Here is a 115,343-nt window from a genome sequence, read left to right on the forward strand (position 1 = left end):
AAAAAAACACCCAAGAGGGTGTTAAATTTAATAGCTATTTATAGATATCTTAGAAAATATAGCTTGCACCAATACCTGGTCCAGTTACTTCCATATCATAAATAAAACCATTGTCTTGATAATCAATATTCATTACACGATAAAAGTATTTAAGTGACCATTTATCATTAAGTTTATGATCAAGAGTTACGTTAACTAAAGTGTTTTCACTTGGTTGATCGTCAAAACCGCCTACTTCAACACGCCCTTGTAACGTGAAAGTATCGTTAATACGCCATTTACCATGTAAGCCTACTAATGGATCAATAAATTCATCACCTGTTGTGCCACTTGCATTTAATATAACTGAGTCACCTGAGTCTAAATCTAACGTAACTTCTAAATTAAAGTATCGAGCTCCAACATAACCATAAAGATCAAAATTATCACGAGCCATTAATTGATAACCAACGGCTAAATCTACAATCTCACCGCCAATTTCTATATTTATATCAGTATTAATATCACCAAACCTAGTTGGAGTTGTTGCGCTCGCAATCTTAGTTTCAGGAACATTTAATACGGTAATTTCAGAATACGCCAACCATTTGCCTTTAGTCGCTGAAAAATTAAACATGGTACCAAAATCTAATTTTTCCGCTAAATCACCAAAGCTAATATCAACCGGAGCATCTAAAGGTACCTCTGTACCATCAGCTAGTGTAAGAATAGGACCCGAGCTACCTTCATTCGCAGCAGCCCAAATATAAGGGGTAAATTCAAATTGCCATTCCTCGGCTTGTACGGTACCTTGCACCATGGCACATGAAACTAATGCGATTAAACTTTTTGATAATGTTCTCATACAACACTGTCCTTTTATGAGTATTACTTTTGATGAGTTAGCGTAAGTTAAGTATCTGTAACGATATTGTTTTTTATTTAAATAAGTATTAATCAATATTAGCTTTTTTCAAGAAATTAAAGCCAATAAATATTAACATTATATTAACCACGCAGGTTACTGATAATAAATTAGTTAGTCAATAAGGCATATAGTTTGTTTAGTTATTTAAAGTTACTTTTTAAGCGCACACAAAAAAGTCCAATCGCGTGTTTCGAGCAATACAACCATGCTATTGTTATTTCCCCAAAGAAGGTAAAGGCTTTTCGGCAATTATTTGCTCTTAACAAGTCGCAAAAGTTACCTCCTAGTTATGCTTTTATTGCTGCTTTCCCTTATCTTATAAAAATGTTTGCTGATAAACGCTTTGCATACTCCCCTTTAGGTTTAATTCATTTAAGCAGTGAATTTATTGAGCATCAAGCAATCAACTATTCGGCTCCAATTTCAATAAAAATTGAACTTAAACAAAATATAAATGATCAACGTGGCAAGCTAATTCATATCGAAACCAGTATTTATCAAAATGAAATTTTGTCGTTAATTAACAACAATATAATGCTGAAAAAAATAAAAACAAAAGCAGCAACAAGAAGTGTAAAGTCACAGCAGAAATATAATTTTACCGGCGAGTTATTAGAAGTAATCAAGCAAGCTAAAATAATTAACTACTGTAAGGCTTCTGGTGATTTTAATCCTATCCACATAAATACTTTCATGGCCAAGCTGTTTGGCTTCCCTAAGCCCATCGCTCATGGCATGTATTTACTCAATGCAGCTATAGCTAAAACCAATATAGAACCCTCTTATGTTAAAGCGCAATTTAAAAAGCCCTGCTTTATCAACACTACTGCTGAAATAAATATAAATAGAGGAAAAATTAATGTCTTTTCAGAGCGAGATAAGTTGCATCTAGATATAGCGTTTAGAGATTAATGAGCTATATATTTAACTAGAGTAAATAAACAGAGGCTTTTATGAAAACAATAAAACATATCCTTTTAGTGCTTACAATTACAGTTACAGCAAACGCTTGTACAAGTACCAGTGTTACTGTCGATTACGATCCCGAAACTAATTTTAAGCAATTATCGTCTTATCAAATGGTAGCGACTAAAGAAAAAAATGCAGAAGTTGATCAACTTACTGCAGATAGGATCGTTGCTGCAATAGAAGCTGAGTTAGATAAAAAGGCTATTAATAAAGCCAGCAGTGATGCAGCTATGCAAATAAGTTATTACACAGTATTAGAACAACGAGAAAAGAAATCGTCTTTTAGTATTGGCATAGGTGGAAGTAATCGAAGTGGTAGCTCTTCAACAGGTGTTGGTTTAGGGACAACAATACCACTGGATAGTAATTTTAATGTTTACACACAAATTACCATAGATATTTACCAACAAGATAAATTAATATGGCGCGGTTATGATGGTTTTGAAGCAGAGCAAACTATTAGTCCGCAGGAAAAAACACAAAAAATTAATGAGCTAGTTGCCAGTATCCTTAGCCAATTTCCACCAGCCAAAAAATAATAATAAAAACGGGGGCAATATAGCCCCCGTCATCTAATATCAAATCATCAATCGGTAAAGTAATAGCAAGTTAATTGACTAACTTGCTATTAAATGTTCTTAATATCGATAGAGTTTTCTTTTAATGCTGCTTTACGCTCACGCTCTTTGCGCTTTTCACAAGGGTTATCGCAGTTACATGCCTTTTCAATACCTATGCTACCTAAACCGCCACAGCTGCCTGCTAATGTTTTTTGCTGGATAATATAACCTACTCCCATCGCGATAAACATAACGATGAAAAAACCAAAGGTTAAAATAAAAATATTCATAACTTACTCTTTAAAAAGACTATTTAGCAATCAATTGCTTGAATTGGTCTGTACTACGTTCAATAAATCCATTCTCGGATTTACTAATTAAATAAACGGCGAAGTTATTTGCTTTAGCAAACTCAAAGCCTTTGTTTGGTCCCATAACTTCAATCGCAGTGGCTAAACCATCGGCAATCATTGAAGACGGGTGCACTACAGTTACTGAAACAAGCTTATGACTAATAGGCCAACCGGTCTCAGGATCTATAGTATGAGAATAACGAACGCCATTCTCTTCAAAATAATTTCGATAATCACCCGATGTGGCAACGGCGTTATCTCCTGGTATTATAACCTTTTGCACAGCTCTTTCGCCAGCAATAGGTTTTTCAACAGCAATACGCCATTGCTGGCCATTTGTTTTTTTACCTTTAAGACGCATTTCACCACCAATATCAACAAGATAGTCATGGTAACCATTATTTTCTAATAGCTCTGCGACTTTATCGACAGCGAAGCCTTTCGCAATAGCAGATAAATCAACATAAACTTTGGCATCAGACTTTGACAACATGCCATCGGCTAGCGCTATTTTATTGATGCCAATATGCTGCTTAGTTTGAGTAATCAATTCAGTACTAGGAACTTGCTCGGCACGATTTTCTGGGCCAAAACTCCATAAATTAACTAGCGGCCCTACAGTAACATCTAATGCCCCATTGGTAAGTTTAGCTAACCTTATGGACTCATTAAGTACTTGCGCTAGTTCCACAGATGTTTTGCGTGGTTCACTGCCTGTGTATTGATTAAATAGAGATAGCTCTGACTGTTTATCATAAGTCGACATTTGCGCATTAATTTTAATTAATAAATCATCAACTTGTTTAGCTAATTTTTGTTGTTCAACTGTACTTTCACTGGCAACTAATTTTACCGTGTAAACAATCGGCCCCATAGTATAACCAGTAAGTTGCAGTTCTTTTAGCTCATTAACGCTTGCTTGTTCAGCCTCGGAACAGGAAAAGGTTAATGTTAACGCACAAAGAATAACAATACTTTTAAAAAGCTTAGCAATCATAAATACACACCTGTTGAAAAATCACGCGCATTATAAACTAAAGTATTCAAGGTGTCAGAGATCTTGAAATAATTTATTGGTAATTATTGGATCCCCGCCTTCGCGGGGACGACGAATAGAGGTTTTCATCAAAGGATTATATAAATATTCCAAAAACAAAAAAGACGACCTAAGTCGTCTTTTGTTTTATATGCATATAATAGCTATATACATAAATTTGAATGATTAACGCTGAGTATCGTCTCTATTTCAAGGCGGTAGCACGGAGCTTACTATTGTAAGTGAGTACTACCAACGCCGAAATGGTGGCGATAATCAAGTTAAGCGTCAAATTTTAGCCACCGAAGTCATCTAGTAAGATGTTTTCATCTTCTACACCTAGGTCTTTCAGCATACCAATAACAGCAGCGTTCATCATAGGTGGACCACACATGTAGTATTCACAATCTTCTGGTGCTTCATGATCTTTCAGGTAGTTTTCATACAATACGTTATGAATGAAACCAGTCATACCTTCCCAGTTATCTTCTGGTTGTGGATCTGAAAGTGCTACATGCCACTCGAAGTTGTCGTTATCAGCCGCTAAGCCGTTGTAATCATCTTCGTAGAACATTTCACGTTTAGAACGTGCACCGTACCAGAAGCTCATCTTACGCTTAGATTTAAGACGCTTAAGTTGGTCGAAAATGTGAGAACGCATTGGCGCCATACCAGCACCACCACCGATGAATACCATTTCATTATCAGTTTCTTTAGCGAAGAACTCACCAAATGGACCAGAAATCGTAACTTTATCACCTGGCTTAAGGCTAAAGATGAATGAAGACATTTTACCAGCTGGTAAGTGTAAACGTCCTGGAGGCGGCGTAGCAATACGCACGTTAAGCATGATAATGCCTTCTTCTTCAGGGTAGTTTGCCATTGAGTAAGCACGTAATGTGTCTTCTTCAACTTTAGACTCTACATCGAAGAAACCAAAATGGTTCCAGTCGCCACGGTACTGCTCGTCAATATCGAAATCTTTGTATTTAACGTGATGCGCAGGCGCTTCAATTTGAATGTAACCACCAGCACGGAAAGGTACAGATTCGCCATTTGGTATTTTAAGCTTAAGCTCTTTAATGAAGGTTGCTTTGTTATCGTTAGAGATAACTTCACATTCCCATTGTTGAACACCGAAGATTTCATCTTCTACTTCAATTTCCATGTCTTGCTTAACAGCAACTTGACATGCTAAACGACAACCTTCTTTCGCTTCACGCTTAGTGATGTGACCTTCTTCTGTAGGAAGAATGTCGCCGCCACCTGAGTGAACTTCAACACGACATTGGCCACAAGTACCACCGCCACCACAGGCAGATGGAATGAAAATACCTTGGTCAGCTAATGCACCAAGTAATTTACCGCCAGCGGCAGTAGTAACGGCTTTCTCTGGATCGCCGTTAATTGAAATTGTCACGTCACCATCGGCTACTAATTTAGATTTAGCGAATAAAATCACTAATACTAAAGCAACAACGATTGCGGTGAACATGCCTACGCCTAGAATAATCTCTTGCATAGTATTTTCCTTTATACTTCTGCACTAAGGGCTAAACCCTTAGTGCACATTAACTTTATAACGAGATACCACCGAAAGAAAGAAAGCCAAATGCCATCAATCCTGCAGTAATAAACGTAATACCTAAACCTTTCAAGCCTTCTGGTACGTCAGAATACTTCATTTTCTCACGGATACCCGCAAGTAAAACAATTGCTAACGCCCAACCAATACCTGAACCGATACCGTAAACTACTGACTCACCAAGAGTTAAGTTTTTAGCTACCATGAAAGATACCGCACCAAAGATTGCACAGTTAACTGTGATCAATGGTAAGAAGATACCTAAAGCTTGGTATAAAGCTGGGAAGAACTTATCAAGAACCATTTCTAGTATTTGTACTAATGCGGCAATAACACCGATAAAAGTAATAAAAGAAAGGAAACTTAAATCGATTGATTGTGCAGGGTCTGTAATGCCCATAACACTATCAAGTGCACCTGGCGCTAATACCAATTGATAAATCACTTGGTTAGCCGGTACTGCAATACCTAATACAACAACTACTGCAACACCAAGGCCGATAGCTGTATCTACTTTTTTAGATACCGCTAAGAATGTACACATACCTAAGAAGAAGCTTAGTGCGATATTCTCAATGAAAATCGTTTTTACGAATAAACTAATATAATGTTCCATGACTTCCTAATCCTTCTCTACTTGTTCTGGTTTCCACTGGCGAATAGCCCAGATAACTAAACCAATAATAAAGAATGAACTGAACGGTAATACTAGAAGACCATTCGCTTGGTACCAACCATCGTTTTGGATAAGAGGTAGTATTTCGATACCAAATAATGTACCAAAACCGAATAGCTCACGGAAAAATGCAACAACAATTAAGATTGCGCCGTAACCTAAACCATTACCAATACCATCCATAAAACTAACTACAGGCTTTTCTTTCATTGCAAATGCTTCAGCACGGCCCATAACAATACAGTTAGTAATGATTAGGCCAACGAATACAGAAAGCTCTTTTGATAACTGGTAAGAGAAAGCTTTTAACACTTGGTCTACCACGATAACTAAAGATGCAATGATTGCCATTTGTACGATAATACGAACACTAGATGGAATGTGATTACGAATAATCGAAATAAATAAGTTCGAAAACGCTGTAACTAATACAACCGCTATCGTCATTACTAAAGCATTTGCCATTGAACTAGTAACCGCTAGTGCAGAACAAATACCAAGTACTTGTAATGCAATCGGGTTATTATCAACGATAGGTTGCGTTAATACCTTTTTAGCTGAATTATCACTCATTAGTTAAGCTCCTTTGCGCGAGTAGCTTTGATGAACGGGCCGTAACCTTCGTCACCTAACCAAAAATGAATCGTGCGCTCAACACCATTACTGGTTAATGTAGCACCAGATAATGCGTCAACACCGTGAACATCACCTGCTTTAGCGCCGCCTTTAACGATTGCAATAGCGATATCACCTTGCTCGTTAAACATTTTCTTACCTGGCCATAAAGCTTTCCACTTAGGGTTAAGTACTTCAGCACCTAGTCCAGGAGTTTCCTTATGATCAGAGTAAACAACACTTTTAACTGTATTCAAATCAGCTTCTAAACCGATGAAACCATACATTAAGTCCCATAAACCAGAACCAACGATAGGTAAGATAACAGTATCAACTTCACCTGCACCGTTACGTACAAAGTACACAACAGCAGTTTTAGCTTGACGGTTAATACCAGCAATATCATTTTCTGGTTTAACTGATTTAGCAGGGTCACGAGCATCGCGACGCTCATCAAACATATCAGGGTTACCGTCAATGTACTGACCCGTTGCTAAGTCGATCATTTTAGCTTCTACAAACTTATTGTAAGTAGGAACGATACCGTCTTTAGCGCCAATTTCTAATAAACCAGCAGCTTCTAAGATTTTAGTTTGCTTATCGAGTAACTTGTTTGCTGTTTGTAGTGGCTTTAATTGTACTGCTGAAACAGATACAAGTGCAGCACAGACTAAACATACAACAACAACGAACCCAAGCGTTTTGCCAAATGTTTCTTTATTACTAGACATTACGAGCAAGCCTCCGTTTGATGTTTGACTTAACTACGAAATAATCAAATAGTGGAGCAAACAGGTTGGCAAATAAAATTGCTAACATCATACCTTCAGGGAAAGCAGGGTTAACAACACGAACAAGAACTACCATAAGGCCGATTAATGCGCCGAAGAAGTACTTACCAGTATTCGTAAATGATGCAGACACAGGGTCAGTCGCCATAAAGATCATACCGAATGCAAAGCCACCAACAACTAAGTGCCAGTACCAAGGCATAGCAAACATCATATTTGTGTCGCTGCCAATTGCATTGAATAAGAAAGATGTTGCAACCATACCACCAAACACACCTAACACGATGCGCCATGATGCAATGCCTTTATAAAGGATATAAGCACCACCTAACAAGATAGCAAAAGTTGAAACTTCACCAACAGAACCAGGAACAAAGCCCCAGAAAGCATCCCACCATGCAGCGTTCATTGCGTAATCAACGTTACCAGCAAGTGCAGCACTCAAAGCAGTAGCACCAGAGAAACCATCAACAGCAACCCATACTGCATCACCTGAGATTTCTGCAGGGTATGCGAAGAATAAGAATGCACGACCAGCTAATGCCGGGTTTAAGAAGTTCTTACCTGTACCACCAAAAATTTCTTTTGCAATTACGATACCGAAAGTAATACCTAAGGCTGCTTGCCATAAAGGAATAGTAGCAGGCAAGATAAGAGCAAAAAGAATCGATGATACGAAGAAACCTTCGTTCACTTCATGCTTACGTACAGCAGCGAATAGCACTTCCCAGAAACCACCAACAATAAATACTGTTGCGTAGATAGGTAGGAAGAAGAATGCACCGTAGAGCATCATGCTAAACCAACCAGAATCAGTAGTTAATTCGCCACCAACCATATGGAATAAACCAACCTGCCAAGAATCAGCTAACGCGTAGCCTGCTGATAATGCATCAACGGCTTGGTAACCAATGTTGTACATACCAAAGAACATAGCTGGGAATACAGCTAACCAAACAGTGATCATAATACGTTTAAGATCAATACTGTCACGGATGTGAGTTTTACCCTTAGTTACGTAACCAGGAGTAAATAAGCCCGTAGCAATGGCTTCGTATAATGCGAACCATTTCTCGTGCTTGCCGCCTTTCTCAAAATGCGGCTCGATATCTTCAATAAACTTTTTCAAGCCCATGTCTAACCTTCCTTCTCAATAGTCGTTAGGCAATCACGAAGGAGAACGCCGTAATCATATTTACCTGGACATACGAAAGTACAAAGTGCTAAATCTTCTTCGTCTAGCTCTAATGCACCTAATAATTGTGCGCCGTCTGTATCGCCAGCACATAAGTCACGTAATAATAAGGTAGGTAATATATCTAAAGGCATAACGCGCTCGTAGTTACCAATTGGTACCATTGCACGTGAACTACCATTAGTTGTAGTGGTCATGTTAAATACTTTGTTACGGAAAAAGTGCGATAAGTAAGCACGAGTAACAGAGAATTTGTTTGCACCTGGCATCATGTAACCAATAAATTCTTTCTCACGACCTTCAAGTAACGCTGTTACTTGAGTATGGAAACGACCTAAGTAGGCATGAACCATTTTCGCAGTAGAACCTAATAAAGGTGAACCAGAAATAACACGAACTTCACCGTCAGTTAATTCATTAGCAACTAACTCATCAGTGCTTGCACCTAAGATAGTACGAACTAAACGCGGGTTATTTACAGCAGGACCGGCAACAGAAACAACTCGAGTTGTATCTAGCTTACCAGTAGTAAATAAAGTACCTACAGCAATAACGTCTTGGTAACCGATGTGCCATACAATGTTAGTTAGCGATACTGGCGCTAAGAAATGAATGTGAGTACCAACAAGACCCGCAGGGTGCTTACCAGCAAATTCATTTACTTGTACGTTATCAGCAACAGGGATATTAGCTCCTGGTGCTTTTGACACAAATACGTTACCAGTAGTAAGTTTAGCAAGAACAGCTAGGCCGTTTTTAAATGCTTCACTTTGTTCACCAATAATAACTTCAGGGTTCGCTGATAATGGATTAGTATCCATAGCGCTTACAAAAATGTGAGCGGCTTCGCTACCTAATTCAGGTGACTTACTGTATGGGCGAGTTCTTAGAGCAGTCCATAAACCTGAGTTAACAAGGTTAGACTCAACATCATCACGAGATAATGATGCTAATTGCTCAGCTGAATAAGCGTTGAATGTTTCTTCTTCCGTGCCATCGATTTCGATAACTACAGATTGTAAAACACGCTTTTCACCACGGTTAATTTCTTTAACAATACCGGCTGCAGAGGCTGTGAATTTAACGCCAGGATTCTTTTTGTCTTCAAAAAGTGCCTGACCTTTTTTAACGCGATCACCTGCTTTTACAAACATGGTAGGACGCATTCCCACAAACTCTTCACCTAGCGTTGCTACGGTTTTGATGGTCGAACCATCATGGATTACTTGCTGGGGAGCACCTTTAACAGGAACATCCAGACCTTTTTTTATTGTAATCATACACACTTGCGCTACTTTGATGGGAGTATTACAAACCAAAAACTTCAATTGAGCGGTTAATGATCCAGTGTTTACCTAAGATTTATAAATACGCAAAACACACATATTTATACCTAGGATTTAAGGTTGAATAATTTTCTGGCGCGAATTTTAACATAATACCCTTACCAATTTCTACGTTATGAGTAACATTTAATAACAATTCTGATAAAAATATCTGTTTGCATCAATCACCGTAAATAAAAGGCAATAAAAACAAGGAGTAAAGAAGGCTTAAAAGTGTAACAACTTTGTAAGATGGGGAGAGAAATTTAGTCTAAAGCCTATAGAAACATAAGCTTTAGACTAATGTATTAGATAAAGCTTAGTTTTATGTAACTAAGTTGTTAATAGTCGCTAGAGGGCTAACTTCGGCATCATAATCGACACCATCAACGCTAAAACCAAACAAGCGTAAAAACTCGTTATGGTAACCAACATAATCGGTTAACTCATCAATGGTTTCAGTAGTAACTTTTTCCCATAAATCAGTAACACGGTCTTGTACAGAATCATCTAATTCTTTTAAGTTTTGCATGATACGATTATGCTCATCTAAAGAACGTTCAGTAGAGTATAAGTTGTCGCGGAATAAGCCTTGGATCTGTTGGATTGGCCCTTCATAAGTACCATCGCCTTTCATCACTTTAAACATACTTGAGATATATAAAGGCATAATTGGAATAGCAGAACTTGCTTGCGTAACAACAGCATTTAATGAAGTAACAAAGGCTTCACCATTTAAATCACTCGTTACTTTACGAATTTCTGTTGCGGCGCGATCTAAGTCTTCTTTAGCACGGCCGATTGTCGCTTTACCGTATAATGGCCAAGTTAACTTTTTACCGATATAAGTATAGGCAACTGTTTTACAACCTTGAGCAAGAACACCAGCTTCAGCTAAAGCATTCATCCATAATTCCCAATCTTCGCCGCCCATAACTTTGATGGTGCCAGCGATTTCTTCTTCAGTAGCGGCTTCAACAGCAACTTCTTCAATTTCACGCTTAGAAGTGTTTAAACTCTTAGTTGAGAAACCGTTACCAATTGGTTTAAGCGCAGATGCGTAAACTTCACCAGTATTTGGATCAGTTCGACGTGGAGATGCTAAAGAGTAAACAACTAAATCAATTTGACCAAGATCTGCTTTGATGGTTTCAATCGCTTTGGCTTTGATTTCATTTGAGAAAGCATCACCATTGATGTTTTTCGAATAAATACCCGCTTCATCTGCAGCTTTTTGAAATGCCGCTGTGTTATACCAACCTGCAGAGCCAGTACGTTTTTCTGAAGGTTCTTTTTCAAAAAACACACCAAGAGTTTGTGCACCGCTGCCAAAAGTAGCAGTGATACGTGAAGCTAAACCGTAACCAGTTGAAGCACCAATAACTAAAACATTTTTTGGTTTAGCATCGGCTTGTGGTTGTGATTTAACATAAGCAATTTGCTCGTTTACATGAGCTTCACAGCCTGTTGGGTGTGCATTAGTACAAATAAAACCACGGATCTTTGGTTTGATAACCATATTAAAACCTTACTTTTTTGTTAATTAAGCCACTAAATTATCGACAACTTAGCGGTATTCTATCTTTTAATGGCGCTATTCTAACCTCTATTGCTTACCAATGAGGTCAGAGCAGCTAGTTTTTGTTTATCTAGTTAGTAATTTATCGATTTTCCATATAAGCGTTTTCGGTAATTTGATGATAGGCGCGTACATCATCATAGAATGCTTTGTATGATGCCCAAACTTTTGCTGAAGTAGGGTCATTTTCAGCCATAGAGTTAATAACCTTAACACTTTCAGCTTTTAACGCTTGCATCACTGGCTCAGGGAAAGTGCGAACTTGTACGCCATGTTCTTCCACTAAGGTATTAAGCGCTGAACTATTACGAGCAGTATATTCACTTAACATATCGTCATTAACAGCACGGGCGGCAACAAGAACGATTTGCTGCAAATCTTCCGGCAGAGCATTAAACGCTTTTTCATTAATCAAAAACTCTAAAGTAGCTGTTGGCTCTTGCCATGCTGAAGAATAATAATACTTACTGGTTTTATAAAAACCAAAAGCTAAATCATTGTATGGACCAACCCACTCAGATGCATCAATAAGGCCACCTTGTAGCGCTGAAAAAATCTCTCCACCTGGTATTTGTAATGCCATACCGCCAACGCGATTAAACACATCACCGCCAATACCACCAATGCGCATGCGAAGTCCTTTAAGATCTTCTAGGCTATTGATTTCTTTGTTAAACCAACCTGCAAACTGTACACCTGAGTTACCACCAGCTACGGGGATAATACCAAATGGTTTATAAAGCTCCTGCCAAAGCTCTAGACCTCCGCCATAGTGTAACCATGCATTAGTTTCTTGAGCATTCATACCAAAAGGTACTGCGGTAAAGAAAGGAGCTGCAGGCATCTTACCTTGCCAGTAGTATGCGCCACTGTGCCCCATTTCAACAGCCCCAGACGATACGCTGTCAAACACTTCAAAGCCAGGAACTAGCTCGCCAGCACCGTAAACTTTTATCGTTAAGCGGCCACCACTCATTGCTTCAACTTGAGTAGCAAATTTTTCCGGTGCAGCGCCTAAGCCAGGAAAATTTTTCGGCCATGAAGTAACCATTTTCCAAAAAAAGTTCTGTTTAAACTGCGCACTTTCATCAATAGTTTTTTCTGGAGCCTCTTTACAAGCGCTAAGAAAAAACGGTATTGAAATAGATAAAATCAGTATTTTTATTATTTTATTCATCGATTTAAGCCATTGTTAAGTAAATATATTATTTTTATTAGGTAGTTATTTAACCATAAATTTTATCAGGTAGCCATGTTACCAGCTCAGGCCAAATAGATAAAACCACCATTAATAGTAATTGTAATGCGATAAATGGCATAACACCCTTATAAATCTCACTAGTTTTAATAATTTTATCGGCCACACCACGCAAGTAAAATAGGGCAAAACCAAATGGTGGGGTTAAGAAAGATGTTTGTAAATTAATCGCTATCATAATACCAAGCCATAGTGGGTCAACGCCCATAATAAATAATATAGGAGCTACAATAGGCACCACAACAAAGGTAATTTCAATAAAATCTAAAATAAAGCCAAGTAAGAATATTACCAACATAACTATAAGCGTTGCCGTAATTACCCCACCTGGTAATTCAATAAAGAAATGCTTAATTAATTCTTCACCGCCAAGCCCTCTAAATACCAAAGAGAATATGCTTGCACCAATGAGTATAAGAAAAACCATTGAGGTCACTTTAGTAGTGCTGGTCATAACCGCACGTAAATTGTCTAAGTTCAATTGACCATTTAATTTAGCAAGAACTAAAGCGCCAAAGGCCCCTACTCCAGCAGCTTCGGTTGGTGTAGCAAAGCCAAGTAATATAGAACCAAGTACTAAACTGACTAAAATAACCGGTGGTAATAAGGCCTGAATAAATACCGATAATTGAAAGCTAGTTTCTACTTCGTCTTTATTGGCTACTTTTTCTGGTTTAATAAAGGTAATAACAATGCAATAGATAATGTAGAAAGCAACTAACATTAAGCCAGGGATCACCGCGCCAGCAAATAGGTCTCCAACGCTAATGGTTTCTGGGCTGAAGTTACCCATATCAAGCTGTGCACGTTGATATGAATTTGAAAGAACATCACCTAAAAGTACTAAGGCGATCGAAGGTGGAATAATTTGCCCAAGCGTACCAGTTGCACAAATAAGGCCTGACGAAAATGCTCTATCGTATCCGTTTTTTAACATTGTCGGTAAAGACAATAAGCCCATAGTAACAACTGTTGCGCCAACAATACCGGTACTTGCGGCTAACAACATACCAACGATAGTCACTGAAATAGCTAAGCCACCTCGAAACTGACCAAATAACTGTGCCATCGACACAAGTAAGTTCTCAGCTATTTTAGCTTTCTCAAGAACATTGCCCATAAACACAAATAATGGCACCGCAAGTAAGGTTTGATTATTCACAATGCCATATATTCGACTCGGCAGCGTACTCATAAATGTTGGTTCAAAAGCGCCAAAAAAAGTTGCTATGCCTGCAAAAAGTAATGACGTTCCTGCTAATGTTAAAGCAACCGGATAACCGAACAATAACACCACGCAAATACAAATAAACATCAATAAAGAAAGGTATTCCATTAGTTAACTCCTTTCTTAGCCGGCAAACATACCAGCAAATTTCGAGCTATTTCGGCAATGCCTTGTAAAACTAAAGTCCCCACTAAGGCAAGCACTAATGATTTGTTGATGAATACTAAAGGAAGTCCTCCTGGCTCTTGAGATTTTTCTAGAATTTGCCAAGACAATAAAACGTAATCGATGCTTACATAAAAAATAAAGATACAAACTGGTAATAGTAGCAAGACTGCACCTATAAGATTAACTAGTGCTTTGCTTTTATCTGAAAAGTTTTGATAGAAGATATCAACACGCACATGGTCGTCATGTTTAAGAGTATAGCCAGCGCCAAGTAAAATAACCGCAGCATGAAAATATAGAACAGACTCTTGCAGGGCAACGGAGCCTATTTCAAACCCATAACGAAGTAACACTACTGCAAAAGTAAGGCAAACCAATACTAAGGTAAACCATGAAATTATTTTACCTAAATATTCAGTAAGTGTATCAATAATAGCAACGACTCGTGCTAACGTTTGGTTGAGCATTGTTCCCTCTTAGTTTTATTATTATTTTTGTTAGTTAACTTATAGCAATTTGTAGACTATTTACCTCCACCCATACAATTAGGTGATTGTGGTACTTGTTGCTCAGTCATTGTCTGCCACTGCTCTGGCGTATACGTGTGCATTGCTAGCGCGTGGATATGGTGTTCTAATTCTTCAGCTAAAACCGCATTAACTTGACGATGACGACCAATTAAACGTTGGCCTGTAAACTTTTCACTTACTATGGTTACCTTAAAGTGTGATTCACTGCCTTCTGGGACATTATGCTTATAACTTTCATTAATTACTTCAAGATGTAAAGGAGTAAATTCATCGGTTAATTTTTGGGTGATCACTGCGGCTATGGTCATGGGGAAATTCCTGTAATGGTTCGAAACGTTAAGTTAATTCGCTTGTCTATTATTTTTTTAGTCTTAGGGATACTGTGTTGCCAATCCTGTTGCAAATTGCCATGCATAATAAGCAAACTACCTGATTGTAAAATTAAATCTATTTTTTCACCACTGCTTTTATGCTTTATTGAGAATTTCCGCTCTTGGCCTAATGACACCGATGCTATGATTGGTTGTTCACCTAACTGTTTTTCATTATCACTGTGCCAGCCCATAGAATCTTGGCCATTTCTATATAGATTAGCTAAAACTGAGTTAAACGTCGTTGATATTTGCTGTTCTACATCAGTTTTAATTTGCATTAAGGTGGCAGTCCAAGGTAGCGGCGTCAAAGATAAGCCAGAGTATTGATAATGCGCATCTTTATCACCATACCAAGCTTGTACTCTAGGTATTAATACCGACTTACCAAATAAGCGGATTGTTTCCTGACGCCAAACTAACTCAACCTCTAATGCTTGGCATAACTGCTCAGACTGAGCAGCTTGATAAAAGTTAGCAATATAAATTAAGTCACCCGAGCAAAAATACTCCGCGCTTAGTTTTTGAGATAATTTCATAAATGTAAAAATCGTTTTAGCAATGGTAAAAACAGTCCATTTTTGCGACAATGTCGCGCATACATACTCTCTTTTTTGATATTTTATATTCTATGCAAAGTCCATTTATTCACAATGAACGTCCTATTGAACTCGATAGATTTCCTTTTGCCCAAGTAAATCGCAGTCTACAGGCTTGGGATGCAAGTGACGAATACATTATTAACTACATCAATGAACATGAGCTGTTAAAAACAGACCCTAGCATAGCGGTATTTAATGACAGTTTTGGCGCGATTGCAGTTAACCTGTATGAATATAATGTGCAACTCATCAGCGATTCTTATATTTCAGAGCAAGGAATTAAAGAAAATTTTCAAAATAACTTTATTCCACAAGAAAATCTAACCTACCTTGATAGTGTTAGTGAGATCAATGGGGCCGTGGATTTAATTATTTTAAAACTACCTAAAAGTAATGCCTACCTTGAGTATCAATTACAACAAATACAAAAGATCGCTCACAAAGATAGTGTCGTTATTGCTGCAGCTAGAGCAAAGGATATTCATACCTCAACCTTAAAGCTTTTTGAAAAGCATTTAGGTGAAACGAAAACATCTTTAGCGGTAAAAAAAGCACGCCTAATTTTTGCAAATGTTGATGCGCAGAAAAAGCGCGATCTATCAATGGAGAAAGTGTGGCAACTCGACGGTAAAAAATATGGCATTGCTGATCTAACTATTGCTAATAAAGCCAATGTATTCTCTAGAGATAGTTTAGATATAGGTGGTCGATATTTATTAGAGCAATTACCTGATGTAGCTAAAAATAGACGTGTTGCAGATTTAGGCTGTGGTAATGGCGTTATAGGCCTAACCATGTTGGCAAAAAATCCAAGCCTAGAAATTCATTTCTATGATGAATCTTATATGGCTATCGCATCAACTAAACAGAACGTAGAAACGAACCTACCCGAGCAGCTACAACAATGCCATTTTCATGTAAATGACTGTCTAACTGACGTTGCCGAAAACAGTTTAGATCTAATCCTATGTAATCCTCCATTTCACCAACAACAAGCTGTCACTGACCATATTGCTTGGCAAATGTTTAAACAAAGTTATAAAACTTTGAAAACTGGTGGTGAATTAAGGATAATAGGTAATCAGCAACTTGCTTATCATATCAAGTTGCAACGTTTATTTGGCAACTGTAAAACTATTGCCAGTAACAAAAAATTTGTCGTTCTCTCAGCTAAGAAGTAACCATGCTATATAAAATGTTTAATAAAGTTTTTTTCATTTGCTCAATTTTTCTAATCACGGCCTGTGCCAATGAGCCAACAGCAATCAAATTACAGCCGCAAGTTGTAAATAATCAAAGTAAAGTATATCAAAGTCAGGCTGCGACTATTGCCGTAGCAGACAAACGAAATAGTGTTCATTTAGTTGAAGTCTTAACAAATAATGAAGAGTCAAAACTAATCAAGAGTACAGCTCCTTTAAAAAGCGTGTTAAATACTCAGTTTAGAAAAGAGTTAGCCTCGCAAGGGCTACAATTTAAAAAAGATGCACCTGTTGCCTTACAATTTAATGTCGAGCGCGCGCGAACATATATTAATCAAGACGTTTTTGATTATCGCGCTAATACCATCATAAAATTAAAAGTGAATGTGGAAAATCCAAAACAGACGCTATCAAAAACATTCACCTTACGTGCAACTAGCCGTGGCCCACTAACTGCTGATATTGAAGAGATCCAGCAAGACTTTAACACCCAACTTGCCAAAATAATTGTGCAAGTTTTAGAAGACGAACAGTTGCAGAATTTTATTAAAGGCTGAAAATGAAAGCGATAAATGCATTATTCTTAACTCTGCTTTTGCTCAGCGCCAATGCTTTTGCAAAGCAGAAGATTATTGACCCCAACAATCTCTACCCACAAGTAAAGATGGAAACCTCGATGGGCGTAATAATCGTTGAGCTTGATCGAGTAAAGGCTCCTATCGCCGTGAATAATTTTTTACACTATGTGATCTCAGCTGAATATAACAATACAGTTTTTCATCGTGTAATTGCTGATTTTATTGTGCAAGGCGGCGGCTATGATGCTGACTATATACCGCGGAAAGTTGGTGAGCCGATTTTCAATGAATCGGGTAATGGTTTGAAAAATGAATTTGCCACCATAGCCATGGCAAGAGAGCGAGACCCGCACAGTTCTACTCGTCAATTTTATTTCAATGCAGGTGACAATACCAATTTAGATCCAGGCAGAGACTGGGGTTATACCGTATTTGGCAGTATAACTTTTGGTGAAGATGTACTTGAGAAAATGTCTGCAGTTGAAACCGATTTCAATGAAGAAGTAAGCTGGCCAGACGTTCCTGTTGAGCCAATCATTTTAATTAAGGCAACCTTAATGCCTGACGATTATGTTCATCCCATTCCAGTAGAAGATTAATCTAGCCACTCTTACATGATAAAATTAAGCGAATTTATTTCGCTTTTTTTACATTGCTCATCTAACCTTTGTAATGAATATCAAACAAAATGATAGTTAAACTCTAGTGAGGATGATTTGCATATCGAAAATTTTATCAATGATAAAATTTCACAGTTGATGTACATATTAACGGCTCTCATGAAAAAGTCAGTGCATCCAACAGAAGTGGATATATTTATTTGGGACTGCTTCGAGGAGTGGGCCCAATTAAATGTAACTGATGAAATGCCAAGTAGCGCTCAAGAGCGGGTTTTCTGGCATTTAATTCATGAATTAAAATTAGGCTCTTTAGCAAATTTAGACAGTGACGTATCGTTAATTAGTGAGATTGAGGTTTGCTTAGACTTTCTTAAAGGTACAGGTAATTACCCAATCCATTGCGTCGGTTGGAGACCTGTAGCTTAATTAATGCAATTTTCACTTCGAATAAAAATTATTTAATAAACCTCCTTAACCATCCTGAAATATCTTCTTTTATACCCATTTTATTTATTATGTGTTCTACTTTTTAATGTGGAAAAAGGGATAAATACACAGGTTATACGTTCCAAACATAACCTAAGTACCTACTTCCATGTAGGCAAGGCATAAAATTTAATAAGTAGTTATTCTACTTATAAATTTTTATAACGCGGTAGTTATTCATTTTAACCATTAAAAATGAGCAGATAATTAATGAACTTGGTATTACTACCTTTATTTTGATAGCCTAGCCATAATATAATTGTTACTACTTAAGTTTATCCTCAATGTCATCCATTTCTCTTTGAGTCCTGATGCAATTAACTTTAAAGGTTAGAATCGCTGCCTAATTTAATTTAGCCAGCCTATTTAAGAGAGCCCATGTTAAATAAAATAGATACTCAACATAGTTGGAAAGAAAGCCTCAACGCATTAATGAAAAAAGATGTCTTGTATATGCTGCTATTAGGTTTTTCAGCAGGCCTGCCTTTATTATTAATATTTTCATCATTATCTCTATGGCTAGGTGAAGCAGGAATTGAAAAGTCTGCGGTTACTTACTTTAGTTGGGCTGCACTAGGATATTCATTTAAATTTGTATGGGCTCCGCTCGTCGACTGTTTACCTATTCCTATACTCACGCGATTATTAGGCTTACGTCGCTCTTGGTTATTGGTGTCACAACTTTCGATTGTATTGGCTATAACTATAATGGCCATGACAAACCCCGCGATAGAAAGCCAATTAGTTTATATGGCGCTAGGGGCTGTTTTATTAGGATTTAGCTCGGCAACACAAGATATATCTATTGACGCCTACCGAATAGAATCTATAACCGCTGATATGCAGGCAATTGCTAGCTCTAGTTATATTGCTGGTTATCGCATAGGGATGATTGCATCAGGGGCAGGCGCATTATACTTAGCGAGTTATTTCGGCACTACAACTGAAAATTACCAATACTTAGCTTGGAAAAACACTTACCACTTGATGTCACTTTTTATGTTAGTTGGCATCATTGGGACACTGTTAATTACCGAGCCTATCCAGCGTAAAAAAGAGTTTTCATATCATCCTAAAGAGTACATGGGGTTATTGTTGACGTTTACTATTTCCGTATGTGTATTCGTTTCTTGGTTTGTATTAACATCAGATATCAGTAGCTTAGCTAAAAATAATTTTACCGAAATACTGCACAGTAAAAATTTATCTGGCTTTTTAATCGAGTCTCTCAGGCTTATTATAGCAATCGTGCTCGCAGTGATTACAGCTAAGTTCATCATTAAAAGTAGATTAGTCAGCAATGAACTAATCACCCACAGCTATGTTTCTCCGGTAAAACAATTTTTTGATGATTATGGCAAATCCACTGCTTTACTATTGCTAGCTTTAATTGGCTTATACCGAATTAGTGACATCGTATTAGGTGTTATATCTAATGTTTTTTATCAAGATATGGGCTTTAGTAAAACGGAAATAGCCGATGCGGTTAAGTTATTTGGTTTACTGATGACACTTTTCGGTGGCTTTGTTGGTGGTGTACTAGCCATGCGCTTAGGTGTTATGCGTGTTTTATTTTTAGGTGCTTTACTCGTTGTACTCACCAACTTATTGTTTATTACCTTAGTATATTCTGGCCATAGCTTACCGGTTTTATATTCAGTTGTTGCCATGGATAACTTAGTTGCAGGAATATCTAGTGCTGCATTTGTCGCATTTCTATCAAGCCTAATTAACGTTCAATTTACGGCGATGCAGTATGCAATATTTTCATCCTTAATGACTTTAATACCTAAAGCACTTGCGGGGTATTCAGGGAGCATAGTTGATAGTTTGGGATACGTACCATTTTTTATAATTGCTTCATCTATTGGTATACCAATACTAGGATTAGTTTATCTAGCAAATAAAAAACTTAAATTGCGCTCTTTATAAATTGATTATAAGCAAGCTAAGCTTTTATACCTAACAAGTAGAGGATAAAATATTTTCGAAGCTAGTTATGTTATTACTATTTAAAGTGGCTCTTTGGATTGAAAAATAACCCGAGAAAATATCAATAACATCAGCTAGAATAATTAAATATGTTATTAAATAAAAATAAATAAAAAGAAAGGCTTATTAAATGTTACTGCGATTGTTTTTCATTGTACCAATCATTATGTGTTTGATTTGGACTTGGTATTTAAAAAAACACAATTACACAGCAAAACAAGGCTTAAAAGGTTTTGCTTATATTTTTGCTTTTAACGGTATCATCATTGGATTCTTTAGTTTAATGATTTATATCACTAGTGAGTAAGGCCTCAAAGCTGATCTCCCCCTAATAAATAAGCAAGCACAGCACTTTTCTCTGTGGTGTAGAGTTGAAAATTTAATCAATGATTTGTATGTAAAGCTACTATACTGTACTATGCGCCGCCGGCACCTTTGCCCTGAAATACCAATTTGATTACTTAACTTGGTATAAGCACACCCATTTGATTAATGAGACTTTTCTATGAGCTTTGACTCCCTAGGTTTATCCACTAAAATTTTATCTGCTGTTGCAGAGCAAGGTTACGACACACCATCTCCAATTCAAGCACAAGCAATCCCAGCTGTACTTGCAGGTAAAGATGTTATGGCCGCAGCTCAAACAGGTACAGGAAAAACCGCTGGTTTTACCCTACCTATTTTAGAAAAGCTTAGCAAAGGTGAACGAGTACGCTCTAACAGTATTCGCGCTTTAGTATTAACGCCTACTCGCGAGCTTGCCGCCCAAGTAGGTGAAAACGTAGCTGCATACGGTAAGAACTTAGATCTAAGCTCATATATTGTTTATGGCGGCGTCAAAATAAACCCACAGATGCAACAGCTACGCCGTGGGGTAGATATTCTAGTTGCAACACCGGGTCGCTTATTAGATTTATTTAACCAAAATGCCGTTAAATTTAACCAAGTTGAAATATTGGTATTAGATGAAGCCGATAGAATGCTTGATATGGGTTTTATCCGTGACATAAAAAAAATCTTGGCGTTACTACCAAAAAAACGTCAAAACTTATTATTTTCGGCAACTTTCTCAGACGACATTCGCGCACTTGCTAAAGGTTTAGTTAATGATCCCGTTGAGATCTCAGTAACCCCACGCAATGCAACAGCACCTACAGTTGAGCAAGTCGTTTACACAACAGATAAAAACAAAAAACCACGACTACTTTCTTATTTAATTGGCCACAATAATTGGCAACAAGTTTTAGTATTTTGTAAAACTAAGCATGGCGCAAACCGCTTAACCAAGCATTTAGAAGCCGATGGCATTAAAGCTATGGCGATTCATGGTAATAAAAGTCAAGGTGCTCGAACTAAAGCATTAGCTGAATTTAAAGCCGGCTCAATAAGAGCTTTAGTGGCAACAGATATTGCCGCTCGTGGTATTGATATAGACCAACTACCACAAGTAGTTAACTTTGAGTTACCACATGTAGCAGAAGATTATGTGCATCGTATTGGCCGTACCGGCCGTGCAGGCGCCACAGGCCATGCAATATCATTAGTTTGTGCAGATGAATTTAAACTCTTGGTTGCTATTGAACGCCTAACGCAAAAGCTGATTGAGCGTAAACAAGAAGAGGGTTTCGAAGCGGCTAACCCAGTACCTGTTTCTAAAGACGTGCGCCCTTTTAAAGCCAGTAAACCGAAAAAGCCAAAGATTGAACACAAAGATGGGCAACGTAGCGGTGAAAATGCTTCTGGCCATAAACCAGCAAGTAAAAGAAGGCGTCCTAGTAATACTAACCCTTACGCTAAAAATACTAGTGGTAAACCTTCAGGTAACAGGCGACCAGCTAGAGGGCCTAAGCCAGCTGGCAGTGGTGGCAACAAACCATCAGGTAATAGACGTCCTCGCTAAGCACCTATAAAAGTAAAAACGCTCATCATGAGCGTTTTTTTATGACCACAATAAATTGTTTTATTTATCCGACCAGACAGCTAGCTCGTTACCGCTTGGGTCGGTAAAATGAAAACGACGTCCACCAGGAAATTCAAATATAGGCTTTACTATTTTGCCTTGGTTATTCAGCACTTTTGCCGCTGTTTCTTCTAAATGATTAGAGTAAAAAACTATCAGTATACTGCCCTGCTCATAGCTACTATTTACATCTGCTTTATAAAACCCGCCATTAATAGTGCCATCGCTAAAAGAACAATAATCAGGTCCATAGTCAACTAACTGCCAAGCAAATACTTTACTGTAAAACGTTTTCGCAGCTTGCATATCTTTAGCAGGAAATTCTAAGTAGTTTATTTTTTCATGTTGTGACATTTTCATTCCCTAAGAGTACCTATGCTTATTACCTTACCCTTATTTTAGTTATAAAAAAACCAGAGCAAGCTCTGGTTTTTAAAATTAGTTTAGCTTAAATGATTATTAACCAACAAGTGCAAGCAAAACACCTGCAGCAACAGCTGAACCAAGTACACCAGCAACGTTAGGGCCCATTGCATGCATTAGTAAGAAGTTATGTGGGTTAGACTCTAATCCAACTTTATTTACTACACGTGCAGCCATAGGTACGGCAGAAACACCTGCTGCGCCAACTAACGGGTTAATAGGGTCTTTAGAGAACTTACCTAATAATTTAGCCATTAATACACCCGCACCAGTACCAATTGAGAATGCCACAGCACCTAAACCTAAAATACCTAATGTTTCAACATTCAAGAATGCTTCAGAGCTTAACTTTGAGCCAACACCTAGGCCTAAGAAAATGGTCACAATATTAATCAGTTCATTTTGCGCAGTATTACTTAAACGGTCAACTACACCACACTCACGCATTAAGTTACCTAAACAGAACATGCCTACAAGAGGAGAAGCCGCAGGTAAGAAGAAAATAGCCATTAATAAAACAGCAAGAGGGAAAACCATCTTTTCTATCTTAGTTACGTGGCGTAATTGCTTCATTTCAATTTTACGCTCAGCCTCGTTAGTTAACGCTTTCATAATTGGCGGTTGAATAATCGGTACCAATGCCATGTATGAATATGCTGCGACTGCAATCGCACCTAATAAATCTGGTGCTAATTTAGAAGCTAAGAAAATAGCAGTAGGACCATCAGCACCACCGATAATGGCAATGGCAGATGCATCTTGTAAGCTAAAATCAAAACCTGGAATAGCATTTAAGGCAATAGCGCCAAATAATGTGGCAAATATACCAAACTGAGCAGCCGCGCCTAATAACAACATTCTAGGATTTGCTATTAGTGCACCGAAGTCGGTCATCGCACCTACACCCATAAATATTAATAATGGAAAAATACCAGTATCGATACCCGCATAATAAATATAATGTAAGAGGCCACCCACTTCTGAAAAACCAGCTACTGGGATATTCGTTAAGATTGCACCAAAACCTATAGGTAATAAAAGCAATGGTTCAAAACCACGAGCGATGGCTAGGTATAATAAACCTAAGCCAACAAGCATCATTACAATCTGCCCTACTTCAAAATTTGCGAGGCCAGTTGATGCCCAAAGGATCTCTAATGATTCCATTTACTTATCCTTTTAAAGAGTTAGTAACACATCGCCAACTGCGACTGCATCACCTTCTTTAACTAATATTGAGCTGACAGAGCCTGACTCAGTAGCACGGATTTCGGTTTCCATTTTCATCGCTTCCATGATGATCACAACATCACCAGCTGCAACAGTATCACCTTCATGAACAAGGACTTTGAATATATTACCGGCTAATGGAGCATTTAATGGCGCACCACCACTTGCAGCAGGAGCTGCTGGAGCTGACGCTGCAGGGCCTTTATTACTAGCAACAGCTATATTTTCAATTTTTCCACCTTGAGCAACTACAACATCATAGACCTTACCATCAACGCTTACAGAGTAACTCTCTGGAGCATCTGCCGCTTGTTCAGCTTTAGGTGCAGCAGGCGCTACATCATCTTTACTTGGCATAGGTTCAAATGCATCTGGGTTATTACGATTCTCTAAGAATTTTAAACCGATTTGCGGGAACAACGCATAAGTTAATACATCATCAATCACTTCATCAGCAAGAGTGATGTTTTTCTCTGCAGCTAGTTCACCTAATTCTTTAGTTAATTTCTCAACTTCTGGCTCAAGTAAATCAGCGGGGCGACAAGTGATAGCTTCGGAGCCAGCAAGTACTTTAGCTTGTAAGTCTGCATCAACATCAGCAGGAGTAACACCGTATTCACCTTTAAGTACACCAGCCGTCTCTTTAGTAATAGACTTATAGCGTTCGCCAGTTAGTACGTTAAGTACCGATTGCGTGCCTACAATTTGCGATGTTGGCGTTACTAAAGGAATATAACCTAATTCTTTACGAACACGAGGGATCTCTTTAAGTACTTCATCAAACTTATCTGCAGCACCTTGCTCTTTTAATTGGCCTTCCATATTGGTTAGCATGCCACCAGGAACTTGCGCTAATAAAATACGAGAATCTACGCCTTTTAAGCTGCCTTCAAATTTGGCATATTTTTCACGAACACCTCTAAAGTAAGCTGCTACTTCGGCAAGTTTGACTAAATCTAAACCAGAGTCACGTTCTTGGCCTTCAACAATAGAAACAATAGATTCTGTTGGTGAGTGACCGTATGTCATACTCATTGACGAAATAGAAGTATCAATAACATCAACACCGGCATCAATTGCTTTCATGTGAGTTGCCATACTTAAACCTGTTGTAGCATGACAGTGAAGAGCTATTGGTAAATCAACGGTTTGTTTAAGTTGAGCAATTAACTCTTGTGCATCGTATGGTTTAAGTAAACCAGACATGTCTTTAATACATAAAGAGTGTGCCCCCATATCCTCTAATTTCTTAGCCATGGTCAACCATGTCTCTAAGGTATGAACTGGGCTTTCTGTGTATGAAAGAGTACCTTGTGCATGCGCTCCTACTTTAACTGCTGCTTTAATAGCAGTTTCAAGATTGCGAGTATCATTCATTGCATCAAAGATTCTAAATACATCTACGCCATTTACATGCGCACGCTCAACAAACTTTTCAACAAGATCATCGGCATAATGACGGTAACCTAAAATATTTTGGCCGCGAAACAGCATTTGCTGTTTAGTGTTTGGCATTGCTTTCTTAAGGGCGCGAATACGCTCCCATGGATCTTCACCTAAGTAGCGGATACAAGAGTCGAATGTAGCTCCTCCCCAAGACTCTATTGACCAATAGCCTATTTCATCTAATGTCTTGGCAATAGGTAGCATATCTTCTAAACGCAAACGAGTTGCTAATAGTGATTGGTGACCATCTCTTAATACGACTTCAGTAATTCCTAGTGGGCTTGTCATATTCAACTCCTAATTTTTTATTTTGTTTTTACGGTACTGCGCGACAGCAGTACTGATTGCGGCTACAACACTTGGCGACACAGCGCCAGAGTCAACATTGGCAACCGTCTTAGGTCGTCTTACTTGCGGAACAGGGTCCGGGAATTTAATCGAAAGTTTCGCAAGTATATTAATTGCTACAATTAAAATACTCAAAAAGGCAAAAACGAACCCCATACCAACAATCATTAAGATCCCCGCTTCAGCGAAGACCGAGCTTAAATTTTCCATAGCCTAACTCTTTAAGTTAAAAGAAATAGAATAATCACTCGAATTTATTTAATCAACAAAATTTGACATAATTTATGTAAATAAATTATGTCAATAGAGAAAACAGACTTATTTGATGTTATTTAGAATAAATATTCACTAAAAGTGACAAAATGCAGGATTAGTCGTGACAACTATGCATTTTTATGATTTTAGTTAGTTAACTACCATCTCCGAATAGAGATTTTAAGCTATTTGCAAAGCCGATTAATTTTTCTTTTGTTGTACGCTTAACTTCAATATTCATCGCCCCCATAATCACTTTACCTCGAATAGTGATTGTTGGTGCCTGTCTATTAGCAAGAGAGGGTGACTTGTTTTCAACAGAACTCATCACACTATACATTTTAGTGACAACATTCACGTTTTCAGGGACAAAAATATCTTCTGATCCCATAACACACATAACATTTACCACGACATTTTGATGCTGAAATATTGCGTCGGTAAAATCTAGTGTTGTTGAACCCATAACATCTAAAACATTAATTTCTTTTGGCACCAGCCATTGACCACTGCGTTCATTGCTACCAAGAATGCTTCTTAGCTTAACGTCATCATCGCTAACATTATGGCTATAGTTAGGTGTAAATTTTGATTCTTTTTCGCTCTGATAATGTTTATCTGTATTTAAGGGTAAGTCTGCAACTAAGGCAACGATTTCATGAGGGTTATCACTTTGCATCGCTTGATCGAGCCTATGCTCAAAAGCCTCTGCAGATATAACTAAATGGCTGTAGTTATAAATCAATTGATCTATGGTTTCTTCCCTTACCTGCTCAATAGGTCGGTCTTCAAGTTTAACTTCCACGTAATACCCCTTAAATTGGCTAAATTTACAAACACTGTACTTAAGCAATATTCACACCATAAAATATCACCATACTTTTCAGTAGGTTGCAAAAACCATAAATAATAAAACTGGTTAAATTAACTAAATTATAACAATATTTACTATTAAGATGTCGGAAGAAATTTTCAAAAAAAAAGCCCAACCTTTCGGTTGGGCTTTCTCTAATGTGGCGGACGCGGCAGGAGTCGAACCTGCGACCGCCTGGTTCGTAGCCAGGTACTCTATCCAGCTGAGCTACGCGTCCGCATTGTTATCCTTAAGGTGATAACCTCACCCTCAATTATTTAACTACTCTGAGTAAAGTAGTAACAAGCACTAAATGATTTAATCATATCAGCATTGTTAGCACAAATTGCTTACCACCTCAAAAGAAGTGGCGGACGCGGCAGGAGTCGAACCTGCGACCGCCTGGTTCGTAGCCAGGTACTCTATCCAGCTGAGCTACGCGTCCGCAATCATATTGTAAACTTCGTTTACGCCATTCAAGCAAATAAAGAATGGCGGTGAGGGAGGGATTCGAACCCTCGATAGGGTATAAAGCCTATACTCCCTTAGCAGGGGAGCGCCTTCAGCCTCTCGGCCACCTCACCAATGGCGTGCATATTAATGGATTCGAAAAATAAGTCAAACACTTTTTTCGACTTTTTATCTGTTTGTTGGTATTTCAAACAAGATGGTCGTTTTTCACTCCAAAAATAGCCGAAGTTTACTTTAACTTAACAACAGTTATTGATTACCTGCTGTATCTTCATCGGTACCCTTTTCTGCTTGTATACGCATGTAAATTTCTTCACGATGCACAGAAACTTCTTTTGGTGCATTTACACCAATTCGAACTTGGTTCCCTTTTACCCCTAATACGGTAACAGTTACTTCGTCACCTACCATAAGAGTTTCACCAACTCTACGTGTTAATATAAGCATCCTAATGCTCCCCTTTATATAGAAATCAAATTTACGCAATACTAACTTACATCCTAGAAATTAATATTGCGCGATTATGTTATCAAACTTACACCCAAAAATAACCAATTATCTGATAGTTAACATAACACTATAAAAAATATAGCAAACTTTTAAATAAAAGCTGTTACAAAGTGTTATTTTTACTGTTCAAGTTTAAATTTTTTATGTAAAGCTTTAACCAATGAGTCATGAACATGTGGTTTTACTAGAAATGAAATTTTTATTTCGCTGCTCGACATTAAAAATAATTCAACGTTATTTTCATGCAAGCAATCAAATAACAGCCTATTTATTGAAGTATTAGCACGAATGCCTCGGCCAATAAGAGATAGCTTTACTAACTCGCTGTCACCAATATAATCTTCTATTAAATTAGAACGTATAAGCTGAGAAATAATTTCACTTGCACTTGAGTAATCATTACGATGCAAAGTAAAGCTAAGATCATTTGATGAGTGGTTAACAACCGACTGCTGTAGCATATCAACTTCAATATCTGCCTCAGCCAGAGCCAAAAACAATTCTTTATGTAATAATTTAAAGTCTTTAATACCAAGCAAAGTAAACATTGCTTCATCTTTTTGTGAAGCAATGGCTGTAACGGGGTTATTTGTTAGGTTAGCTTCGTTGAAAGTGATCTTAGTACCAGTTCCAGAATTAAAGCTTGATAGCACTCGCAATGGCATTTGATGAGCCCCTGCGAACTCAACGGAGCGGCTATGTAAGACTTTAGCCCCCGAACTTGCCATTTCTAGCATCTCGTCAAAACTGACTTGTTCTAGCTTTTTAGCTTGAGCTTCAATTCTAGGATCTGTGGTATAAACACCATCGACATCAGTAAAAATTTGGCACTCTTTTGCTTGTAAAGATGCTGCAATAGCAACAGCTGAGGTATCAGATCCTCCTCGTCCAAGAGTGGTGATATTACCTTCATCATCACAGCCCTGAAACCCAGCTACAATAACTACGTGCCCCTGCTGTAACTCAGTTAACATGCGAGTGTTGTCGATGTACTTAATACGTGCTTTATTAAAGCGATTATTAGTTCTTAGGCCTATCTGATTGGCCAATAATGAAACCGCAGAATAACCTCGTTTGATCAGTGCTATAGCCAATAAAGAGATAGATACTTGTTCACCACTAGCAAGTAGCATGTCAAGTTCACGGGGAGAAGGTTTAGCATCAATTTGATGAGCTAAATCAAGTAAGCGGTTAGTTTCACCGCTCATTGCTGATAAAACCGCGACCACTTGATGGCCCCGGTTTTTAGTTTGGATTATTTGTTCGGCAACCGCTTCAATACGCTCAAGGGAACCAACAGAGGTTCCCCCAAACTTTTGCACGATAATAGCCATTAGCTAACAGTAACTCTTAAAGTTTTTCTGCTAACCAAGGTTGAACACTTGCCAAGGCAGCATCAATGTTTTCAGGTTGGGTGCCACCAGCTTGTGCCATATCTGGACGACCACCGCCTTTACCACCAACTTGTTGGGCAACCATACTAACTAATTCGCCAGCTTTTACTTTACCGATTAAATCTCTTGTTACACCGGCAATTAAACTTACCTTAGGACCGTTAGCTAAACCAAGCATTACAATACCTGAGCCCAGTTTATTTTTCAGATCATCAACCATATCACGAAGTGCTTTAGGATCTGTGCCTTCAACGTTAGCAATTAATGCTTTAATACCATTAACTTCTACCGCTTGATTGACTAAATCAGCGCCTGCTTGCGATGCTAGTTTTTGTTTAAGCTGAGTGATTTCTTTTTCAAGTTGTTTCGAGCGAGATATTAATTGCTCAACTTTACTTAGTGTATTTGCAGTGTCTGACTTAACTAAGCCAGCAATTGAAACAAGTTTGTCTGCTTGCTCATCAATAAAGCTAAGAGCGCCTTCACCTGTTACCGCTTCAATTCGACGAGTACCTGCGGCGATACCTGCTTCAGAAGTGATTTTCAATAAGCCAATATCACCAGTACGTTCAACATGAACACCACCACATAATTCGGTTGAAAACTCACCTAATGTTACAACACGAACTTCTTCATCGTATTTTTCACCAAACAATGCCATAGCACCTTTTGCTTTGGCTTCATCGATATTCATTAGAGCAGTTTCACGTTGATAATTAGCGCGAATTTTTTCATTAACCATTTGCTCAACAATTCGTAATTCAGATGCTTTTACACCTTCAAAGTGAGAAAAATCGAAACGTAACTTATCAGCATCACATAAAGAACCTTTTTGCGTAACATGCTCGCCTAACACTTCTCGAAGTGCGGCATGTAATAAATGCGTTGCTGAATGGTTTTTAATAATATTTGCACGACGTGCAACGTCAATTTCGGCATGAACACGGCCATTTAATTGCATATCAGCCTTAGCAAAACCATGGTGAGCGAATGCGTTACCTAGCTTTACTGTGTCCGTTACAACAAACTCACCTTCATCGCTAGTAATGACTCCGCTATCGCCAACTTGACCACCAGATTCAGCATAAAATGGCGTGTTATCAAGAACAACAACACCTTTTTCGCCAGCTTTTAATACTGAAACAGAGCCTGCTTCGTCAAATAGCTCGATAATAGTCGATGACAGGTTGTGGTTAGTGTAGCCCTTAAATTGCGTGCTTTTAGCTGACTTTAATTGTTCGTTATAATCAGTACCAAACTTACTCGCTTTTTGCGCACGTTGACGCTGTGCTTGCATTTCTGAATCGAAACCATCTTGGTCAATGGTTAAGTTATTTTCGCGTGCAATGTCAGCCGTTAAATCAGCAGGGAAACCATAAGTATCATATAATTTAAATACCGCTTCACCCGGAATAACATTACCTTCAAGCGTACTTAACGTTTCATTTAATAATGCTAAACCACGATCAAGTGTTAAACCGAACTGCTCTTCTTCAATACGTAAAATCTTTTCAATAACTGCTTGTTGATTTACTAGTTCAGGGTAAGCTGCACCCATTTGTTCAACTAAAGCGGCAACTAATTTATGGAAAAAATGACCTTTTGCTGCAAGTTTATTACCATGGCGTACAGCGCGGCGAATAATACGACGCAGTACAAAACCACGACCAACATTTGATGGCATCACACCATCAGCAATCATAAAGCTACAAGAGCGAATATGGTCGGCAATAACGCGCAATGATTTATGTTCTAAATCAGTACAACCTACTAATTGTGCAGCAGCTTTAATAAGGCCTTGGAAAATATCAATTTCGTAGTTGCTGTGTACATCTTGCATGATGGCCGAGATACGCTCTAAGCCCATACCTGTATCAACAGATGGTTTTGGTAAATTAAGCATAGTACCGTCGGCTTGACGGTTAAATTGCATAAATACTAAATTCCAAATTTCAATGAAACGGTCGCCATCTTCTTCAGGAGAACCTGGAGGACCACCCCAAATTTCTTCACCGTGATCGTAAAAGATTTCAGAACATGGACCACATGGTCCGGTATCACCCATAGACCAGAAGTTATCTGAGTCGTATTTTTTATCAGGCGCTTTATCACCAATACGAATAATCTTTTCTACTGGAACGCCAATGTTGTTTGCCCAAAAATCAAAAGCTTCGTTATCGGTTTCATAAACAGTTACTAATAACTTTTCTTTCGGTAACATCAATACTTCAGTTAAGAAAGTCCAAGCGTAAGTAATTGCATCTTCTTTAAAGTAATCACCAAAACTAAAGTTACCTAACATTTCAAAGAAAGTATGGTGACGAGCTGTATAACCAACATTTTCTAAATCATTATGTTTACCACCAGCACGCACACATCGTTGTGAAGACGTTGCTCGGGTATAACTGCGTTGCTCTGCACCTAAGAAAACATCTTTAAAAGGCACCATACCGGCATTGGTAAAAAGCAATGTTGCGTCATTACCAGGAACAAGTGAGCTACTAGGTACCACTTGATGTTGTTGCGCTTTAAAGTAATCTAAAAATGCTTGTCTTATTTCAGCAGTCGATTTGATCATCTTGGTCATCTAAAGTTATCTCTTTAATCTAAATTTAATGCCGCGGATATTTGCTCAAAGTCAAACCCGCGGTATTGTAAAAATCTTATTCGTTTCGCTTTATCTTTTTGATCGTAAATTTTAGGATCTGGAAAGCGTTTTTGATAGGCATTTTTAGCCTGTTCAAACCAATCAATTGATTGTGTTTGCTCTACTTGTGCAATAATATCACTTGCTAAACCTTTTTGCTTTAATTCTGCACAAATATAACTCCAACCATAGCCTTTCGTTAGTCGAGTGCGAAGCAAGCTTTCTCCAAAACGTAAATCACTTTGAATGTCTTGCTCAGCTAAGGCCGATAAAACAGGTTCGATATCTGCAACTTGATACTCTCTTAAAACCAGCTTTTCTTTTAACTCTTTTGCTGAGTGCTCTCGCCTAGATAATAAAGAATACGCCGCTTTTTTTACATCCTTATTATACATATTCGGGTCCTATTTTAGAGAGTTGGTATTCTACCTGTATTGTTTTAAATTTACACCCCAGAAAATCTTAAGCAATGAAAGATAACGTTATATTTGGTGAGTCACGACACTTAAATCATCTTTTACCGCAAAATAAGGGATATCTAATTGCTTTAACCAATCACAACCTTGTTGCTCTTTTAACATGGCAATCGTGGCCAAAGTACCAGCTAAAATACAATTAGATTGCCATACACTGACACTAAGCAAACCAGATACTGGGTAACCTGTTTTAGGGCTTATCACATGAGAATAACGCTTATTATCGATAATAATATAGCGCTCATAATCGCCGCTCGTAGCAACACCTCCCGAGATCAATGGAATATTAGCGATTGCTTGCTGAGCATTGTTTGGATCGGTAATCCCTACTTGCCACACTTTCGGCTTTTGTTGATTGCTTACTATGGCAATATCACCACCTAAGTTAATTAAACCAGAGAGTGAAGAAAACTTAGATAATATATTGGCAATGCTATCAGCGGCGTACTCTTTTACAATACCGCCAAGATCTATCTGCATGTTTGGTTCCGGCACATAGATGCAATTTTGACTAAAATCGATTTTTTCAAAGCCGACATAATTTAGCCAATAATCGATTTTGCTAGTATCAGGTTTTGCTGATGAGTTCATATCCCAAACGTTACGCATGACACCGGAGGTAACATCGAATAAGCCATCACTTAAATCATAAGCTTGCTTGGCATAAGAAAATAAAGCCTGCGATTCACTATCTAAGTCAATTGCTTGTTTACCTGCTTGTTGATTGATTTGACTGAGAAAACTTGTTGTTTGATAGCGAGAGTATTTTTGTTCTAAACGAGCGACTTCACTTTTACCTAATTCAAAGGCTTCATCAATTAAGGCTTCTGTTGGCCCTATCAAGCGAAACTCACAAGGTGAGCCCATACCTTTAAACTGATAGGTTTTACTGATTAAATCCATAAATGCAGGGTAAGCTTTAATTATTCGATATTAAGTAATATCTATAGTAAAGAATCTTCCCGCCAGATCCAAGGAGGAATACGTTGATACTCAGGTAAAGACCAAAGCATTATTTTATTATCTTGAACTCGTTTAAAATCTTGTAGATACGTTTGCGGTAGTTGCTTTGTTTCACTATCAAGCCAAGCATAACCTAAAACAACTAAAGTTCGATTAAGGTTAACGCCATCAGCTAGCAAAACAACTTTAGTACTATTTGCAACCGCTCTTATTTCAACGAATGAATTGTTGCCTGTAATTTGCTCTAACAACCATTTCTTAGCTTCAATGCCAAATTGTTGGTCAAGCTCGGGGGTATCAATATAAGCAAGTTCAACCACTCGATGACTGTCTTTATCAGCAATCATCACTGAGTCACCATCGAGCACCTTAACGACTTTATATTGCACTACAGGAGTTGTCTCTTGGTCATAATTAATAATAATTACCACCAAAATGATTAACGCCGCTAGGATAGAGTATTTCTTCATTGGCTAATTAAAAGAGTAATAAAAACCAAGACTTAAAATATCAAAGTCAACTAAGCCGGGGTTGTCTTGATTTTCACTCTCTAAGCCGTAACTGCCATCAGAGCGATAGCTTTCATAACTAATATTTAGCAACCAATCATCAATTTTAGTTTCAACTTTTAAGCCAAGTGTGATCGCGCCATAAGAAGATAAACGGTAGTCATTAGAGTAATACTTTTGCGGGCGATCACTTTCATAGTAAGTTTGATAAAAGTCAGTTGCCGTTTGCGTATAATATCGAAATGAAGGGATTAAACGCCAATCTTTGGCAATAGTTTGCAACCATTTAAGCTCAATAGTATGTGAACTCAAATCCCAGTTATCTTGGTAGTATCTGTAATCAACATGAGCAGCAGCTTGCATGCTTTCAACATAATTACGAGTACTTGAAGTAAAAAGCCAAGCAAAGCGATCTTTAGGGCGTTGATCGTTAATTAATATTCGCTGTGAATTATCAACCGGGTCAACAATATCGACTAATTTATAAGGGTCTGATAAATAGCCTTCTTTTTCAATAAAACCAGCACTTACTTGCCAAAGCATATTGCGGTTAATAACTTGTGTTGTTGATAGCATTAAAGATAAAGAGTTTTTATCTTGCTCGTCTACTCGCTGTGGAGTAAAGGCATCTTTATCAACCGGGTCGACTGTATCATCAGAGTAATCAACGCTAATGCCATAAGTTTGCATTTTATCATCAGTTGTATGACTGTACGAAGCAAACACACTATTAGCATCGTAATCATCTTCACTCGAGTTAGCGACACCTAAGGTTAATGTGGAATTTTGCGTATAAGTCGATAAAGAAACTTTAATGTCATCACGTGTATCTTTAATCGATGCGCCACTCATTACCTGACGAACCGTTCCATCACCTGCTTTATATGTATACCAAGGCGATGCGCCACTCATGGTTTCGGTTTGATAATCAAAATTTAGTTGATACTTATCACTAAGCGGTAAGAGTAATTGAAATTGGTTTACATCAATCTCGTAGCGTTCAACCTTTTGATTACCAGTTTGTGTAGCACTTGCATCTTTTTCGGTGTACTTATGATGCTTATAACCTATTACAATAGATTCTGCAGGTGAGTCAGCTTGGGCAATATTTGGTAAAACAGCAGCTGTTGCGGCTAAAGCACTTAAAGCTTTTTTAGAATCAATTAAGTTCATTAATTACACCCACATCCGCCACCAGCACCGCTACTTGAGCCTGAGGTTGATTCTTTAGATGTATAGACATGCTGACTAAAAGCGGCTTGCATAGGATCGCTGTTTATTGCCATTTCATTTTTTGCAAGATTGGCTCTTTCCCAAGGCTGAACAGTAGTACAAGCAGAAGAAAATAAAGCAATTAAGCTCACTATCAAAATTTTACATATCGGTTTATTTATTATCATTATTGTTACCTAATTAATTATTCGCGCAGCTAATATTTAACCTAAGCCAAAGATATCGACTTCATCACCCGCATCTATTTTTAAAGGAAATGCTGTTGCTACAGGTGATTGATCTATCCCGAGTTGTTTACGCATTGCTTGCATAACATGTTTAGGCTCAAGCATAACGCCATTGGCATCATGACTTGTAGAAGGAGCCGCACGATTAACTTTTTGTGCATTAAGGTTAGCATCTGTAGAGCCAACAACTTTACCTGCCCAAGGCGCATTTTTTTTCATGATCAGGTTACTACCTACAGCCCAATGATCTTTACCTAAATTGTTGTTGTAAAACGGCGTGCGACCAAAGTCAGAGGCGACATAGACATTGAGTCTATCGGCTATACCTAGCTCTTCAGCAAGAACCCAAATATAATCTAAAGTTGAAGCTAAGTCTGACATTGCAATTGCTTGCTTATTATCATGGTCACTATGGCTATCAAATCCTGTGGCAACAATATCTGCAGATACAGATAAACCTGAAGCAAATGCTAATAATGAAAATTTAGCTTGTTTTAATACCTTATTTTCATAGTTATAACTACGTCCATTTGCATGTGGCGTAGTTTCTTTTGCCTCCACCTGAGTCAATAGTGGTTTGAAATTACTAAATGCAGCTGATGGCTGGATTGACTTATCGTAATCAGCAAGTGCGATTTTTTCTTTCGGTAGAGTATTTTCAACACCTAATTGGTTATTGCTACGGCGTTGATTAAACTGTTGAATTAGAGAGTACTGCTCTTGCTTTAAGAAAGGCTTATTATTATTGGTTGGTTTTTCATTTTCCAATATCTGCAAAAACGGGGTTGCGTTATTACCTAATTTACTCGCTGCGACTATGCCTTGTGTAAAAAAGTCACCACCATTAAAAATAACAGGAATAGGTACACGGGCCCCTTTTTCAGCAGCAAATAATGCCGATAAAGATGGGTAGCCACCACCATTAAAGCCGGTAAATGAATATAAACGTCCAGCACTATGTGAGTTAGTGAATGAATTCACGCCGTTAACGACCAACATTTTATCATGGTGATTTTCAAATAATGGCCCATTATTAGCAAACGGGGCATACTTGATATTACCTGCGGTTTTTATAGTATCTGTTGCAGCCCAAGTATTTATATCGGCATCTTGTTTAGGGTCACAAAAACTTGCGACATCCCAACCAGCAAATACTTGTACTTGCAATAAGAATTCACCTGTATAACCAGGATCGGCTGCCCAAGTAACATTAGACATTATCGCGTTACTAGCTAAAGCTGCTGTCGAGTATTTTAAAAAATTGCGTCTATTCATCATTATTCCTTATTCATACAAGTATGAATAGTCAGAAAGTAAGGCAGTTAAGACCACTTTCCAGGCACTAAAGGTTTGTTCTGGGTCACCATTAGTTTTGTTTGTTAATGTATTACCATTAAAGCTTTCACAGCGCTCATATGATTTAAGTATATTTTTTTCATTACTGGCAATAACAGAGTTTTGAGCATCAATAAACAGCTGATAGGCCGCATTAATTTCTGCTGAATCATTACCATAAGTTTCGCCAAGTAACCTTTCATACAAAGTTACTAGTTGCGCTTTGATTAATGATTCTGAAGTGTCAGATAAATTTACTACGGTGAATAACTTGCGGTTATTTTTGCTCTTTTCAAAATCTTTACCCGCAATTAAACAACTGTATTTATTGGCTTGTAATTTAGCCACATTAAATAAAGGTGAACTCATTCTACGTACGCGTTTAGTTACTTGCTCAGAATCAATACCACCATAAAATGCTTGATAGGTAGTGTTATATTCAAGCTCAAAGCCAGTAAGCGATTTGCTTTTAGCTGATATTTCTTCAGGTGTTAATAAACGCTTACCACCTCGATATATCACTAAATCTTGTTCTTCTACAGCTTGCTTGCTGGCGCTAGCTCTAAACCAATCCGATAAAATCAATTGCGCCAACATACGCTTTAAGTTTTGATGTTGAGCAAAATTTGCTGCGACCGATTTTATAAATTGTTGCTGAGCCAAAATACGGCTATCTAGATCATTTTCTAAAAGATCTTCACCAAAAATTGCTGGCCACCAAAATTGCACGCTAGCAGCTGCAAATCTATCATCAGCAATAATTTTTTTAGCTAAGAAAGCTAATGAAGTATCAGGAGTATCAACAGGCTCGTCACCAAAGCCAGCAGGTAGCATATCTCTATACCATAGGTCACCAGATTGGAATGTATAAAGGCCTTCTTTATTTTTTCTATAGCCTTCATCTAGAGTATGCTCGCCATTATAGCCATCTCGATAAATACCATCCTCACCAAAGTTTTGAAAGGTTCCTGCGATAGGATCCATAACCACATGACAAACAATACAGTTGGGGTTTTCTAAGGTTGGATAATCAAACTGTAAATCACCATCAACTAATCTTGGTGATGATTTTTCAATATCAAAACCTAAGAAAAATTTATTGGTCCATCGTGAACGCATACGGTTACGATTTGTCGCAGTGGTAAAGTACTTATTTAAATAGCTATAATTCGATAACACTCCTGCATTAGGTAAAGATACGTATGTACCTGTTGCCGTGTAAATATCATCAGAATCTTTTAGAGAGCCAGATTCAATAGCACCTTTATCCCAGACTACAGGCTTTTTATTGTTATCATTTTTGATTTGCTGGCCTAGATTGTTAGCTGTTCTTACATATTCTCCATAATTAGGGCTAAGGTTTGTTTTAAAAATCTGCGCTGTTAATTCAGACACCATAGTGTAATCGGCGGTAAGGATCTCACTATAAGGCTTGTTGTTTTGTACTACATAATTAATCAGTTCAAGTGGCGCTTCAGCTAACTCATTTGCAACAGCGTTTCTAAATGTACTAACGCTGTTACCCGCATTAACTGATGCCACATGCATTGTGCCGTATTCTGGATACCAAAAACGCCAAACTTGGTGTACTTTTTGAAAAGGATTTACATTAATCGCTCGTACTAACAGTTGATCATTGGCACCATTTTTAATAAATTGTTTAAAGCCTTCACCCTGCATAAGATTAATAATTTCTAATTCAAATTCAGCATCTGATAAAGTATTTTGTCTTTGCAGTTCAGCTTTAGTTGGCACATTACCTGTAAGGATTACCGATGCACGACGGTAAGTTTGGCTTTTTAATTCTTTATTAAAATTTTGAGGGTAAGAGCCAAGCTCATCATCTAGCTCTAATAAAGCAATTAACTCTTCTAAATACCCGTATTCAACACTGCCAGGGGAAAATAATTTTCCTCCGGTGTGATTAAGCAGGCCTTGTACTTTTTGTAGTAAAGTTTCAGCTTTTGAGCTATCTGATAGATAAGTGGTTAACACATCAATATTGGTTACTTGATTATCAACTTGGTTACTATCGACAAAAACTAAACCACTATTGTTTGCTTGACCAGAAGTCGTGTGACATGCAATACACTTGGCTAAAATAACTTGATCATTAATTAATTTAGCTAGACTACTATCTATAGGTTGCTCTGGCTCTTCTGGCTCAATAACAACATCACGCTTCGGGAAGGTATCATCAACATCTTTTATGCCATCACCATCATCATCAGGATCTAATGCGTCATAAACACCATCGCCATCAGTATCTATTGCCTTTGCAGTCCATGTTTGAACTAATTCAATTGTGGCAATGTACTGTTCAAGATTAGCGTACTCTTGAGTATCAGAAGCAACAACTTCGCCGCCATTATGGGGAACTGATTTACTGACTTTATCAAGTAATTTAACGCCATTATGTAGGGCATAGCTATCAAATACTGATTGATAAAAATTACTATCTCCAAACACTAATGGAGTGCGCTGGGCGGTATTACCCGATGAGTGACATGAAATACATCGGTTATTAATAATATCAGTTGCTATAGCAGGATCGAATAAATCAATATCACCTTGTGGTTTATTAGAAAAAGTTACATCGTCTTGATAGACCACATTACCATTTTCTTGGATTTCAACTACAACTCGCTCTACAGGCTCTGTTTGATCAACAGGATCATCATTGTCATCAGGAGTTTCTGCATCAGGATCATTAGTTTCAGGTTCAGTTGTATCTGGCTGATTAACTAATGGTTGCGGGTCAACATCAAAGTTATCTGCAGAGCCTTCTCCACCACATGAGGCTAGGAAAATCACACTGAAAAACAAAATGATAAATAATTTAAAATTGTTCACATTGATCTCTACGGTTAGTAAATATGTCGAGTTAAGAACATCTGTAACTAGGAATAATTGATAACGTTATCAAATGTTATACAGGGGAACAAGTATTTAATATTGCAATAAAAAGCCAGCTCTAAAAGTAGCTGGCTAACTATATGATTTAACATACTAAAAATAATAGATACTTAATCTGGATCGTAATCTAGATTAGGCGCTAACCATCTCTCAGCTTCAGCTATACTAATATTTTTTCGTTGAGCATAGCTTTCAACTTGTTCTCTGTCGATTTTAGCCACAGCAAAATATTTACTATCGGGGTGAGCAAAGTACCAACCACTTACTGCTGCACCTGGCCACATCGCGTAACTTGATGTTAAGTCCATTTGAATGTTTTCATGAACATTTAATAAATCCCAAAGCGTGCCTTTTTCAGTATGCTCTGGACAAGCAGGGTAACCAGGAGCCGGGCGTATACCTTGGTATTGCTCACGAATAAGGTTGTCATTATCTAAGTTTTCATCGCTCGCATAGCCCCAATATTCTTTTCGAACTCGTTCATGCAAATACTCAGCAGTAGCTTCGGCTAACCTATCGGCAACAGCTTTTAATAAAATAGAATTGTATGCATCATGCTCAGCGTCAAATTTTGCCACTAATTCATCAGCGCCGAAACCTGCAGATACAGCAAACGCACCAACGTAATCATTTATGCCAGAGTCTTTGTCTGCAACGTAATCACTTAAACAACGATTATACTGGCCAGCTGGCTTTTTCGTTTGTTGCCTTAATTGATGCAAGGTTTCTAATACGTTTTCTCGACTCTCATCTTCAAAAACAATAATGTCGTCACCATCTCGTTGTGCCGGGAATAAACCAAATACGGCTTTTGCTTGTAAGGTATTATTTGCAATAACATCATCAAGCATGGCATTAGCATCATTAAACAAGTTTTGCGCTTCTTGCCCAATTAACTCATGCTCTAGAATTTTTGGGTATTTACCGGATAACTGCCAAGTTAGGAAAAATGGCGTCCAATCAATATAGTTACGTACTTGGTTTAAATCTAGATTATCAAGAACAGTCACACCCAGCTTATTAGGCACTGTCGGTGTGTAATTTTCAAACGATAATGGAAACGCATTAGCCCTTGACTCTTTTAGTCCAAGTAAACTCGTTCTAGGTCCTTTATTAGCATAACGCTGTCTAACCGTTTCATATTCTTTTTCAGTACGTGCAACCAATTCATCTTTTAGTGATGGCGTGAGTAATGAGTTAACAACAGATACAGAGCGGGATGCATTAGGCACATAAATCACCGGGTGATCATATTTTTGCTCTATCTTAACTGCCGTATGTGCTTTTGATGTTGTGGCGCCGCCAATTAATAACGGCAAGTCAAAATCAAGGCGCTGCATTTCTTTAGCAACATGCACCATTTCATCTAATGAAGGCGTGATTAAACCTGATAAACCAATAACATCAACATTTTCATCTCTGGCAACTTGTAATATTTTATCGCAAGATACCATCACGCCTAAGTCAATTACATCGTAGTTATTACACTGCAGCACAACGCCAACAATGTTTTTACCTATATCATGAACATCACCTTTTACCGTTGCTAATAACACTTTACCATTAGTGCTTGCTTCGGTTTTTTCAAGTTCAATAAATGGTTGTAAATGGGCAACCGCTTGTTTCATTACACGAGCAGATTTAACTACTTGTGGTAAGAACATTTGCCCTTCACCAAATAAGTCACCGACAACATTCATGCCATCCATTAATGGCCCCTCTATCACATCAAGCGGCCTTTGTGCAGCTAATCTAGCTTCTTCCGTATCTTCAACAATGAATTCATTAATGCCTTTAACTAAAGCATGCTCTAAGCGCTGCGTAACAGGAAGCTCTCGCCATGACATGTCAGCAGAACGACCTTTTTTATTTCCAGTACCACGATATTCTTCGGCAACTTCTAGTAATCGTTCGGTGCCCTCGATGTCAACGTTTTGAATAACATCTTCAACCGCTTTTAATAGATCGTCAGGGATATCTTGATAAATAGCTAGTTGACCAGCATTAACAATTCCCATATCCATACCATTTTTTATCGCGTGGTATAAAAACACCGCATGGATTGCTTCACGAACAGGGTTATTGCCTCTGAAAGAGAAAGATACATTTGAGACCCCACCTGAAACCATTGCATATGGCAGAGTTTCTTTGATCACTTTAGTCGCTTCAATAAAATCAACTGCGTAATTGTTATGCTCTTCAATACCTGTTGCTACCGCAAAGATATTTGGATCAAAAATAATATCTTCTGCTGGGAACCCAATTTCATCGACAAGAATTCGATAAGCTCTAGTACAAATTTCAACTTTACGGTCTTTAGTGTCTGCTTGCCCTACTTCATCAAACGCCATAACAATAACAGCCGCGCCATATCGGCGAACTATTTCAGCTTGACTACGAAAAGCCTGCTCGCCCTCTTTCAAGCTGATAGAGTTAACAACACCTTTACCTTGAATACATTTTAAGCCTGCTTCTAAAATATCCCACTTGGAAGAATCTAGCATCACTGGCACTTTGGCGATATCAGGCTCACCGGCAATTAAATTTAGATAGCGAACCATGGCTGCTTTTGAATCAAGCATGCCTTCGTCCATGTTAATATCTATAATTTGCGCACCGTTTTCTACTTGTTGAAGAGCAACAGCGATAGCTTCATCGTATTTTTCTTCAGTGATTAAGCGTTTAAAAATTGCCGAACCGGTAACATTAGTTCGCTCACCAACATTAACAAATAAACTTGTTTGATCTAAATTAAGCGCTTCTAAACCAGATAAACGACAGGCTACTTTTCTTGGCTCAACTTTACGAGGTTTAACATTAGCAACTGAATCAGCAATACCTTTAATATGTTCAGGAGTTGTACCACAACAACCACCGACAATATTTAAAAATCCAGATTGCGCCCATTCAATAATATGCTCATTCATATCTTCGACTGAAAAATCATATTCGCCAAAGGCATTAGGTAAACCAGCATTTGGATGAGCCGATACCGCACAATCAGAGATTCGAGATAACTCTTCCACATATTGGCGAAGCTCAACCGGGCCTAAAGCACAGTTTAAGCCAAATGAAATTGGTTTAGCGTGGCGTAGCGAGTTATAAAATGCTTCGGTCGTTTGTCCGGATAAAGTACGCCCTGAAGCATCAGTGATGGTTCCAGAGATCATAATAGGTAAGCGTTCACCATTAGTTTCAAACACTTCTTCAACTGCAACAATCGCAGCCTTGGCATTAAGCGTATCAAAGATTGTTTCGAGCATAATGATATCTGCGCCGCCATCAATCAACGCTTGCGTTGATTCAATATAGGCATCTTTAAGTTCGTCAAAACTTACATTACGAAATGCAGGGTTATTAACATCGGGAGAAATAGAACAGGTTCTATTTGTTGGCCCTAAAACACCTGCCACAAATCTAGGCTTATCAGGCTGTTTAGCTGTGATTTCATCTGCTACTTGGCGCGCAATTTGGGCAGCAACTAAATTGATTTCAGCACTTAATGCTTCCATGTCATAATCTGCCATGGCGATCGTTGTTGCATTAAAGGTATTGGTTTCGATGATATCAGCACCGGCAAGAAGATATTGACGATGTATATCTTTAATTACGTCCGCTTGCGATAAAACTAATAAGTCATTATTACCTTTAACATCACAATGCCAATCACTAAACCTTTCACCGCGGTAATCATTTTCTTCAAACTTCTGCTGTTGGATCATAGTCCCCATTGCACCATCGAGTACTAAAATTCGCTCTGATAATTGTTGTTCTAATAAAATAGTTTTTGCTGATTTCACTTTAATACTTCCTAATTCGGTGTAACCCAAATAGTTTAAGGTTTAATTCTGTTCTAATTGATACGGCGTTTCTTGATAAACATAGTAATTTAGCCAATTGCTAAATAGTAAACATCCATGGCTGCGCCAGCTGTTTTTGGGTGAATTATTTATATCATTATCTAATAAATAATTTGCTGGAATAACTGATTCTACGCCCGCCTTTATATCGCGTTCATACTCATCTTTTAGTGTCGTTGCATCATATTCAGGATGGCCAGTAACAAAAACATGCTTTTTATCTTTAGTTGCCACTAAATAAACACCGGCATCACTCGATTCTGCCAATATATTTAATTGCGGCTGATTTTCATATACAGATTTTTTCACTTCACCATAGCGTGAGTGTGGGACTTTGAACTCTTCATCAAAGCCGCGCGTTAATGGTTCCATAGGATCTTTCGTTTGATGCTCGTACACACCAGAAAGCTTTTGCTCTCTTAAGTCTCGACTAATACCATAAAAATGGTAAAGAGCGGCATGAACAGCCCAACATGAATACATAGTTGATGTTACATTTGACTGAGCCCAATCAAATACTTCAGTAATCTTATTCCAGTAGCTAACTTGTTCATAATCAATTTGTCCAAGTGGTGCACCTGTAACAATAAGGCCATCGTAATGCTTATGTTTAATTTCATCAAACAAATAATAGAATGAATCTAAATGCTCTTTAGGAGTGTTTTTTGATTCATTCAAATTTAAACGCACAAACTCAATATTTATTTGTAATGGCGTGTTAGATAGCATACGTAAAATTTGAATTTCTGCTTCTATCTTATTAGGCATCAAATTTAAAATAGCCACCTGCATCGGTCTAATCTCTTGATTTATAGCTCGATTTTCTGACATAACGAATATATTCTCATTCGCTAGAACACTTAAAGCAGGTAATTGATCAGGTATTTTGATTGGCATAATAAACTAGTAACAAATAATCATTTGTACCAATACTACTTGACCATCTAGATTTGTCAACTTCTAAACGTTTAGATGGCTAAACATTTATTATAATTTAGATACCCAACAGCAATTTAAGCTAAATAACGAAACTTGCAGTGATAAAGCTGTTATTTAGACCACAATGGATGATTCAATTTATGAATGTCAGACTGAGAGGAATATGCTCTGGTAAAGTAAATCTTATTCTCGCCAATTGCCACAGAGCTTTGGTCTGTCATAGATTTCTTCGGTAACTTAAATACCGCTTTACGCGTTTTATCACTCAGGTTTATAGAATAAATAACCTCAGCATCATCATCTTCTTGATTAAAAAAGACAGTATTATTGTGGTATACCCATGAATAGGTGGCATTAAATGAGTCTGTTGCCAACAACAATTGGGTTTGCTCTAAATCATTTAGAGAGGTTAGATAAAGGCCTCCTGATAATGGCGCAAAAATTAGCTCTTCCTGGTTTATCATTTGCCCAAATCTGCCACCACTAAAAGTAAGGCGCAGCCCATTTTTTTGGTCAATTGAAAACTTAAAAAGATCAACAAACCTTTCATCATAAACTGCAGAAATTATATGTTTATCATCTAATGTCCACGTTGGGTTATTGTGCTGCGAATAATCAGTCTCAACTTTAGATACTTTCTTTGTGTGAAAATCAACAATATAAATATTGTCTCCACTACCATCAGGAGAGCTCGCTAAGAAAGCAACTTTACTGCCATCATGTGACCATTTAGGCGAACTAGCAAATTGGTTAAGTGAGGTTAATCTTTCTCTATTACTACCATCTGTTTTTGCAGTCCATACTTCATAACTCCCTGATTCATTAGAAATATAAGCAAGTCGATTTTGCTCTTTACTATAATCTGGTTGTAGATGATTAAATTTAGAATGCAAAACAGGAAAAGTACCACTAGCCACTACACTATCTAAGGCAACGCTAGATACTTCATAGTTCTCAACCCGTTGCTGAAAAAACAATTCTCCAGTTATGCTAGAAAATTCAGGGTAACTAAAACCATTTATGTCTAAGGATATTCTTTTCTTTAACTCTAGATCATAAATAAATCCATGACGTTGATCTGATCTCTGAGTAGCATAAACGATATAACGCCCTTCAGGGTGCCATGTTAAACCAACTATATCAGCCTCATTAAAGGTAATTTGTTGTTCTGAATTATCGGCTATATTAATCAAGTAAATATTTTCATCGAACCGATGAGCACGTCGAGTAACCGCTAAAGTTTTTCCATCGGGAGAAAAGGTCATGTCTCGATCTCGATATTGACAATTCTGTGAGCATGAAAACCGCGTAGATTTAAATTCAGGATCGGTTAAATCAATGAAAGATATACCTTTACTTTCACCACTATCAAGATAAGCAAGTCTAGTGTTATCAGGAGATAATGCAATATAATAATAGCGACCTGAACGTGCGCACTTGCCAATTGAAAGCTCTGTTTTTAAGCTAACGTCTAAGCGAATAATTTCACACTGTTTAGGCTTTGATGTTTTTCGAGCAAAATATAAATACTTACTATCATTGCTCCACACCGAAAATCCTTCTAGAGCGCTATCAAAGGTTAATTGCTCTGGGGGTAATGATGGCTGCAGGCGATCGGTTACATATAAATTGTAATCTTCATTCTCCCTACTCCATTGATAAACAACATATCGACCATCGGGTGATGGAGCACTAAATAATTCACTACCCGGTTCTTTAGTGATTTGCTCAATCTGCATGGCTTGAAGTGAGTTATCTTCGTTATAAAGATGCAAAGATAGATATACAGCAACAATTAAAAATAATACATATGGAAAATAGCTTTTAAATTGGACAAAGCCAGAGTTAATTTGGGGCTGTGAGCTATTAGAAATACGGATGTGTTCTTGGTTAGGAATCGTTGTGATTGTTTGATCACTATTATCCTTTACCCATTTAGGTTCAATAACTAGCTGATATCCAGCTTTACGTATGGTTTTTATGGTTTCAGAACTATTGTCTGTATGTAATGTTTTACGTAAATGCCAAATGGTATTAGTGAGAGCCTTTTCACCAACATAACTATTTTCCCCCCAGACTTTATCGATAATTTCTTGTCGTTCTACTACACGGGGAAATTGATTAGCTAAATAGCAAAGTACTTCAATAAATTTTGGCTGAAGAGATGACTTTTCTTGGTCATTGATCTGAACCGAGTGGTCAGCGGGATCAACAAATACACTATCAAGATAAAATGCTCGTAAATCCTTCACCTAAATAGCTACCTTTATTTTTATTATTAAATTAGTTGCCATATTAATATTAATTAGCGCCAAATTAAAGAGTTTAATTTTTACAAAAAGTATGAACTTGGATAAATAAAAACAACAATAACAAATAAGATAACCCTTTGTTTTAAAAAACTTTCAACCAAAAAAGATGTTAAATAGATGTAAAAACGAGCTGTAGAAGGTTTGCTATTTTTTGTTATCCGCTAAGTTAAATTTGAAGTAACAGATTTAACTGAACATTTTTTAAGTCGCAAACTAGATAATTCGAAAGCGAACTAAAAAACTTTATAAAAATCAGTTGCCGATAAAAAAACAATGCAGTTCAAAAATACTTTGAAACTGTAAAATAATATCAGGGACTCATCATGCAGAAAAAACAGATAACGTTAGCTGTGAAAGCCGCTTTATTTGGTGGCTTATCATTAACATTTAATAGTGCATTTGCTGCCGAAGAAGAAAATATAACGGCTGTAAATTCACAAACCGCTCCAGTTGAAGAAGTTCAACAAGAAGAAGTCGAAAAAATTACCGTTACGGGCTCTCGTCTTAGACGGGATAGTTTTAGTGTTGCGACCCCATTAGTAACTATGGATAAAGAAGCCATAGAAGATACAGGCTTAGGTTCATTATCAGAGATCTTAATTAATGAAATGCCGCAAGTATCTATGGGTAGCAGTAATACAAACTCACAATCAAGTGTATCTACAACAGGCCTTTCAACTATTGACTTACGTGGTCTAGGCACAAACCGCACCCTTACTCTTATTGATGGTCGTCGTGTTGTTTCAAATAGTTACTCTGGTAACTATGTGAGTTTATCAACTATACCATCAGGTATGGTAGAAAAAGTTGAAATTATTACCGGTGGTGCTTCTGCAGCTTACGGCTCTGATGCCGTTGCAGGTGTGGTAAATATCATAACTAAGAAAGACCAAGAAGGCTTTTCATTTAAAGCGAAAGTTGGTGAAAGTGATGAAGGTGGTGGTGAAGAATATACTTTTGACATGGATTACGGTACGGAATTCTCTGATGGTAGAGGTTACCTATTCATGGCAGGTAGTTACAATGAAGAAAAGGGTTTAACCTTTTACGATCGTAAACGTGCTCAGCAACAGGATTCGTGGGATTACGATACAGATGAAATGTGTAACGTAATGCAAACAGAAAGTGGCGACCAATGTATGCGAGATATCACTAAGGCAGACTGGCGCAGTTTAAGCGACTCGATCCCTGGTGGTGTTTTCGACGAAAAAAGTAGCTCTCGTCCAGATGCTGGCTTTTGGTATGACAGTAATGGGCTTCGTAATGACTGGCATGAAGAGCGTTATGGTATCAATACTAATCAATTCGTAATGCTTAAAGTGCCAGATGAAGCTTATACAGGTGCAATCAAAGTAGATTATGAGTTAACCGATGATATTAATAGCTATTTTCAAGTGCAATACAGCGTTAATAAATCTTTAAACAACAAAGCACCAGAAAGTGAAGATGAATGTGATGACGTACTTACGTATGAACCTTCAGACGGTTCTTTTGATACTGCATGTATTGGTAGAATTCCAACAGACAACCCTTATGTACCTGCAGAAATTGCCGCTGACGCAAGTAGTAAAGGTATAAAGTGGGATCGTAACTTTGCTGAAGTTGGCAACATTATGACCGACAATGAACGCACAACTGTACGTAGCTGGGCTGGTTTACAAGGTGTGATGTTTGATGGCGATTGGGATTGGGATGTTTCTGTAGGTTACGGTAAATTTAAACAAGAACAACTACGTTTAAATGAAATTAACGTTTTTAGAGCTGCAAGTGCATTAGACGCAGAATATGCTGACGATGGCGTAACTGTTCAATGTGCTGATGCTGACGCTCGCGCCGATGGTTGTGTTCCATTAAACTTATTTGGTGAAGGTTCAATTACAGCTGAAGCTGCTGATTACATCCGTGCTAATCCAACAATTACAACAGATATTGAGCAAATTAATGTTCTAGCGTATATGACAGGTGACTTATTTGATATGCCAGCGGGCCCTGTGGCTTCAGCTTTTGGTGTTGAATATAGACGCGATGATCAAGAAGTTGCTACTGGTGGTGGTGCTGAAGTTGGTGGCGTAACATTTAACTATGTACCAACATTTAGTGGTGATGTAGAAGTGTATGAAGCTTTTGCTGAGGCAGCTTTTCCATTATTAAAAGATGCTCCAGGTGCAAAAAGCCTTACAGCTGAAGTTTCAGCACGTGTAGCTGACTACTCTTGGTCTAACATTGACTTAGTTGGAAGTTATAAAACAGGTTTAATTTGGGAGCCAATCTCAGGTTATGCTCTTCGAGCAAACTGGGCAAGAGCGCAGCGAGCACCAACAATTACCGAAGCTCTTTCTCCACCTCGAGGTGACTACGATAGCTTTGACGATCTTTGTGATGGTACTACTGCAACTTCAACTGAACCTGGCCACGATAATTGTCGAATGGAACCAACAATTGCAAGTGTTATAGCTACAGATGGCGAGTTTGAAGATGAAAACTCAGGCTACTCTCCAAATGTTGGTAATAAAGACCTTACCGAAGAGACCGCTGATACTTATACTTTCGGTTTAACAATGGCACCAAGCTTCATCGATGGCTTACGTGTTGCGGTTGATTATTACGAAATCACTATTGAAGATGCTATTTCATACTTCGATAATGAAGATATCATCCAATATTGTTATGACTCTTCTTTAGAGTATGGTGAAAATAATACATTCTGTAATGACATTACTCGTAATAGTGAAGGTAGTATTCAAGAGATAATGCAACGTAACTATAACGTTGATGAAATAACTACAAAAGGTTATGACATTGCAGCTGCTTATGAATTTGATTTAAATGATTTTGGTGCGCTTAAATTTAAAGCGGACTGGATGCATGTTATCGAATACTCACAAACAGTTCAGTCACCAGAAGGTGCTGCTACAACAAATTATGAAGGCTATTTATCATCAGATATTTTTGAAGATAAAGCATCTGCCTCAGTAACTTGGTATAAAGGTGGTTTACGTGCGCGTTGGAGCACGAGTTATAAGAGTGCAGTAACAGCGAGTAGAAGCCGAACAGAAGATTGGCAGGAAGCGATACAAGATAATAACGAGAACTGTGCAAATGGCTCTGATGATTGTATAGAAAACCCTGAATCACTGAAGTTCAATGATATTGGTTCTTACATTAAACATAACCTTTCATTGTCATATACAACAGATATAACCGATAAAACAGAAATGCGCTTTTTCGGTGGTGTTAACAATGTATTTGACGAGCGTGGTGAGTTTATCTTAGGCGGTAAAGGTAACTACGATAGTTCTTACGGCGGCGGTATGGGTAGATTCTTATACTTAGGTGCTGAAATCAAAATGTAACAAAACTCCCTGTTATAGAGGCACAGGGATGTGCCTCTACTTTTATCAAATAAAATGTCTTTCTTACATTTAACTTCCTAATAAATTAAACGCATAATTTACTAATTATGTTGGCGCTTTATAAAATGAACTTTATTTCACAAAAAATAATCCCCTCTGTATTGTTATTGGTTTGCACAACAACTGTAGCTTTAGCTGCTACAACAAATACAATTTCCGATGGTCCATACATTAGTTACGCTGATAGTAAACTTGCTGTTAATGCAATTTGTAACGGGGCTGTTGTTAAAAATTCACTACTTAAAAGTTTAGATACTAATCGTTGTTTTAATCAGTTTAATAAAACTACATCAGTTTTATCGGAACATGTTAGATCCCCCCTAATTTATCAAGGCAACTTTGATGTGATTGCAGTAAGTGACTTTCACGGCCAATATGATTTAATGTTGGATTTATTAGTTAATAATAATGTTATTGATCAAGAATATAACTGGAATTTTGGTAATGGTCATTTAGTCATTACTGGAGATGTATTCGACCGTGGCGACAAAGTCACGGAGATATTATGGTTACTCTATAAGCTTGAACAACAAGCTAAAAAAGCCAGTGGTAATATTCATTTACTTTTAGGTAACCATGAAGTTATGGTGCTAAACGGGGACCTTAGATATCTGCATAATAAATATGAAAAAGTTTCAGTGATGCTAAACACCCCCTTTGCAAAACTTTACAGCAAAGACAGCGTTTTAGGGCAATGGTTACGAAGTAAAAATGTACTAGTAAAAATTAATTCTCAATTATTTGCTCATGGTGGATTTCATCCAGACCTTGTTCAGCAGAAATTAACACTTGCACAAGTAAATGAAGTTTTCGTTAACAATTTAGTTAAAAATGAATTGGCAAATGATCGTTCTGAACTAGCAACTTATTTACATAAAACTAATGGACCTATTTGGTATCGAGGTTACTTTAGAGAGCCGAAAGCGAGCGTTGCACAAATAGATTCTTTATTAAAACATTTTTCAGTGAGTAGCATAATTGTTGGACATACTTCTATGCCACAAATAGAAAGTCACTTTAATGGTAAAGTTATTGCCATAGACAGCTCAATTAAAAAGGGAGTTTATGGTGAGTTATTACTTATTCAAGGGGATAAAAAATCACGTTTAACTTTATCTGGTGAACAATTACCACTTAAACAAATTTAAAGTCCCCTATAAAAATAAAAAACCGCTTATTTATCATAAGCGGTTTTATTATTTTAAAGCTTGTATGCATTCTACTAAAGTAAATTAAATTATTACTTCTCTGCTTCTAATTCAGCTTCATCTGCCTCAGATGTTACTGTCGCCGAAGTTAATAATAAACCTCTTAAACGTGTATCTAAGTCTTTCGCCATTTCAGGATGTTCAGCAAGGTATTTACTTGCATTCGCTTTACCTTGACCAATACGCTCTTTACCACAGCTGTACCAAGCACCGGCTTTTTCAACTAATTTGTGCTTAACGCCTAAGTCAATTAACTCGCCTAAGCTATTGATGCCTTGACCGTAAAGTATTTGGAATTCAGCTTGTTTAAATGGTGGTGCAATTTTGTTTTTAACAACTTTAACGCGTGTTTCGTTACCAGTGATCTCATCACCTTCTTTCACTGCGCCAATACGACGTATATCTAAACGTACCGATGCGTAGAATTTAAGAGCGTTACCACCAGTTGTCGTTTCTGGGTTACCAAACATAACACCAATTTTCATACGAATTTGGTTGATAAAAATAAGCATAGTATTTGTTTGCTTAAGATTACCGGTTAATTTACGCATTGCTTGTGACAACATACGAGCTTGTAAACCCATATGGCTATCGCCCATGTCACCTTCAATTTCAGCTTTCGGTGTAAGTGCCGCTACAGAGTCAACAACGATAACATCTACAGCGCCAGAGCGGCTTAACATGTCAACAATTTCAAGTGCTTGCTCACCAGTATCTGGTTGCGACACTAATAATTCATTAATGTTAACACCTAGCTTTTCTGCATAAATAGGGTCTAAAGCGTGCTCTGCATCAACGAAGGCACAAACTTTACCATTACGTTGCGCTTCAGCGATTACTTCTAATGTAAGTGTTGTTTTACCACTTGATTCTGGTCCGTATATTTCAACAACACGACCCATTGGTAAACCGCCAGCACCTAAGGCAACATCTAATGCAAGAGAGCCTGTTGAGATTGTTTCAACATCCATGCTGCGGTTATCACCTAACTTCATGATTGAACCTTTACCAAATTGTCTTTCGATTTGGCCTAGGGCTGCTGATAACGCCTTTTCTTTGTTCGCGTCCATTTGTTTCTCCAGAATCTTGCTTAGTTATATTGTTTTGATGAGCTAAGTATACTGTATAATCGTACAGTATCAATACCTGTTAATTATTTTTTTTATAAAAAAACAAAATAAATACATTAACTAATTGATAAATAAAGAATATATTTTTTAAAATTTTTATATACCATAGTTTAAATATTGAACTAAACAGTACTTATACAGTAGTTTTTATTTATTTTATCACGCCTTTATACAGTAGTTTTTCTAGGTAAAATACTTTTATTAATTGCAACACTCTTTGCCTAATCAATGATATTATTTTACCATCAATTTCTTAGATAATTTTAGCTAACTAGAAATAGAGTTCACTTAGCTAAAATTCAATATATTAAAAATATAAATAATTAAGTTAATCAATGACAAACGATCTTCTAGCACAATCAGCTCACACACCAATGATGCGTCAGTATCTAAAAATTAAAGCTGAATTCCCACATACTTTATTATTTTATCGAATGGGTGATTTTTACGAACTATTTTTTGATGATGCTAAAAAAGCATCGGATCTACTCGATATATCATTAACAGCCAGAGGCAAAAGCGGTGGTAATGCGATTCCAATGGCTGGCGTACCTTATCATGCTGTCGAGAATTATTTAGCCCGCTTAGTGCAAATGGGTGAGTCAGTTGCTCTTTGTGAACAAATTGGTGACCCTGCAACAAGTAAAGGGCCTGTAGAGCGTAAAGTTGTACGAGTGATCACCCCTGGAACAGTATCTGATGAAGCTTTACTTAATGATAGGCAAGATAACTTACTAGTAAGCGTTTATCAGCACAAAGAAGGCTTCGGTATTGCTTATTTAGATATGAGTAGTGGTCGTTTTATTATTTGCCAACCAAATACTGTTGAGCAACTGCAAGCAGAGTTACAAAGATTATCGCCTGCCGAGCTGTTATATCCTGAATCTTTTGAACATATTGATTTATTAGCGCCTTATAAGGGTACAAGAAGACGACCTGATTGGGAGTTTGATTTAGCGACCTCAATTAAATTACTTAATACTCAGTTCGGTACCAAAGAACTTACCGGTTTTGGTGTCGATGACCTACCACTAGGTCTTTGTGCAGCGGGTTGTTTAATACAATATGTAAAAGATACACAGCGTAGTGCCCTACCGCATATTCGCAACATTAAAGCTCAAGCATATGCAGAAGGAGTAATACTTGATGCTGCGACTCGCAGAAATTTAGAAATCACCCAAAACCTTGCTGGCGGTTATGAAAATACTTTAGCCTCTGTACTTGATAAAACAGCAGCTCCAATGGGCTCTCGTTTATTAAAGCGTTGGTTGCATTTCCCACTAAGAAATATTGAAGAATTATCTAATCGTCAAAATGCAATCTCAGCAATAATTGATGAAGATCTTCATCAAGATTTACATGATTTAATTAAAACTATTGGCGATATCGAACGTATCATCGCCCGTATCGCATTGCGCAGTGCCAGACCAAGAGATTTTGCTCGTCTTCGTAATGCCTTAACGCAATTACCTGAGCTACAAAATTTATTAGGTCTTACCACGCAGCCATATATTGCAGAGTTAGCTAATCAAAGCTTACCTATGCCAGAACTACAATTATTGCTCAGTACAGCAATCGTTGATAATCCGCCGGTATTGATCAGAGATGGTGGCGTATTAGCTCCTGGTTATAATGCAGAGCTTGATGAGTTACGTGATTTAAGCCAAGGTGCCAGCAACTTTTTAGCAGAGTTAGAGCAACGAGAGCGTGACAAAACAGGAATATCTTCTTTAAAAGTCGGTTATAACAAAGTTCATGGCTTCTTTATTGAAATGAGTCGCAGTGCCGCAGTTGATGTTCCAGCTGAATATATTCGTCGTCAGACTTTAAAAAATAATGAGCGTTTTATCACCGAGGAATTAAAGTCGCATGAAGAAAAAGTGCTTTCAGCGCAAAGTAAATACCTAGCTCTTGAAAAGCGTTTATACGAACAACTATTTGATCTATTAGCGCCAAGCATTGAAGCATTGCAAGTTTGTTCTGATGCTATTGCAACGATTGATGTATTAAATTGTCTTGCCGAAAGAGCTTTAACGCTAAATTATCAAAAGCCTAAATTAACTAAAACACCTGGCATACATATTTCAGCAGGTAGACACCCTGTGGTAGAGCAAGTTACTGATTCAGCATTTATAGCCAACCCGGTTGAGTTATCAGATAAAAGAAAAATGTTGATAATAACTGGGCCTAATATGGGTGGTAAATCAACCTATATGAGGCAAACAGCTTTAATCACTTTACTTGCCCATATTGGTAGTTTTGTTCCGGTAGAAAGCGCCGAAATAGGAATTGTCGATAGAATCTTTACCCGTATTGGTGCGTCTGATGACTTAGCTAGCGGTCGCTCAACTTTTATGGTGGAAATGACCGAAACAGCAAATATCTTACATAATGCAACAGCAAACTCATTAGTATTACTTGATGAAATTGGCCGTGGTACTAGTACCTATGATGGTTTATCACTTGCATGGGCTTGCGCAGAATATTTAGCAACTAAAACCAATGCATTTACCTTATTCGCTACTCATTACTTTGAAATGACTGCCCTTGCAGAGCAAATGCCGACATTAGCCAACGTCCACTTAGATGCGATAGAGCATGATGATACGATAGTGTTTATGCATGCAGTACAAGAAGGTGCGGCAAGTAAGAGCTTTGGTTTACAAGTGGCTCAATTAGCCGGTGTTCCTAAATCCGTTATTAATCGTGCTAAACACCGATTATCAGAGCTAGAAAACAATCAGAGCCCTACAATTGTTAACCCTGTAGCAGCTGTTGAGCAAATAGACTTATTTCATAGCGATCATCCAGTAGTTGAGCAATTAAAATCTATTGATGAGAATGATTTAAGCGCAAAACAAGCCTTAGATTTATTATTTAAATTAAAGCAGCAGCTCTAGTTTTCTAGTTTTCTAGTTTCACTGTTACTTAAAAAATATTTAAACCATAAAAAAACCAGCTAATGTTAGCTGGTTTTTTAATTCTAATTAATAAATTATTACGCTTGGAATAACGCTTCAATCGATAAGTTTTGTGCTGATAAAATATCACGTAAGCGTTTTAACGCTTCTACTTGAATTTGTCTAACACGTTCACGGGTTAAGCCAATTTCGGTGCCAACATCTTCTAATGTTGCAGGTTCATAGCCAAGTAAGCCAAAGCGACGTGCAAGAACCTCACGCTGCTTAGAATTTAACTCATTTAACCAGTGCACAATATTTTGCTTAATATCACCGTTTTGTAAGTCTGACTCTGGACCTTTACTCTTTTCATCGGCAATAACATCTAATAATGCTTTTTCAGAATCGCCGGCAAAAGGGGTATCAACAGAAGTGATACGCTCATTCAATTTAAGCATTTTGCTTACATCAGCTACAGGCACATCAAGCTTTTTGGCAATATCATCTGCGGTAGGTTCATGATCAAGTGTTTGTATCAGCTCACGAGCTGCTCGTAAGTAAACATTTAATTCTTTAACTACATGGATAGGTAAACGAATGGTGCGTGTTTGATTCATAATGGCACGTTCAATAGTTTGACGAATCCACCATGTTGCATAGGTTGAAAATCTAAAACCACGTTCTGGGTCAAATTTCTCTACGGCTCTGATCAGGCCTAGATTGCCTTCTTCGATTAAGTCTAGTAATGGTAAACCACGATTATTGTATCTTCGTGCAATTTTAACAACAAGCCTTAGGTTACTTTCGATCATTCTCGATCGAGATGCTTCACAACCTTTTAATGCTTTTCGTGAAAAATATACTTCTTCTTCGGCAGTTAACAATGGTGAAAATCCAATCTCACTTAAATACATTTGAGTAGCATCTAAGTTTGATGTTGTCTCTTCAGAAATAACAGCATCTACATTTTCTTTAGTGTCTACTGCTGTGTTACCAGGTACAACTGCTTCTTTTATTTTATCCATACATATCTCCCAATACTAACCGGAACTTTTTATCGAATTATCACGTACACGCCTCTTTACTAAAATTAATTATCACTACGGTAAATACCTTTTTGGATTTACCGATTTACCCCTAAATCGTATTTCAAAGTGCAACATAGTCCTGTTGGTACCTGTGTTGCCCATTTTTGCTATTACTTGGTTTGCTTTAACGGTTTGCTGCTCTTTTACCAGCAATGTATCGTTATGAGCATAAGCACTTAGATAATCATCATTATGCTTTATTATTATTAAATTTCCGTAACCACGTAATGCATTACCAGCGTAAACAATTAAGCCATCTGCTGCGGCTTTTATTGATGTGCCTTTATTACCAGCAATATCAATACCTTTATTACCCTGGGCTGCGCTAGAAAAATTAGATATGATTTTGCCTTTTACTGGCCACACCCACTTTTTCACTTTTTGTGTCAGAGAAGGCACCTTTACACCGGTGAATTTTCCGCCACTATCTTCACCATACTCCTGTGTTTTTTGTTTTGCAACATTTTTGCTACCACTTTTTTGAGTATTTTTTACACTATTATTAGTGCTTTTATTCTGTTTTGGGCTAGAGCTCGCAGTTTTAGTAACTTTAGGTTTTAACTGCAAAGTTTGTCCCACAAAAATTTTATATGGTGGTTTTAAATTATTAAGGTTTGCTAACGTTCTTGTGTCTTGTCCTGAACGCCAAGCTATTGAATATAATGTTTCACCGGATTTAACTTTATAGCTACTACCTGAGATTGTAGTTTTGCTTGGTGAATAATTACTCGATGAGTTAGTTAAAGAAACGACAGGGGCTGGCTTACTGCGCTCTGCACAGCCAGTTAGTATTAATGCGATTAACATTAATACTATAATTTTAAATTTGCCCTTCCCTATAGTCGATTCCATTGATTTATATAATATTTTTACTTATAGATAACATACAATATGGCGATTAGTACAACAATCGCCCAGCCGATAATATCAACACTGCTTCTGATCTTCTTCTCCATTGGCGCACCACCCCATTTGATCAGGCCTGCTACTAAAAAGAACCTAAGTCCACGCCCAATAGTAGATGCAATTAAAAATGGAATAAATAGCATATGTAAGAATCCAGCGCTTAAGGTAAACACCTTATACGGAATAGGTGAAAAGCCAGCAATAAATACTACCCACACACCATATTCGTTAAACCAAGCCATGGCATGCTCAAATTTATCCATATAGTTAAATTCAATTAAAAGCGGCTGGATAACGGGTTCAAACATCCAATAACCTAACAAATAGCCCACTACACCACCGATAACGGATGAAACCGTCGTTAGTGTCGCTAATTGCCAAGCACGTTGTGGCTTTGAAAGTACCATAGGTGCCAATAAAACATCTGGCGGGATTGGAAAGAAAACAGATTCAGCAAATGTTAATACTGCTAATACTGCAGGTGCAAATTTATGCTCTGCCCATTCCATTGTCCATACATATAATTTGCTAAAGATTTTCACAATAATTCACCTGGCACTAATGGAACAAAACGTACTGCTTCAATTCTTTCTTTAATAAAACTATCACCTTGACGGCGAATAAGCTTTAATACTTGCGACTGCTCGCCCACCGGGATAATTAATTTGCCACCTTCATCTAACTGATTTAATAATTCTTGCGGTATTTCACTCGCTGCAGCAGTAACAATAATAGCTTGGTAAGGCCCTTTATTGGCCCAACCTTTCCAACCATCGCCATGCTTCATCGAAATGTTATGAAGATCTATTTTTTGTAAACGTCTTTTCGCCTGCCACTGCAAAGACTTTATCCGCTCAACGGTATAAACCTTATTAAATAGCTGGGCTAAAATTGATGTTTGATAGCCAGATCCTGTACCAATTTCTAAAACGTTGTCATTGCTGTTATCAGCAAGAATAAGCTCGGTCATCTTAGCTACAATATAAGGCTGTGAGATGGTTTGTCCCTGACCTATAGGTAATGCGGTATTATCGTATGCTTTATGTGCCAAGATTTCTGGTACAAAAGTATGTCTAGGTGTATTAGCAATTGCTTGTAATACTTTTACATCTCTTATGCCACTTGCGTATAGCTGTTGTGCTAATAACTCACCACTGCGTTGTGATTTGCCACTAATACTTTGTCCTAATCTCATAATACGAGTTCACTCATCCATTCTTTCATTTGCCCCATACTATTATATGCGGTCATATCTACGGTTAGTGGCGTTACTGATGCGTAGCCATTGCTTATTGCGTGAAAGTCTGTGCCTTCACCGCTATCTTGTTCACTTCCTAAGGTGCCATACCAATAAATATCTCGGCCCCAAGGATCGCTGGTTTTAGTCATTGTTTCTGCTTTATGACGGTTACCTAAGCGTGTTACTAAAATCCCTTTTAACTCTTCGATAGGTAAATCAGGAACATTAATATTTAATATTTGATCACTAGGTAAAGGATGACTTTGCAGCCTTGCTATCACTTTTGCTGTAACCATTGCAGCGGTATTGTAATGCACACAATCTTTACTAACTAGTGATACCGCGATTGCAGGTAATCCCATATGACGCCCTTCCGTTGCTGCAGCGACGGTACCTGAATATAAAACGTCATCGCCTAAATTGGCACCTTTATTAATACCGGCAACAACTAGATCCGGTGTGCCATCGAATAATTGACTTATGCCCAAATGAACACAGTCTGTTGGCGTACCATTAACTGATACAAAACCATTTTCAAGAGTTTCAATACGTAGCGGATTAGTTAATGTTAATGAGTTACTTGCACCACTGCAGTTTCTATCAGGTGCAATAACCAAAGTGCTAGCAAGTTTTTGTAATTCATCATTAAGTACTTTTATACCTAAAGCATTAACCCCGTCATCGTTACTTACTAAAATTTTCATATAAATTAGCTCGCTACAACAGGTTGTGAATTATCGGTATAATCGATTAATTCTTTAAGAACTGTGGTTGCGAAACAACCAGCGGGTAAGAAAAAGCTAATAATAGCTGTATCACCTTCAATTTGTAAACGAGCTTCGCTTATTTGCAAACTGACTTTACGGCGTTCTTGTTTTAAGCCAAAACGTCCTAAACCTGTGGCTAAATCATCATATTTACTAGCAATAGATTGCTCCAGAGCTAATGCCTGATCTTTTGCTAAAGACTCTCCCGCTCCCCAAAGTGGCGCGCTGATATCAATATCTTTAGTCGCTAATCGGTTAAGGATCTCATCATCAATAACCTCTGATTGGAAAACCGATCGGCTACCCGCTAGCATAAACACATCACCAGCTAGAGGCTGAGCAAATTTCTTTAATGCAATTCTTTCAGCAACAATTGCATTAAATATGAATGAGCGAGCTGCAGACAGATAAAAACCTCTTTTCTTTTTATCTTTAATCTTTTTACCTGCAAATAATTCCTTTGCAGCAAGAATATTATTGCCATCGATACCAAAGCGCTGTTCACCAAAGTAATTAGGTACGCCTTGCTCTACCACATCGACAAAACGTCTACGTAAAGCTTCTGGCTCAGTAACCTCTCGTAGGGTTAATTCAAAATAATTGCCGGTTAATGCGCCATTTTTCAATTTTTTATTGTGACGCTGATAACTGAGAACTTCGACACCTTCGATGGCTAAATCAGATAAGTCATATTCTGTTTTACCTGGGACATGAATACCAAAATATTGCTCTGTTACCGCGTTTCTATCTTTTAAGCCTGCATATGAAACTAATGCTTCTTTAACTTTAAAGTATTTAGCTAATTGCCTAGCAACAAATAAAGTATTTGCACCGGTTTTACGGATATGAATAATTAAATGCTCACCTTCACCACTTGGCTCAAAGGGTAGCTTTTCAAATACTTTAAAATCTTCTACCTTACTTCTTAGTAAGCCTTTACTCACAGGCTTACCATGTAGGTAGGGTAATTCAGTCATCGCTATAGTCATTAATTATTAGCCTGTTTAAGTAATGCCACCGCATGGACAGAAACGCCCTCTTTACGACCTTCAAAGCCGAGTTTTTCTGTGGTGGTTGCCTTAACATTAACGTTGTCGATACTGGTTTGTAAATCTTGCGCGAGTATCTCACGCATACTAAACAAATATGGGGCAACTTTAGGCGCTTGGGCTACGATAGTGATATCAACATTGCCAATTTCATGATTACGCTTGTGCATTAAATCAACAACGTGCCCGAGTAATATCCGGCTAGAAATATTTTCATAGTCAGCATCAGTATCAGGAAAGTGATTACCAATATCGGCCAAACACAACGCGCCAAGAATCGCATCGCATAATGCATGAATGGCCACATCCCCATCAGAATGCGCGATAAATCCTTGAGGATGCTCTATTTCAACGCCAGCAAGGACAATTGGCCCATTGCCACCAAACTTATGTACGTCAAAACCATGACCTATACGCATGAGATTTCCTTTTGTTGCTCAAGAATAAACGCCGCTAAATTCAAATCAGATGGGCGGGTTATTTTGATGTTATCTTCTCTACCTTCAACCACATAACTTGGCGCACCAGAGTTTTCTATAGCAGATGCTTCATCGGTGATAGCAATGTTATTAGCCAGCGCTTGCTCTAGTGATGATTGTAATTGTGCATGGTTAAACATTTGTGGTGTTTGCGCATGCCACAGGTTATCTCTATTTTCAGTATGCTGTATTTGGCCACTAGTTGAGGTACGTTTCATAGTATCTCTCACCGGAGTAGCAAGTATTGCACCTTTGTCATTATCAATACAAAACGTTATTAGTTGATTGATATCGGCATGGGTAATACAAGGGCGTGCGGCATCATGAACTAACACCCAGTTTTCATTATTAATCGCACGTAAGCCAGCAAGTACCGAATCACTTCGCTCTTTACCGCCAACCACAGACTTTACATTTGGATTATTTGCTATCGCTAGCTTTGCAAATACATTGTCATGCTCAGCTAATGCGACAATCACATTTTTAATTTTCGGGTGCGATAACAGTCGGCTTATGGTGTGTTCAATAATGCACTTTGTGCCAATTTTTAAATATTGTTTTGGGCAATCTGTTTGCATCCGCTTACCAATTCCAGCAGCAGGAACTACAACAGAAAATTGCTGTGTTGAAGAGTCAAAGTCTGGTTTATTCGTCATTAGGGATCACACGGAAAAAAGTTTCATTTTCTTTTATCATACCTAATTCATTTCTCGCTCTTTCTTCAACGGCTTGTAAGCCATTTTTGAGATCGTGAATATCTGCATAAATTAACTTATTACGCTGCTGAAGTTTTTCATTTTGGGTAAGTTGCAAAGCGACGTTTTCTTTTAGGGCGAAATAGTCAGGCACACTGTTTTTGCCAAACCACAGACGATACTGTAGCAGGACTAAAAACACTATTAAGATGACCGTAATGATCCGCATGGTTAAGAATACTTTTTAGTTATTATAATTTATAGCAGCGCTTATACACAGGCTATTGTTTATACCAATTTAATTAGTTAATCATTCAACTTGGTATACTCTATTCTATTTAAAAAACACTAACATTTAAAGGGATAGGTGCGCGTAAATTACGCCAATTGATCTGACAGGACAATAAAAGCTCCCTTAATGACAGAGTAATTGGTTGCGTTTTATTATTACCTTGCCACTGGTGCCCGCTACAAGCTGCTGTTAATACTTTTTTATTAGGCTTTAAAAGTATAATACTTTTGTCATCGTTCATACTGTCTTGCTGATAATTAAACCAGCCACAATAATTAGTCCGAAAACGTGAGTTATCGATATCTACGCGATCAACACAATCAATGATAATCCTTGACGTTGCGCCATTCTTAACAAGCACAGGTACGATTAAACCTAGTACAGGTGGATTTTTCATATACCAGTTTTGTACTTCTATAGTAGCTTGTTCTGCAATGGGTAATTGCTTAGCTTGCTTCATCGTCCAGCTCGCATTTTGTAAATCTAACAACAAAGGAGACTCTAACGCTAACATAGAAGTCGCAGTGCGCTTGATATAATGAGACAGGCTTTTTAGCCTATTTTGAATTTGTTTTACATCACTAAAATTAGCATTTGCCAAAAGCATTACTTCCCTTTCATACATAGCATTGCACAGCTCAGAGAACTGTGTTGATTGCATAGATGAATGTGAAAGTAAATCGTGAGCCATTAGGGTAATACAAAGTCCGTAATAAACAAAAAATAGCCAATATGGTTAAATAATAACATAAAAAAAGCCACTCGAAAGAGTGGCTTTTATAATTTTATGTTTTTACTCAGATACTTGTGTAACTAAAGTTTATTGGCCTTTGATTTCACTACGACCATTGTAAACAGCTTTGTCACCTAAGAACTCTTCAATACGTAATAATTGATTGTACTTAGATACACGGTCAGAACGACATAATGAACCCGTTTTAATTTGGCCTGCAGCAGTACCAACCGCTAAATCAGCAATTGTTGCATCTTCAGTCTCACCACTACGGTGAGAGATAACCGCTGTGTAGCCAGCTTCTTTCGCCATGCGTATTGCGTTTAATGTTTCAGTTAAAGAACCGATTTGGTTAAACTTGATTAAGATAGAATTAGCAATACCGTTATCAATACCACGTTGTAAAATCTTAGTATTAGTTACGAATAAGTCATCACCAACGATTTGAACCTTGTCACCTAATAAATCAGTTTGGTATTTGAAACCATCCCAATCTGACTCATCTAAACCATCTTCAATTGATACAATTGGATATTCTTTACATAGCTCACCTAAGAAATCAGAGAAGCCATTTGATGTAAACTGCTTACCTTCACCTTTAAGGTCGTAGATGTTTTTATCTGCATCATAAAACTCAGAAGCCGCACAATCCATCGCTAAGGTAATGTCTTTGCCAAGCTCGTAACCAGAAGCTGCAACCGCTTCTTTAATAACAGCTAATGCATCAGCATTTGATTCTAAGTTAGGTGCAAAACCACCTTCATCGCCAACAGCAGTATTTAAGCCCTTAGCTGATAATACTTTTTTAAGTGCGTGGAAAATCTCAGCACCCATACGAAGTGCTTCGCTAAAGTTAGGAGCGCCAACTGGTTGGATCATGAATTCTTGAATATCAACATTGTTGTCTGCATGCTCACCACCATTGATGATATTCATCATAGGTACAGGCAAGCTGTAAACACCAGGAGTACCATTTAAATCAGCAATGTGTTCGTAAAGCTCAACGCCTTTTGCATTAGCAGCAGCTTTAGCTACAGCAAGAGACACGGCTAAAATAGCATTAGCACCAAATTTTTCTTTATTTTCTGTGCCATCAAGGTCAATCATAAGTTGATCAAGTTCAGCTTGCTCTAGTGCATTTTTACCGATAAGAGCTGGGGCGATAGTATCATTCACAGCAGCCACGGCATTTAAAACACCTTTACCTAGATAACGAGCTTTATCACCATCACGTAACTCAAGTGCTTCGCGAGAGCCTGTTGATGCACCAGATGGAGCACAAGCACGACCGAAAGCACCGCCAGCAAGACGAACATCTACTTCAACTGTAGGGTTACCACGAGAATCCATAATTTCACGTGCGATGATTTTAACTATTTCTGACATATCAACCTCAAAATTTTATTTTAAATAACTAACTTATTAATTAACGAACTGAATATATTGGCCCTATCTTAAATTGAAAAAAGATAAAAATCTTTTAAAAATTGCATGTTGCTACAATGTTTTTTTTCATCTTTATGATCAGTTTTAAAAGATACGATTGTATTAAAAATAAAGCCGTAAAAATAATAAAGCCGCAACAAACGGTTGCGGCTTCAAAATTTGATTATTTGCTTTGTAACTTTTGGTGCTCAAACGCAGCAGCAACAAAACTTTCAAATAAAGGGTGTCCATCACGAGGAGTCGAATTGAACTCAGGGTGGAACTGACCAGCAACAAACCATAAGTGCTCTGGGATTTCGATCATCTCTACTAATTTTTTATCCGCAGATAAACCAGAGAATACTAAACCAGCATCAGATAACTGTTGGCGATAGTTGTTGTTTACTTCGTAACGGTGACGGTGACGCTCAAATACACTTTCGCCGCCATAAATTTCTGCTGCTTTAGTACCTGCAACTAGATGACATTGCTGTGAACCTAAACGCATTGTGCCGCCTAAATCTGAGTTAGCATCACGCATTTCGATTTGGCCGTCTTCATCTAACCATTCTTCAATTAAACCAACTACCGGGTGCTGTGTTTCTTCATTGAATTCTGTTGAATGAGCATCAGCCATGTTGGCAACGTTACGAGCGTATTCGATTAACGCCACTTGCATGCCTAAACAAATACCAAAATATGGCACATTATTTTCACGAGCATATTGAGCCGTTAAAATTTTACCTTCAACGCCACGCTCACCAAAACCACCAGGAACTAATAACGCATCAACACCTTGTAGTGCTTCCTCGCCCTTTGTTTCCACGCTTTGTGAATCAATGTACTTAATATTTACAGTCAGCTGATTTTGAATACCGGCATGTTTTAATGCCTCGTTAACCGATTTATAAGCATCAGGTAATTCAATGTACTTACCAACCATACCTATAGTTACTTCGCCCATAGGGTTTGCTTCTTTAAATAATACCGTTTCCCACTCATGTAAGTCAGCTACAGGCGCATCAATGCCAAAGCGTTTACAAACGATTTCGTCGGTACCTTGAGCAACAAGCATTGCTGGAATTTTATAGATGCTGTTTACGTCACGCATTGACACAACAGCTTTCTCTTCTACATTACAGAATAAAGCAATCTTTGCTTTTTCATTTGCAGGAATAGGCCCTTCACTACGACATACAAGAATGTCTGGGAAGATACCAATTGAACGTAATTCTTTAACAGAATGCTGAGTTGGTTTAGTTTTAATTTCACCCGACGCAGCTAAGTAAGGAACAAGCGTTAAGTGCATGAACATAGCACGTTCACGGCCAACTTCTACACCAAGTTGACGAATAGCTTCTAAGAATGGTTGTGACTCGATGTCACCTACTGTACCACCAATTTCTACCATGGCTACATCGTAACCTTCAGCGCCTTCGATTACTCGACGTTTAATATCATTAGTAATATGAGGAATAACTTGAATTGTTGCGCCAAGAAACTCACCACGACGCTCGCGTGCAAGAATACCTTGATAAATTCGGCCAGTAGTAAAGTTGTTTTTCTTGGTCATTTTGGTGCGAATAAATCGCTCGTAGTGACCTAAATCTAAGTCAGTTTCAGCACCGTCATTAGTAACAAATACTTCACCATGCTGAATTGGGCTCATGGTACCAGGATCAACATTGATATAAGGATCAAGTTTTAGCATGGTTACTTTTAAACCACGGGCTTCTAAAATAGCGGCCATTGAAGCTGCAGCTATGCCTTTACCAAGGGATGATACAACCCCACCAGTTACAAAAATATATCTTGTTGTCATTTGATGCCCAAAAATAAGGAATTAACAGAAAATTGTGTTTGCTATCAGTGTAGCAGGACGGGGCGCAATTGTAGCAAAAACAGACACAAACGACAATAAGCAATTGCCCCATCGCTTTAAGAATATGTTATAAATTAAATAGTGTATGGCTAGGTATAGGGAAAGTGAAAAAATATGTTTTATCAACAACAAGTTATAGTAAAATCTAAGAGTAGAGGCTTTCATTTAATTACTGATGAGATAAAAAGCCAACTCCCTCATATAAGTAAAATTGAAACCGGCCTAATGCATTTATTTTTGCAGCATACTTCAGCCTCAATAACCATTAATGAAAATGCAGATCCTACTGTACGTTATGATATGGAACAGCATTTTAATCGTTTTGTGCCCGAAAACGCTCCTTATTATCAACATGATTATGAAGGGCCTGACGATATGCCTGCTCATATTAAAAGCTCAATACTAGGTTGCCAACTAACTGTTCCTATCACCAACGGTCAGCTTGCACTTGGCACATGGCAAGGAATTTACTTAGGTGAACACCGAGATCATGCTAGCGCAAGAAGATTAATCGCTACAATTCAAAGTTAAAGCTCATTGTCGCTGTCAATATTAGGAAGATAATACATTAAGTGTTGGTGGAACCTTAACGTTATTGTATCTTTTTCTTTTGAATAGCCTAGTTCACGGCAAAGCTCTTTTAATACCTGAGTTAGGTGATTAACGAAGCGTCCATAGCCACGGCGATTAGCATTGTTCGCTGTCGCTATAAATACTAATTTAATGGTATCGACTAAGTTTTTACTATCCCATTGACTCACATAAAGCCCACCACTACCTTCAGTTTTAAAACCTAGGTTAACAATCTCCCCTTGTGGTAATACATAGTTTTCATTGTCTTGTCGAATAATAGGTACTTTGCCATTAGCAACTAACGCTAACTGATTTAAATTATAATTTTTTGCTATTTTTACAAATAAATCACTTACGTAAGTATAAAGCGGATTATATGGGTCATCGGCACTCTCATCTATTTCACAACTTTGTAAAAGTAGCTTATTAATCGGTAAACTTGCTACTGCAAATGTCATATCATTTTTACTTTCCGGCATTAGCAGAGCTTGTTGTTGATAGCGAGTATTTATCGGCCTAAAGCCATGTGTAATTGTATTTTTATTGCCTTTATTATTAGCAAAAATATCATAGGTCAGATGCTGGTGGTCACGTATTTTAAATGAGCCAACATCTAACTTAAGCTGCTTAGCTAGTGCATTCATCAAATTACTTACACGTAAGTGAAAGTTTGGCGCTTGAGCTCGAATATCGTCACCTGTGGCTAAAAATAATAATTCAATCTTATCTGCTAATAAATCGGGATTAAAAAACGTTCTTAAACCTGTATGGATTTTAGGGTTATACATAAACAGTAACTGCTGCTTTGTTTCAAGCACATTTTGCTCTTCACAAAACATAACCCTAACCAATTTGTTTTTTGCAATAAAACTCACATTCGCTAAATCAAAACGCTCACATAAATCAAAAAATAGATGACTTAAATGGCGATAAAAATCAGCAAAATACACATCAGATGAATTACCTTTAGTAAGTAATTCAACTAATGCTAAGCTAGGTTTGAATTCAACCAATAGATATTGGTTTTCGCGGGCATTGCTTGGCACGTAAACTTTATGTGCTGCACTTCTTTTTCGAATCAGATTGATTCGAGAATTAGTTTTTAACATCATATTACTCCTTTAAGTTGTGCTTAAGAGTAATATCGGTTTATGACTTAGCTATGACGCTTGAGTTAAGCTTTTGTGACAGGGACTAGCAATATCAACCCAGGCAGTATTGATATTGCTTAATGTGACTAGTTATAAAGACAGTGTTATAAAACTAACAGTAAAATAACAATTAAAGGCACCACAATAAACACAGTATATAAAAAAGCATTATCGGCAAATTTCGCTTCTTTCTTAACAGCTTTATGTTTTACTGGTTTTTTCTTAGGTTTTCTTATTTTTTGCGTCATAAATTCGTCCTTTTATTATTTTTATAACAAGCTCAATTGTAAAAAACAATACCTTTATCGGCCCAATTAATCTTTATAACCCCAAGGCGCTTTAGGTGGTGTTATGCTTTTAGTTAAATCAAAATCTACCCTAAATTCGCGCCCTTCTCTAACCATACGATAAGTGAACACTTCCGGATAAATATACATTTGCCATGTATTACCATTTGATTGTGGGATACCTAAACGCACAAACAGCTCTTTTGAATATTGATCGGCAGGGAATGATTGTACTTGCGGCCAACCGGCATCTAGCGTGTGTCCACCGTACATAGTTGATTCATCGCTAGTACCATCTTTGTGGCGATGATCGTGCTTTAATGACAAACCACTACCAGTTTTGGTTATTATCCATGTTCGCGATGAATCATCACCAACATGAAAAGGGATTTGCAATTCACTGTCACTACACTTACGTACATGCATGATTAAGGCTTTATCACTAAAGCTACTTGATGGCGCATTATCAACGGTTATTTTACCAGCAAAAGCTTTACCGCAATATTGCTTAATATTATTGAAATAAGCATCTTGAGCGGTGATTGAAACTAGCGGAGCTTCATTGGCAACACTCGCTTGCGAGCTAAGCAGTATCCCTAACGCACTTACTTTAATTATGTTTTTGATTCTGAAAATCATGGTTTTCCCTTAAAAATAAAATTTTATTGTGCTTTTGCTTTAAGCCAAAGCGATTCTAGATACTCAATTGAAGATTGCTTGATATCAAGGTTTTGCTGAAAATGGTGTTGCTCTATATATTGAAAACGTTTAGTAAATTTGCGACTTGCTTGGCGCAATAATTTTTCAGGGTCTTGTTTAGCATGACGAGCTAAGTTAACCACCGCAAATAGTAAATCACCAATTTCTTCGTTAACTAATTTTTGATTCACCGTTGCTGCATTTAACTCTACTTCAACTTCATTGACCTCTTCTTTTACTTTAGCCAATACATCAATAATATTATCCCAGTCAAAACCGACATGGGCACAACGTTTTTGGATTTTAGCAGCTTGCGATAAAGCAGGTAATGCCTTTGGAATATCATCTAACACACTACGTTGTTGATTCTTGGCAAGGCGTTCTTTGGCTTTTTCATTTTCCCAATTAACTAAAACTTCCGCTTCGTTAGCAAAACTTTCTTCAGCAAATATATGGGGATGACGACGCATAAGCTTTTCACAAATAGCGCTTACTACATCGCTAAAATCAAAACGGTTTTGCTCTTGTCCTAAACGAGCATAAAACACTATTTGAAACAACAAGTCACCGAGTTCTTGTTCAAGCTCTTGATAGTCATTAGTTTCAATTGCCTCTGCCACTTCATACGCTTCTTCAAGCGTATGAGGTACTATGGATTGAAAGTTTTGTTTCAAATCCCAAGGACAACCTTGCTTTGGATCACGTAATTTACTCATGATCCAAACCAGTTTATCTATCGATGCCGGTGCGTCTTTCATCACTTATATCAATCCTGATTCACTGTTAACTACGAATACGAGTTACACTCATAATTTCATCAATTTGATTAATTTTATTTATTAATCGCTCAAGAATTTCATTATTTGCTACCTCCAATTTAAACTCCATTATGTATAGATGATGCTTGTTATCTAAACGAGAAGACATATCTAATACATTGGTTTTTTCATTGGCAATAATGGTCGTTACATCACGTAATAAACCTTGGCGATCACCCGCTGTGATTTGAATAGCCGCTTGATAAACATGCTTATGAATATTACCCCATTGCACTTCAACTAAGCGCTCAGGAGACTGTGATAATAAATTTTGTAATTGGTCACAGTCTTTACGATGAATTGAAATGCCACGCCCTTGAGTAATGAAGCCTTCAATAGTATCTCCTGGCACAGGTTGGCAACATTTAGCCATATGGGTAAGTAAATTACCAACACCCGAGACTGTAATACCATTACTGTCAACATGCTGTTTTTCAGCTTGTTGACGAATAACTAATTTAGGATCAATTTCTGCAACTGGCTTAGATTTTTCTAACTGGAATTGTAATTGATTTACCACTTGTGCAAGCTTAACTGAGCCATTACCTATTGCAGCGTGTAACTCTGTTATGTTATTTGCATTAAAGCGTTTAAACATTGCTGGAGTAAAATCTACACCACTTAAATCTAAGCGTTGAATTTCACTATCAAGTTGCTCTTTACCCGTTTGTATGTGCTTGTCTTTATCTAATAATTTAAAAAAGTGCTGTACTTTAGAGCGCGCTCTTGCTGTAAAAATGTAGCCTAAATTAGGATTTAACCAATCACGCCCTGGCTTGCTATTTTTACTAGTTAATATTTCTAACTGCTCACCAGTTTTAAGCTTATAAGTAAAAGGTACAATACGACCATCTACTTTAGCACCAGTACAACGATTACCAACGTTGGAGTGAATATAATAAGCAAAATCTAATGGCGTCGAGCCATTAGGTAAATCAATTACATCGCCATTTGGGGTAAACACATAAATACGATCTTCAAAGACTTCATTACGTAATTCATCAACCAACTCATCCGAGTCGCTAACATCTTCTTGCCATTGCAGTAACTTACGTAACCAATTTATTTTTTCATCAAAGCCGCCCACTTTGCCAGATGCAGAGCCTTCTTTGTAACGCCAGTGTGCAGCAACACCTAGCTCGGCATCATCATCCATTTGTTGAGTACGTATTTGTATTTCAACCGACTTACCTTCCGGCCCAAGTACTACGGTATGAATAGACTGATAGCCATTTGGCTTAGGAGTGGCAACGTAATCATCAAACTCACTCGGTAAATGCTTCCAATTAGTATGAACAATACCTAATGCACCGTAACAGTCTTGTAATTGTTCAACCACGATTCGCATTGCTCGAACGTCATAAAGCTGAGTAAAGTCGAGTGACTTTTGCTGCATTTTTTTCCAAATGCTGTAGATATGCTTTGGTCTGCCATAAACTTTACCTTTAATACCTAACTCGTCCAGTTTATCTTGAATAGACTGCACAAAATTAAGCATGTATTGCTCACGATCGAGACGTTTTTCATCGAGTAATTTAGCAATATTTTTATAGGTAACTGGGTGTAAGTAGCGAAACGAGATATCTTCAAGTTCCCACTTTAACTGACCAATACCTAAGCGATTAGCAAGCGGAGCGTAAATGGCTGCAGTTTCTTTGGCGGCAAGAACACGAGTTTCTTCATCGGCATCTTTAACGGCAATTAAGTTGCACACACGCTCGGCAAGTTTAATTACCACAGCACGCACGTCTTCCACCATTGAAAGTAACATGCGACGCAGGTTATCGATTTGTCCAGAGGCAAATTTAGTACCACTTGGTTGCTGTAAACTTCTAATAGCATCCATTTGATGAACGCCTTTAACCAAGGTAAAAATGGCTTTACCATGATTTTCTTCAATAGAGTCTAATGCTATTACTTCATTTTCAATTAAAGGGACTAGCATTGCAGCGCATAAAGACTCTCGATCTAAATTTAAACTAGCAAGGATCTCGACCATTTCTAAGGCTTTCTTCTCTGCTGCGTAATTATCTGCAAAAACGTCTTTTAATGAATTCCATAACGCTTCTATTGCTTGGCTTTTATGTGCAGATAAATCTAAGTCTGCTAACCAATTCTCAAAACTTTCTGACGACATCTGGTGAGATTTTCTCACTGAAACCATGTTGTTACCTATTCTAAACTTTAATTTTTAATTCTATGCTTGAAACTTATTTACGAGTAAAAAGTGCCATTGTTTCTACATGGCGGGTTTGTGCAAACATATCCATCAAACCTAATTTTTCTAATCTATAGCCGTTGTCAATTAAGACTTTTGCATCACGAGCCATAGTTGCCGGATCACAGGATATATAGAGTATCGTTTTTATATTTAGTTCGACAATGTTTTTAACCGCATTAAGAGCACCAGCTCTAGCTGGGTCGAGTAAGACTTTATTTATATTTTCATTAAACCATGGCCAATCAGATTGCTCAGCATTAAGATCCGCTTGGTAAAACTTAGTATTGGTTAATGCATTAATTCCACTATTTGTTGTTGCTCGCTCAACCATAGCATCAACCCCTTCGACGCCGATAACAGAGTTAACTTGCAAAGCAATCGGTAAGCTGAAGTTACCTAAACCACAAAATAAATCTAACACATTATCTTCAGCGCTTAACTCTAACCACTGGCAAGCTTGTTCAATCATTAGTTGATTTAAATTAGCATTGACTTGCACAAAATCAGTCTCACTAAATGAAAACTTACACCCAGCTGCTTGATAAGTTAGTGCTTGCGTTGCTTGTTTATTTAAATCAACAATACTATCTTCGTTTTGCAAGACTAGTTGATAGTCTTTGTCTTGAGTAAAGTCAGTTAATAACTGTACATCTGCTTTTGCTAAATCTCGTATATGGCGAAAAATAACTCTTGGCTGATCTGCTGCGATAACTTCAATATGTGAAATCGCTTTTTTGGCCGATAAGGCATTAATAACCGCTGTAAACTCACTAAATTCTTGGCTAAAAGTAGAAGTTAAAATTGGACATGACTTAATTGCTGTTAATGTATTTGAATTTTTTTGTCTAAAACCAACAATAGCCTGAGCGTGCTTATTATATTGCACCCCAATACGAGCCTTACGGCGATACCCTAATGAAGGCGATGTTAATGGTTCACACCAAGGTAAATCTATAAGCTCAGCATTACGGCGAAGTAACTCAGCTACTTTATTTTGCTTATAAGAAAGCTGTGCCTGAGTTTGCATATGCTGTAAGTCACAGCCGCCACACTGATAAAAATGTTTACACTCTGGCTGCGCTCTTTGCGAGGATAAATTAGTTAACTTTATTACTTTTGCACGTAAATATTTTGATTTTTCTTCAATAACTTTAACCGTCGCCTGCTCACCGGGTAATGCTCCACTGACAAAAACAGGCTTTTTGTTGAGTCTTGCAACACCATCACCATTGATATCTAAGCGTTCAATATCTATAGTAAAGGTCTGATTCAAGTTGTTTTTTTTAGCACTCGGTTTATAAAAATTAACCATTTATATGTTGACCTTCGACAAGCTTGTGAGATGATGATACTAATACCAAGTTATTAAATGAGTTGGCTTGGTATAATCAATAATTCAATAATAACACGGATTTCTACTCAAAGATGAATAAAGTATCCCTAAGAGAATGGATATTATTTCTTACCCTTTTCCCTACAGTTATCGTTGGGGTATTACTCGGTATTCTATTTGCTAGTGATAGAACCAGTGATTTAAAACAAGGCATTGAAGAGAAAACTCAAATTATTGCAGAAGCTATTTCTCAATCGACTGCCCATGCGATAGAAATTCAAAATTTCCAAGGCATCAATATCTTTGCCAACTTACTGCACAATGATAATTCAGAAATAGTTCGTACCGTATTTGTCTACGACATCGACAACAAATCAATTTTAAGTACATCACAACGTTATTCTCCGCGCAGCTTTCGATATGAAGATGGCCCAATTGATACCATGGTCCAACATAAAAAAATTATCGATGGTGGTTATGCGCTTTATAAACCAATCAGACATTTACGACCGTCCATAGATGGCATGCCTTCTTTTGAAAGGTTATACGGTTACTTGGTAATAAATGTTACCGAAAGAACCATTGCCGCCAAACAGCTAGACATGCTATTTAGTTCTCTCGTATCTTTAATGTTAGCTTCTATTATTTGTAGCTTATTTAGTCGTAAATTAATGCGCATGTTATCTGTGCCAATTAAAGACATGAATAAAACCGTATTAAGCATAAGAGAAGGAATACTGTCGGCTCGAGCTGAGAAAGTTTGTGAGGGAGAGATTGAATTCCTACGCATTGGCATTAATAACATGGCGCAAGCCATTCAAGACTACCAATTAGATCTTGAGGAAAATATTGATCAAGCCACTTTAGATATGCGTGAAACCTTAGAACGTTTTGAGGCACAAAACGTAGAATTAGATCTAGAAAGAAAAAATGCTCAGCAAGCGAGCCAAGTAAAATCAGAATTTTTAGCTAATATGAGTCACGAGTTACGTACTCCGCTAAATGGTGTGATCGGCTTTACCAAACAAGTATTAAAAACACCTCTGAGCGATAATCAACGTGAATTTTTAACTACGATTGATGGCTCAGCAAACAATCTGCTAAGTATCATTAATGACATTCTTGATTTTTCAAAGTTAGACTCTGGACATATGGTTATTGAAAAAATTCCATTCTCGTTCAGAAATTCAATTGATGAAGTCATTATTTTACTTTCCCAGCAAGCACATCAAAAGAACTTGGAGTTATCTGTAAATATCAATGCTGATATTCCAAATTCACTTATCGGTGATGCGATGCGTGTGAAACAAGTGGTGATTAACCTATTAGGTAATGCCATTAAGTTTACTGAAAAGGGCAGCATCACAGTTGATATCAACTATGAGTTATTAGAAGATTTAAATGTAGAAATAACAATTATCGTTACCGATACAGGTATCGGAATTAACGAGGCGCAACAAGAAAGTTTATTTGAAGCATTTGGCCAAGCGGATAAAAGTATCACCAGATTATACGGCGGTACTGGTTTAGGGTTAATTATTGCTAAACACTTAGCACAAGAAATGTCTGGTGATATTAGCTTTAATTCACAACAAAATCATGGTTCAGAATTTACCTTCAAATTTCAATGTGAACTTAATCAACTACCTATTGATGATATTATTTTACCGACAGATCTTATTAATAAAAGCATTCTTTATTATGAGCCGCACCCACACAGTCGCTTAGCTACAATAGATATTCTTAACTCATGGAAAATGCAAGTAACCGCGGTCACCTCTCTGCAAGATTTAACTCTTAAGCAGCATCTTAAAAATTATGACTTTGCTTTACTCGGTTTTACTGTAACAGCGACAAACATCGATGATATAAAAAATATTATCCAAGCATTAAAACCATCAGTTGAGCAAATACATATTGCCATAAACAATAGCTCGTTAAATTTAAAAGATACCTTTATTAACGCAGGCGCTAGCTCTTGTATTAGTAAACCAATTACGTCAACTATTTTAGACAAATACCTTTCAACTAAAACCAAAAAGCTAATCAGTAAAAATAAGGCCGCGTTTACACCTGAAAAACTACCTATAAAAGTACTCGCTGTTGATGACAACGAAGCTAATTTAAAATTGATGACTACCTTGCTGGCAGAAAAAGTAGAACATATTGTCACCGCAACCAATGGTAGAGAAGCTTTACTACTGTGCCAAAAAGAAACTTTTGCCATCATTTTTATGGATGTACAAATGCCAATCATGGATGGGGTAACGGCAACGCAAAAAATTAAATTAGATTCAATGAACCTTGATACAAGCATTATCGCAGTTACAGCCCACGCTATGCCGGGAGAGAAAAACAACTTAATTGAATCTGGATTTGATGGTTATATGACAAAACCTGTTGATGAAACGATGCTTACCCACCTTATTTATGAGCATACCAATATAGAACTACCTCACCAGGGCTTAGTTGACAGTCATTCACAATTAGTCGCGGTGCAAACTGAATCAGAGTTCATCGGCATATTCGATTGGAACCTTGCATTATCAAGGGCGGCAAATAAACCTGAGCTGGCCGCTGAAATGCTGACTATGTTAGTAGCCTCTCTACCAGCAACTAAATCATTGATTGAACAAAATATGAAACAAGCTGACTTACCTAGCTTAGGAAGTGAAATTCATAAACTCAATGGTGCATGTTGTTATAACGGGGTGCCTAGTTTAGAGAAAATTAGCCTGCAAATAGAATCAAATATTAAAAGTGGTTTTAGTTGTGATGATATTGAGCCTGAGTTGTTAGAGCTGTTTGATGAAATAGATAAGATCCTTGAATCAGCTGATGCATTTTTTCAGCAGAACCACATACAAGAGCTAATAGAGAATTAGAAACTTAAAGGTCAGAGTTAGTGATTATTTATCTGATTAACGGGATAACACCACAAAAGCTAAAGCGTACTCTTTCTCATCAGATAAGCTAATATGAAAATGTTGAGCTTGCATTTGCTTTGCTATTTCAAGCGCTCTTCCAGTTAAAGTTAGGATCGGTTGACCACTTTCTAAATTACTAATTTCAAAGTGTTGAAACGATATGCCATCGGCAATGCCCCTGCCAAGAGCTTTTGCTGCGGCTTCTTTCCCAGCCCAGCGCTTTGCTAAAAAACTAACCGCTTGTTTGCTATTTTGATAGGTTTGATATTCAAGCTCTGTTAAAACTCTTATAGCCAAACGCTCTCTGGCTTTTTCAGCCATGGCTTTAATACGCCCTATTTCAACAATATCATTGCCAATACCTACAACAGACATAGCTCTCTCTTAGTTATACCAATATAAAGTTTTTATGCATGACCAACGTCAGAAGATAAATGGCCGAGATCTATACCCAGCTTTTCTGCAGCTTTCTGCCATCTTAGTTCAATTGGTGTATCAAATAATATTTCTGCATCAGCGGGGATATTTAACCAAGAATTTTGCTGAATTTCAGCTTCTAATTGCCCAGGTGACCACCCAGCATAACCTAAAGCAACCATAAATTTCTCAGGGGCATCATCAGTACCTAGCGCAGCTAAAATATCTTTTGATGTCGTGATCATAATATCTTTACCTAGCTCTAAAGAACTATCCCAGCCAGCTTGACTACTATGTAAAACAAAACCACGATCAGGAGCAACAGGACCGCCAGCTAATACTCGTTGACTTAATGATTCGACGTTATCGTCCTCACTGCTCTCTTTAAATTGAGAAAGTAATTCTTTTAAGCTAATGCGCACAGGAATATTAATCACTAACCCCATAGCACCACTATCATTATGTTCACAAATATAGGTAACCGTTTTATGAAAATAAGGATCGTTCAAGCTAGGCATGGCTATCAAAAATTGATTTTCTAAACTATCCATAAACGCTCCTTACTCACTTTGATAAATAACTACTTAGTTTGCAATTGCTCTTCAATTGCATCCATTAACTTGCCACTAATATTAATTGGGAATGCCGCTTCTATTTCTCTGATACAAGTTGGGCTAGTAACATTAATCTCAGTAACTTTATCTCCAATTACATCTAAGCCAACAAAGTATAAGCCTCGCTTTTTAAGCTCAGGTGCAATAGTTTCTGCGATTAATCTATCACTTGCAGATAATGGACGAGCTTCGCCACGACCACCTGCGGCTAAGTTGCCACGCGTTTCACCTTGAGCAGGAATACGCGCTAAGCAATATGGCATTGGTTCACCATTAACAATCAATATTCGCTTATCACCTTCAAGGATCTCTGGCATATACTCTTGCACCATGGCATACATACTGCCGTGATTTGTTAATGTTTCAATAATAACGCCAACGTTCGATTCACCTGGTCCCATTCTAAATATCGAAGAGCCCCCCATACCATCGAGTGGCTTTATAATGATATCTTTATGTTCACTGTGAAAATCACGAATACGCTGGGCACTACGAGTAACTAATGTGCGCGGGGTTAAGTCTGCAAACCACGCGGTAAATAATTTTTCATTACAATCACGTAAGCTTTGTGGCTTGTTCACCATTAGCGTACCTTTTAATTCAGCGCGCTCTAACATGTAAGTGGCGTAAATGTACTCAGTATCAAAAGGTGGATCTTTACGCATTAAAACAGCATCTAAACTAGCCACTTCAATATCTTGCTTTTCTTCTAGCTCGTACCACTTTTGTGGGTTATCAAAAACGGTAACTTTTGCGGCTGTAGCACGACACTCACCTTGATCTAAATAAAGATCCTTCATTTCCATATAATAAATTTCATAACCACGCTTTTGCGCTTCTAACATCATCGCCATACTTGAATCTTTAACTACATTTACTGTAGAGATTGGATCCATAATTACGCCAAGTTTAATTGCCATTTTATTTTCCTAAATTTATTTTTTGCATCTAAGCTAATCACTATTATTGATATTAGCTCAAGTCACCAAATTTACATTGTAATGCAGTAATTGCTGTTAAAGCCGCAGTTTCTGTTCTAAGCACTCGTGGCCCGAGTAAAACTTCAGTATAGTTGCCGTTACTGGCTAATTCGATTTCTTCATCTGTTAATCCCCCCTCCGGGCCGATCAACAAACGAACACGTTTAGAGCTTAATGGTAATCCCATTATCGAATGCTCAGCTCTTGGGTGTAAATTAATTTTTAATGCTTGAGTTTCTTCATCAAGCCATTCTTGCAATGCCATAGGCGCTCTTACCTGTGGAACAACCGCTCGTCCACTTTGTTCACAAGCACTTATGACTATTTTTTGCCATTGCTGTCGCTTTTTTTCTAAACGCTCGGCGTTTAATTTTACTCCACAACGTTCAGTAAATAGAGGAGTAATAGTATTTACCCCCAGCTCAACCGATTTTTGTAAAGTAAAGTCCATGCGATCACCACGTGATATCCCCTGACCTAAATGGATATTAAGTGGTGATTCATTGCCAATTGCAACGCCAGATTTCACTTCAGCCTTAGCATTTTTTTTATTCACTTCGGTTAAAATGGCTGGATAATCACTGCCATCACCATTAAAAAAGGTAAGCTCATCACCCACCTTTAAGCGCAAAACGCGGATAACATGACCAAAAGCATCATCAGATAATGCTGTTTCATTACCTACCGTAAATTCTGTTTCCTGAAAAATTCTAGGATTACTCATATAGCGAAATCACTCATATAAATCATTACCTTAAAGATAAGGGCTAAGTTATTAATAAACAATAGTTAACTACAATTAATACCAAGTTGAATAAACATTCGATCATTTTGTATCGTCTAACGACCACCTCTGATGGAGCTAATAAAATAGCTATAACAACAAAAAGGCCAAGTATTAACTTGGCCTTAAAAATAATTTATTAACTGTCTATTATTGAGTTTAGCTTATAAACCAGCAGCTGCTCTTAGTGCGTCCGCTTTATCAGTTTTTTCCCAAGTAAATGCAGTAAAGGTATCATTGCCCACTGTCACTTCAAATGGCTCACGACCAAAGTGACCGTAAGCTGCAGTAAGCTGATACATAGGGTGTAATAAATCTAGCATCTTAGTGATACCGTATGGACGTAAATCGAAATTTTCACGAACGATTTCTACTAACTTTTCTTCGCTAACTTTACCTGTACCAAAGGTTTCGATAGAGATAGACGTTGGCTCTGCAACACCGATAGCATATGAAACTTGGATTTCACAACGATCGGCAAGACCAGCTGCAACAATGTTTTTAGCAACATAACGACCCGCGTACGCTGCACTACGGTCTACTTTTGATGGATCTTTACCAGAGAAAGCACCACCACCGTGACGAGCCATACCACCATAAGTATCAACAATAATCTTACGACCAGTTAAACCACAATCGCCAACAGGACCGCCAATCACAAAACGACCAGTTGGGTTAATGTGGTACTTTGTATCAGCAGTTAATAATTCTTCTGGTAATGTGTGCTTGATAATATTTTCCATTACCGCTGTGTGTAAATCTTCTTGTGAAATATCAGGGTTATGCTGAGTTGATAAAACTACTGTATCGATTGCTACCGGCTTATTATTTTCATAAATAAAGGTAACTTGTGATTTAGCATCTGGGCGTAACCATGGTAGTACACCAGATTTACGAGCTTCAGCTTGACGCTCTACTAAACGATGAGAATAGTATAAAGGCGCCGGCATAAGAGTTTCAGTTTCATTGGTTGCATAACCAAACATTAAACCTTGATCACCTGCACCTTGCTCTTCAGGGCTTGTTCTATCAACACCTTGCGCAATCTCTGGTGACTGTTGACCAATTAAATTCATGATGCCACAAGTTTCACCGTCAAAGCCTACATCTGATGATGTATAACCAATATCACTGATAACATTACGAGTGATGGTTTCTAAATCAACCCAAGCTTTAGTTGTAACTTCACCTGAGATAATTGCCACGCCAGTTTTAACCATGGTCTCACACGCAACACGTGCATTTTTATCTTCAGCAATAATAGCATCAAGTACGGCATCAGAGATTTGATCTGCGATTTTATCTGGGTGACCTTCAGATACTGATTCTGAAGTGAAATAATGTTTAGTCATAATGTCTCTTAATCTTTAATAAATTCACAAATAGATACGAATGAACAGCAAAATTAGCCCACTAATAAATCTATTTATTGATAATGGCGAGAATTCTACCCTGATTAAAAAAATAAATCTACCTTTTTACGTCTAGACGGCTAAACGTTTTTTAAATAAAAAAAAGCCAACACTAAAGTTGGCTTTTAAAGAGCATTATTAATCGCTGTTAAGCCTATTAATCTAATCCATCCAATGTTGCACCTTTAAGTGCACCAACGCCACCTTGATCATTACTGCGGAGTTTGATCATTAAGCGTAAATCGTTCGGAGAATCAGCATTATGTAATGCGTCTGTGTAACTAATATCACCAGACTCATATAAATCAAATAAGGCTTGGTCAAAGGTTTGCATGCCAAGCTCACGCGATTTAGCCATAACTTCTTTGATGTCGCCAACCGCACCTTTTTTAATTAACTCTCCAACATAAGGGGAATTAAGTAAAATTTCGATTGCCGCTTTACGGCCTTCACCATCACGAGTCGGCACTAGTTGTTGCGCGATAATACCGCGTAAGTTTAAGGCCAAATCAAATAATAACTTACCATGTTGATCAGCTGGTACTAAATGCATAATACGGTCAATTGCTTGGTTGGCATTGTTAGCATGCAGAGTAGCAATACATAAATGCCCGGTTTCAGCAAAACTTAATGCATGTTCCATGATCTCTTGTGAGCGGATCTCACCAATTAAGATAACATCAGGCGCTTGACGAAGAGAACTTTTAAGTGCGGCATCAAATGACTCGGTATCCATGCCAACTTCACGCTGAGTGATCATTGACTTGCCATGCTCATGCACAAACTCTACAGGGTCCTCGATGGTTAAAATATGGCCACGAGCATTACGGTTACGATAGCCAATTAATGAAGCCATCGATGTTGATTTACCTGTACCGGTACCACCAACAAAAAGCACTAAGCCTTTTTTCGACATAACCACATCTTTTAATACCGGAGGTAAGCCAAGCTTATCAACATCAGGAATATCGGTAACAATCCTACGTACAACCATTCCAGGCATTTCACGCTGCCAAAATGCAGAAACACGGAAACGACCAATGCCTTCAACAAAAATCGCATAGTTACATTCTAAAGATTGATGGTATTCTTTAATTTGCTTCTCTGTCATCGAGCCTTCAACGATTTCTAAAGCATCTTCTTTCGTTAAAATCTTGTCATCAATAGCGGTTAGCTCACCATTGATTTTTGCACTCGGCGACATTTTCACTGTAATGAATAAATCAGATGCGTTCTGACTCACCATAGTTCTTAATAAATCATGAAAATACATAGTTATTCTCTAATTAGTAAGTTTTAAATTGGTTCTTATCTGCTGCTTTTGACATAGCATCTTCACGAGTAATAAGACCTCGACTCATTAGATTTTGCAAACATTGATCCATGGTTTGCATACCGTGTGACATACCAGTTTGGATGGCTGAATACATTTGTGCAATTTTATCTTCACGGATCAAGTTACGGATCGCCGGCACACCAATCATAATTTCATGAGCAGCAACTCGACCACCACCAATTTTTTTAATTAGCGTTTGTGAAATAACAGCGCGTAGTGACTCTGATAACATTGAGCGCACCATAGATTTTTCTTCTGCTGGGAATACATCAACAATACGGTCAATGGTTTTAGGTGCAGAAGTGGTATGTAAGGTACCAAATACTAAGTGACCAGTTTCGGCTGCGGTCATCGCTAAACGAATGGTTTCTAAATCACGCATCTCACCAACTAGAATAACATCGGGATCTTCACGAAGCGCTGAACGTAATGCTGCATTAAAGCTTAGTGTGTCACGGTGAACTTCACGTTGGTTAATTAAACATTGCTTGTTTTCGTGCACGAATTCGATTGGATCTTCGATGGTTAGGATATGGTCACGTTTATTTTCATTAATATAATCAACCATAGCGGCTAAGGTAGTTGATTTACCCGAACCCGTTGGACCAGTAACGAGAACCAAACCACGAGGGTTTTCAGAAATTTGACGGAAAATATCCGGACAGCCTAAATCATCTAATGATAAAATTTTACTCGGAATGGTACGAAATACCGCTGCCGGCCCACGATTTTGATTAAACGCGTTTACCCTGAAGCGAGCTAGATTAGGTACTTCAAAAGAAAAATCGACTTCTAAGTTTTCTTCGTATTCTTTGCGTTGACGATCAGTCATAATGTCATACACTAAAGCATTAACTTCTTTGTCTTCTAACGCAGGAATGTTAACTTTACGTATATCGCCATCAACACGAATTGCCGGAGGCATGCCTGTTGATAAATGTAAATCGGATGCATTGTGTTCAACACTAAATGCTAATAACTCAGTAATATCCATAATATCCCTAATTTATATATGTTGTAGAATAAAAATGATTAATATCGCCGCTAACCTCACTAAAATTAATGAGGAAATAGAAATTGCCAGCAATAAAGCCAATCGCTCATCTGCAACCGTGAGCTTGTTGGCTGTAAGTAAAACTAAACCTTCTCAATTAGTTCAGCAAGGCTATGACGCCGGGCAACGTCAATTTGGTGAGAACTATGTTCAAGAAGCCGTAGATAAAATCCACGAACTTGCACACCTAACTGACATTTGTTGGCACTTTATCGGACCAATTCAATCAAATAAAACCCGACTCATTGCAGAAAATGTATCCTGGGTACACAGTGTCGACAGAATAAAAATTGCAAAACGCCTTAATGAACAACGTGATAACAACATTACCCCGCTAAACGTTTGTTTACAAGTGAATATTAGTGGTGAGCAGAGCAAATCAGGCGCCTTGATTAATGAAGTAGCTGAATTAGCAGATTATATAAACAATTGTGAAAATTTAACCTTACGCGGACTTATGGCGATCCCAGAAAACAGTAAAGATGAAGCCGTCACTCGTAAACGATTTAAACAGATGCAGACCTTGTTTAATCAATTACAGCACCAATATCCTAGTGTAGATACCCTTTCTATGGGCATGAGTGGTGATTTAGCCATAGCGATTGAATGCGGAAGTACGATGATCAGAGTAGGTACGGCTATTTTCGGCAGCAGAAGTTAGAAAAGTTGACCATAGAAGCTAAGATTAAACGAATAAAAAATGTAGGTATAACAATGAGTAAAGTTGCATTTATTGGTGCAGGTAACATGAGTAAAGCCATTATCGTTGGCTTAATTGAGCAAGGTTTTAGTGCCAGTAATATCATGGTCAGTAACCCGAGTGCACCTAAAAGAGAAGCTCTCGCCAAACAATATGGCCTTAAACATACCGATGATAATATCGAAGCGGCTAATTTCTGTGACACAATTGTATTATCAGTAAAACCGCATTTAATTAAACAAGTTTGCCAACAACTTGCAAGCAAAATAGACATCAGCAACAAGTGCTTTATTAGCTTAGCTGCCGGTATCACTATCGAACAAATTCAATCGGCACTTGCTCAGCAAGCGCCAGTAGTAAGATGTATGCCTAACACGCCATCGCAAGTAGGTTTAGGCATGACAGGAATGTTTGCAAGCTCAGAGGTAACTCAAGTCCAACATCAGTTTTCAAATGATTTGCTAGCTGCGGTAGGAAAAGTTATGTGGCTAGAAAGCGAAGCTAAAATCGATGATTTACTTACGGCATCTGGCTCAGGCCCTGCTTATTTCTTTGCGTTTATGGAAGCAATGCAAAAGCAAGCACTCGCTTTTGGTTTTAGCCAAGAAGAGGCTCGCGAGTTAATACAACAAACAGCGATTGGCGCTGCGACTATGGTGGTTGAAAATGCTGATACCGACATAGCGACATTGCGAGAGAATGTGACATCTAAAGGTGGTACCACGCAAGCGGCTCTTAAAGTATTTAGCGATGGTAAGTTAGACGACTTAGTAAGCCGTGCAATGATCCGAGCCAAAGCACGATCAATTGAAATATCAGAAAGTAATTAATTGAATCAATTATTTAACTCTTTGTACTTACTATTTTTAACTTATCTTTTTATTTAGTTAAGTTATTATAATACCAAGTTAATTAATGAACTTGGTATAAACCAAACCATTTTCCGGAGTATTCATGGAAGCTGTAAATTATATTTTAAATTTTGTTTTTGACACCTACCTTTTGGTTTTATTACTTAGGGTATGGTTGCAGGCTGCACGAGCTGATTTTTACAACCCATTTAGTCAATTCGTAGTAAAAATCACTAACCCAGTAGTCATTCCATTTAGACGAGTAATTCCAGGTATTGCCGGCATTGATATGGCAACCTTAGTTGTCGCCTTAATTATCGCTTGTGCTAAATTTGCCGTTTTATCGTCACTTAACGGTCAGCCTGTTGATTTAGTTTCTGTGCTAATTATTGGTGCATTGTTCTTTACTAAACAAATTGGTTATTTAGTGTTTATGGTTATGTTGATCATGGCATTAATGAGCTGGGTTGTACAAAGCCGCAGTCCGGTGCAATTAGTATTTCAACAATTAACAGAGCCTTTACTGCGCCCTATTAGACGTCTATTACCGGATCTTGGCGGCATTGATTTATCTGTTCTAATCGCTTTTTTACTGTTAAACGTAATTAACATCGGCATTGGTAGTGTGTTACCTATTTGGCGAATCTTATAAACTTAATCGCCGACAAAGATACTTAGTCGATTAAATTTACCATTAGCCGCTATAATTAAGTAATGGCTTATAAACAAGCGATACAAGAGAGGTAATTATGTTTACTCTAACGGTGCAAAAATTCTATAAATCAGTAGCAATATGTTTATCTTTACTGTGTTTTTCATCTTTTAGTAACGCTGAAAATATGAAAATGCTAGATCAATTAGAAGTACACTATATTGGTTTATCAACTTCAATTTTACAGCCTGAAATAGCCAAACAATACAATATTGAGCGCAGCCGTTATCGTGGTTTCGTTAATATTTCCATACTCGATACGAGTAAAGAAGGTAAGCCGGCAATAACCGCTGGTCTTTCAGGCTCTGCAACCAACTTAGTTGGCCAACGTATGCAATTAGAGTTTGAACAGATCAAAGAAGGTAGTGCAATTTATTATATTGCGATAGTTAAATATCCAAATGATGAAACTTATAATTTTGATATAACCATCAACAATAACGGCAAAGAGCACAAGCTCAAATTTCAACAAAAATTTTATATTGAACAGTAATATCAATAATATTGAGTTGGCAGGACTAACTCGACTTATAATTTAAACTAAAAGAAAAACTATGAGCAAAATTGTTTTAGCCACTGGTAATCCAGGTAAAGTAAAAGAACTTTCACACTTATTAGGTCAATATAATATAGAGATCGTGCCGCAAAGTGATTTTAACGTTATTGACGCAGAAGAAACAGGTACAACCTTCGTTGAAAATGCAATAATTAAAGCGCGTCACGCGGCTAAAATCACTGGCTTACCTGCGATTGCTGATGATTCAGGTTTAGAGGTCGATTATTTAAACGGCGCACCCGGTATATACTCATCTCGCTACGCAGGAGCCGGCTGTAATGATAACGACAATAACGAAAAGCTACTGTCGGCATTAGCTGGTGTTGAACGTAAATTACGCACCGCAAGATTTCAATGTGTACTTGTGTATATGCGTCACGCTGACGATCCTACGCCAATAATCTGTCAAGGTACTTGGGAAGGTGAAATAGACATTGCCAGACATGGCGAACAAGGTTTTGGTTACGACCCAATTTTTTGGTTAGAACAACAAAACATGTCTTCAGCACAATTACCAAGAGACTTAAAAAACCAATTAAGTCACCGTGGCAAAGCGTTAGCTAAACTAGTCCAACACTTTAGTTAACGTTTTGATCAAGTTGTTCAATTCACCTTAGTTTGCTCATACCATATATAAGAGATCTAATTTGCTTACATTACCTCCTTTATCACTCTATATTCATATCCCTTGGTGTGTGCAAAAGTGTCCTTATTGCGACTTTAATTCTCATGCACTCAAAAGTGATATTGATGAGCAAAAATATATTGAGCACTTACTTAGCGATTTAGATAGCGACATAGCTCGTTTTGGTATCACAAGAGCTTTACATTCCATTTTTATTGGCGGCGGCACCCCAAGTTTATTTTCAGCCCCAGCAATAAAGCTATTACTTGATGGAGTTAAGCAACGCTTTGCTGATAATCCAGAGATAGAAATTACCTTAGAAGCTAATCCTGGCACTGTTGAAGCAGATAAGTTTAAAGGCTTTAGTGACGCTGGGGTTAATCGCCTATCGGTTGGCGTGCAAAGCTTTGCTTCAGACAAATTAATTAAACTTGGTCGAATTCATGATAGTGAGCAAGCGATCCGCGCAGCAGAAATAGCAAACTCATGTGGCGTTAAAAGCTTTAATTTAGATTTAATGCACGGACTAGAGAATCAAACCATTGAGCATGCGCTTGATGATTTACGCCAAGCTATCGCCCTAAAACCTAAACATTTATCTTGGTATCAATTAACAATTGAACCAAACACCGCATTTCATTCAAAACCTCCAAAGTTGCCACAAGATGACACCCTTTGGGCAATTCAAGAACAAGGTTTTGAGCTATTAGCACAGGCGGGCTATCAGCAATATGAAGTTTCAGCGTTTAGCCAGAGTGAAGAATTTCAATCAAAACATAATATAAATTATTGGCAAAATGGTGATTACCTAGGAATAGGTTGTGGTGCCCATGGCAAGATAACATCCGTTGATGAAAATAAAATATATCGCACTGTTAAGGTAAAACACCCAAAAGGTTATATGGATACAGAGCGAGTACATTTAGATCATTTAACACAGGTGAGCGAAGCTGAGCGCCCGTTCGAATACATGATGAATCGCTTAAGGTTGTTTAAACCATTTAGCTTACAAGATTTTGAGCGCTCTACAGGATTATCTGCCGCTCATATTCACCAACAATTACGCACAGCCCAAAATAAACAGCTACTTAGCGAACAGCAAGGCCAGTGGCAAACGACCTTACTTGGCCGTCGCTACCTCAATGACCTGTTAGAGCTATTTATTTAAAAAAACATGAGCCAAAGTATGAATATTACTAATGTAGAAGCTAACTTTACTGAGCAAGACCATAAGTTTATGCGTTTAGCAATAGAGCTTGCCGATAAAGCAGAAAGTCAGGGAGAGATACCTGTTGGCGCCGTGTTGGTTTGCGACAATAAGGTTATCGCGCAAGGTTGGAATCAGTCGATTCAATTACACGACCCATCCGCACATGCAGAAATGATTGCAATAAGACAAGCTGGTAATACCGTAGAAAATTATCGCATGCTCGATTGCACGCTGTACGTTACATTGGAGCCTTGCCCAATGTGTGCTGGATTATTAGTACACAGCAGGATAAAAAAATTAATCTATGCTGCAGCTGATTTAAAAACCGGCTCAGCAGGAAGTGTGTTTAACTTAACGGCAAATGATAAGTTAAATCATCAATTAGAAGTACAATCTGGCTTGTTAGCCGATGAATGCAGCACAAAGTTATCGGCATTTTTTAAACGCCGCAGAGCAGAGAAAAAAGCATTAAAACAAAAAGTTCAAGCGAATAAACAACAGTAATTCTAGTTATCGCTTTCTTGCTCAGATTCTTGTTTATTCATTAATACCACACGAAAATACACTCTATATCGGCCATTCACCTTACGATGTGAAGCTTTTAGCTGACGTCGTCTTTGATTACTTTTACAGGTACGGTTTCTGATAATAACTCCAAGCCATTATGGCTGCTCTATAAGTTTTTAAATTCACAATTTTAATACCACACTGAGCTTACCTTGTTAATATGACATTAGTATGACAAACCTAACCTTAAACTATTGCTCTGAAGGTACTATAGTGCTTTGCTGTTTTTCATCAATAAACACCAAGGTATCGTAATAACCTCTGATATTTTCAACATAACGCACTGGCTCATCACCTCGAGCATAACCATATTTAGTATTTTTATAGTATTTGCGCTGTTTTAATAAAGGTAAATATTCTTTCACATCAACCCAACGATCTGGATCGCCACCTAGCTGCTGCGTAATAACACGGGCATCTTCCATGTGACCCCAGCCCACATTGTAAGCCGCTAATGCAAACCAACGGCGATCCGGATTTTTAATTCTGGCCGGGATACGGTTGATTAGTTTCTGAAAATATTTTGCGCCGCCACGTATACTCTGCTCTGCGTCAATACGACTGGTAACTCCCATTTGTTTAGCCGTTGGTAGGGTAAGCATCATCATGCCACGAACACCTGTAAATGAGCGAGCTCTTGGCTCCCAATGTGATTCTTGATAGCTGATAGCGGCTAAAAAGCGCCAATCCATATCACTACCATAGCGCTGAAATAATTCTTTGTATTTAGGCAGTTTACTATCGATAGCTCGAATAAAAGTTCGAGTATCTACGTAATCAAACTTTTTAATATGGCCATAATATTTTTCATTTAGAGTAAGCAGAGTACCGTCATGATGAACTTCACCAAAAAACTCTATCAGAGACGAGAATAACGAATCATCACCTTTTTTACTTAACACCCAAGCAATAGGTTTAGGCTCTTGAATGGTAAAGCCAACGCTAATTTCTGGATAATAACGACGGTTAATCGCTAACGAGTTACTGTCAGCAATAGTAAAATCAATTCGTTCATCTAATACTTCTAGCAATAATTCATCACTATCAAACTCATCTGTTTCAGTCCAGATTAAGCCAGGATAATCTTGCTTTAGTTGTTGCAAATTTTCGGCATGACTTGAGTGCGCAGAAACCTGTAACTTGCCGTCTAAATCTTTTAAATTTCGCGGCCAAGGCTTGCCTTGTTTGAACACTAACTTTTGGCTAATTTCAGTATAGCTTGGAGAAAATCGGTAATTTTTTAAACGCTCAGGAGTAACCGACAAGCCAGCGGCAAGAATATCGACTTCACCATTATCGATTTTTGGGAATAATTCTTTAAGGGTATAACTAGGTACAATTTCTAGTTGCACGCCAATTGAATCAGCATACTTTTGTGCTAACTCAAACTCAAAACCTTTTGGGCCTTGCGCGCCTATATAATAAGTATTAGGCCCAAATAGAGTACCAACACGTAACGTACCTCGCTTTACAATTTCTTGTAAATCAGCAGGTTGCTCGCTTTCATTACAAGCAGACAAAAAACTTGTACTGACTAATAGCAATAAACAAAGTTTAACGAAACGGCGATTGAATTTATTTATAATTTTTTTCATATGAAATTCATTGTGTCGTCATTTTCATTATTTTTACAGTCTTTTTTTAAGTTCTTGCAATTTAAATTTGTAATCGAGGTGTTTTTAACTTACTAAAGCATGTTTTTTCTTTTATAATGCGCGCGAAAAACCAAGATAATATTAATTCCATTACGTTTCGAAATACGCCAACGGTATTTAATGGAATTGATATTAATTTAAACTATGGTGATTACACTTATGGAAATCTTACGCGGCGCACCTGCGCTTTCTGATTTCAGAACTAACAAGCTCCTTGCTCAATGTGAGCAGTTAGGCCTGCCTGTGACTGAGATTTATGCTGAGTTCATGCATTTCTCTCACAATAGCGATTCATTAACTCCCGATGAATTAACTAAACTTGAAAAACTTCTAACCTACGGTCCAACTATCGAAGAACATGACCCAGTAGGCACATTATTACTTGTAACACCTCGTCCTGGCACCATTTCTCCTTGGTCATCAAAGTCGACTGATATTGCTCACAATTGTGGTTTAAATAAAATCATCCGTTTAGAGCGTGGTATTGCTTACTACGTGCAAACGAGTGTTGAATTAACCACTGAGCAAACTACGCAGTTAGCAGGTTTAATTCATGACCGTATGATGGAAGTGATCTTTACTGATATCAACGATGCCAACAGCTTATTTGCTTCAGCTGAGCCGGGTAAATTAACCGCTATTGATATCATTGGCGGCGGACGTAAAGCACTTGAAGAAGCTAACGTTAATTTAGGTTTAGCGATTTCAGATGATGAAATCACTTACCTTTTCGATAACTTCTCAACGTTGGGTCGCAATCCTCGTGACATTGAGCTTTACATGTTTGCACAAGCAAACTCTGAGCATTGTCGTCATAAAATCTTCAATGCAGATTGGACTATTGACGGTCAAAAACAACCAAAATCATTATTTAAAATGATCCGTAACACCCATGAATTAAATGGCGATTACGTACTAAGCGCATACAAAGATAATGCTGCGGTTATGGTTGGCTCTGAAGGCGGTCGTTTCTTCGCTAACCCTGAATCAAAAGTTTATGAGTACACCCAAGAAGATATTCAAATCTTAATGAAAGTTGAAACTCATAACCACCCTACTGCTATTTCACCATACCCTGGAGCAGCAACTGGCTCAGGTGGTGAGATCCGTGATGAAGGCGCAACAGGTATTGGCTCTAAACCAAAAGCTGGTTTAGTTGGTTTTACGGTATCTAACTTACGTATTCCTGGTTTTGAACAACCTTGGGAAACTGATTTTGGTAAGCCTGAGCGCATCGTTAATGCCTTCGATATTATGATGGAAGGCCCATTAGGTGGCGCAGCATTTAACAATGAGTTTGGTCGCCCTGCTATTACTGGTTATTTCCGTACTTACGAAGAAGAAGTAAATTCATTCAACGGTGTTGAAGTTCGTGGTTACCACAAGCCAATCATGATTGCAGGTGGTTTAGGTAACATTCGTGATGAACACGTACAAAAAGGTGAGATTGTTGTTGGTGCAAGCTTAATCGCTTTAGGCGGCCCAGCAATGAACATTGGTTTAGGCGGCGGTGCGGCATCAAGTATGGCATCGGGTCAATCAACTGAAAACTTAGACTTTGCATCTGTACAACGTGAAAACCCAGAAATGGAACGTCGTTGTCAGGAAGTAATTGACCGTTGTTGGCAACTTGGCTCTGATAACCCAATCCTATTTATTCACGATGTAGGCGCTGGTGGTTTATCAAACGCATTCCCTGAATTAGTTTCAGACGGTGGCCGTGGTGGTAAGTTTGAAATTCGTAATATTCCAAATGATGAGCGTAGCATGGCGCCACACGAAATTTGGTGTAACGAATCACAAGAGCGTTACGTTCTTGCTGTAGCACCTGAGCGTATGGAAGAATTCACTGCGATTTGTGAACGTGAACGCGCGCCATTTGCTGTTGTTGGTTATGCAACAGAAGAAGAGCACTTAACGCTTACCGATAGCCATTTTGCCGACGATGAAGCATTAAACACACCAATTGATTTATCTCTTGATATCTTACTAGGTAAAACCCCTAAAATTATCAAAGACGTTGAGCGTAAAACTCAAGCAGGCGATGAGTTAAATCTTACTGATGTTAGCTTAGCTGATGCAGCGGATCGTTTATTGCGCTTACCAACAATTGCAGAAAAAACATTCCTTATTACTATTGGCGATCGCTCAGTAACGGGTATGGTTAATCGCGACCAAATGGTTGGTCCTTGGCAAGTACCTGTAGCTGACTGTGGTGTAACGGCAGCAGCACTTGATAGCTACCACGGTGAAGCAATGGCTATGGGTGAACGCACACCGGTTGCATTACTTAACTTTGCCGCTTCTGCCCGTTTAGCTGTAGCAGAATCATTAACTAACATCGCAGGTACAGATATTGGCGATTTAAATCGCATTAAATTATCTGCTAACTGGATGTCGGCAGCGGGTCACCCTGGTGAAGATGCTGGTTTATATGACGCTGTTCACGCAATTGGCGAAGAGTTATGTCCGGCATTAGGTTTAACGATTCCAGTTGGTAAAGACTCTATGAGTATGAAAACCAAATGGAATGAAAACGGCGAAGAAAAAGCAGTTACTGCACCTCTTTCATTAATTATCACCGCATTTGGCCGTGTTGAAGATATCCGCAAAACGGTAACTCCAGAGCTACGCACTGATAAAGGCGACAGCCGCATTGTTGCTATCGACTTATCTAACGGTAAAAACCGTTTAGGTGGTTCATGTTTAGCACAGGTTTACAAGCAACTTGGCAGTGAAACACCTGACGTTGATAGCCCAGAAATATTAAAAGGCTTCTTCAACGCTATGCAACGTTTAGTAAGTGAAGAAAAACTATTGGCTTATCATGACCGCAGCGATGGTGGCTTATTTACCTCGGTAGTTGAAATGGCATTTGCCGGTCATACTGGTGTTGATATTGATATTTCAAAACTTGCTGGTGATGACTTAAGCGTATTGTTTAGCGAAGAGCTCGGCGCGGTAATTCAAATTCGTGAAGACGATGTTGATGCAGTGCATGCAATCTTAAGTGAATTTGGCATTTTAGATTTATGTACTGATGTGGGTCGTATTAATAACGAAGACACAATCCGCTTTAGCCGTGATGGTGAAGTTGTACTTGAGAACTCTCGTACTTACTACCGCACAGTATGGGCAGAAACAACGTTTAAAATGCAATCTCTACGTGACAATTCAGAATGTGCAGAGCAAGAACATGCACTGAAATTTGACACTGAAGATCCAGGATTAAATACACACCTAACGTTTGATATTAACGAAGATATCGTCGCGGCTAACATTGCCGCAGATGCTGAAAACGAAACTAACCCTAAAGTTGCTATTTTACGTGAGCAAGGTGTTAACTCACACGTAGAAATGGCTGCTGCATTTGACCGCGCTGGTTTCTTTGCCGTAGATATTCACATGACCGACGTATTAGCAGGCCGTGTTGACTTAAACGACTATAAAGGCTTAGTTGCTTGTGGTGGTTTCTCATACGGTGACGTACTTGGTGCTGGTGAAGGTTGGGCGAAATCAATCTTATTCAATGATAATGCTCGCGAAATGTTCCGTGAATTCTTCCACCGTGAAGACACGTTCTCACTAGGTGTTTGTAATGGTTGTCAGATGCTTTCTAACTTAAAAGAAATCATCCCAGGTGCCGACTTATGGCCACACTTTGTACAAAACAAATCTGAGCGTTTTGAAGCACGTTTCTCTTTAGTTGAAATTCAAGAGTCACCATCTATCTTCTTTAAAGGTATGGAAGGCTCGCGTATGCCAATTGCTGTTTCGCACGGTGAAGGTCATGCAGAATTTAAATCTGAAGATGCTATTGCGGCAGCAAATGATTCAGGCACAGTATCGGTTCGTTATGTAGATAACTACGGTCAAGTAACTGAAACATATCCATCTAACCCGAACGGTTCACCTGATGGTATTACGTCACTAACTACAACGGATGGTCGTGTAACAATCATGATGCCACACCCTGAACGTGTATTTAGAACGGTTGCTAATTCATGGCATCCGGACGAATGGTTAGAAGATTCTCCATGGGTGAGAATGTTCCGCAACGCTCGTAAGTTCGTAGGCTAATCCCCAAACGAAAACTTAAAAACAAAAAAACGCCGAAAGGCGTTTTTTTATGCTCCAAATAAAGTAAATATCAAGGTGTCAGACACCTTGATTAATTTATAATTAGAATTGAAAGCTTAGTCCTAAGCCTTGGCTTGAGTAATCTCTTCCACCATTTAACGCAAAAAATGTTTCTCTATGATAGGCATTAACTAAGAGTTGTTGAGTTACTTTAATGTCTACACCAAGCTCAGCAGATACACCAATATGAAACTCATGTTCACAATCTTCACAGTCTAGGTTATCTCCACTTGCTGCAATAAACATAAATGCAAACAAATCAGAGAAAACGCCTAAACCGAAATAGGGAGTAAATACACTAGAGTTTTGTAAATAATATTGCGCAGATAATTCAATACTAATGTTGTCTTCAGGCTTTTGGGAAGAAAAGTAATTTACATTATATGTTGGGTAATATTCATTATTATGTTGTTCAAATAGCGGGTCATTATTCACCCAAAAAGTAACAGTCGCTGAAAAGTCATCCCTTTTATCGAACACTTTAGCACCTACACGATAGCCATCTATATCCTTATCTGCTGAATGGTCATAAGCAACAAAAAAATATGTATCCCCCAAAGAATCATCACTCGCTAAGCACGAAAAAATGGGAAAAAATAGTATCAACAAAATGCTTATCTTCATATTATGTCTTATATTTCATTAACTTGTAATGATTTATCATGGCACATATATTAGACAACAGCCAATTTAATGGATAATTGATTTAAGTTTAAATAAGCTAATAACAGTTGTTGAAGCTATATCAAGGTGTCTGACACCTTGATATTGATTTAGTTAATCGCTTCGGCGTGCATCTTTTTGTAGCTGTCAGTGTTTACCCACTGGCTAGCAATAAGCGAACATAGCGCAATACCTGCGCCAGCAAAGAACACCCATGATGGTTGATATAACCAAAGCATGCCAAATAACACAGGAATAAACACTGCTGCAATGTGGTTAATAGTAAAACTAACGCCAGCATTAGATGCTATATCTTGTGGGTCAGCTATTTTTTGGAAGTAAGTTTTAATAGCAATGGCCATAGCAAAGAATAAGTGATCTATAACATACAAAGCGGCTGCAATATCGGCATTTTCAACTAAAGCATAGCCACTAAAAACAAGGATCAAGCCGATGTATTCTAGGGTTAATGCTTTGCGCTCCCCTACTCTACCAATCCAATTACCAATTTTGGGAGCAATATAAATATTCAGCAGGTGGTTAAGCATATACAGCATTGAGATATCAGCCACTGAATAGCCAAACTTTTCAACCATCATAAAGCCAGCAAACACTACGAATATTTGTCGGCGAGCACCACTTAAAAAAGTTAACAAGTAATAGAGTGAGTAACGTTTACGAATAACAAGATGTTTATGCTGTATTACTTTTTGCGGAAATACTGGCATAAACAACCATAGCCAAAGTGTGATGGCTAAACCTAAGCCGCCAAGTATTAAATAAGCATGTTTAAACTGCATATCAAAGTAGCTAAAGGCAATCCAAATAAAACCATAAACTACCAATGCACCTATGGACTTAATTGATAGCAGTTTACCTAATTTGCTCGGCGCTTCTTCTTTAGTAAACCACTGCAGGCTTAACGACTGATTAATAGTTTCATAATAATGAAAGCCTGTAGACATAATAACTGTGGTTGCATATAAACCGTATTCAAAAGGGAAAAAGCCTGTAGCTGCGACACCAACCGTGAGTAATGCTAACGATATTAAAGCAAAATGCTGCTCTTTAACTATTAATAGAATAAACACCGCGGTAAAGGCAAGAAACCCAGGAACTTCGCGTAATGATTGCAGCATGCCAATTTCGGCACCACTAAAGTTCGCCGCTTCAATGGTAAAGTTATTTAACAGTGCCATCCAGCCAGAAAAACTCAATGTCATGATCAACGTAGATAACGCCAAGAACACAAAAGGAGTTCTTAATGGATGTTCTGGTTTTGATAGCACTTGGCTTTCGCTCATGTCATTACTCATGCTTTACTGCTTAGGTTATATAGTATTAGATTAGCAACAATAATCCCCCAAATACACCTTTGTTATAAGTAAATCACTTGAAGTTTAGAATAAACTATCGGTATGCTAATAAAAAAGTAAACCATTAAGGTCGTTATGCAAGATCACAAAAACCACCCATTAACAGATTTTATTGAATACCCTGAAGCCGAAATGCTCAAACGCTCCGAACAGTTTTATCAAGATATTAAGCGTCGTCATTCTATTCGTAAATTCAGCGATAGAGCTGTTGATAAGCGTATTATTGAAAACTGTATTAAAGCAGCTGCAACGGCGCCAAGCGGAGCTAACCATCAGCCTTGGCAATTTGTTGCCATTAATAGTCCTGATGTGAAGAAGCAAATCAGAGAGCAGGCTGAGCTACACGAGCAAGGCTTTTATCAAGGGCGAGCAGGTGAAGAATGGCTAGAAGCCCTTAAACCTTTAGGAACTGATGCTAACAAGCCGTATTTAGAACATGCCCCATGGTTAATTGCTATTTTTAGTCAAAAACGCGGCGGCTTGAATATTGAAGATAAAAACACTAACTATTACGTACATGAATCTGTTGGAATTGCTACTGGCTTTTTAATAAACGCTCTGCATTCTTCTGGATTAGCGACTTTAACTCATACTCCTAAGCCAATGTCATTTTTAAACAAAATTTGTAATAGAGGCGATAATGACAGAGCGTATATGTTACTTATTGCTGGTTACCCAAGTGAAGATGCCACCATACCTGAGCACGCATTAACTAAAAAAGCTTTTAGTGATATTGCTACGTTTTTATAACGTAGCAATATTAAATGAGGGGATTATTTAATGGAGATAGAAGCGAGTTTAATTTTTAACTCTTCTTTTGGCTTACCACTTTGACTACCCGATTGCTCAAGCATTTCGAGTGTGTCTAAACCTTCAACTACTTTACCAAATACGGTATGACGCCCGTCTAAAAATCGGGTTTCTTTAAAGGTAATAAAAAATTGCGAGCCATCGGTGTTTGGCCCCGCATTAGCCATACTCAGCATACCTGGTTCATTGTGGCTAGCATCCGGATGGTACTCACCTGCATACTTGTAACCAGGGTTGCCACGTCCAGTACCCTCGGGATCACCACCTTGAGCCATGAAACCTGGAATAACACGATGAAATAATAAGTTATCGTAAAAACCTAGCTCAGTAAGGTACATAGTACTAGATACATGCATAGGTGCGTATTGAGGATATAGCTCAATTACGATTTTACCTTTACTGGTAACAAGCTCCCAAAAATATTCTTTATTGGCAGCAAATTCAAATTGTGGCGGTTTAACTAGCTTATGTTTCCAACGTGGGTCTTGCTTATCAATGTTTTGCTGGGCGATAAATTGCTCAACACCTTTTAAAGCAGGATCACTATCTACGGCAGAGCCAATAAACAAAGCACCTAATGACACTACATAAACAACTAATAATTTTTTAATAAATGAGTTCATAATAAACGTAAATTTTCCAAATTTGCCGTAAGTATAAAGCAATCTATAACAGAGTAGAATATAAACTATTGGCTATAATGACTGTTAAATGCATTAACAATGAATGAGTTGATTTAAATCATCTCTACTTTAGATTGTTCAACATGATCTTGTAATTGTGGAAAAAACTCTAAAAACACGTGTTCATACTCATCATAATTAGCTTTAACTTCAACAATTGCGCCTGCCAAGTTGTTTTTAAATCGTATTCGCTTTGACAATGAATCAATCGCTTGGCCGGTGACATCAATACTTTTATAGCTACTGAGCCAGTTTTGACTAGCCATACGTTGCACTACAAACTGCATACGCTCGGGCATATGATGCTGAGCTTGTAAAAGCTTTTGATAACTCGTTTCAACAAACTCATCAAAATTTAGTTCACTAAATTTATGCCAATGTATTGCTAAAAAATGATCAAAAACTACATCCGAAATAATAAAAGAAAAACGCTTGCGCTCAACTGAAAGCGGAAGTTTTAATGACCTAACTAAATCATGCTGATCGGTAAATTTATCAACCAAGCGATGATTCTCAACACCTTTATAAATCTCTAGCGGCAGTTTTTTTAAATCAACGCCTTTAGTAAAATCTCCCATTAAATTACCGGTTAACGATAATGCGGTATCTTGCGCAAAAAACAAATGGGCTAAGTAATTCATAATGGCTAGTAATTTATCTAAGCGTTAAAACAAGGGTTGCATGATCAGCAATACCGGGCAGTGTAGACTTTTGCTTGCGGTGCTCTATAAAACCCAGTGATTCATATAACTTTCGCGCCCCAGGGTTACTTTGAGCAACATCTAATGAAACAGATTGGTAGCCCTGAATTTTGGCTTTTTCAATAGCCCAGTTTATTAGTTGTGTGCCAATACCACGATTTTGCAAGGCTTTAGATACACCTAAGTGAGCTATACATAAACTATGCTTAATTGGTTTTGGCACGATACGCTCAAATCGTAGGCCTTTTATCGCGCTTCCCCAAAAGTTCCAACCTAAGTGTTTAGCCATATCCATTATGCAGCTTAGTTCCATTATTTTTGCTTGATGCCGGTCAAAACAGGCAATAGTTGCCACAACTTGTCCATCTAATATAGCAAGGTAATGATTGTTGAAACCAAATTGACTTTGGCCTTTATTGAAACTGTATTTAAGGAAACGGCTGGGATTGGGAAATATATAATTGAACGCAGCAGGGCCAGAGCTAAAAATTAATGGCGTAGCTTGATTGCAGTCACTCGCGCTAGCTTGACGAATATCAATTTGCATTAACTAATATCAAGCTCAATACTTGTGCAGCCTTTAGGGCAATAAATGCCAGGCACACCGGCTTGTTTAGGGTGAATAACGCTAAGTAATAAATTACAGGTTTTGCATTTTATTTCGCGACCTAAAAGCACTTTTTTAATCAGCGCCTTTTGATCGTTAAATGATTTAGCCGTTACTTTATTTAATTTAGAAAAATCTACTGCTGACATGATTTTATCTCAAGCTTTAATAATTGATGTATTTACATTAATAATATCTATATTAACGTACTTGCCTCGGACAATACCAGCCATCATAAATACCATCATATTGTTTGGCTTGCCCTTCTAACAGCATTTGATAACTAATAATATTTTCATAGCTTGCCGGCATCTCTGGGTACGTTGTTATTTCCCAAGGGTGTTCAGGGTTTTCTAGATAAGGACAAAATGAAAGCTTTTGGTTGTTCGCCAACAGCACACGACCAAACTTTAAGGCTTTGTCTTGATCAGGAAATATAACTGAAAATTGAATTTCTCTTGCACAATCTAAGTTATCGCCCTCGAGCTCCATTGACCATAAGGTGTCACCGTTAGGATCAATAGGAAATTTAGTAAAATCTCTATTCACAATATTTCACCTACATTTTCAAAAATTAAATTTCAACCTTAAGCTCTTGATTTTAAATGTTATCAAACAAAGAAAAGTAAATAAGAGCTAACTAATATTAAGTTTAGCAGAAATATTAATTTTGTTTAGAGTCAGTCAAAACCTTGAATAAAGTGTATTTTTCGCCCGTAACTACATGCTCGTAAGTAAAGCGTTCGGCACTTAAATGTAATACTTTATAGGCATGATAATTATCAGCTTCAGTGGGCTCTGCCACATAATGAGTTTCATTCTCAACTTCACCCTTAGTGATGGTAAAATGAATATCGCCCACTAAGCCCCAATCGCCAAGCTCAGTAATTTCATCAATAATGGTGCCATCGGGAGTATAAGTATAAAAACTGAAAGAGAAGCTACCATCATCATTCATTTGGGCTAATTCATTGGTGTTTTGTGCACCATTTTGCTCTGATCGATGCCACTGACCAATAAGTTGATTTCGGTGATACATATTTTATCCACACAAATGTTGCAGCGATTTATCGCTAATTAACAAATAATATAGTGTTATCTGATAAAAATCGCGTAAATAATTCGATAGCTATTGATTTGCACTAGTGAAGACAGTGATAATTAGAGCAAATTTTTTACACAAAATAACACTATGAAAACTAAGCTTGCGTTTAACCCCTTTTGCATTTTCGCATTAATGCTGACATGTCTTTTGACCGTACTGCCTGCCCAAGCAGAAAAAGTACCATTAAAAATCACTGACATTATGAAATTTCGCTCAATTGTGTCTCCGCAATTAAGCGACAATGGTAAGTGGCTAGCCTACAGCGCACAACCAGATCGTGGTAATAGCACTTATCACGTACAATCAATTGATGGCGACATTACTTATCAAGTGAACTTTGGTACTTCGGGCACATTCAGTGAAGATGGTAAATACATTGCCATCATGGTTGATGTTGACTTATTAACCAAAGAGCAAACCGCCAAAAAAGATAAGAAAAAGCTTAAAAAGAGTTTAGAGATCATTGAACTTGCTAGTGGAAAACGTGTTACCTATAAAAATATTGAAAGCTTTGCCTTAAGTGATAACAGCAGCTTTTTAGCATTTTTAACGGCAAACAAAGAAGATAAATCTAAAGATAAAAAATCTGATGACACTGCAACTAAATCTGTTGATAACAAAGAAAATGCAACAACTAAGACTGCGCAAGTTATCACTAAAAGTTCAGATCAAGAAGTTACTGCTAAAGCAGCAGAAAAAGCGGATGAAGATAGTGCCAAATTATTCAATAAAAAGCGCATAAAAAACACATTAACATTAGTTAATTTAAATACCTTTGATAAGCAACAAATCAATAACGTTGATAGTTTCGCTTTCTCACCGAAAAAGCCTGTTTTGGTTTATAGCCTTTCCACCGAAGATGGTAAAGCTAATGCGTTAAAGTCGATTAACTTAACCAATGCCAAAACCACATCTATTATAACTAAAGAAAACGCCAGCTTTAATAATTTCAGCTGGGACTCTAAAGGTGAAAGAGTCGCGTTTACCCAAGGTGATTTTAGTGAAAAAATTGCTAAAAGAGCACACCAACTTAACGTTTGGCAAGCTAAGTCAAATAAACTAATCAAGGTAAAATCTGACGACGCTAAATGGTTTATCAGTGATTACAATGAACTAACTTGGAGTAAAGATGACGAGCGTTTATTTTTTGGCTTTAAGCTAGTTGATACCACAACGCCAAGAATAGATACAAAACCTGAGTCACGTTCTGACTTGTACAATAAAGATAAATTAACCGCAGGTAGAAGTTTACAAATTTGGCATGGCGATGATGCATTAATTAAAACCAATGAAAAATACCAGTTAAATAAAGATAAAAAACATTTGTACACTGCGGTTTATCATGTCGATGACAAAGATCTAGTTCGCCTTGCTAATGAAGAAGTTATTTATGTTAAAGCAACCAATAATGAACATGCTGTAATTGCTAAAACTGATCTAAAATACCGCAAATTAAGAACGTGGGAAGGCTTCTTCAGTGATTACTACATTATTGATTTAGAAAGTGGCAAACAGTCTTTAATTGCGCAAAAGCTTAGTAGCTACACCAACGTAGAGCTAAGTGAATCTGGTCGTTATGCTACTTATTATAGCGAAGGGCACTATTGGTTATTTGATCGCAAGAAAAATAAAACAACTAATTTAACTAAAGGTTTAGCAACATCTTTTGCTGATGAAGATCATGACTATCCAAGTAAAGTACCAGGTTATGGTATTGCGGGTTGGCTTGAAGATGATGAAGGCGTTTTAGTATATGACAAATTTGATATTTGGTTACTTACTTTAAACGCTAAAGACAGCAAGTGTTTAACATGCGAGCAAGGTCGTCCTAACTCATTACAGTTTCGTGTAAACCAGTTAGATAAAGAGCGTGATTACTTCAAACTTGAAGAGCAGCTACTTTTAACTAGTTATAACGATGACCACAAAAACTATGGTTTTTACCAACTTAGTTTAAAAGATAAAACCTTAACTAAGTCTCGTGAAGAGAAGAAGAAATTCAAATTTATCAGTAAAGCTAAAAATGCCGATAAAATATTATTCTCGCGTGAAGACTTTAATGAATTCCCTGATTTGTGGGTATCTGATTTAAACCCTGCTAATGGTAAAAAATTAACAGATGTTAACCCACAAAAAGAACATTTCTTATGGGGTGAGCCAGAATTAGTTGAGTGGAACTCAACTATGGGTGAAAAACATCAAGGCATCTTAATTAAGCCGGCAAACTACGTTGAAGGTATGCAATACCCTGTTGTTGTGTATTACTACCGACTGTTTTCACAACGTATGTACGAATTTAATGCGATGAAAGTAAACCATCGCCCTAACTTCCCGTACTACACGTCAAATGGTTATGCTATTTTCTTACCAGATGTACATTTTGAAGTAGGAACTCCTGGTCATTCAACCAATAAGTCGATATTACCTGGTATTCAAAAAATTATAGATATGGGCGTAGCGGATAAAAATGCTATCGGCTTACATGGCCATAGTTGGAGTGGTTATCAAACTCTGCATTCTATTACCCAAACAGATATGTTTGCTGCCGCTGTTTCAGGTGCTCCGGTATCTAATATGACAAGTGCATACTCTGGCATACGTTTAGGTACAGGTTTAGCTCGCCAATTCCAATACGAGCAAGGTCAGTCACGTATCGGTGCTAGCTTATTTGAACGTCGCGATTTATACATTGAAAACTCACCAGTATTTTTTGCCGACAGAATTAATACCCCGCTATTAATGCAATTTGGTGACATTGATGATGCAGTTCCATGGCAACAAGGTATTGAGATGTATTTAGCCATGCGCCGTTTAGATAAAAATGTAATTTTACTGCAATACGAAGGTGAGCCTCATCATCTGAAAAAATACCCTAACAAGGTAGATTACACTATTAAGATGAAGCAGTATTTTGACCATTACTTAAAAGGTAAACCAGCTCCAACGTGGATGGTTGAAGGCGAAGCTTACCAACAGAAAGAAAAAGATTAATACTCTAGTTAGTATCACCAATAAAAAAGGCTGCAGTTGCAGCCTTTTTCGTATCTTAATCACGGGTTATAAAGTGTATTAATCTTCATCTCGCACAAATTTTATTTCGGTAAAGCCCATACGCTCAAACTCCTTTTGACGAAAGTTTTTCACAATCCCTTGGCCTCGACTGGTCATTTCGAGTTGCTGCTCCATAGCTAAAAAGCTTTTAATATCTACATTTTCAGCGGCAGCAGCGGCTTCATATAAATCGCGGAATAAACCATATGAAAAAGGTATTGTTTTGCGCTTACCTTTAAATACGTAGGTTACTTGTCTAGCCATAATGTTACCTTTAAAAATAATTTAGAAATCGAGAGCTACTTATTAGCTTAGACGCTCAATTAACCATTGTGAAATATCGGCTACTTGCTCGGCACAAACAGAGTGAGGCATTGGGTAAGTTTTATAACTTGGCGAATAGCCCATGTTTTCTAAAGACTTAACCGCTTGCTCGCCTAATACAGGGCTAACCACAGGATCTTGACTACCATGCATTACCGCAATCGCAATATCTTGGTTAGCAGCATTGGTAGTGATCGAATCTTTAGTGGCAAAATAAGTCGACATTGTCATTAATCCACCTAGTTTTTCTGGGTAAGTTAAAGCAGCCTGATAAGCAACCGCCCCGCCTTGTGAAAAACCAGCAACAATAATACGATTTGCAGGCACGCCGCGATCGATTTCACGGGCAATCAGCTTTTGCACTTCATCACTAGATGCAATTAATTGCGCCGCATCGACTTTACGTTCAATACTCATATCTAAAATGTCATACCAAGCAGGCATCACCATACCACCATTGATGGTTACTGGGATTTTAGGTGAATGAGGAAAAACGAAACGCACTGCCATATCTTGTGGCAGTCGTAATTCGGGAACAATAGGTTCAAAATCATGACCATCGGCACCTAAACCGTGTAACCAAATTACACTGGCCGTTGCGGCTGTTTTTGGCTCAACTTCAACACAAGCTAAATGACTCATTTTAATTAACACTCTTATCTATAAAATTTTATAGGCGCATTATATACAGGTTACTTAAAATAATCTTTGTTTTAAGATTGCTCTTTTTCTAACAACTCCAACCTAGAAAGATAATCATGTTAACGTGACCAATGTTAAACCAAACCACACTTGAGAGTATTAAGCATATAAAGTAATCTATTCAACGGTCTATGACCCTTAATGATGAGAATAGACTCACTCACTAATTTACTACGAGGTCTATATGATAAGTAATAAATGGATAATCTTTATTTTACTTTTCCTTTCTGTAAGTTTATTAGGGTGTGTAGCAAACAAAAGCACTAAAGAAGTCCCATCTGAAGCTGTATATGAAATAATATCTCCTACTGAAATCAATAGTTATAGCTTACCTTACAAATCAAAAATTAAGTTATTTACTAATGAATGGTCACAGGTATTAACTGTAAAAAGCGTAAATAATAAAAATATAATAGATGAAAGCGACCACGAATTTCTCATTTCTGAAATAAAAAAAATAAAAGTACTAAGCTGGGGAGAGTTTTCGAATCAAGTACCTAAAAAAGTATACACATTTCATCAATATGATATTACAAATAAAGATTTTTTTAATATAAATGCATTGCCTATTAATTCCAATGTAATATTACACTTAACAGATACAAAGCACGACATTATCATAAAAGATATTAATGAATACTTTATTATTTCTGAAAATAATCACGACTACTCTATCGCTGAAGTAAATAGAATTACAGTGCTTTCTCTTGGTTCTATGGAAAAGGTAGAAAAAGAAATACCTGAGAATGAAAACTCTCGCTCATTCATCGGAGTTATAGGTCATATACTAGCTAACATAGGTAAGTTTGTTCTTTGCGGACTTGCAATTTTATCAGGAGGCGGAACTTGCTAATTAAATATTGAATTAAACTAATTGATAGATTAATTACAAAGCATTGTTAACTCCTGACAATGGCACGAAGAGCCAAAAAAACACCTAAAATTGGATGAATTCAGGGGCTACTTAAAAAATTGGGTGGGATAATGGTTTATTTTATCTGCTTCTACTCTTGGAACTTCGCAGTTATAAAACTAAAAAACCAAGTTATTTATAAATTACTTGGTTTTTATTACATTCAACTTAGCCCTATTTAAAGAGCTTCGTTTTATTATTTTCTCAAGATTTTAACTGAGCCATTAACGCTTTCAAGTTCAATTTCGCTGCTACCGTCACCAAAAGAGCCCTTTAAATCAGTACCGTAATAAGCGCCTTTAGTACCCGATAAACCATAGTCAGTTTTAATTGAACCATTACCCGTACTCACTTCTACTTGTGCGCCAAAATCATCAGGAAGATACAAACGAATACCGCCATTTACTGTATCAACACTTATATCTAGGTTTTTAGCACTATCAGCAAAGCTCAGCTCTACTGCGCCATTTACAGAATCAACTTCAACATCAGCTGCTAAGCCAGTTGCTTCAACAGAACCATTAACTACATCGGCATTTAGCTCGCCAGAAACGTTTTCAATATTTAAAGAGCCGTTTACCAGTTCAATATCACGTAAATCGATGTTAGCTGGTACCATCACGGTATAATCGACGCTACCGCTACTGCCATTATTACTCCAACCTGAACGACCTTCAGAGTAGTCAGTTTCAACTGAAACTCGATTACCCGATTGCTTCATATTTACTTCAATACGGTCTAAGTCTTCTTGCGTTTTTGCTTGTAGCTCGGCTGTTACCTTAATTGAGTTTTGCTGCCAAGACTCAATATTTACATCGCCATTCACATTTTCTAAAACAAGTTGTCCCTGAGCAGTTAATTCAAATGTTTTTTCAATCGTACTCTCAACTTTTGCACTAGCATTAAAAGCACATGTTGCAAGCAAAGCTAAGGTAAGTTTATTTAGTGTTTTCATGATGATTCCTTCACTACTTTTGTTATTTATTTTCATGCCTAAACATGATTCTTGTAAGTAAGATGCGCAACATTTGCAAAAGGTTTAAAGATAAAATAAAAATATTCTAATATCTTCTATTAAATCCAACGGGTTAACAAGCTATGATGTAAGTCTATTAATAATAAGAGTAGCCAATAGATGTTAAATATTCAGTTATTACTTACCGGTAATGAGTTAATGAGCGGTGATATCACCGATACAAATTCTGTATACATTGCCCAAGAATTAAAAACCTTAGGTATAGAAGTTGAGCGTAAAGTAACGGTTGGCGATAACTTAGATTTGCTTGTTGCTGAAATGGATAACTTGAGCCAGTCTGCAGACATCATTATAGTGAATGGCGGATTAGGACCAACAGTAGATGATATGACAGCACAAGCTCTTGCCCAATTAGCTGGCGTGTCTTTAACGATTCATCCAACGGCTCTTGAACAAGTTAAAGCTTGGTGTGTAAAACGTGGCTTTAATCTTACTGGTCCAAATATGAAGCAGGCTTTGTTACCTACAAATTGCGCTGTAGTAACCAACCCTATAGGCAGTGCCCCTGGCTTTTCTGTTACTCATAATAACTGTCAAATAATTTGTACTCCTGGCGTTCCGGTAGAATTAAAAGCAATGATGCAGCAAGAGATCATTCCCGATATAGCTAAGCAATTACCTGAAGATTTGCAAACAGTAACTGAAAAACTTACCTGCTTTGGTATTGGTGAGTCAGGCTTACAAAAAATGATTGATGAGCAATTTCCCGACTGGCCTGCAGAGATAGAATTAGGTTTTAGGGCTATTATGCCTTTATTAGAAGTTAAATTAACCAGTCGTTCATCAACTTCGAGTGAGCTACGCAATACCTGGTTTGCTAAAATAAAACAGTTACTGGGGCAGCATATCGTTTCAGATAAAGGTGAGTCACTAGCAACAACCATAGTGAATGAGTTAACTAGGCAAGGCAAAAGCATCACTACCGCAGAGTCTTGTACTGGTGGCATGATTGCATCGCTTTTAACCAATGTTCCAGGCTCTTCGCAAGTGTTTGAAGCTGGCTTTGTTACCTACTCTAACCGCATAAAGTCAAAACTTGTTAATGTAAGTGAACATACACTTACTACACATGGTGCGGTAAGTGAAGCTGTAGTAAAAGAGATGGCGGCAGGCGCACTAAAGGAAAGTGGCGCAGATTACGCGATAGCTATTTCAGGTATTGCCGGCCCAGATGGTGGCTCAGAAGAAAAACCCGTTGGTACGGTATGGATTGCATGGGGAGATAAAGACGACATTCGAGCCCAGCATTTATACTTTCCCGCTCACCGAGTGTACTTTCAATCATTTATGGCGAGTGCTGGCTTAGATTTAATTAGGCGAATGATCTTTAACTACGAAGATGTGCCAAGATACTTTATTGAAAGGCAGCGCCAAATAAAATAATAGTGATGTGTAAATGGCGAATATTAAATAAATGTTAGCGAAAAACACTAACCTTTATGTTTTTCATCACCCTATCAAAGCCAATAAAAACATGTAAGCACTTGATAAGTAAAAACAAACAAACAATGGCAAGGCTTTTGCTTTATTTATACTAAGTAATTTAATCAATTTAGTTAATGGAACAAATAATGAAAAAACTATTATTAGCAGGATTAACCGCCACTTTATTAAGCAGCCAAGTAATGGCACATGATAACGATCACCATTCGTTTAGCAGTGATAACTGTGCTATAGATTTTAATTACAGCGTGATTGTAGAAGATAAAAGCATTCGTTTTTTACAAGATAAAAATACTTACGTACAAATCAATAACCAACAACAATTATTTGTTAAAGGTAAAGAAGTTGACCTTAACGATCAGCAACAAAAATTATTAAATGAATATGCGCAAGGTGTACATCAACAGGTACCAGAAATTGTTGATATTGCCTTAGATGCAGTTGAGATAGCATTTTCAGCCGTATCTCATGTTGTTAAAGGTTTTAGTGGTGAAGATGCAAAAGCAAATCAGAGAATTGAGAGTATTTTCACAAAAATTACAGAAAAAGTTCATACTCGCTTTAACAATGAAGACGGTTATTACTTTTTAGCTGAGCAAGACTTTAATGAAGTTGATCAGTTTATTGAAGATGAGCTAGAACAAGAAATAGAAGCAGTAGTAACTAACTCAATTGGCGATTTATTAACTGCTGTAGGTTCAGCGATGAATAGTGAAGAAGGTAACTTTGAAGAAAATATGGAAGCCTTTGGTGAGCGTATGGAACGTATGGGCGATGACATTGAAGCTGAAGTTGAAGATAAAGCACAAGAGTTAGGCGCTAAAGCAGAGCTTGTTTGCACAAATTTAAAAACTCTTGATAAAGTTGAATCTGAGTTAACCGATAGCGTTGCAGAGTTAGAAAACTTCAATTTGATCAGTGTTACCGAATAATCAGTAATATTCATCTACTAAAATGGGGCTTGTGCCCCATTTTGTTATAGTAAGTCTATTAGTTTTGTTCTACTAATCTCTCGGGTCGGTTGCAACCACCTCTTCGCGGTTATTATTCTTCTGCCAAAACTTAATTAGTTCAGGGTAATCACTAAAATCAACCATTTCTCTAAATTGTGCCCAGTCAATTAAGCAATACAAACAAATACTCGGATAATGCCAATCATCAAAGCTTCCTTGTTCACACTCCTTTTCAAGTGCGGCTAATACATTAGCTGTACGTTGATGTTGTAGTTTGAAAAAGAGCTTGTCGGCTGATGTATCAAAGTCACTCTTTGTTAATAAAAACATAGCGACTAGAGTGTCGCTTACGGAGTCAATTAAAGTTAACGTATTTTCTTGTTTCCAACTAAGCGACGTCAGTTCAAACTTTTCACTAATGTAGCGATGGATCACTCGTGAATCGAAAACACTCACCTCGTCATCAACTAAAAATGGCACTTTCAATGTTGGGTTTTGCGCGATTAATTTTTTACGGTCCTGCGCAGCAAAAATATCCATCACTCTGAATTCTAGCGGAATAGCTTGGGTAAATATGCGAATACGTCGAACAAATGGAGAAGTTGTAGAGCCATATAAAATCATTGATGAGTTCCTTTTTACTTAATCAAAAACTAGTTTACAAACAAACTTAGAATATTAACAGCAAGTTGCTCTAAATAGATTTTATCATTTAGCTATGTTCGCGGTATAATCGCGCTATGAACTTAACTAATACCATTTTATAAATTGGTATGTAACATGGTTATTCTGAATATTAATACAGAGTAAGCAATAGAGAACATTATGAGCAGCAACGAAAACGACAATATCAACCAAGGCGCAGCAAGCGAAGATCTAGAGAAGTGGGAAAAGATCTCACGTGAACGTGTTGGCGATGAAAAAGTTGATGAACGTCTTGAGCAATTAGCAAAATTAAGCATGGAAGAAACGTTAGAGCTAAAAGCACAAGCAGATGAATTAAACTTGGTTATGGCTAAAACTTTAGGTATGGATATTACCAGCGATGAAGTACAAGCTGTTGTTAAGCAATATTTAGATTATACCGAAATGGCATTATCTAAGTTACAAAACAAAGAAGTAGTCGTTGATTACGACAGGTTTATTGCTTTTGCCAACAGCATTGCTAATGACGACGAAAAAAGAGCGGCATTTGAGTTTGTAGCTACAGGTTTAGCTGACCATTTCAGTAAAGCTATGCTGCACTATGCAGAGCAAAACTTAAAATAAAGCCTCAATCAAAGGCAAAGCTAAGCTGTTACACTTTGTTACCAGCAAATACTTGAGTAAATTACTTGGTTATTATACTTTAACTGCATCAAGCAATTTATATCCAAGGATACCTATGTCTATTTTAGATATGTTTAAAAACAAGCAAACTGTAGAAACTGAGCAAGATTCAAAAACAACCGAAGCTAAAGCAAGTGAAGAACAAGCTCAAGCTAAACCAAAGCACGGTGAAGACGGTGTTTGTTGTGGTGGTTGCCACTAATCAGGTTAATTTTACTATTTTCTGATTTAAATTTATTAAAGCGATGTACTGAAAAGTACATCGCTTTTTTGTGCCAAATGATTACTTTAATGCGATATTTTAGTCTATGTTTGGAAGATTAAGATTCAATAAATAATTAATATTGAAAATTTCCCGTTTACTCCTATTGAAAATACATAAAAATATTTAGTTCTTGTTCCCCCTTTCATTGATACAGGGTATATTGTTGTTAGCGCTTAAAAAAATAACAATACTATGGAATAGTGATGGCAAAATTCTCCCCTTATATATCAATAGCTAGCCTTTTACTCTTATCTGCTTGTGGCGGCGGTGGTGGCGGTAGTAATAGTGAACCGCAACCGATAGGTCCTTTTGATTTTTCATTATCTAGTGTTTTGAAAAATGATTGTGGTGTTGAGTCACCTTACACTGCAGTTGAACTTGTCTTACAAGATCAAAATTGGCAAACCGTTAGTACTCATAAACCTAATGCCGAAGGAATTATTGAGTTAACCACTAATGACCCTAAAATTAATTACACCCTTATTGCTACAATTAAAAAGCAAGGTGAAGATGAAGGTATAGAAGCGGTAAGTTTTAATGGCGTTGACTCAGCCAGCTCAGCGAAATTTTATGCCACAAATTCAGCACAACTCAACAATGCAAGTTGTGAATGTAAAACCAATGATTTGGTATTTATCCATAATCAATTAGATCAACTAAATGCAGCATATAGCTCGGCAACATTTGCTAGTTTTGAAAGAATAGATAGTAATCAAACCAAATTTATCGGCGTTAAAACCTGCCGCAATATTGAAGAAGAATGGGCAGAACACTCTTTTAGTGTTGAAGGGCCAAGTGGCAATTACCCTCTTGTCGGCTTATCTGGTTTTGGCACAGGCCATGAAGATTTATACGACCTTTATCAAGCTTTTAATTACAATGATTTAAGCGATAAAAACCCTGAGCTTACTTTTAGCCAATTCTTTAATGGTCTGCGTCATTTTGAAACAGAAGTGGCTGAGCGCGCCGGCACTGTTTTAGTTTTTGACAACCATAAATATACTGATACAACCATGTACAATGCCTTTGGTACATATACATTTGATGAAACAAGTTCAGGTCCGCTGACACAAACCACCTTAAATTCTGAACACGAAACATATAACAGCGATTATCGTGTTGCACTGCAGATAAGCCCTAGTACTAATAAACCTAATATCGATTTAGAGTACCTATCTGAAATTCAAGATAATGGTGAGTATAACTTTAACGTTGTAAATAATTACAATATGGCAATTATTCGCTTTGATTACTTAGCAAAAGATCCTGACACCCAGCTCGATATGCCTGCAACTTGGACTGTATATGGACCAATAGAGGGAAGCCTGCCAACCATATATGGACTACCAGGTTATGAAGATATAATCAGCTCAGATACCAGCATTAAAGGTACACGAGTAAGGTTAGTACAAAGTGCTGCGACAAGAGATTATAACAAGTATATCCAATATTATGCTCAAGCAATGGAGTCTGCAGCAGATAAATCAGCAACTGAATTTGCTCAAGAACGCCGATTCTACAACATCAATGTTGAACTAAAATAACAGAAAATAAAAAGCCGTTAAATTTTCATTTAACGGCTTTTTAAATTCATAATTGTTTTTTATTACAAACGGTTAAGGAAAGTAAACGCTGTTTGGAATGCACCTTCTTGGAACTGTTTTAAACCTGTATCTCTAAAATCAATAGTAATTTGAGTGCGGTGTAAACAATCTTTAATATCGCTTGGGCGAATTAAATCAACACGCACATCTTCAATTAATTGTAATGCTGCTTCAATTTTAAAACTTTGTGAACCGCCAGCAAACTTACCTTTAGTCATACGCTCTTTAATTGCGATAGCGTCAATTTTGTAATCTTCGATAAACTTCTTAATAGTAAATTGAAATTTACGGATATGATCCGATTCAACACCTTTACTTAATGCAATTTTCGGCACTCGAGCATGCGGAATATCATACATACTATTTTCTAGCGACATTATACAAATAATTGCGTCATCGCCTTTGATTTCAATACCACAAACTCTCATGGTGTCTCCTTAATAATTAATTGACCTTATTATAAGCAAATTTACGCAAAGGTGATATAAACAAATTGCAAATGATGCTTTGCTTGAACAAATAAATGGTTACAAATGATAGACATAATTAAATTTGCATAACTCAATACATATTGGCAATGTAGAGCAATAAAATAAAAAATGAATAATTTAAAATTAATTTTATCCCTAAAATAATTCAACATCTTGGTATTAATATGAAAAAACATATACTGGCATTATCAATCATTGCATCGCTTGCTGCGTGTTCACCTGCAGAAAAACAAGAACCAACAGCACAAACTAAAAAGCAACCAACTTTAGAAAAAGAAGCGAGTGACAAAGCAGGTGTCGCCCCGGTAGAAAAAAATGAAGGCCAAGCTAAAGCGGTTGATAAACAAGAAACTGTCGTTAAAGTTTATGATGAAAAACTTAATGCTGAATTTACCAAATTCACTGCAGATTTAATTGAACAGTTTTGGCAAAAAAATCCTGGCTACGCGGTGTATGTTGGCTACTATAAATATGATGACCAACTAAGCATTCCTGACGCTGCAGGATTAGCAGCAGAAATCGCTTTTACCAAAGAGCAGTTAGCATTACTGCAAGCTTTTGATGTTAAAGAGTTAACGCCAAACAACGCCAGTGATTACTACATATTGCAAAACCAGATGCAATCGAGTTTATTTAATGTTGAAGAACTTAAATCACACCAATGGAACCCATCTATATATAATATTGCCGGCGTCTTTGGTGTTATTTTAAATACCGATTACAAAGCAAAGGATGAGCGTTTACGTACCATTTTCAAACGTATGGAGTTTGTTCCTGAGTATTATCAAGCAGCAAAAGCAAATATCACCACACCAACCATTACTCATACTAAGCTTGCTATACAGCAAAACCAAGGTGCTCTAGGTTTATTTACTGGTGCGGTACATGCGGCAATGTCTGAGTCAAACTTAACCACTCAAGAAAAAACTGACTTTAATTTTAGAATTGCCAAAACAACGTCCGCCATAAAAGATTACATCGCTTGGTTAGAAGATAAGCTTAAGCAATTAGAAGCGAGTAACTCAGGTAAAGATTTTCGTATTGGCGAAGCTTTATACGAGAAAAAGTTTGCTTTAGATATATACTCAAGTCTCACGGCAAAGCAGCTATTTGATAAAGCAGAACAAGAGAAAGATAGAATTCACGGCGAAATGAGTAAACTTGCTGATAAGTTGTGGCCTAAGTATTTTGCAGATAAAGAAATGCCAAAAAACAAACTTGTCGCAATCAAAGCTTTAATTGACCATATTTCAGTAAAGCATGTAGAGCGAGAAAATTTTGTAGCAAGCATTAAAGCTCAGATCCCAGAGCTAGAAAAGTTTGTAAGTGAGAAAAACTTACTCGAAATGGATGCTAACAAACCTTTAGTGGTAAGAGAAACACCTAAATACCAACGCGGTTTTGCCGGTGCATCAATTAATGCACCAGGGCCTTACGATGCAGGTGCAAATACTTACTATAATGTTACCCCGCTTGATGCCTTTGATGATGAACAAGCCGAGAGCTATTTACGCGAGTATAACCATTGGATATTACAAATTTTAAATATCCACGAAGCTGTACCAGGACATTACACTCAGTTAGTACATTCAAATAAATCTAAGTCATTGGTTAAATCGATTTTTGGTAATGGCGCTATGGTTGAAGGCTGGGCAGTATATACTGAGCGTATGATGCTTGAAGAAGGCTATGGCGAATTTGAGCCTGAGCTGTGGCTTATGTATTACAAGTGGAACCTGCGTGTGATCATGAACTCTATCATTGACTACTCTATTCAAGTAAAAGGTCTATCAGAGCAAGGCGCTCTTGATTTAATGATGAATCAAGCCTTCCAAGAAGAAGCTGAAGCTAGAGGTAAATGGCGCAGAGCGACGTTATCACAAGTACAATTAACCAGTTACTTTACCGGTTACTCTGAAATTTACGCACTGCGTGAAGAGTTAAAAGCAAAACTTGGTGATAAATTTAACTTAACAGATTTTCATAATCAGTTCTTAAGTTATGGTAGTGCACCAGTGCCGATTATTAGAAAAATGATGCTAGATACTAACAGCATTAACTAGTTTCATCTTTATAAAGTGTAATGATTAATTAAATCAGCGGGAATGAATCTAATTTCATTCCCGTTTTTGTATTTATAATTTTATTTCTACAATTTAATTACACGAAAAAGTTAACCTAATTTAAAAAATAGGAGTAAAATTAGAGGCATATAATAAATTTTTAACTGACGAGCTAGGCCATTAGTTGATGCTACCTGATTCATTTACACAAAAACGCCACTTTATAATTACTTTAGGAAAGTTATTACATAAATTTGGCGCAACAACCTATCGACTAGAAAATCATTTAACTAATGTTTCTCGATTTTTGGCGATCCCAGGCCAATTTATTATCACCCCAACGTCAATGACCTTTGTTTTATATAACAGTGAAGATCAACTCGAACATAACTTCATTGTGAGAGTACCTCCTGGTGATATTGACCTAGGGGCATTAGCGAGAGCGAACGAACTTGTAGATGAATTAAGTACAGGCCAACGCAGTTTATCTGAGGCAATAGAGCGTTTAGAAGAAATTAAAAACAAACCAGCGCCCTATTCAAATATTCTAATATTTTTAGCATTTGGCGCATCATCAGGTGCATTTGCTATGCTAATGCGAACCAGTTGGCATGACGTATTCTGGTCTTGCGTACTTGGTTTTATGGTTTACTTATTGGTGTTATGGTCCGAGCGTTCTAAAAGTGTCGCCAATATGCTCGAGCCATTATCATCGATACTTGCTGCTATTGCTGCAAGTGCAATTACCCTTTTCGATCCATTAATTAATGTGCCCTTGGTGATCCTCTCAAGTATCATTGTGTTTATTCCCGGGCTTACCTTAACAACTGGCCTCAGTGAGCTTGCCGAGCGGCACTTAATGTCGGGCACAGCGAAAGTTATGGATGCTTCCATGACTATGTTTAAACTGTATTTTGGCGCTGTTTTAGGCATGACCATTAGCAGTTTATTTTGGCAGCCAGTTGAATTTGTTCCGACCGAGCTTGTACCACAATGGACAGCTTGGCTTGCGGTATTAATTTTATCTTTGTCTTTAGTTATTGTCTTTAAAGCACGAAAAAGACATGCTTTTTGGGGCGTACTTTCAGGGTTTATTGCGTTCTCATCAAGTTATTGGGCTGCAGATTACTTAGGCGTTGCACTAGGTGCTTTTGCAGGTGCCTTTGCAATAGGTATTTACTCAAATTTATTTGCCCGATTCTTAAAAGCACCAGCTACAGTAGTAATGCTGCAAGGTCTGGTTGTATTAGTACCGGGGTCAAAAGTTTATATCGGCTTAAATTCAATAATCACTGGCTCAGATATGATCCATGCTGACCAGATAGGCTCACAGACATTTTTAATATTTATGTCACTTGTAGCCGGTCTAATTTTTGCAAATGTTGCCGTAAGACCACGTAATTCTCTCTAGTTATGTGTATCTTATTCATCGCCATTAATCAGCATAAAGATTATCCATTAA

At 37.6% G+C, this 115,343-nt stretch carries 105 protein-coding genes and 3 tRNA genes (1 of these 108 cut by a window edge); 32 read left to right on the forward strand and 76 right to left on the reverse strand.

Annotation, left to right across the window (positions count from 1 at the left end; translation table 11 throughout):
• Positions 1-49 precede the first annotated feature (49 nt).
• Positions 50-844: a hypothetical protein gene (locus FNN08_RS09095; RefSeq protein ID WP_143584971.1), complete on the reverse strand. Its 795-nt coding sequence runs from the start codon at positions 842-844 to the stop codon at positions 50-52.
• Between the two features lie 195 nt (positions 845-1,039).
• Here FNN08_RS09095 and FNN08_RS09100 point away from each other — a divergent pair, with 195 nt between their 5' ends.
• Together FNN08_RS09100 and FNN08_RS09105 are read left to right on the forward strand one after the other, a co-directional pair.
• On the forward strand, positions 1,040-1,819 hold the full coding sequence (locus FNN08_RS09100; RefSeq protein ID WP_143584973.1) for a MaoC/PaaZ C-terminal domain-containing protein: 780 nt from the start codon (positions 1,040-1,042) through the stop codon (positions 1,817-1,819).
• 41 nt (positions 1,820-1,860) lie between these two features.
• Positions 1,861-2,415 (forward strand): DUF4136 domain-containing protein, encoded by a 555-nt coding sequence (locus FNN08_RS09105; protein ID WP_143584975.1) that lies wholly within the window; start codon positions 1,861-1,863, stop codon positions 2,413-2,415.
• Positions 2,416-2,504: 89 nt separating this feature from the next.
• On the opposite strand, the gene nqrM is transcribed toward FNN08_RS09105, so the two are convergent.
• The 14 genes from nqrM to FNN08_RS09175 all read right to left on the reverse strand — a co-directional run bounded on the left by nqrM (position 2,505) and on the right by FNN08_RS09175 (position 15,685).
• A complete protein-coding gene (gene nqrM, locus FNN08_RS09110) occupies positions 2,505-2,726 on the reverse strand; it encodes a (Na+)-NQR maturation NqrM (protein WP_143584977.1) in 222 nt (73 codons plus the stop codon).
• A gap of 19 nt (positions 2,727-2,745) precedes the next feature.
• Entirely contained in the window at positions 2,746-3,786 is a 1,041-nt protein-coding gene (locus FNN08_RS09115; RefSeq protein ID WP_143584979.1) for an FAD:protein FMN transferase, read from the reverse strand.
• 334 nt (positions 3,787-4,120) lie between these two features.
• Positions 4,121-5,347 carry an NADH:ubiquinone reductase (Na(+)-transporting) subunit F gene (gene nqrF / locus FNN08_RS09120; RefSeq protein ID WP_143584981.1) on the reverse strand — a complete coding sequence of 409 codons (1,227 nt, stop codon included), beginning with the start codon at positions 5,345-5,347 and terminating at the stop codon, positions 4,121-4,123.
• 55 nt (positions 5,348-5,402) lie between these two features.
• Positions 5,403-6,026: an NADH:ubiquinone reductase (Na(+)-transporting) subunit E gene (gene nqrE / locus FNN08_RS09125; RefSeq protein WP_143584983.1), complete on the reverse strand. Its 624-nt coding sequence runs from the start codon at positions 6,024-6,026 to the stop codon at positions 5,403-5,405.
• 6 nt (positions 6,027-6,032) lie between these two features.
• On the reverse strand, positions 6,033-6,659 hold the full coding sequence (locus FNN08_RS09130; protein WP_143584985.1) for an NADH:ubiquinone reductase (Na(+)-transporting) subunit D: 627 nt from the start codon (positions 6,657-6,659) through the stop codon (positions 6,033-6,035).
• Complete coding sequence (locus FNN08_RS09135; RefSeq protein ID WP_143584987.1) at positions 6,659-7,432, reverse strand: Na(+)-translocating NADH-quinone reductase subunit C; 774 nt, start codon at positions 7,430-7,432, stop codon at positions 6,659-6,661. The genes FNN08_RS09130 and FNN08_RS09135 overlap by 1 nt, the downstream gene beginning before the upstream one ends.
• On the reverse strand, positions 7,425-8,627 hold the full coding sequence (locus tag FNN08_RS09140) for an NADH:ubiquinone reductase (Na(+)-transporting) subunit B (RefSeq protein WP_143584990.1): 1,203 nt from the start codon (positions 8,625-8,627) through the stop codon (positions 7,425-7,427). Before FNN08_RS09140 ends, FNN08_RS09135 begins: the two co-directional genes overlap by 8 nt.
• A gap of 2 nt (positions 8,628-8,629) precedes the next feature.
• Positions 8,630-9,967, reverse strand: a complete 1,338-nt coding sequence (locus FNN08_RS09145; RefSeq protein WP_143584992.1) for a Na(+)-translocating NADH-quinone reductase subunit A — start codon at positions 9,965-9,967, stop codon at positions 8,630-8,632.
• A gap of 370 nt (positions 9,968-10,337) precedes the next feature.
• A complete protein-coding gene (gene fabV, locus FNN08_RS09150; protein WP_143585001.1) occupies positions 10,338-11,531 on the reverse strand; it encodes an enoyl-ACP reductase FabV in 1,194 nt (397 codons plus the stop codon).
• A 142-nt stretch (positions 11,532-11,673) separates the two neighbouring features.
• Complete coding sequence (locus tag FNN08_RS09155; protein WP_143585003.1) at positions 11,674-12,768, reverse strand: TRAP transporter substrate-binding protein; 1,095 nt, start codon at positions 12,766-12,768, stop codon at positions 11,674-11,676.
• Positions 12,769-12,817: 49 nt separating this feature from the next.
• Positions 12,818-14,185 (reverse strand): TRAP transporter large permease subunit, encoded by a 1,368-nt coding sequence (locus FNN08_RS09160; RefSeq protein ID WP_143585005.1) that lies wholly within the window; start codon positions 14,183-14,185, stop codon positions 12,818-12,820.
• The gene (locus FNN08_RS09165; RefSeq protein ID WP_143585007.1) at positions 14,185-14,712 is read right to left on the reverse strand and encodes a TRAP transporter small permease subunit; all 528 of its coding nucleotides are present in this window, start codon (positions 14,710-14,712) and stop codon (positions 14,185-14,187) included. The genes FNN08_RS09160 and FNN08_RS09165 overlap by 1 nt, the downstream gene beginning before the upstream one ends.
• Positions 14,713-14,768: 56 nt before the next feature.
• On the reverse strand, positions 14,769-15,083 hold the full coding sequence (locus FNN08_RS09170; protein ID WP_143585009.1) for a BolA family protein: 315 nt from the start codon (positions 15,081-15,083) through the stop codon (positions 14,769-14,771).
• A complete protein-coding gene (locus FNN08_RS09175) occupies positions 15,080-15,685 on the reverse strand; it encodes an alpha-ketoglutarate-dependent dioxygenase AlkB family protein (RefSeq protein ID WP_143585011.1) in 606 nt (201 codons plus the stop codon). Before FNN08_RS09175 ends, FNN08_RS09170 begins: the two co-directional genes overlap by 4 nt.
• 92 nt (positions 15,686-15,777) lie before the next feature.
• On the opposite strand from FNN08_RS09175, the gene FNN08_RS09180 reads away from it, so the two are divergent.
• The 6 genes from FNN08_RS09180 to FNN08_RS09205 all read left to right on the forward strand — a co-directional run bounded on the left by FNN08_RS09180 (position 15,778) and on the right by FNN08_RS09205 (position 22,526).
• The gene (locus tag FNN08_RS09180) at positions 15,778-16,929 is read left to right on the forward strand and encodes a methyltransferase (RefSeq protein ID WP_143585013.1); all 1,152 of its coding nucleotides are present in this window, start codon (positions 15,778-15,780) and stop codon (positions 16,927-16,929) included.
• A gap of 14 nt (positions 16,930-16,943) precedes the next feature.
• A complete protein-coding gene (locus tag FNN08_RS09185; RefSeq protein ID WP_185962610.1) occupies positions 16,944-17,507 on the forward strand; it encodes a YajG family lipoprotein in 564 nt (187 codons plus the stop codon).
• Between the two features lie 2 nt (positions 17,508-17,509).
• The gene (locus FNN08_RS09190; protein WP_143585017.1) at positions 17,510-18,127 is read left to right on the forward strand and encodes a peptidylprolyl isomerase; all 618 of its coding nucleotides are present in this window, start codon (positions 17,510-17,512) and stop codon (positions 18,125-18,127) included.
• A gap of 180 nt (positions 18,128-18,307) precedes the next feature.
• Entirely contained in the window at positions 18,308-18,574 is a 267-nt protein-coding gene (locus FNN08_RS09195) for a hypothetical protein (protein WP_260679304.1), read from the forward strand.
• A 438-nt stretch (positions 18,575-19,012) separates the two neighbouring features.
• A complete protein-coding gene (locus FNN08_RS09200; RefSeq protein WP_185962611.1) occupies positions 19,013-20,566 on the forward strand; it encodes an AmpG family muropeptide MFS transporter in 1,554 nt (517 codons plus the stop codon).
• Positions 20,567-21,131: 565 nt separating this feature from the next.
• Positions 21,132-22,526 carry a DEAD/DEAH box helicase gene (locus tag FNN08_RS09205; RefSeq protein WP_143585021.1) on the forward strand — a complete coding sequence of 465 codons (1,395 nt, stop codon included), beginning with the start codon at positions 21,132-21,134 and terminating at the stop codon, positions 22,524-22,526.
• Between the two features lie 60 nt (positions 22,527-22,586).
• On the opposite strand, the gene FNN08_RS09210 is transcribed toward FNN08_RS09205, so the two are convergent.
• The 21 genes from FNN08_RS09210 to FNN08_RS09310 form a co-directional block, all read right to left on the reverse strand.
• The gene (locus tag FNN08_RS09210; protein ID WP_143585023.1) at positions 22,587-22,940 is read right to left on the reverse strand and encodes a VOC family protein; all 354 of its coding nucleotides are present in this window, start codon (positions 22,938-22,940) and stop codon (positions 22,587-22,589) included.
• A 105-nt stretch (positions 22,941-23,045) separates the two neighbouring features.
• Positions 23,046-24,176, reverse strand: coding sequence for a sodium ion-translocating decarboxylase subunit beta (locus FNN08_RS09215; protein ID WP_143585025.1), 1,131 nt, complete (start codon positions 24,174-24,176; stop codon positions 23,046-23,048).
• Between the two features lie 12 nt (positions 24,177-24,188).
• The gene (gene oadA, locus FNN08_RS09220) at positions 24,189-25,973 is read right to left on the reverse strand and encodes a sodium-extruding oxaloacetate decarboxylase subunit alpha (RefSeq protein ID WP_143585028.1); all 1,785 of its coding nucleotides are present in this window, start codon (positions 25,971-25,973) and stop codon (positions 24,189-24,191) included.
• Positions 25,974-25,982: 9 nt separating this feature from the next.
• On the reverse strand, positions 25,983-26,243 hold the full coding sequence (locus tag FNN08_RS09225; protein ID WP_143585030.1) for an OadG family protein: 261 nt from the start codon (positions 26,241-26,243) through the stop codon (positions 25,983-25,985).
• A gap of 199 nt (positions 26,244-26,442) precedes the next feature.
• Positions 26,443-27,093 (reverse strand): LiaF domain-containing protein, encoded by a 651-nt coding sequence (locus FNN08_RS09230; RefSeq protein WP_143585031.1) that lies wholly within the window; start codon positions 27,091-27,093, stop codon positions 26,443-26,445.
• A 209-nt stretch (positions 27,094-27,302) separates the two neighbouring features.
• Positions 27,303-27,379: transfer RNA gene (locus tag FNN08_RS09235), tRNA-Arg, on the reverse strand.
• Between the two features lie 130 nt (positions 27,380-27,509).
• Positions 27,510-27,586, reverse strand: a tRNA-Arg gene (locus FNN08_RS09240).
• Between the two features lie 47 nt (positions 27,587-27,633).
• Positions 27,634-27,725, reverse strand: a tRNA-Ser gene (locus FNN08_RS09245).
• A 136-nt stretch (positions 27,726-27,861) separates the two neighbouring features.
• Entirely contained in the window at positions 27,862-28,059 is a 198-nt protein-coding gene (gene csrA, locus FNN08_RS09250) for a carbon storage regulator CsrA (protein WP_143585033.1), read from the reverse strand.
• 182 nt (positions 28,060-28,241) lie between these two features.
• On the reverse strand, positions 28,242-29,456 hold the full coding sequence (locus tag FNN08_RS09255; protein ID WP_143585035.1) for an aspartate kinase: 1,215 nt from the start codon (positions 29,454-29,456) through the stop codon (positions 28,242-28,244).
• Positions 29,457-29,472: 16 nt separating this feature from the next.
• Positions 29,473-32,094 (reverse strand): alanine--tRNA ligase, encoded by a 2,622-nt coding sequence (gene alaS, locus FNN08_RS09260; protein WP_143585271.1) that lies wholly within the window; start codon positions 32,092-32,094, stop codon positions 29,473-29,475.
• 23 nt (positions 32,095-32,117) lie between these two features.
• A complete protein-coding gene (locus FNN08_RS09265) occupies positions 32,118-32,558 on the reverse strand; it encodes a regulatory protein RecX (RefSeq protein WP_143585037.1) in 441 nt (146 codons plus the stop codon).
• A gap of 87 nt (positions 32,559-32,645) precedes the next feature.
• A complete protein-coding gene (locus FNN08_RS09270; protein WP_143585039.1) occupies positions 32,646-33,542 on the reverse strand; it encodes an FAD:protein FMN transferase in 897 nt (298 codons plus the stop codon).
• Between the two features lie 41 nt (positions 33,543-33,583).
• Positions 33,584-34,072: a thermonuclease family protein gene (locus FNN08_RS09275; protein WP_143585041.1), complete on the reverse strand. Its 489-nt coding sequence runs from the start codon at positions 34,070-34,072 to the stop codon at positions 33,584-33,586.
• A 3-nt stretch (positions 34,073-34,075) separates the two neighbouring features.
• Positions 34,076-35,284, reverse strand: a complete 1,209-nt coding sequence (locus FNN08_RS09280) for a DUF3570 domain-containing protein (RefSeq protein WP_143585043.1) — start codon at positions 35,282-35,284, stop codon at positions 34,076-34,078.
• Positions 35,284-35,475: a DUF4266 domain-containing protein gene (locus FNN08_RS09285; RefSeq protein WP_260679305.1), complete on the reverse strand. Its 192-nt coding sequence runs from the start codon at positions 35,473-35,475 to the stop codon at positions 35,284-35,286. The genes FNN08_RS09280 and FNN08_RS09285 overlap by 1 nt, the downstream gene beginning before the upstream one ends.
• 72 nt (positions 35,476-35,547) lie before the next feature.
• Complete coding sequence (locus FNN08_RS09290; RefSeq protein WP_185962612.1) at positions 35,548-36,846, reverse strand: DUF1501 domain-containing protein; 1,299 nt, start codon at positions 36,844-36,846, stop codon at positions 35,548-35,550.
• 9 nt (positions 36,847-36,855) lie between these two features.
• On the reverse strand, positions 36,856-39,759 hold the full coding sequence (locus FNN08_RS09295; protein WP_143585049.1) for a hypothetical protein: 2,904 nt from the start codon (positions 39,757-39,759) through the stop codon (positions 36,856-36,858).
• A 173-nt stretch (positions 39,760-39,932) separates the two neighbouring features.
• Entirely contained in the window at positions 39,933-43,622 is a 3,690-nt protein-coding gene (metH, locus tag FNN08_RS09300) for a methionine synthase (protein WP_143585051.1), read from the reverse strand.
• Positions 43,623-43,664: 42 nt separating this feature from the next.
• On the reverse strand, positions 43,665-44,579 hold the full coding sequence (gene metA, locus FNN08_RS09305) for a homoserine O-succinyltransferase (RefSeq protein WP_143585053.1): 915 nt from the start codon (positions 44,577-44,579) through the stop codon (positions 43,665-43,667).
• Between the two features lie 152 nt (positions 44,580-44,731).
• Positions 44,732-46,873 (reverse strand): winged helix-turn-helix domain-containing protein, encoded by a 2,142-nt coding sequence (locus FNN08_RS09310; RefSeq protein WP_143585055.1) that lies wholly within the window; start codon positions 46,871-46,873, stop codon positions 44,732-44,734.
• Positions 46,874-47,256: 383 nt separating this feature from the next.
• Between FNN08_RS09310 and FNN08_RS09315 the strand changes: the two genes are divergently transcribed.
• Positions 47,257-50,286, forward strand: coding sequence for a TonB-dependent receptor domain-containing protein (locus tag FNN08_RS09315; RefSeq protein ID WP_143585057.1), 3,030 nt, complete (start codon positions 47,257-47,259; stop codon positions 50,284-50,286).
• Between the two features lie 125 nt (positions 50,287-50,411).
• Complete coding sequence (locus FNN08_RS09320) at positions 50,412-51,494, forward strand: metallophosphoesterase (RefSeq protein WP_260679306.1); 1,083 nt, start codon at positions 50,412-50,414, stop codon at positions 51,492-51,494.
• 92 nt (positions 51,495-51,586) lie between these two features.
• Here FNN08_RS09320 and recA read toward each other — a convergent pair whose 3' ends face one another.
• Complete coding sequence (gene recA, locus FNN08_RS09325) at positions 51,587-52,624, reverse strand: recombinase RecA (protein ID WP_143585061.1); 1,038 nt, start codon at positions 52,622-52,624, stop codon at positions 51,587-51,589.
• A 395-nt stretch (positions 52,625-53,019) separates the two neighbouring features.
• On the opposite strand from recA, the gene mutS reads away from it, so the two are divergent.
• Positions 53,020-55,584, forward strand: a complete 2,565-nt coding sequence (gene mutS / locus FNN08_RS09330; RefSeq protein ID WP_143585063.1) for a DNA mismatch repair protein MutS — start codon at positions 53,020-53,022, stop codon at positions 55,582-55,584.
• Between the two features lie 98 nt (positions 55,585-55,682).
• Here the strand turns inward: mutS and rpoS are convergent, their stop codons facing one another.
• The 12 genes from rpoS to FNN08_RS09390 form a co-directional block, all read right to left on the reverse strand.
• On the reverse strand, positions 55,683-56,609 hold the full coding sequence (gene rpoS, locus FNN08_RS09335; RefSeq protein WP_143585065.1) for an RNA polymerase sigma factor RpoS: 927 nt from the start codon (positions 56,607-56,609) through the stop codon (positions 55,683-55,685).
• A gap of 75 nt (positions 56,610-56,684) precedes the next feature.
• Positions 56,685-57,479, reverse strand: a complete 795-nt coding sequence (locus FNN08_RS09340) for a peptidoglycan DD-metalloendopeptidase family protein (protein WP_260679307.1) — start codon at positions 57,477-57,479, stop codon at positions 56,685-56,687.
• A 62-nt stretch (positions 57,480-57,541) separates the two neighbouring features.
• Positions 57,542-58,120, reverse strand: a complete 579-nt coding sequence (locus FNN08_RS09345; RefSeq protein ID WP_143585069.1) for a YqaA family protein — start codon at positions 58,118-58,120, stop codon at positions 57,542-57,544.
• A complete protein-coding gene (locus FNN08_RS09350; RefSeq protein ID WP_143585072.1) occupies positions 58,117-58,773 on the reverse strand; it encodes a protein-L-isoaspartate(D-aspartate) O-methyltransferase in 657 nt (218 codons plus the stop codon). The genes FNN08_RS09345 and FNN08_RS09350 overlap by 4 nt, the downstream gene beginning before the upstream one ends.
• Complete coding sequence (gene surE, locus FNN08_RS09355; RefSeq protein WP_143585074.1) at positions 58,770-59,522, reverse strand: 5'/3'-nucleotidase SurE; 753 nt, start codon at positions 59,520-59,522, stop codon at positions 58,770-58,772. Before surE ends, FNN08_RS09350 begins: the two co-directional genes overlap by 4 nt.
• A 5-nt stretch (positions 59,523-59,527) precedes the next feature.
• Complete coding sequence (truD, locus tag FNN08_RS09360) at positions 59,528-60,574, reverse strand: tRNA pseudouridine(13) synthase TruD (protein ID WP_260679308.1); 1,047 nt, start codon at positions 60,572-60,574, stop codon at positions 59,528-59,530.
• Positions 60,574-61,053, reverse strand: coding sequence for a 2-C-methyl-D-erythritol 2,4-cyclodiphosphate synthase (gene ispF / locus FNN08_RS09365; protein WP_143585076.1), 480 nt, complete (start codon positions 61,051-61,053; stop codon positions 60,574-60,576). The genes truD and ispF overlap by 1 nt, the downstream gene beginning before the upstream one ends.
• Positions 61,044-61,769, reverse strand: coding sequence for a 2-C-methyl-D-erythritol 4-phosphate cytidylyltransferase (gene ispD, locus FNN08_RS09370; RefSeq protein ID WP_143585078.1), 726 nt, complete (start codon positions 61,767-61,769; stop codon positions 61,044-61,046). The genes ispF and ispD overlap by 10 nt, the downstream gene beginning before the upstream one ends.
• Complete coding sequence (ftsB, locus tag FNN08_RS09375; RefSeq protein ID WP_143585080.1) at positions 61,759-62,037, reverse strand: cell division protein FtsB; 279 nt, start codon at positions 62,035-62,037, stop codon at positions 61,759-61,761. The genes ispD and ftsB overlap by 11 nt, the downstream gene beginning before the upstream one ends.
• Before the next feature lie 109 nt (positions 62,038-62,146).
• Positions 62,147-62,791, reverse strand: a complete 645-nt coding sequence (locus FNN08_RS09380) for a hypothetical protein (RefSeq protein WP_143585082.1) — start codon at positions 62,789-62,791, stop codon at positions 62,147-62,149.
• A gap of 129 nt (positions 62,792-62,920) precedes the next feature.
• Positions 62,921-64,219 (reverse strand): phosphopyruvate hydratase, encoded by a 1,299-nt coding sequence (gene eno / locus FNN08_RS09385; protein WP_143585084.1) that lies wholly within the window; start codon positions 64,217-64,219, stop codon positions 62,921-62,923.
• 223 nt (positions 64,220-64,442) lie between these two features.
• Positions 64,443-66,080, reverse strand: a complete 1,638-nt coding sequence (locus tag FNN08_RS09390; protein ID WP_143585086.1) for a CTP synthase — start codon at positions 66,078-66,080, stop codon at positions 64,443-64,445.
• Positions 66,081-66,254: 174 nt separating this feature from the next.
• Between FNN08_RS09390 and FNN08_RS09395 the strand changes: the two genes are divergently transcribed.
• Complete coding sequence (locus tag FNN08_RS09395) at positions 66,255-66,671, forward strand: secondary thiamine-phosphate synthase enzyme YjbQ (RefSeq protein ID WP_143585088.1); 417 nt, start codon at positions 66,255-66,257, stop codon at positions 66,669-66,671.
• Here FNN08_RS09395 and FNN08_RS09400 read toward each other — a convergent pair.
• From FNN08_RS09400 to rlmD, 6 genes are all read right to left on the reverse strand, one after another.
• The gene (locus FNN08_RS09400; RefSeq protein ID WP_185962613.1) at positions 66,668-67,822 is read right to left on the reverse strand and encodes a DUF3083 family protein; all 1,155 of its coding nucleotides are present in this window, start codon (positions 67,820-67,822) and stop codon (positions 66,668-66,670) included. The genes FNN08_RS09395 and FNN08_RS09400 overlap by 4 nt on opposite strands.
• A 146-nt stretch (positions 67,823-67,968) precedes the next feature.
• A complete protein-coding gene (locus FNN08_RS16360) occupies positions 67,969-68,112 on the reverse strand; it encodes a hypothetical protein (protein ID WP_185962614.1) in 144 nt (47 codons plus the stop codon).
• A 66-nt stretch (positions 68,113-68,178) separates the two neighbouring features.
• A complete protein-coding gene (locus FNN08_RS09405; RefSeq protein ID WP_409574602.1) occupies positions 68,179-68,790 on the reverse strand; it encodes a hypothetical protein in 612 nt (203 codons plus the stop codon).
• A gap of 23 nt (positions 68,791-68,813) precedes the next feature.
• Positions 68,814-69,608: a nucleoside triphosphate pyrophosphohydrolase gene (gene mazG / locus FNN08_RS09410; RefSeq protein ID WP_143585277.1), complete on the reverse strand. Its 795-nt coding sequence runs from the start codon at positions 69,606-69,608 to the stop codon at positions 68,814-68,816.
• Positions 69,609-69,633: 25 nt separating this feature from the next.
• The gene (gene relA / locus FNN08_RS09415) at positions 69,634-71,832 is read right to left on the reverse strand and encodes a GTP diphosphokinase (RefSeq protein ID WP_143585092.1); all 2,199 of its coding nucleotides are present in this window, start codon (positions 71,830-71,832) and stop codon (positions 69,634-69,636) included.
• Positions 71,833-71,878: 46 nt separating this feature from the next.
• Complete coding sequence (gene rlmD / locus FNN08_RS09420) at positions 71,879-73,201, reverse strand: 23S rRNA (uracil(1939)-C(5))-methyltransferase RlmD (protein ID WP_143585094.1); 1,323 nt, start codon at positions 73,199-73,201, stop codon at positions 71,879-71,881.
• A 113-nt stretch (positions 73,202-73,314) separates the two neighbouring features.
• Here rlmD and barA point away from each other — a divergent pair, with 113 nt between their 5' ends.
• Positions 73,315-76,107, forward strand: coding sequence for a two-component sensor histidine kinase BarA (gene barA / locus FNN08_RS09425; protein WP_143585096.1), 2,793 nt, complete (start codon positions 73,315-73,317; stop codon positions 76,105-76,107).
• 36 nt (positions 76,108-76,143) lie between these two features.
• Here barA and acpS read toward each other — a convergent pair whose 3' ends face one another.
• The 7 genes from acpS to FNN08_RS09460 form a co-directional block, all read right to left on the reverse strand.
• A complete protein-coding gene (gene acpS, locus FNN08_RS09430) occupies positions 76,144-76,524 on the reverse strand; it encodes a holo-ACP synthase (protein ID WP_143585099.1) in 381 nt (126 codons plus the stop codon).
• Between the two features lie 32 nt (positions 76,525-76,556).
• Positions 76,557-77,117: a YqgE/AlgH family protein gene (locus FNN08_RS09435; RefSeq protein WP_143585101.1), complete on the reverse strand. Its 561-nt coding sequence runs from the start codon at positions 77,115-77,117 to the stop codon at positions 76,557-76,559.
• A gap of 29 nt (positions 77,118-77,146) precedes the next feature.
• Positions 77,147-78,100: a glutathione synthase gene (gshB, locus tag FNN08_RS09440; protein WP_143585103.1), complete on the reverse strand. Its 954-nt coding sequence runs from the start codon at positions 78,098-78,100 to the stop codon at positions 77,147-77,149.
• A 52-nt stretch (positions 78,101-78,152) separates the two neighbouring features.
• Positions 78,153-78,884 (reverse strand): 16S rRNA (uracil(1498)-N(3))-methyltransferase, encoded by a 732-nt coding sequence (rsmE, locus tag FNN08_RS09445; RefSeq protein ID WP_143585105.1) that lies wholly within the window; start codon positions 78,882-78,884, stop codon positions 78,153-78,155.
• A 224-nt stretch (positions 78,885-79,108) separates the two neighbouring features.
• Positions 79,109-80,296 (reverse strand): methionine adenosyltransferase, encoded by a 1,188-nt coding sequence (metK, locus tag FNN08_RS09450; protein ID WP_143585107.1) that lies wholly within the window; start codon positions 80,294-80,296, stop codon positions 79,109-79,111.
• Between the two features lie 217 nt (positions 80,297-80,513).
• Complete coding sequence (locus FNN08_RS09455) at positions 80,514-81,635, reverse strand: PilT/PilU family type 4a pilus ATPase (RefSeq protein ID WP_409574605.1); 1,122 nt, start codon at positions 81,633-81,635, stop codon at positions 80,514-80,516.
• A gap of 7 nt (positions 81,636-81,642) precedes the next feature.
• Positions 81,643-82,686 carry a type IV pilus twitching motility protein PilT gene (locus FNN08_RS09460; RefSeq protein WP_143585111.1) on the reverse strand — a complete coding sequence of 348 codons (1,044 nt, stop codon included), beginning with the start codon at positions 82,684-82,686 and terminating at the stop codon, positions 81,643-81,645.
• Positions 82,687-82,720: 34 nt separating this feature from the next.
• Here FNN08_RS09460 and FNN08_RS09465 point away from each other — a divergent pair, with 34 nt between their 5' ends.
• From FNN08_RS09465 to tadA, 7 genes are all read left to right on the forward strand, one after another.
• Entirely contained in the window at positions 82,721-83,407 is a 687-nt protein-coding gene (locus tag FNN08_RS09465; protein WP_143585113.1) for a YggS family pyridoxal phosphate-dependent enzyme, read from the forward strand.
• Positions 83,408-83,460: 53 nt separating this feature from the next.
• Positions 83,461-84,276: a pyrroline-5-carboxylate reductase gene (gene proC / locus FNN08_RS09470; RefSeq protein WP_143585115.1), complete on the forward strand. Its 816-nt coding sequence runs from the start codon at positions 83,461-83,463 to the stop codon at positions 84,274-84,276.
• 124 nt (positions 84,277-84,400) lie between these two features.
• A complete protein-coding gene (locus tag FNN08_RS09475) occupies positions 84,401-84,949 on the forward strand; it encodes a YggT family protein (protein ID WP_143585117.1) in 549 nt (182 codons plus the stop codon).
• 97 nt (positions 84,950-85,046) lie between these two features.
• Positions 85,047-85,502 (forward strand): DUF4426 domain-containing protein, encoded by a 456-nt coding sequence (locus tag FNN08_RS09480; RefSeq protein ID WP_143585119.1) that lies wholly within the window; start codon positions 85,047-85,049, stop codon positions 85,500-85,502.
• 61 nt (positions 85,503-85,563) lie between these two features.
• Positions 85,564-86,151, forward strand: coding sequence for an RdgB/HAM1 family non-canonical purine NTP pyrophosphatase (gene rdgB, locus FNN08_RS09485; RefSeq protein WP_143585121.1), 588 nt, complete (start codon positions 85,564-85,566; stop codon positions 86,149-86,151).
• A 61-nt stretch (positions 86,152-86,212) separates the two neighbouring features.
• Positions 86,213-87,358 carry a radical SAM family heme chaperone HemW gene (hemW, locus tag FNN08_RS09490; protein WP_143585123.1) on the forward strand — a complete coding sequence of 382 codons (1,146 nt, stop codon included), beginning with the start codon at positions 86,213-86,215 and terminating at the stop codon, positions 87,356-87,358.
• A gap of 18 nt (positions 87,359-87,376) precedes the next feature.
• Entirely contained in the window at positions 87,377-87,904 is a 528-nt protein-coding gene (tadA, locus tag FNN08_RS09495) for a tRNA adenosine(34) deaminase TadA (RefSeq protein WP_143585125.1), read from the forward strand.
• A 254-nt stretch (positions 87,905-88,158) separates the two neighbouring features.
• Here the strand turns inward: tadA and mltF are convergent, their stop codons facing one another.
• Complete coding sequence (mltF, locus tag FNN08_RS09500; protein WP_143585127.1) at positions 88,159-89,562, reverse strand: membrane-bound lytic murein transglycosylase MltF; 1,404 nt, start codon at positions 89,560-89,562, stop codon at positions 88,159-88,161.
• Positions 89,563-89,781: 219 nt separating this feature from the next.
• On the opposite strand from mltF, the gene purL reads away from it, so the two are divergent.
• Positions 89,782-93,702: a phosphoribosylformylglycinamidine synthase gene (gene purL, locus FNN08_RS09505; RefSeq protein ID WP_143585129.1), complete on the forward strand. Its 3,921-nt coding sequence runs from the start codon at positions 89,782-89,784 to the stop codon at positions 93,700-93,702.
• A gap of 102 nt (positions 93,703-93,804) precedes the next feature.
• Here purL and FNN08_RS09510 read toward each other — a convergent pair whose 3' ends face one another.
• Together FNN08_RS09510 and FNN08_RS09515 are read right to left on the reverse strand one after the other, a co-directional pair.
• Positions 93,805-94,320, reverse strand: coding sequence for an OmpW family outer membrane protein (locus FNN08_RS09510; RefSeq protein WP_185962616.1), 516 nt, complete (start codon positions 94,318-94,320; stop codon positions 93,805-93,807).
• Positions 94,321-94,535: 215 nt separating this feature from the next.
• On the reverse strand, positions 94,536-95,741 hold the full coding sequence (locus FNN08_RS09515; protein WP_260679309.1) for an MFS transporter: 1,206 nt from the start codon (positions 95,739-95,741) through the stop codon (positions 94,536-94,538).
• Between the two features lie 135 nt (positions 95,742-95,876).
• On the opposite strand from FNN08_RS09515, the gene FNN08_RS09520 reads away from it, so the two are divergent.
• Positions 95,877-96,551, forward strand: coding sequence for a nitroreductase family protein (locus tag FNN08_RS09520; protein ID WP_143585133.1), 675 nt, complete (start codon positions 95,877-95,879; stop codon positions 96,549-96,551).
• A 23-nt stretch (positions 96,552-96,574) separates the two neighbouring features.
• On the opposite strand, the gene FNN08_RS09525 is transcribed toward FNN08_RS09520, so the two are convergent.
• From FNN08_RS09525 to FNN08_RS09550, 6 genes are all read right to left on the reverse strand, one after another.
• Positions 96,575-97,234, reverse strand: coding sequence for a peptidylprolyl isomerase (locus FNN08_RS09525; RefSeq protein WP_143585135.1), 660 nt, complete (start codon positions 97,232-97,234; stop codon positions 96,575-96,577).
• Between the two features lie 113 nt (positions 97,235-97,347).
• Entirely contained in the window at positions 97,348-97,935 is a 588-nt protein-coding gene (locus FNN08_RS09530; protein WP_143585137.1) for an ACP phosphodiesterase, read from the reverse strand.
• A 13-nt stretch (positions 97,936-97,948) separates the two neighbouring features.
• Positions 97,949-98,542 carry a GNAT family N-acetyltransferase gene (locus FNN08_RS09535; RefSeq protein ID WP_143585139.1) on the reverse strand — a complete coding sequence of 198 codons (594 nt, stop codon included), beginning with the start codon at positions 98,540-98,542 and terminating at the stop codon, positions 97,949-97,951.
• On the reverse strand, positions 98,542-98,751 hold the full coding sequence (locus tag FNN08_RS09540) for a hypothetical protein (RefSeq protein ID WP_143585141.1): 210 nt from the start codon (positions 98,749-98,751) through the stop codon (positions 98,542-98,544). Before FNN08_RS09540 ends, FNN08_RS09535 begins: the two co-directional genes overlap by 1 nt.
• Positions 98,752-98,803: 52 nt before the next feature.
• Positions 98,804-99,151, reverse strand: coding sequence for a ribonuclease E inhibitor RraB (locus FNN08_RS09545; RefSeq protein WP_260679310.1), 348 nt, complete (start codon positions 99,149-99,151; stop codon positions 98,804-98,806).
• 115 nt (positions 99,152-99,266) lie between these two features.
• The gene (locus FNN08_RS09550; RefSeq protein WP_143585143.1) at positions 99,267-99,641 is read right to left on the reverse strand and encodes a hypothetical protein; all 375 of its coding nucleotides are present in this window, start codon (positions 99,639-99,641) and stop codon (positions 99,267-99,269) included.
• A 213-nt stretch (positions 99,642-99,854) separates the two neighbouring features.
• On the opposite strand from FNN08_RS09550, the gene FNN08_RS09555 reads away from it, so the two are divergent.
• Positions 99,855-102,698: a prolyl oligopeptidase family serine peptidase gene (locus FNN08_RS09555; protein ID WP_185962617.1), complete on the forward strand. Its 2,844-nt coding sequence runs from the start codon at positions 99,855-99,857 to the stop codon at positions 102,696-102,698.
• Between the two features lie 78 nt (positions 102,699-102,776).
• Here the strand turns inward: FNN08_RS09555 and FNN08_RS09560 are convergent, their stop codons facing one another.
• Positions 102,777-103,022 carry a DUF2960 domain-containing protein gene (locus FNN08_RS09560; RefSeq protein ID WP_143585148.1) on the reverse strand — a complete coding sequence of 82 codons (246 nt, stop codon included), beginning with the start codon at positions 103,020-103,022 and terminating at the stop codon, positions 102,777-102,779.
• 42 nt (positions 103,023-103,064) lie between these two features.
• Positions 103,065-103,724, reverse strand: a complete 660-nt coding sequence (locus FNN08_RS09565; protein ID WP_143585150.1) for an alpha/beta hydrolase — start codon at positions 103,722-103,724, stop codon at positions 103,065-103,067.
• Positions 103,725-103,968: 244 nt separating this feature from the next.
• Here FNN08_RS09565 and FNN08_RS09570 point away from each other — a divergent pair, with 244 nt between their 5' ends.
• The gene (locus tag FNN08_RS09570) at positions 103,969-104,637 is read left to right on the forward strand and encodes a hypothetical protein (protein ID WP_143585152.1); all 669 of its coding nucleotides are present in this window, start codon (positions 103,969-103,971) and stop codon (positions 104,635-104,637) included.
• A 256-nt stretch (positions 104,638-104,893) separates the two neighbouring features.
• Here the strand turns inward: FNN08_RS09570 and FNN08_RS09575 are convergent, their stop codons facing one another.
• Positions 104,894-105,652 carry a DUF4097 family beta strand repeat-containing protein gene (locus FNN08_RS09575; RefSeq protein ID WP_143585154.1) on the reverse strand — a complete coding sequence of 253 codons (759 nt, stop codon included), beginning with the start codon at positions 105,650-105,652 and terminating at the stop codon, positions 104,894-104,896.
• Between the two features lie 180 nt (positions 105,653-105,832).
• Between FNN08_RS09575 and FNN08_RS09580 the strand changes: the two genes are divergently transcribed.
• Both FNN08_RS09580 and FNN08_RS09585 read left to right on the forward strand, forming a co-directional pair.
• Entirely contained in the window at positions 105,833-107,116 is a 1,284-nt protein-coding gene (locus FNN08_RS09580; protein ID WP_143585156.1) for a CinA family nicotinamide mononucleotide deamidase-related protein, read from the forward strand.
• Between the two features lie 188 nt (positions 107,117-107,304).
• The gene (locus tag FNN08_RS09585) at positions 107,305-108,108 is read left to right on the forward strand and encodes a YggN family protein (RefSeq protein WP_185962618.1); all 804 of its coding nucleotides are present in this window, start codon (positions 107,305-107,307) and stop codon (positions 108,106-108,108) included.
• Between the two features lie 72 nt (positions 108,109-108,180).
• On the opposite strand, the gene FNN08_RS09590 is transcribed toward FNN08_RS09585, so the two are convergent.
• A complete protein-coding gene (locus FNN08_RS09590) occupies positions 108,181-108,753 on the reverse strand; it encodes a glutathione S-transferase family protein (protein ID WP_143585160.1) in 573 nt (190 codons plus the stop codon).
• Positions 108,754-108,954: 201 nt separating this feature from the next.
• Here FNN08_RS09590 and FNN08_RS09595 point away from each other — a divergent pair, with 201 nt between their 5' ends.
• The 3 genes from FNN08_RS09595 (at position 108,955) to FNN08_RS09605 (ending at position 111,267) form a co-directional block, all read left to right on the forward strand.
• Positions 108,955-109,398, forward strand: a complete 444-nt coding sequence (locus tag FNN08_RS09595; RefSeq protein WP_143585162.1) for a TipAS antibiotic-recognition domain-containing protein — start codon at positions 108,955-108,957, stop codon at positions 109,396-109,398.
• A gap of 115 nt (positions 109,399-109,513) precedes the next feature.
• Positions 109,514-109,660, forward strand: coding sequence for a CCGSCS motif protein (locus tag FNN08_RS09600; protein ID WP_143585164.1), 147 nt, complete (start codon positions 109,514-109,516; stop codon positions 109,658-109,660).
• Positions 109,661-109,926: 266 nt separating this feature from the next.
• The gene (locus FNN08_RS09605) at positions 109,927-111,267 is read left to right on the forward strand and encodes a hypothetical protein (protein ID WP_143585166.1); all 1,341 of its coding nucleotides are present in this window, start codon (positions 109,927-109,929) and stop codon (positions 111,265-111,267) included.
• A gap of 62 nt (positions 111,268-111,329) precedes the next feature.
• Here the strand turns inward: FNN08_RS09605 and FNN08_RS09610 are convergent, their stop codons facing one another.
• Positions 111,330-111,755 (reverse strand): DUF3010 family protein, encoded by a 426-nt coding sequence (locus tag FNN08_RS09610; RefSeq protein ID WP_143585168.1) that lies wholly within the window; start codon positions 111,753-111,755, stop codon positions 111,330-111,332.
• 227 nt (positions 111,756-111,982) lie between these two features.
• Between FNN08_RS09610 and FNN08_RS09615 the strand changes: the two genes are divergently transcribed.
• The 3 genes from FNN08_RS09615 to FNN08_RS09625 all read left to right on the forward strand — a co-directional run.
• On the forward strand, positions 111,983-113,881 hold the full coding sequence (locus tag FNN08_RS09615; RefSeq protein ID WP_143585170.1) for a DUF885 domain-containing protein: 1,899 nt from the start codon (positions 111,983-111,985) through the stop codon (positions 113,879-113,881).
• 187 nt (positions 113,882-114,068) lie between these two features.
• The gene (locus FNN08_RS09620; protein WP_143585282.1) at positions 114,069-115,292 is read left to right on the forward strand and encodes a threonine/serine exporter ThrE family protein; all 1,224 of its coding nucleotides are present in this window, start codon (positions 114,069-114,071) and stop codon (positions 115,290-115,292) included.
• A 2-nt stretch (positions 115,293-115,294) separates the two neighbouring features.
• Positions 115,295-115,343, forward strand: the start of a protein-coding gene (locus tag FNN08_RS09625) for an NRDE family protein (RefSeq protein ID WP_143585172.1). 710 nt of this gene lie beyond the right edge of the window; only the first 49 of its 759 coding nucleotides appear in the window; its start codon is at positions 115,295-115,297; its stop codon lies beyond the right edge, outside the window.

This window comes from Thalassomonas sp. M1454 (genome assembly GCF_007097525.1).
GTDB lineage: Bacteria > Pseudomonadota > Gammaproteobacteria > Enterobacterales > Alteromonadaceae > Thalassotalea_A.

Bases quoted from the DNA above. Each gene is read 5' to 3' on its own strand.
- FNN08_RS09095 (WP_143584971.1), bottom strand. From the start codon at position 844: ATGAGAACATTATCAAAAAGTTTAATCGCATTAGTTTCATGTGCCATG.
- FNN08_RS09105 (WP_143584975.1), top strand. From the start codon at position 1,861: ATGAAAACAATAAAACATATCCTTTTAGTGCTTACAATTACAGTTACA.
- nqrM (WP_143584977.1), bottom strand. From the start codon at position 2,726: ATGAATATTTTTATTTTAACCTTTGGTTTTTTCATCGTTATGTTTATC.
- FNN08_RS09115 (WP_143584979.1), bottom strand. From the start codon at position 3,786: ATGATTGCTAAGCTTTTTAAAAGTATTGTTATTCTTTGTGCGTTAACA.
- nqrF (WP_143584981.1), bottom strand. From the start codon at position 5,347: ATGCAAGAGATTATTCTAGGCGTAGGCATGTTCACCGCAATCGTTGTT.
- nqrE (WP_143584983.1), bottom strand. From the start codon at position 6,026: ATGGAACATTATATTAGTTTATTCGTAAAAACGATTTTCATTGAGAAT.
- FNN08_RS09130 (WP_143584985.1), bottom strand. From the start codon at position 6,659: ATGAGTGATAATTCAGCTAAAAAGGTATTAACGCAACCTATCGTTGAT.
- FNN08_RS09135 (WP_143584987.1), bottom strand. From the start codon at position 7,432: ATGTCTAGTAATAAAGAAACATTTGGCAAAACGCTTGGGTTCGTTGTT.
- FNN08_RS09140 (WP_143584990.1), bottom strand. From the start codon at position 8,627: ATGGGCTTGAAAAAGTTTATTGAAGATATCGAGCCGCATTTTGAGAAA.
- FNN08_RS09145 (WP_143584992.1), bottom strand. From the start codon at position 9,967: ATGATTACAATAAAAAAAGGTCTGGATGTTCCTGTTAAAGGTGCTCCC.
- fabV (WP_143585001.1), bottom strand. From the start codon at position 11,531: ATGGTTATCAAACCAAAGATCCGTGGTTTTATTTGTACTAATGCACAC.
- FNN08_RS09155 (WP_143585003.1), bottom strand. From the start codon at position 12,768: ATGAATAAAATAATAAAAATACTGATTTTATCTATTTCAATACCGTTT.
- FNN08_RS09160 (WP_143585005.1), bottom strand. From the start codon at position 14,185: ATGGAATACCTTTCTTTATTGATGTTTATTTGTATTTGCGTGGTGTTA.
- FNN08_RS09165 (WP_143585007.1), bottom strand. From the start codon at position 14,712: ATGCTCAACCAAACGTTAGCACGAGTCGTTGCTATTATTGATACACTT.
- FNN08_RS09170 (WP_143585009.1), bottom strand. From the start codon at position 15,083: ATGACCATAGCCGCAGTGATCACCCAAAAATTAACCGATGAATTTACT.
- FNN08_RS09175 (WP_143585011.1), bottom strand. From the start codon at position 15,685: ATGAAATTATCTCAAAAACTAAGCGCGGAGTATTTTTGCTCGGGTGAC.
- FNN08_RS09180 (WP_143585013.1), top strand. From the start codon at position 15,778: ATGCAAAGTCCATTTATTCACAATGAACGTCCTATTGAACTCGATAGA.
- FNN08_RS09185 (WP_185962610.1), top strand. From the start codon at position 16,944: ATGTTTAATAAAGTTTTTTTCATTTGCTCAATTTTTCTAATCACGGCC.
- FNN08_RS09190 (WP_143585017.1), top strand. From the start codon at position 17,510: ATGAAAGCGATAAATGCATTATTCTTAACTCTGCTTTTGCTCAGCGCC.
- FNN08_RS09195 (WP_260679304.1), top strand. From the start codon at position 18,308: ATGAAAAAGTCAGTGCATCCAACAGAAGTGGATATATTTATTTGGGAC.
- FNN08_RS09200 (WP_185962611.1), top strand. From the start codon at position 19,013: ATGTTAAATAAAATAGATACTCAACATAGTTGGAAAGAAAGCCTCAAC.
- FNN08_RS09205 (WP_143585021.1), top strand. From the start codon at position 21,132: ATGAGCTTTGACTCCCTAGGTTTATCCACTAAAATTTTATCTGCTGTT.
- FNN08_RS09210 (WP_143585023.1), bottom strand. From the start codon at position 22,940: ATGTCACAACATGAAAAAATAAACTACTTAGAATTTCCTGCTAAAGAT.
- FNN08_RS09215 (WP_143585025.1), bottom strand. From the start codon at position 24,176: ATGGAATCATTAGAGATCCTTTGGGCATCAACTGGCCTCGCAAATTTT.
- oadA (WP_143585028.1), bottom strand. From the start codon at position 25,973: ATGACAAGCCCACTAGGAATTACTGAAGTCGTATTAAGAGATGGTCAC.
- FNN08_RS09225 (WP_143585030.1), bottom strand. From the start codon at position 26,243: ATGGAAAATTTAAGCTCGGTCTTCGCTGAAGCGGGGATCTTAATGATT.
- csrA (WP_143585033.1), bottom strand. From the start codon at position 28,059: ATGCTTATATTAACACGTAGAGTTGGTGAAACTCTTATGGTAGGTGAC.
- FNN08_RS09255 (WP_143585035.1), bottom strand. From the start codon at position 29,456: ATGGCTATTATCGTGCAAAAGTTTGGGGGAACCTCTGTTGGTTCCCTT.
- alaS (WP_143585271.1), bottom strand. From the start codon at position 32,094: ATGATCAAATCGACTGCTGAAATAAGACAAGCATTTTTAGATTACTTT.
- FNN08_RS09265 (WP_143585037.1), bottom strand. From the start codon at position 32,558: ATGTATAATAAGGATGTAAAAAAAGCGGCGTATTCTTTATTATCTAGG.
- FNN08_RS09270 (WP_143585039.1), bottom strand. From the start codon at position 33,542: ATGGATTTAATCAGTAAAACCTATCAGTTTAAAGGTATGGGCTCACCT.
- FNN08_RS09275 (WP_143585041.1), bottom strand. From the start codon at position 34,072: ATGAAGAAATACTCTATCCTAGCGGCGTTAATCATTTTGGTGGTAATT.
- FNN08_RS09280 (WP_143585043.1), bottom strand. From the start codon at position 35,284: ATGAACTTAATTGATTCTAAAAAAGCTTTAAGTGCTTTAGCCGCAACA.
- FNN08_RS09290 (WP_185962612.1), bottom strand. From the start codon at position 36,846: ATGAATAGACGCAATTTTTTAAAATACTCGACAGCAGCTTTAGCTAGT.
- metA (WP_143585053.1), bottom strand. From the start codon at position 44,579: ATGCCAATCAAAATACCTGATCAATTACCTGCTTTAAGTGTTCTAGCG.
- FNN08_RS09315 (WP_143585057.1), top strand. From the start codon at position 47,257: ATGCAGAAAAAACAGATAACGTTAGCTGTGAAAGCCGCTTTATTTGGT.
- FNN08_RS09320 (WP_260679306.1), top strand. From the start codon at position 50,412: ATGAACTTTATTTCACAAAAAATAATCCCCTCTGTATTGTTATTGGTT.
- recA (WP_143585061.1), bottom strand. From the start codon at position 52,624: ATGGACGCGAACAAAGAAAAGGCGTTATCAGCAGCCCTAGGCCAAATC.
- mutS (WP_143585063.1), top strand. From the start codon at position 53,020: ATGACAAACGATCTTCTAGCACAATCAGCTCACACACCAATGATGCGT.
- rpoS (WP_143585065.1), bottom strand. From the start codon at position 56,609: ATGGATAAAATAAAAGAAGCAGTTGTACCTGGTAACACAGCAGTAGAC.
- FNN08_RS09340 (WP_260679307.1), bottom strand. From the start codon at position 57,479: ATGTTAATCGCATTAATACTAACTGGCTGTGCAGAGCGCAGTAAGCCA.
- FNN08_RS09350 (WP_143585072.1), bottom strand. From the start codon at position 58,773: ATGAGATTAGGACAAAGTATTAGTGGCAAATCACAACGCAGTGGTGAG.
- surE (WP_143585074.1), bottom strand. From the start codon at position 59,522: ATGAAAATTTTAGTAAGTAACGATGACGGGGTTAATGCTTTAGGTATA.
- truD (WP_260679308.1), bottom strand. From the start codon at position 60,574: ATGACTATAGCGATGACTGAATTACCCTACCTACATGGTAAGCCTGTG.
- ispF (WP_143585076.1), bottom strand. From the start codon at position 61,053: ATGCGTATAGGTCATGGTTTTGACGTACATAAGTTTGGTGGCAATGGG.
- ispD (WP_143585078.1), bottom strand. From the start codon at position 61,769: ATGACGAATAAACCAGACTTTGACTCTTCAACACAGCAATTTTCTGTT.
- ftsB (WP_143585080.1), bottom strand. From the start codon at position 62,037: ATGCGGATCATTACGGTCATCTTAATAGTGTTTTTAGTCCTGCTACAG.
- FNN08_RS09380 (WP_143585082.1), bottom strand. From the start codon at position 62,791: ATGGCTCACGATTTACTTTCACATTCATCTATGCAATCAACACAGTTC.
- eno (WP_143585084.1), bottom strand. From the start codon at position 64,219: ATGTCAGAAATAGTTAAAATCATCGCACGTGAAATTATGGATTCTCGT.
- FNN08_RS09390 (WP_143585086.1), bottom strand. From the start codon at position 66,080: ATGACAACAAGATATATTTTTGTAACTGGTGGGGTTGTATCATCCCTT.
- FNN08_RS09395 (WP_143585088.1), top strand. From the start codon at position 66,255: ATGTTTTATCAACAACAAGTTATAGTAAAATCTAAGAGTAGAGGCTTT.
- FNN08_RS09400 (WP_185962613.1), bottom strand. From the start codon at position 67,822: ATGTTAAAAACTAATTCTCGAATCAATCTGATTCGAAAAAGAAGTGCA.
- FNN08_RS16360 (WP_185962614.1), bottom strand. From the start codon at position 68,112: ATGACGCAAAAAATAAGAAAACCTAAGAAAAAACCAGTAAAACATAAA.
- FNN08_RS09405 (WP_409574602.1), bottom strand. From the start codon at position 68,790: ATGATTTTCAGAATCAAAAACATAATTAAAGTAAGTGCGTTAGGGATA.
- mazG (WP_143585277.1), bottom strand. From the start codon at position 69,608: ATGAAAGACGCACCGGCATCGATAGATAAACTGGTTTGGATCATGAGT.
- relA (WP_143585092.1), bottom strand. From the start codon at position 71,832: ATGGTTTCAGTGAGAAAATCTCACCAGATGTCGTCAGAAAGTTTTGAG.
- rlmD (WP_143585094.1), bottom strand. From the start codon at position 73,201: ATGGTTAATTTTTATAAACCGAGTGCTAAAAAAAACAACTTGAATCAG.
- barA (WP_143585096.1), top strand. From the start codon at position 73,315: ATGAATAAAGTATCCCTAAGAGAATGGATATTATTTCTTACCCTTTTC.
- acpS (WP_143585099.1), bottom strand. From the start codon at position 76,524: ATGTCTGTTGTAGGTATTGGCAATGATATTGTTGAAATAGGGCGTATT.
- FNN08_RS09435 (WP_143585101.1), bottom strand. From the start codon at position 77,117: ATGGATAGTTTAGAAAATCAATTTTTGATAGCCATGCCTAGCTTGAAC.
- gshB (WP_143585103.1), bottom strand. From the start codon at position 78,100: ATGGCAATTAAACTTGGCGTAATTATGGATCCAATCTCTACAGTAAAT.
- rsmE (WP_143585105.1), bottom strand. From the start codon at position 78,884: ATGAGTAATCCTAGAATTTTTCAGGAAACAGAATTTACGGTAGGTAAT.
- metK (WP_143585107.1), bottom strand. From the start codon at position 80,296: ATGACTAAACATTATTTCACTTCAGAATCAGTATCTGAAGGTCACCCA.
- FNN08_RS09460 (WP_143585111.1), bottom strand. From the start codon at position 82,686: ATGGATATTACTGAGTTATTAGCATTTAGTGTTGAACACAATGCATCC.
- FNN08_RS09465 (WP_143585113.1), top strand. From the start codon at position 82,721: ATGATTAATATCGCCGCTAACCTCACTAAAATTAATGAGGAAATAGAA.
- proC (WP_143585115.1), top strand. From the start codon at position 83,461: ATGAGTAAAGTTGCATTTATTGGTGCAGGTAACATGAGTAAAGCCATT.
- FNN08_RS09475 (WP_143585117.1), top strand. From the start codon at position 84,401: ATGGAAGCTGTAAATTATATTTTAAATTTTGTTTTTGACACCTACCTT.
- FNN08_RS09480 (WP_143585119.1), top strand. From the start codon at position 85,047: ATGTTTACTCTAACGGTGCAAAAATTCTATAAATCAGTAGCAATATGT.
- rdgB (WP_143585121.1), top strand. From the start codon at position 85,564: ATGAGCAAAATTGTTTTAGCCACTGGTAATCCAGGTAAAGTAAAAGAA.
- tadA (WP_143585125.1), top strand. From the start codon at position 87,377: ATGAATATTACTAATGTAGAAGCTAACTTTACTGAGCAAGACCATAAG.
- mltF (WP_143585127.1), bottom strand. From the start codon at position 89,562: ATGAAAAAAATTATAAATAAATTCAATCGCCGTTTCGTTAAACTTTGT.
- purL (WP_143585129.1), top strand. From the start codon at position 89,782: ATGGAAATCTTACGCGGCGCACCTGCGCTTTCTGATTTCAGAACTAAC.
- FNN08_RS09515 (WP_260679309.1), bottom strand. From the start codon at position 95,741: ATGAGTAATGACATGAGCGAAAGCCAAGTGCTATCAAAACCAGAACAT.
- FNN08_RS09520 (WP_143585133.1), top strand. From the start codon at position 95,877: ATGCAAGATCACAAAAACCACCCATTAACAGATTTTATTGAATACCCT.
- FNN08_RS09525 (WP_143585135.1), bottom strand. From the start codon at position 97,234: ATGAACTCATTTATTAAAAAATTATTAGTTGTTTATGTAGTGTCATTA.
- FNN08_RS09530 (WP_143585137.1), bottom strand. From the start codon at position 97,935: ATGAATTACTTAGCCCATTTGTTTTTTGCGCAAGATACCGCATTATCG.
- FNN08_RS09535 (WP_143585139.1), bottom strand. From the start codon at position 98,542: ATGCAAATTGATATTCGTCAAGCTAGCGCGAGTGACTGCAATCAAGCT.
- FNN08_RS09540 (WP_143585141.1), bottom strand. From the start codon at position 98,751: ATGTCAGCAGTAGATTTTTCTAAATTAAATAAAGTAACGGCTAAATCA.
- FNN08_RS09550 (WP_143585143.1), bottom strand. From the start codon at position 99,641: ATGTATCACCGAAATCAACTTATTGGTCAGTGGCATCGATCAGAGCAA.
- FNN08_RS09560 (WP_143585148.1), bottom strand. From the start codon at position 103,022: ATGGCTAGACAAGTAACCTACGTATTTAAAGGTAAGCGCAAAACAATA.
- FNN08_RS09565 (WP_143585150.1), bottom strand. From the start codon at position 103,724: ATGAGTCATTTAGCTTGTGTTGAAGTTGAGCCAAAAACAGCCGCAACG.
- FNN08_RS09570 (WP_143585152.1), top strand. From the start codon at position 103,969: ATGATAAGTAATAAATGGATAATCTTTATTTTACTTTTCCTTTCTGTA.
- FNN08_RS09575 (WP_143585154.1), bottom strand. From the start codon at position 105,652: ATGAAAACACTAAATAAACTTACCTTAGCTTTGCTTGCAACATGTGCT.
- FNN08_RS09580 (WP_143585156.1), top strand. From the start codon at position 105,833: ATGTTAAATATTCAGTTATTACTTACCGGTAATGAGTTAATGAGCGGT.
- FNN08_RS09585 (WP_185962618.1), top strand. From the start codon at position 107,305: ATGAAAAAACTATTATTAGCAGGATTAACCGCCACTTTATTAAGCAGC.
- FNN08_RS09590 (WP_143585160.1), bottom strand. From the start codon at position 108,753: ATGATTTTATATGGCTCTACAACTTCTCCATTTGTTCGACGTATTCGC.
- FNN08_RS09595 (WP_143585162.1), top strand. From the start codon at position 108,955: ATGAGCAGCAACGAAAACGACAATATCAACCAAGGCGCAGCAAGCGAA.
- FNN08_RS09600 (WP_143585164.1), top strand. From the start codon at position 109,514: ATGTCTATTTTAGATATGTTTAAAAACAAGCAAACTGTAGAAACTGAG.
- FNN08_RS09605 (WP_143585166.1), top strand. From the start codon at position 109,927: ATGGCAAAATTCTCCCCTTATATATCAATAGCTAGCCTTTTACTCTTA.
- FNN08_RS09610 (WP_143585168.1), bottom strand. From the start codon at position 111,755: ATGAGAGTTTGTGGTATTGAAATCAAAGGCGATGACGCAATTATTTGT.
- FNN08_RS09615 (WP_143585170.1), top strand. From the start codon at position 111,983: ATGAAAAAACATATACTGGCATTATCAATCATTGCATCGCTTGCTGCG.
- FNN08_RS09620 (WP_143585282.1), top strand. From the start codon at position 114,069: ATGCTACCTGATTCATTTACACAAAAACGCCACTTTATAATTACTTTA.